106 protein-coding genes and 2 tRNA genes (1 of these 108 running past the window's edge) are annotated in these 115,343 nt (G+C 50.0%); 37 read left to right on the top strand and 71 right to left on the bottom strand.

What is annotated here, in order from left to right:
- The 5 genes from M0R47_RS02060 to rpoH all read left to right on the top strand — a co-directional run.
- Positions 1 to 511, top strand: partial view of a hypothetical protein gene (locus M0R47_RS02060; RefSeq protein WP_292549607.1) — the 3' portion only. It extends 86 nt beyond the left edge of the window; only the last 511 of its 597 coding nucleotides appear in the window; its start codon lies off the left edge, out of view; the stop codon is at positions 509 to 511.
- 11 nt (positions 512 to 522) lie between these two features.
- Positions 523 to 2,517, top strand: a complete 1,995-nt coding sequence (gene ftsY, locus M0R47_RS02055; protein WP_292549604.1) for a signal recognition particle-docking protein FtsY — start codon at positions 523 to 525, stop codon at positions 2,515 to 2,517.
- Between the two features lie 8 nt (positions 2,518 to 2,525).
- Entirely contained in the window at positions 2,526 to 3,182 is a 657-nt protein-coding gene (ftsE, locus tag M0R47_RS02050; protein WP_292549602.1) for a cell division ATP-binding protein FtsE, read from the top strand.
- 3 nt (positions 3,183 to 3,185) lie between these two features.
- Complete coding sequence (ftsX, locus tag M0R47_RS02045; protein WP_292549600.1) at positions 3,186 to 4,190, top strand: permease-like cell division protein FtsX; 1,005 nt, start codon at positions 3,186 to 3,188, stop codon at positions 4,188 to 4,190.
- A 68-nt stretch (positions 4,191 to 4,258) separates the two neighbouring features.
- Positions 4,259 to 5,116 (top strand): RNA polymerase sigma factor RpoH, encoded by an 858-nt coding sequence (gene rpoH, locus M0R47_RS02040; protein ID WP_292549597.1) that lies wholly within the window; start codon positions 4,259 to 4,261, stop codon positions 5,114 to 5,116.
- A gap of 89 nt (positions 5,117 to 5,205) precedes the next feature.
- On the opposite strand, the gene M0R47_RS02035 is transcribed toward rpoH, so the two are convergent.
- The 12 genes from M0R47_RS02035 to M0R47_RS01980 form a co-directional block, all read right to left on the bottom strand.
- A complete protein-coding gene (locus tag M0R47_RS02035; RefSeq protein WP_292549593.1) occupies positions 5,206 to 5,442 on the bottom strand; it encodes a TIGR02647 family protein in 237 nt (78 codons plus the stop codon).
- 70 nt (positions 5,443 to 5,512) lie between these two features.
- Positions 5,513 to 6,202 (bottom strand): O-methyltransferase, encoded by a 690-nt coding sequence (locus tag M0R47_RS02030; protein WP_292549591.1) that lies wholly within the window; start codon positions 6,200 to 6,202, stop codon positions 5,513 to 5,515.
- A gap of 100 nt (positions 6,203 to 6,302) precedes the next feature.
- On the bottom strand, positions 6,303 to 7,181 hold the full coding sequence (locus tag M0R47_RS02025; RefSeq protein WP_292549588.1) for a fructosamine kinase family protein: 879 nt from the start codon (positions 7,179 to 7,181) through the stop codon (positions 6,303 to 6,305).
- On the bottom strand, positions 7,181 to 7,684 hold the full coding sequence (locus tag M0R47_RS02020) for a YgjP-like metallopeptidase domain-containing protein (RefSeq protein ID WP_292549586.1): 504 nt from the start codon (positions 7,682 to 7,684) through the stop codon (positions 7,181 to 7,183). The genes M0R47_RS02025 and M0R47_RS02020 overlap by 1 nt, the downstream gene beginning before the upstream one ends.
- A 3-nt stretch (positions 7,685 to 7,687) precedes the next feature.
- Positions 7,688 to 8,623 carry a hypothetical protein gene (locus M0R47_RS02015; protein WP_292549583.1) on the bottom strand — a complete coding sequence of 312 codons (936 nt, stop codon included), beginning with the start codon at positions 8,621 to 8,623 and terminating at the stop codon, positions 7,688 to 7,690.
- 32 nt (positions 8,624 to 8,655) lie between these two features.
- Positions 8,656 to 9,546: a carbon-nitrogen hydrolase gene (locus M0R47_RS02010; protein WP_292549580.1), complete on the bottom strand. Its 891-nt coding sequence runs from the start codon at positions 9,544 to 9,546 to the stop codon at positions 8,656 to 8,658.
- A 159-nt stretch (positions 9,547 to 9,705) separates the two neighbouring features.
- Positions 9,706 to 10,305, bottom strand: a complete 600-nt coding sequence (locus M0R47_RS02005) for a DUF2238 domain-containing protein (protein ID WP_292549578.1) — start codon at positions 10,303 to 10,305, stop codon at positions 9,706 to 9,708.
- 3 nt (positions 10,306 to 10,308) lie between these two features.
- Positions 10,309 to 10,752 (bottom strand): glutaredoxin family protein, encoded by a 444-nt coding sequence (locus M0R47_RS02000; RefSeq protein ID WP_292549576.1) that lies wholly within the window; start codon positions 10,750 to 10,752, stop codon positions 10,309 to 10,311.
- A 42-nt stretch (positions 10,753 to 10,794) separates the two neighbouring features.
- A complete protein-coding gene (locus tag M0R47_RS01995; protein WP_292549574.1) occupies positions 10,795 to 11,487 on the bottom strand; it encodes a DUF3313 domain-containing protein in 693 nt (230 codons plus the stop codon).
- Positions 11,488 to 11,612: 125 nt separating this feature from the next.
- Positions 11,613 to 12,638, bottom strand: coding sequence for an agmatine deiminase family protein (locus M0R47_RS01990; RefSeq protein ID WP_292549571.1), 1,026 nt, complete (start codon positions 12,636 to 12,638; stop codon positions 11,613 to 11,615).
- A gap of 32 nt (positions 12,639 to 12,670) precedes the next feature.
- Positions 12,671 to 14,350 (bottom strand): DNA repair protein RecN, encoded by a 1,680-nt coding sequence (gene recN / locus M0R47_RS01985; RefSeq protein WP_292549569.1) that lies wholly within the window; start codon positions 14,348 to 14,350, stop codon positions 12,671 to 12,673.
- Entirely contained in the window at positions 14,334 to 15,239 is a 906-nt protein-coding gene (locus M0R47_RS01980; RefSeq protein WP_292549567.1) for an NAD(+) kinase, read from the bottom strand. The genes recN and M0R47_RS01980 overlap by 17 nt, the downstream gene beginning before the upstream one ends.
- Positions 15,240 to 15,477: 238 nt before the next feature.
- Between M0R47_RS01980 and M0R47_RS01975 the strand changes: the two genes are divergently transcribed.
- The 5 genes from M0R47_RS01975 to M0R47_RS01955 all read left to right on the top strand — a co-directional run bounded on the left by M0R47_RS01975 (position 15,478) and on the right by M0R47_RS01955 (position 20,698).
- Entirely contained in the window at positions 15,478 to 16,083 is a 606-nt protein-coding gene (locus M0R47_RS01975) for an MBL fold metallo-hydrolase (protein ID WP_292549565.1), read from the top strand.
- A 215-nt stretch (positions 16,084 to 16,298) separates the two neighbouring features.
- Positions 16,299 to 16,736, top strand: a complete 438-nt coding sequence (locus tag M0R47_RS01970) for a secondary thiamine-phosphate synthase enzyme YjbQ (RefSeq protein WP_292549563.1) — start codon at positions 16,299 to 16,301, stop codon at positions 16,734 to 16,736.
- Between the two features lie 182 nt (positions 16,737 to 16,918).
- Positions 16,919 to 17,929 carry an NAD-dependent epimerase gene (locus M0R47_RS01965; RefSeq protein ID WP_292549561.1) on the top strand — a complete coding sequence of 337 codons (1,011 nt, stop codon included), beginning with the start codon at positions 16,919 to 16,921 and terminating at the stop codon, positions 17,927 to 17,929.
- A 358-nt stretch (positions 17,930 to 18,287) separates the two neighbouring features.
- Positions 18,288 to 19,949: an ExeA family protein gene (locus M0R47_RS01960; protein ID WP_292549559.1), complete on the top strand. Its 1,662-nt coding sequence runs from the start codon at positions 18,288 to 18,290 to the stop codon at positions 19,947 to 19,949.
- A 2-nt stretch (positions 19,950 to 19,951) separates the two neighbouring features.
- The gene (locus M0R47_RS01955; RefSeq protein ID WP_292549557.1) at positions 19,952 to 20,698 is read left to right on the top strand and encodes a general secretion pathway protein GspB; all 747 of its coding nucleotides are present in this window, start codon (positions 19,952 to 19,954) and stop codon (positions 20,696 to 20,698) included.
- Positions 20,699 to 20,769: 71 nt separating this feature from the next.
- On the opposite strand, the gene M0R47_RS01950 is transcribed toward M0R47_RS01955, so the two are convergent.
- From M0R47_RS01950 to M0R47_RS01875, 16 genes are all read right to left on the bottom strand, one after another.
- Entirely contained in the window at positions 20,770 to 23,019 is a 2,250-nt protein-coding gene (locus M0R47_RS01950) for a fused MFS/spermidine synthase (RefSeq protein WP_292549554.1), read from the bottom strand.
- Positions 23,020 to 23,379: 360 nt separating this feature from the next.
- Positions 23,380 to 23,658 carry a hypothetical protein gene (locus tag M0R47_RS01945; RefSeq protein ID WP_292549552.1) on the bottom strand — a complete coding sequence of 93 codons (279 nt, stop codon included), beginning with the start codon at positions 23,656 to 23,658 and terminating at the stop codon, positions 23,380 to 23,382.
- A gap of 16 nt (positions 23,659 to 23,674) precedes the next feature.
- Positions 23,675 to 24,241: a c-type cytochrome gene (locus M0R47_RS01940; protein ID WP_292549549.1), complete on the bottom strand. Its 567-nt coding sequence runs from the start codon at positions 24,239 to 24,241 to the stop codon at positions 23,675 to 23,677.
- Between the two features lie 279 nt (positions 24,242 to 24,520).
- On the bottom strand, positions 24,521 to 24,901 hold the full coding sequence (locus M0R47_RS01935; protein ID WP_292549547.1) for a ClpXP protease specificity-enhancing factor: 381 nt from the start codon (positions 24,899 to 24,901) through the stop codon (positions 24,521 to 24,523).
- Between the two features lie 10 nt (positions 24,902 to 24,911).
- Entirely contained in the window at positions 24,912 to 25,517 is a 606-nt protein-coding gene (locus M0R47_RS01930) for a glutathione S-transferase N-terminal domain-containing protein (protein WP_292549725.1), read from the bottom strand.
- Between the two features lie 291 nt (positions 25,518 to 25,808).
- Positions 25,809 to 26,531 carry a cytochrome c1 gene (locus tag M0R47_RS01925; protein ID WP_292549544.1) on the bottom strand — a complete coding sequence of 241 codons (723 nt, stop codon included), beginning with the start codon at positions 26,529 to 26,531 and terminating at the stop codon, positions 25,809 to 25,811.
- A 1-nt stretch (position 26,532) separates the two neighbouring features.
- Positions 26,533 to 27,939, bottom strand: a complete 1,407-nt coding sequence (locus M0R47_RS01920) for a cytochrome bc complex cytochrome b subunit (RefSeq protein ID WP_292549541.1) — start codon at positions 27,937 to 27,939, stop codon at positions 26,533 to 26,535.
- The gene (gene petA, locus M0R47_RS01915; RefSeq protein ID WP_292549539.1) at positions 27,936 to 28,529 is read right to left on the bottom strand and encodes a ubiquinol-cytochrome c reductase iron-sulfur subunit; all 594 of its coding nucleotides are present in this window, start codon (positions 28,527 to 28,529) and stop codon (positions 27,936 to 27,938) included. The genes M0R47_RS01920 and petA overlap by 4 nt, the downstream gene beginning before the upstream one ends.
- Before the next feature lie 261 nt (positions 28,530 to 28,790).
- On the bottom strand, positions 28,791 to 29,867 hold the full coding sequence (gene hisC / locus M0R47_RS01910) for a histidinol-phosphate transaminase (protein ID WP_292549536.1): 1,077 nt from the start codon (positions 29,865 to 29,867) through the stop codon (positions 28,791 to 28,793).
- A gap of 92 nt (positions 29,868 to 29,959) precedes the next feature.
- The gene (hisD, locus tag M0R47_RS01905) at positions 29,960 to 31,264 is read right to left on the bottom strand and encodes a histidinol dehydrogenase (protein WP_292549533.1); all 1,305 of its coding nucleotides are present in this window, start codon (positions 31,262 to 31,264) and stop codon (positions 29,960 to 29,962) included.
- A gap of 167 nt (positions 31,265 to 31,431) precedes the next feature.
- Positions 31,432 to 32,061, bottom strand: a complete 630-nt coding sequence (gene hisG / locus M0R47_RS01900) for an ATP phosphoribosyltransferase (RefSeq protein ID WP_292549530.1) — start codon at positions 32,059 to 32,061, stop codon at positions 31,432 to 31,434.
- 9 nt (positions 32,062 to 32,070) lie between these two features.
- Positions 32,071 to 33,336, bottom strand: coding sequence for a UDP-N-acetylglucosamine 1-carboxyvinyltransferase (gene murA, locus M0R47_RS01895; protein ID WP_292549528.1), 1,266 nt, complete (start codon positions 33,334 to 33,336; stop codon positions 32,071 to 32,073).
- A 91-nt stretch (positions 33,337 to 33,427) separates the two neighbouring features.
- Positions 33,428 to 33,739 (bottom strand): STAS domain-containing protein, encoded by a 312-nt coding sequence (locus M0R47_RS01890; RefSeq protein WP_292549526.1) that lies wholly within the window; start codon positions 33,737 to 33,739, stop codon positions 33,428 to 33,430.
- Positions 33,736 to 34,206 carry an outer membrane lipid asymmetry maintenance protein MlaD gene (gene mlaD / locus M0R47_RS01885; protein WP_292549524.1) on the bottom strand — a complete coding sequence of 157 codons (471 nt, stop codon included), beginning with the start codon at positions 34,204 to 34,206 and terminating at the stop codon, positions 33,736 to 33,738. The genes M0R47_RS01890 and mlaD overlap by 4 nt, the downstream gene beginning before the upstream one ends.
- A 6-nt stretch (positions 34,207 to 34,212) precedes the next feature.
- Entirely contained in the window at positions 34,213 to 34,992 is a 780-nt protein-coding gene (mlaE, locus tag M0R47_RS01880; RefSeq protein ID WP_292549521.1) for a lipid asymmetry maintenance ABC transporter permease subunit MlaE, read from the bottom strand.
- A 57-nt stretch (positions 34,993 to 35,049) separates the two neighbouring features.
- Positions 35,050 to 35,877 carry an ATP-binding cassette domain-containing protein gene (locus M0R47_RS01875; protein WP_292549518.1) on the bottom strand — a complete coding sequence of 276 codons (828 nt, stop codon included), beginning with the start codon at positions 35,875 to 35,877 and terminating at the stop codon, positions 35,050 to 35,052.
- 342 nt (positions 35,878 to 36,219) lie between these two features.
- Between M0R47_RS01875 and M0R47_RS01870 the strand changes: the two genes are divergently transcribed.
- The 4 genes from M0R47_RS01870 (at position 36,220) to M0R47_RS01855 (ending at position 41,722) form a co-directional block, all read left to right on the top strand.
- Positions 36,220 to 38,988, top strand: a complete 2,769-nt coding sequence (locus M0R47_RS01870) for an Hsp70 family protein (RefSeq protein WP_292549514.1) — start codon at positions 36,220 to 36,222, stop codon at positions 38,986 to 38,988.
- Between the two features lie 18 nt (positions 38,989 to 39,006).
- On the top strand, positions 39,007 to 39,360 hold the full coding sequence (locus tag M0R47_RS01865; protein WP_292549512.1) for a hypothetical protein: 354 nt from the start codon (positions 39,007 to 39,009) through the stop codon (positions 39,358 to 39,360).
- A 187-nt stretch (positions 39,361 to 39,547) separates the two neighbouring features.
- The gene (locus M0R47_RS01860) at positions 39,548 to 40,351 is read left to right on the top strand and encodes a DUF4239 domain-containing protein (RefSeq protein WP_292549510.1); all 804 of its coding nucleotides are present in this window, start codon (positions 39,548 to 39,550) and stop codon (positions 40,349 to 40,351) included.
- Positions 40,352 to 40,543: 192 nt separating this feature from the next.
- A complete protein-coding gene (locus M0R47_RS01855; protein WP_292549507.1) occupies positions 40,544 to 41,722 on the top strand; it encodes an NAD(P)/FAD-dependent oxidoreductase in 1,179 nt (392 codons plus the stop codon).
- A gap of 128 nt (positions 41,723 to 41,850) precedes the next feature.
- On the opposite strand, the gene M0R47_RS01850 is transcribed toward M0R47_RS01855, so the two are convergent.
- The 4 genes from M0R47_RS01850 to M0R47_RS01835 form a co-directional block, all read right to left on the bottom strand.
- Positions 41,851 to 43,110, bottom strand: a complete 1,260-nt coding sequence (locus M0R47_RS01850) for a hypothetical protein (protein ID WP_292549504.1) — start codon at positions 43,108 to 43,110, stop codon at positions 41,851 to 41,853.
- Positions 43,111 to 43,436: 326 nt separating this feature from the next.
- Complete coding sequence (locus M0R47_RS01845) at positions 43,437 to 44,930, bottom strand: efflux transporter outer membrane subunit (protein WP_292549501.1); 1,494 nt, start codon at positions 44,928 to 44,930, stop codon at positions 43,437 to 43,439.
- A 293-nt stretch (positions 44,931 to 45,223) separates the two neighbouring features.
- Positions 45,224 to 48,388 (bottom strand): multidrug efflux RND transporter permease subunit, encoded by a 3,165-nt coding sequence (locus M0R47_RS01840; protein WP_292549498.1) that lies wholly within the window; start codon positions 48,386 to 48,388, stop codon positions 45,224 to 45,226.
- A complete protein-coding gene (locus M0R47_RS01835; RefSeq protein WP_292549495.1) occupies positions 48,385 to 49,605 on the bottom strand; it encodes an efflux RND transporter periplasmic adaptor subunit in 1,221 nt (406 codons plus the stop codon). Before M0R47_RS01835 ends, M0R47_RS01840 begins: the two co-directional genes overlap by 4 nt.
- A 106-nt stretch (positions 49,606 to 49,711) precedes the next feature.
- Between M0R47_RS01835 and M0R47_RS01830 the strand changes: the two genes are divergently transcribed.
- Positions 49,712 to 50,389 (top strand): TetR/AcrR family transcriptional regulator, encoded by a 678-nt coding sequence (locus M0R47_RS01830; protein WP_292549492.1) that lies wholly within the window; start codon positions 49,712 to 49,714, stop codon positions 50,387 to 50,389.
- Positions 50,390 to 50,547: 158 nt separating this feature from the next.
- Here the strand turns inward: M0R47_RS01830 and M0R47_RS01825 are convergent, their stop codons facing one another.
- The 6 genes from M0R47_RS01825 to M0R47_RS01800 all read right to left on the bottom strand — a co-directional run bounded on the left by M0R47_RS01825 (position 50,548) and on the right by M0R47_RS01800 (position 58,172).
- Positions 50,548 to 50,889, bottom strand: coding sequence for an SEL1-like repeat protein (locus M0R47_RS01825; protein WP_292549489.1), 342 nt, complete (start codon positions 50,887 to 50,889; stop codon positions 50,548 to 50,550).
- A 591-nt stretch (positions 50,890 to 51,480) separates the two neighbouring features.
- Positions 51,481 to 52,158: a VTT domain-containing protein gene (locus M0R47_RS01820; RefSeq protein ID WP_292549486.1), complete on the bottom strand. Its 678-nt coding sequence runs from the start codon at positions 52,156 to 52,158 to the stop codon at positions 51,481 to 51,483.
- A gap of 170 nt (positions 52,159 to 52,328) precedes the next feature.
- Complete coding sequence (locus M0R47_RS01815; protein ID WP_292549483.1) at positions 52,329 to 54,674, bottom strand: cbb3-type cytochrome c oxidase subunit I; 2,346 nt, start codon at positions 54,672 to 54,674, stop codon at positions 52,329 to 52,331.
- A gap of 54 nt (positions 54,675 to 54,728) precedes the next feature.
- Positions 54,729 to 57,155: an endopeptidase La gene (lon, locus tag M0R47_RS01810; RefSeq protein ID WP_292549480.1), complete on the bottom strand. Its 2,427-nt coding sequence runs from the start codon at positions 57,153 to 57,155 to the stop codon at positions 54,729 to 54,731.
- 9 nt (positions 57,156 to 57,164) lie between these two features.
- Complete coding sequence (locus M0R47_RS01805) at positions 57,165 to 57,566, bottom strand: Hsp20/alpha crystallin family protein (protein ID WP_292549477.1); 402 nt, start codon at positions 57,564 to 57,566, stop codon at positions 57,165 to 57,167.
- Between the two features lie 90 nt (positions 57,567 to 57,656).
- Complete coding sequence (locus tag M0R47_RS01800) at positions 57,657 to 58,172, bottom strand: aspartate carbamoyltransferase (protein ID WP_292549474.1); 516 nt, start codon at positions 58,170 to 58,172, stop codon at positions 57,657 to 57,659.
- 569 nt (positions 58,173 to 58,741) lie between these two features.
- On the opposite strand from M0R47_RS01800, the gene M0R47_RS01795 reads away from it, so the two are divergent.
- From M0R47_RS01795 to M0R47_RS01750, 10 genes are all read left to right on the top strand, one after another.
- On the top strand, positions 58,742 to 58,870 hold the full coding sequence (locus M0R47_RS01795) for a DUF3096 domain-containing protein (RefSeq protein ID WP_292549471.1): 129 nt from the start codon (positions 58,742 to 58,744) through the stop codon (positions 58,868 to 58,870).
- A 208-nt stretch (positions 58,871 to 59,078) separates the two neighbouring features.
- Entirely contained in the window at positions 59,079 to 59,348 is a 270-nt protein-coding gene (locus M0R47_RS01790; protein ID WP_292549469.1) for a DUF4398 domain-containing protein, read from the top strand.
- A gap of 37 nt (positions 59,349 to 59,385) precedes the next feature.
- Complete coding sequence (locus tag M0R47_RS01785; RefSeq protein WP_292549466.1) at positions 59,386 to 60,183, top strand: OmpA family protein; 798 nt, start codon at positions 59,386 to 59,388, stop codon at positions 60,181 to 60,183.
- Positions 60,184 to 60,313: 130 nt separating this feature from the next.
- A complete protein-coding gene (locus tag M0R47_RS01780; RefSeq protein WP_292549463.1) occupies positions 60,314 to 60,457 on the top strand; it encodes a hypothetical protein in 144 nt (47 codons plus the stop codon).
- Positions 60,458 to 61,204: 747 nt separating this feature from the next.
- A complete protein-coding gene (locus M0R47_RS01775; RefSeq protein ID WP_292549460.1) occupies positions 61,205 to 61,894 on the top strand; it encodes a DUF5752 family protein in 690 nt (229 codons plus the stop codon).
- Positions 61,891 to 63,132: a glycosyltransferase gene (locus tag M0R47_RS01770; protein WP_292549457.1), complete on the top strand. Its 1,242-nt coding sequence runs from the start codon at positions 61,891 to 61,893 to the stop codon at positions 63,130 to 63,132. Before M0R47_RS01775 ends, M0R47_RS01770 begins: the two co-directional genes overlap by 4 nt.
- 9 nt (positions 63,133 to 63,141) lie before the next feature.
- Positions 63,142 to 64,986: a malto-oligosyltrehalose trehalohydrolase gene (treZ, locus tag M0R47_RS01765; protein WP_292549454.1), complete on the top strand. Its 1,845-nt coding sequence runs from the start codon at positions 63,142 to 63,144 to the stop codon at positions 64,984 to 64,986.
- Between the two features lie 188 nt (positions 64,987 to 65,174).
- Positions 65,175 to 68,057, top strand: coding sequence for a malto-oligosyltrehalose synthase (treY, locus tag M0R47_RS01760; RefSeq protein ID WP_292549450.1), 2,883 nt, complete (start codon positions 65,175 to 65,177; stop codon positions 68,055 to 68,057).
- Positions 68,058 to 68,070: 13 nt separating this feature from the next.
- Positions 68,071 to 69,822 (top strand): autotransporter assembly complex family protein, encoded by a 1,752-nt coding sequence (locus M0R47_RS01755; RefSeq protein ID WP_292549448.1) that lies wholly within the window; start codon positions 68,071 to 68,073, stop codon positions 69,820 to 69,822.
- 198 nt (positions 69,823 to 70,020) lie between these two features.
- Entirely contained in the window at positions 70,021 to 73,452 is a 3,432-nt protein-coding gene (locus tag M0R47_RS01750) for a translocation/assembly module TamB domain-containing protein (protein WP_292549443.1), read from the top strand.
- 217 nt (positions 73,453 to 73,669) lie between these two features.
- Here M0R47_RS01750 and M0R47_RS01745 read toward each other — a convergent pair whose 3' ends face one another.
- Positions 73,670 to 74,125, bottom strand: a complete 456-nt coding sequence (locus M0R47_RS01745; protein WP_292549441.1) for a hypothetical protein — start codon at positions 74,123 to 74,125, stop codon at positions 73,670 to 73,672.
- Between the two features lie 457 nt (positions 74,126 to 74,582).
- On the opposite strand from M0R47_RS01745, the gene M0R47_RS01740 reads away from it, so the two are divergent.
- The 9 genes from M0R47_RS01740 (at position 74,583) to M0R47_RS01700 (ending at position 83,528) form a co-directional block, all read left to right on the top strand.
- Positions 74,583 to 74,738, top strand: coding sequence for a hypothetical protein (locus tag M0R47_RS01740; protein ID WP_292549438.1), 156 nt, complete (start codon positions 74,583 to 74,585; stop codon positions 74,736 to 74,738).
- Between the two features lie 972 nt (positions 74,739 to 75,710).
- Positions 75,711 to 76,979 (top strand): site-specific integrase, encoded by a 1,269-nt coding sequence (locus M0R47_RS01735; RefSeq protein ID WP_292549436.1) that lies wholly within the window; start codon positions 75,711 to 75,713, stop codon positions 76,977 to 76,979.
- Positions 76,980 to 77,303: 324 nt separating this feature from the next.
- Positions 77,304 to 77,483: an AlpA family phage regulatory protein gene (locus tag M0R47_RS01730; protein WP_292549433.1), complete on the top strand. Its 180-nt coding sequence runs from the start codon at positions 77,304 to 77,306 to the stop codon at positions 77,481 to 77,483.
- A 9-nt stretch (positions 77,484 to 77,492) separates the two neighbouring features.
- Entirely contained in the window at positions 77,493 to 78,869 is a 1,377-nt protein-coding gene (locus tag M0R47_RS01725) for a replication endonuclease (RefSeq protein ID WP_292549431.1), read from the top strand.
- A 145-nt stretch (positions 78,870 to 79,014) separates the two neighbouring features.
- Positions 79,015 to 79,569 (top strand): hypothetical protein, encoded by a 555-nt coding sequence (locus M0R47_RS01720; protein ID WP_292549428.1) that lies wholly within the window; start codon positions 79,015 to 79,017, stop codon positions 79,567 to 79,569.
- A gap of 83 nt (positions 79,570 to 79,652) precedes the next feature.
- Positions 79,653 to 79,901: a hypothetical protein gene (locus M0R47_RS01715; protein WP_292549425.1), complete on the top strand. Its 249-nt coding sequence runs from the start codon at positions 79,653 to 79,655 to the stop codon at positions 79,899 to 79,901.
- Positions 79,902 to 80,010: 109 nt separating this feature from the next.
- On the top strand, positions 80,011 to 80,355 hold the full coding sequence (locus M0R47_RS01710) for a plasmid mobilization relaxosome protein MobC (RefSeq protein ID WP_292549422.1): 345 nt from the start codon (positions 80,011 to 80,013) through the stop codon (positions 80,353 to 80,355).
- Complete coding sequence (locus tag M0R47_RS01705; RefSeq protein WP_292549419.1) at positions 80,352 to 82,775, top strand: DNA-primase RepB domain-containing protein; 2,424 nt, start codon at positions 80,352 to 80,354, stop codon at positions 82,773 to 82,775. The genes M0R47_RS01710 and M0R47_RS01705 overlap by 4 nt, the downstream gene beginning before the upstream one ends.
- A 486-nt stretch (positions 82,776 to 83,261) precedes the next feature.
- On the top strand, positions 83,262 to 83,528 hold the full coding sequence (locus M0R47_RS01700) for a hypothetical protein (RefSeq protein ID WP_292549414.1): 267 nt from the start codon (positions 83,262 to 83,264) through the stop codon (positions 83,526 to 83,528).
- A gap of 132 nt (positions 83,529 to 83,660) precedes the next feature.
- On the opposite strand, the gene M0R47_RS01695 is transcribed toward M0R47_RS01700, so the two are convergent.
- The 10 genes from M0R47_RS01695 to M0R47_RS01650 form a co-directional block, all read right to left on the bottom strand.
- Positions 83,661 to 83,737: transfer RNA gene (locus M0R47_RS01695), tRNA-Pro, on the bottom strand.
- 102 nt (positions 83,738 to 83,839) lie between these two features.
- Complete coding sequence (locus M0R47_RS01690; RefSeq protein ID WP_104424099.1) at positions 83,840 to 84,193, bottom strand: MerR family transcriptional regulator; 354 nt, start codon at positions 84,191 to 84,193, stop codon at positions 83,840 to 83,842.
- Positions 84,177 to 84,473 carry an integration host factor subunit alpha gene (gene ihfA, locus M0R47_RS01685; RefSeq protein ID WP_292549411.1) on the bottom strand — a complete coding sequence of 99 codons (297 nt, stop codon included), beginning with the start codon at positions 84,471 to 84,473 and terminating at the stop codon, positions 84,177 to 84,179. Before ihfA ends, M0R47_RS01690 begins: the two co-directional genes overlap by 17 nt.
- 2 nt (positions 84,474 to 84,475) lie before the next feature.
- Positions 84,476 to 86,851: a phenylalanine--tRNA ligase subunit beta gene (pheT, locus tag M0R47_RS01680; protein ID WP_292549409.1), complete on the bottom strand. Its 2,376-nt coding sequence runs from the start codon at positions 86,849 to 86,851 to the stop codon at positions 84,476 to 84,478.
- A gap of 69 nt (positions 86,852 to 86,920) precedes the next feature.
- Complete coding sequence (gene pheS / locus M0R47_RS01675; protein ID WP_292549406.1) at positions 86,921 to 87,940, bottom strand: phenylalanine--tRNA ligase subunit alpha; 1,020 nt, start codon at positions 87,938 to 87,940, stop codon at positions 86,921 to 86,923.
- Between the two features lie 130 nt (positions 87,941 to 88,070).
- Entirely contained in the window at positions 88,071 to 88,433 is a 363-nt protein-coding gene (rplT, locus tag M0R47_RS01670; RefSeq protein WP_292549404.1) for a 50S ribosomal protein L20, read from the bottom strand.
- A gap of 15 nt (positions 88,434 to 88,448) precedes the next feature.
- Positions 88,449 to 88,646, bottom strand: a complete 198-nt coding sequence (rpmI, locus tag M0R47_RS01665; protein ID WP_292433401.1) for a 50S ribosomal protein L35 — start codon at positions 88,644 to 88,646, stop codon at positions 88,449 to 88,451.
- Between the two features lie 177 nt (positions 88,647 to 88,823).
- Positions 88,824 to 89,348 carry a translation initiation factor IF-3 gene (gene infC / locus M0R47_RS01660; protein WP_292549723.1) on the bottom strand — a complete coding sequence of 175 codons (525 nt, stop codon included), beginning with the start codon at positions 89,346 to 89,348 and terminating at the stop codon, positions 88,824 to 88,826.
- A gap of 21 nt (positions 89,349 to 89,369) precedes the next feature.
- Positions 89,370 to 91,277, bottom strand: a complete 1,908-nt coding sequence (gene thrS / locus M0R47_RS01655; protein ID WP_292549401.1) for a threonine--tRNA ligase — start codon at positions 91,275 to 91,277, stop codon at positions 89,370 to 89,372.
- Between the two features lie 61 nt (positions 91,278 to 91,338).
- Positions 91,339 to 91,415, bottom strand: a tRNA-Val gene (locus tag M0R47_RS01650).
- A gap of 456 nt (positions 91,416 to 91,871) precedes the next feature.
- Here M0R47_RS01650 and M0R47_RS01645 point away from each other — a divergent pair.
- The 3 genes from M0R47_RS01645 to smbP all read left to right on the top strand — a co-directional run bounded on the left by M0R47_RS01645 (position 91,872) and on the right by smbP (position 93,375).
- Positions 91,872 to 92,492 carry a septal ring lytic transglycosylase RlpA family protein gene (locus M0R47_RS01645; protein ID WP_292549399.1) on the top strand — a complete coding sequence of 207 codons (621 nt, stop codon included), beginning with the start codon at positions 91,872 to 91,874 and terminating at the stop codon, positions 92,490 to 92,492.
- A gap of 281 nt (positions 92,493 to 92,773) precedes the next feature.
- Positions 92,774 to 92,959, top strand: coding sequence for a CsbD family protein (locus tag M0R47_RS01640; protein ID WP_292549396.1), 186 nt, complete (start codon positions 92,774 to 92,776; stop codon positions 92,957 to 92,959).
- Between the two features lie 95 nt (positions 92,960 to 93,054).
- Positions 93,055 to 93,375 (top strand): small metal-binding protein SmbP, encoded by a 321-nt coding sequence (gene smbP / locus M0R47_RS01635; protein ID WP_292549393.1) that lies wholly within the window; start codon positions 93,055 to 93,057, stop codon positions 93,373 to 93,375.
- 203 nt (positions 93,376 to 93,578) lie between these two features.
- Here the strand turns inward: smbP and M0R47_RS01630 are convergent, their stop codons facing one another.
- From M0R47_RS01630 to M0R47_RS01525, 22 genes are all read right to left on the bottom strand, one after another.
- On the bottom strand, positions 93,579 to 94,040 hold the full coding sequence (locus tag M0R47_RS01630) for a hypothetical protein (RefSeq protein ID WP_292549390.1): 462 nt from the start codon (positions 94,038 to 94,040) through the stop codon (positions 93,579 to 93,581).
- Position 94,041: 1 nt separating this feature from the next.
- Positions 94,042 to 94,485, bottom strand: a complete 444-nt coding sequence (locus M0R47_RS01625; protein WP_292549388.1) for a phage holin family protein — start codon at positions 94,483 to 94,485, stop codon at positions 94,042 to 94,044.
- An 11-nt stretch (positions 94,486 to 94,496) separates the two neighbouring features.
- Positions 94,497 to 94,718 (bottom strand): DUF883 C-terminal domain-containing protein, encoded by a 222-nt coding sequence (locus tag M0R47_RS01620; RefSeq protein ID WP_292549386.1) that lies wholly within the window; start codon positions 94,716 to 94,718, stop codon positions 94,497 to 94,499.
- A 12-nt stretch (positions 94,719 to 94,730) separates the two neighbouring features.
- On the bottom strand, positions 94,731 to 95,045 hold the full coding sequence (locus M0R47_RS01615) for a BON domain-containing protein (RefSeq protein WP_292549382.1): 315 nt from the start codon (positions 95,043 to 95,045) through the stop codon (positions 94,731 to 94,733).
- Between the two features lie 286 nt (positions 95,046 to 95,331).
- Positions 95,332 to 96,354, bottom strand: coding sequence for a class I fructose-bisphosphate aldolase (locus M0R47_RS01610; protein WP_292549380.1), 1,023 nt, complete (start codon positions 96,352 to 96,354; stop codon positions 95,332 to 95,334).
- The gene (locus M0R47_RS01605) at positions 96,351 to 98,720 is read right to left on the bottom strand and encodes a phosphoketolase (RefSeq protein ID WP_292549376.1); all 2,370 of its coding nucleotides are present in this window, start codon (positions 98,718 to 98,720) and stop codon (positions 96,351 to 96,353) included. Before M0R47_RS01605 ends, M0R47_RS01610 begins: the two co-directional genes overlap by 4 nt.
- Positions 98,717 to 102,304 carry an HAD-IC family P-type ATPase gene (locus M0R47_RS01600; RefSeq protein ID WP_292549373.1) on the bottom strand — a complete coding sequence of 1,196 codons (3,588 nt, stop codon included), beginning with the start codon at positions 102,302 to 102,304 and terminating at the stop codon, positions 98,717 to 98,719. The genes M0R47_RS01605 and M0R47_RS01600 overlap by 4 nt, the downstream gene beginning before the upstream one ends.
- 145 nt (positions 102,305 to 102,449) lie before the next feature.
- Positions 102,450 to 103,112, bottom strand: a complete 663-nt coding sequence (locus M0R47_RS01595; protein ID WP_292549370.1) for an HAD hydrolase-like protein — start codon at positions 103,110 to 103,112, stop codon at positions 102,450 to 102,452.
- Positions 103,100 to 105,646, bottom strand: coding sequence for an alpha-glucan family phosphorylase (gene glgP, locus M0R47_RS01590; RefSeq protein WP_292549367.1), 2,547 nt, complete (start codon positions 105,644 to 105,646; stop codon positions 103,100 to 103,102). Before glgP ends, M0R47_RS01595 begins: the two co-directional genes overlap by 13 nt.
- 117 nt (positions 105,647 to 105,763) lie before the next feature.
- The gene (locus M0R47_RS01585) at positions 105,764 to 106,396 is read right to left on the bottom strand and encodes a DUF502 domain-containing protein (protein WP_292549364.1); all 633 of its coding nucleotides are present in this window, start codon (positions 106,394 to 106,396) and stop codon (positions 105,764 to 105,766) included.
- A 178-nt stretch (positions 106,397 to 106,574) separates the two neighbouring features.
- Positions 106,575 to 108,737, bottom strand: a complete 2,163-nt coding sequence (locus tag M0R47_RS01580; RefSeq protein ID WP_292549362.1) for a catalase — start codon at positions 108,735 to 108,737, stop codon at positions 106,575 to 106,577.
- A gap of 301 nt (positions 108,738 to 109,038) precedes the next feature.
- Positions 109,039 to 109,512 carry a hemerythrin domain-containing protein gene (locus M0R47_RS01575; RefSeq protein ID WP_292549360.1) on the bottom strand — a complete coding sequence of 158 codons (474 nt, stop codon included), beginning with the start codon at positions 109,510 to 109,512 and terminating at the stop codon, positions 109,039 to 109,041.
- A 122-nt stretch (positions 109,513 to 109,634) separates the two neighbouring features.
- The gene (locus M0R47_RS01570; protein ID WP_292549358.1) at positions 109,635 to 110,648 is read right to left on the bottom strand and encodes a hypothetical protein; all 1,014 of its coding nucleotides are present in this window, start codon (positions 110,646 to 110,648) and stop codon (positions 109,635 to 109,637) included.
- Positions 110,649 to 111,033: 385 nt separating this feature from the next.
- Positions 111,034 to 111,264: a hypothetical protein gene (locus M0R47_RS01565; RefSeq protein WP_292549356.1), complete on the bottom strand. Its 231-nt coding sequence runs from the start codon at positions 111,262 to 111,264 to the stop codon at positions 111,034 to 111,036.
- Positions 111,265 to 111,325: 61 nt separating this feature from the next.
- Positions 111,326 to 111,556: a DUF883 domain-containing protein gene (locus M0R47_RS01560; protein WP_292549353.1), complete on the bottom strand. Its 231-nt coding sequence runs from the start codon at positions 111,554 to 111,556 to the stop codon at positions 111,326 to 111,328.
- A 51-nt stretch (positions 111,557 to 111,607) separates the two neighbouring features.
- On the bottom strand, positions 111,608 to 111,820 hold the full coding sequence (locus M0R47_RS01555) for a hypothetical protein (RefSeq protein ID WP_292549350.1): 213 nt from the start codon (positions 111,818 to 111,820) through the stop codon (positions 111,608 to 111,610).
- Positions 111,821 to 111,874: 54 nt separating this feature from the next.
- A complete protein-coding gene (locus M0R47_RS01550) occupies positions 111,875 to 112,153 on the bottom strand; it encodes a hypothetical protein (RefSeq protein WP_292549347.1) in 279 nt (92 codons plus the stop codon).
- Positions 112,154 to 112,239: 86 nt separating this feature from the next.
- Complete coding sequence (locus tag M0R47_RS01545) at positions 112,240 to 112,761, bottom strand: hypothetical protein (RefSeq protein WP_292549344.1); 522 nt, start codon at positions 112,759 to 112,761, stop codon at positions 112,240 to 112,242.
- Positions 112,762 to 112,809: 48 nt separating this feature from the next.
- Entirely contained in the window at positions 112,810 to 113,004 is a 195-nt protein-coding gene (locus M0R47_RS01540; RefSeq protein WP_292549341.1) for a hypothetical protein, read from the bottom strand.
- Positions 113,005 to 113,740: 736 nt separating this feature from the next.
- Positions 113,741 to 113,896 (bottom strand): hypothetical protein, encoded by a 156-nt coding sequence (locus M0R47_RS01535; RefSeq protein WP_292549337.1) that lies wholly within the window; start codon positions 113,894 to 113,896, stop codon positions 113,741 to 113,743.
- An 11-nt stretch (positions 113,897 to 113,907) separates the two neighbouring features.
- Positions 113,908 to 114,351, bottom strand: a complete 444-nt coding sequence (locus M0R47_RS01530; protein WP_292549334.1) for a PRC-barrel domain-containing protein — start codon at positions 114,349 to 114,351, stop codon at positions 113,908 to 113,910.
- Between the two features lie 600 nt (positions 114,352 to 114,951).
- Positions 114,952 to 115,343 (bottom strand): hypothetical protein (locus M0R47_RS01525; protein ID WP_292549331.1); only part of this gene is annotated, 392 nt, incomplete at its 5' end.

Here is a 115,343-nt window from a genome sequence, read left to right as displayed (position 1 = left end):
AAAAGAAAACCCACGGCTCTTGAATGGACAAACCAATAATGGCCAGTTAATAACCCCGCCATTGACAACCGAGCGTAGCGATCTAGCCGGTTTCGACCAGTTTTCAGCTGATAACATGACGGAGCTTACCGGACACTGGCTACTGGTAAACGTCATCCCCAATGACGATTGTAATGAGTCTTGTGTTGAGGCTATTCATAAAACCAAGCAAATTCGGCTAATGTTAAATAAGGAGCTGACTCGTACGCGTCGAGCCGTGATGGTCTTAAAAGATGTTGCGCCGGAAACTGCAAGCAAATGGTGGCAAGACGACCAGACCTTGTTAAAAGTTAAGCCCAATGACGCACTGATAAAGAAACTTTCTTTACTCAGGCAAGGTAATATACCTGATGGGATGCTGCTGTTAATGGATCCGTTGGGTAATTTAATGATGCAGTATGAGCCGGGTTTCGATCCTTACGATGTAAAAAGCGATCTTATGCATCTTTTACGAATCTCACAAATCGGATAGTGGAAAATAAAATGTTTAGAAAAATAACTCTCTTTAGCGTTGTCTTAGCTTTAATAGTTATCGTAGTAGAGGCATATGTCCGGTTGTCCGGAGCAGGGCTGGGCTGTCCTGATTGGCCCGGCTGCTATGGGCAGGCGATTGTAAGCGAACAAGCTGATTTTATGGCGCGGGCGGCGGAGGCGTTTCCCGGACAAACGCCTGATATTGAAAAAGCTTTGAAGGAGATGAGCCACCGTTATCTGACGGCTACTCTGGGCGTGATGGTCTTGCTGTTGGCGTTGTTTTCATGGCGTCAACAACAAAATCGCCTGGCAGTTGTTACGGCTGCATTGGGGCTGGTGTTTTTGGTAGCCTTGCAGGCGCTTTTAGACATGTGGATCGTGGAACTGCATGCGATGCCTATTGTTGTAACCGGGCATTTGCTGCTGGGAATGGTGACTCTCTGGTTGTTGTTTTGGCTGTATCTACGAGTTAAACCAGGACTTTCGGCATTAGCTGCGCGCAGCAATGGTTTGGTTGTATTTTCCCGTTTTGCAATGGGAGTTTTATTTTTAGAGATAGTTTTGGGCGGCTGGGTTAGCGCTAACAATGCAGCCCTAGCCTGCTCTGGCTTTCCTCAATGCAATGGCTCATGGTGGCCCCAAGCCGATTATCGAACGGCTTTGGACTTTTTTAACGGGTTAAAAACGGGTTATACCGGCGTCATCGCATTCGATGCGCAGGTTGCTGCAAACTGGTTGCACAGGGCTGGAGCGCTGGTTTCTTTTGTCGTGCTCACCCTATTGATGTTGACTGCAACATCGGCGCATCATTCAAAACCGGTAAAAAGAGCCGGCCTATGGTTGAGCGCGTTGCTATTGGTAGAGATCGGGATGGGCATCGTCGGTATCAAGCTTGGCGGGCCTTTGTGGGTAGCAGTAGCTCATAATGCATTTGCCGCACTGTTGATGTTGCCGGTGATTGCTATCAGCTATTACAGTCGATACGGTTATGTCGAAGAGCTAAAGCGTCCTGTAGAAGTTGAGCCGCCACGGAAAGGCGTAGTTGCCCTTCCAGCGGAAGAAGCTTATCAAGTAACGGAACCCGAGTCGTTATATTTACGTCTTAAAACACAGTTAAAGCGGACCCGTTCCGGGCTTAGCGGCGTTTTGGCACATATCCCCATCGGGCGGCAAGAAATTGACAGGGATTTGCTGGAGGAAATTGAAGCCAGTTTGTTAATGGCTGATATAGGCGTTGAAGCGACCACCGAGATAATCAAGCGTCTGACTGAAAGTGTCGAACGCCACCAGCTTAATGACGGCGAAGCGTTAACAGCCGCCTTGAAGCAGGAACTGCTGAGCATGCTCAGACCATGCAGCAAGAATCTACACATTCCAAAACAGGATAAACCGTTTGTGATTCTGGTTGTTGGCGTTAATGGCGCGGGTAAAACCACAACCATCGGTAAATTGGCCAACCGCTTGCAGGCACAAGGCCATAGCGTGATGTTAGCTGCCGGGGATACGTTCAGAGCCGCAGCTGTCGAGCAATTACAAACCTGGGGTGAACGTAACAATATTCATGTCGTCGCACAGCATACCGGGGCTGATTCGGCATCCGTTATTTATGACGCAGTACAATCTGCTCAGGCAAAACACATAGATGTTCTGATTGCCGATACGGCCGGGCGTCTGCAGACAAAATCCAACCTGATGGACGAATTGAAAAAAGTAAAACGGATTATCAGCAGGCTGGATGAAACGGCGCCTCATGAAGTGCTGCTGGTATTGGATGCCGGTACCGGACAAAATGCCTTATCGCAAGCAAAGCTGTTTAATGAAACGGTGGAATTGACAGGTTTGGCACTGACTAAACTTGACGGCACGGCAAAAGGCGGTGTTATTTTTGCGTTGGCTAAACAGTTTGGAATTCCTATTCGTTTTATAGGAATAGGCGAAGGTATTAATGATCTGCAAGACTTCGATGCGGATGCTTTTGTTAATGCATTGTTTGTTAAAGACTAAAGAAGCTTATGTTAAAGTTTGATAATGTCAGTATGAGGTATATCGGAGCCGGCGACGTACTGCGTAATGTCAGTTTTCATTTGCAACGCGGTGAAATGGCTTTTCTGACAGGGCATTCAGGGGCTGGAAAAAGCACATTATTGAAATTGATTGCACTGATCGAGCGTTGCAGCCGTGGACAGGTTTTATTGGATGGACAAGACCTGAGCCTGGCCAAGGATAGACAGGTTCCTTTTATACGCAGGAAAGTGGGGTTGATCTTTCAGGATTACAAACTGCTGCAGGACAGGACAGTTTTCGATAATGTAGCGTTGCCGTTAGTGATAGCGGGTTATGGACACCATGAAGTTTCGCGCAGGGTCAGAGCCTCATTGGATAAAGTCGGCTTATTAGGCAAGGAAAGGAAATATCCGGTTGTCTTATCCGGCGGCGAGCAGCAACGGGTCGGAATTGCACGGGCGGTAGTGAATAAGCCGCCGATGATTTTGGCTGACGAGCCGACCGGAAATCTTGATCCGGAGCTGTCTGCTGAAATCATGCATTTATTTGAACAGTTCCAGCAAGTTGGCGTCACCATATTGATTGCATCCCATGATATTTCGTTGATTAACCAAATGAATCATCGGATCCTAAAGCTGGATCATGGCCAATTGGTTGCGAGTTAAATTATGAAATACGTCAAGAAAAAGCCGGTTAAATCAGTTAAACAGGAGCCGCGCTGGCAAACTAAAATTTCCGGTGGTAATCTGGTCGATAAATTTCATGCTTATCGGAATCTTCACGCGCATGCCTTGTTTTCAAGTCTTGGCCGATTAATCGCGTCCCGATTCTCTTCGGCAATGACAATCGTTGTTTTGGCGATTGCGATCGCACTGTCCAGCGGCTTTTATATTCTGGTAGCTAACCTTCAGCAGCTAGCGGGCAATTTGGAAGCCAGCAATCAAATCTCTTTGTTTTTGAAAGACGAAATTTCAGAAGCAAGGGCCAACAAGTTCGCAGACACTATTAGGCAAAATCCCGACATTCAGGAAGTTAAATTGATCACCAAGGAGCAGGCGCTGGCGGAGTTTAAGGAACACAGCGGATTCGGCGAAGCGGTAAAGACCTTGGAAAAAAACCCGCTACCGATTGTCATTCAGGTGTTGCCCAAGAACTCATTGGAAAATGAGCAGGCGCTTGAGGTTATGCTTGATGATTTTAAGCGTTCGGCAGAGGTTGATTTTGCCCAGATGGATATGCAGTGGGTTAAGCGCTTACAGTCTATTATGGAAGTGGCGCGGTGTGGCGTTATCTTATTGAGTTTGTTACTGGGGGCCGGAGTACTGTTTATTACGGCCAATACCATACGCCTGGAATTGCATACCCGTCGCGATGAAGTCGTGATCGCAAAACTGGTGGGTGCGACCAACGGTTTTATTCACAGGCCGTTTTTGTATAGTGGCTTTTGGATTGGCTTTTTTTCCGGCGTGACAGCATGGTTTATCGTTACAATCATCATGCTGATTTTAAAATACCCCATCGAAAAGCTTTCCGGGCTTTATGACGATACATTCCATGTGCTGTTCCTTGGCTTTACTGAAACCTTAGCATTATTATTCATCTCATCTGTGCTGGGCATAGTGGGTTCATGGATTGTGCTTCATTTCCAACTGAGACAATTAAAACCCGAGTAGAAAATTATTAGCACTCTTTCGTTCAGAGTGCTAGAATTCAAAAAAATGTTTTTTACATAGGAGTCTCAATGAGTAACGCATTAGCTTTACCTATTAATTTATCGGTCGGAACATTTGATTCTTATCTGAATGTTGTTAGGCAAATGCCTAAATTGACAGTAGAGCAGGAACGAGAGTTAGCCTTAAGATTTAGAGACAACGGCGATTTGGAAGCCGCGCGTGAGCTGGTTATGACCAATTTACGCTTTGTGGTTCACGTTGCCAGAGGGTACAGCGGATATGGCTTGTCTATGCCGGATATTATTCAGGAAGGCAATATCGGCTTGATGAAAGCCGTTAAACGTTTTGATCCCGACATAGGTGTACGTTTGGTTTCTTTTGCCGTGCACTGGATTAAAGCCGAGATTCACGAGTATGTGATTAAGAATTGGGGCATTGTAAAAATTGCCACCACTAAGGCGCAGCGCAAACTGTTTTTTAACTTGCGTAAATCCAAACACGATTTAGGCTGGTTATCCAATGACGAGGCGGTAGCGATTGCCAAAGACCTTGATGTCGATGTCAGTGCTGTTTACGAAATGGAAAAGCGCCTGGGCAGCCGGGACATGTCATTTGATATGCCGGTCGATGAAGCAAGCGAAGAAAGTTATGTCGCCCCAGCCAGCTATCTTTATCAACACGGTGTCGACCCTGCTGTATTGCTTGAGAACTCAGATTGGGAAGGCCATGAGCAGGATTTGTTGGCCGATGCGATGGCGGAGTTGGATGAACGCAGTTTGGATATCCTGTCAAGCCGCTGGTTGATGGACAAAAAAGCGACATTGCATGAACTTGCCGAACGTTACAATGTCTCTGCCGAAAGGATCAGGCAATTGGAACAAAACGCGATGAAAAAATTGAAAGCGGCGGTTGAACTTGCCGCATAAGTTATAATCGCACAACAAAAAGGCTTAACGATTACCTCGTTAAGCCTTTTTTATTGCTTACGGTTTTTTTATAACCGTAACGGGATTTTTTAAGCCGGCGTGAGTATATCCAGAACTGTTTGTGCTTGTTTTGCGGTTTCAATACCAAGATTTGTCAAATAGCCGCCATCTTCCTGTGTTACCAGACCTTTTTTGAATAGCCGATGCGTAGCTGCTATAGTTTCCGGTGACGCTGTTTTATGAACCTTGATTCCTTCCTGAGTGGTGGACAAATTGTAGCGAACAAGAATGTTCAGTTCTTCGACTATCTCTTTGGTATAGGGCATAGTAAGTCCTCATGACTCATTGATTTAAAGCAATAGCATAATGCTATTTATGAAGAAGAAGTATCTTTTTTTAGGCTGTCTTTCTTCTGGCAACGATCACGCCATCACGAGTCGGATTGATGAAGGTGTCAAACTCAGGATCATTAAAAATAAGTTCATTGTGTTCAATAATTGCCTCAGTCCAGCCGGGGAAAATATCGCTGGGGTTTTCTACCGCAACCCGGCCGCGCCAAAGCACATTATCGGCAATATAAAGGCCGCCGGGACGAATCCTGTCTTTGGCCATAAGCCAAATTGCAGGGTAATCGCCTTTGTCGACGTCGTTATAGCAGATGTCGAATAGCCCCTCAGTTTGGGCAAAAACATCTTGAGCCATGCCTGCCCGAAAATCGATCCGATCCCACAAGCCGGCAGCGCCAAGGTATTGCTCGGCTTTCTCCTGATTAAGAAAGTCGGCATCGGTGCAGATCACCCGGCCGTTGGGGCCAACCGCTCTGGCAAACCAATAGGCTGAATATCCGTAGCCGCTGCCAAACTCAAACACTCGTTCGGCATTGATCATTTTGGCCTGCGCTTCAATGAATACTCCCACCAGGCGGCCAATGATCGGAAAGTTGTTTTTCTGCGCGAGCGCTTCCATTTCTGCCAACACCGGATGGTCTGTGTTATGCAGCAAACCATGCATGTAACTTTCAATAGCGGGATTGACTGGGATCAATACGCCTGGGTTTAAAACGGTTGGGGACTTTATGTCGGCCATGAGCGTTTCCTCGTGGGTATGTGTTTGTTGAAAGGGAATGCCTTTGTGCGGCTTGTCAGGTAGGGGCTGATTTACCGGCAGGACCTAATTATGCGGCACTTTATATATCAGCTAATAACTTATCGAGCATATTTTCTGCCTGATGCAGATAGCTTTGCCCGAACAGGTTCAGATGGTTGAGTATATGGTATAAGTTGTACAGCGTTTTCCTGCGCGCATAGCCCGGCGCTAGCGGATAAGCGTCTTGATAGGCTTGATAAAACGCTGGGCTGAAGCCTCCGAATAGTTCGGTCATCGCCAGATCCGTTTCCCGGTCGCCAAAGTAGCAAGCCGGATCGTAAATGACCGGATTGCCCTGTTCATCTGCTGCAACATTACCGCCCCATAAATCGCCATGCAGCAAAGCCGGCTGCGGCTGATATCCGGAAAAAAACGGATTTAAATTCGAGCAGAGCTTGTCGCCCAGCGTTTGCAAGCGACCGCTATAGCCTTTTGCAGCAGCCAGCGTTAATTGGTGTCCCAGGCGCTGCTGTTGCCAGAATTTTATCCAGTCGTGATAGTGGCCGTTGACTTGTACAGTACTGCCGATGGTGTTATCGCTGTGCCAACCGAAATAAGCCTGTTTTTGCAGATGCAGTTGTGCCAGTTGTTGGCCCAGCAGCTGTTCTGAACGGCTATTCAGTCGATGTAAGTCGATATATTCAAGTACCAAAAAAGCATGGTCAGGTGTTTGGCCGCAAGCAATAAACTTTGGTACGCGGATGGCCTGAGTTTGTATCAAGGCTTGCAAGCCTGCGGCTTCGGCCTCGAACATTGTAAGCCGGTCAGGCGTGTTCAGCTTGACGAAAAAACTTACATTTTCAGCCTGTAACCGGTAAGCCGCATTAATATCGCCGCCAGACAGCGGCTGGGCCTTGGCCAACCTGAAAGGCTGCCGGGTTGCCGATTCAATCTGTTGAACAATGGTTTGCCAGTTCATCAGTAGAGCTTGCCGAATAAATCCATATGCGTCAGATACAGTCTCATATCCAGCTCGAGCTGGTGATAAGACGGCTCCATGTATTCGCACAGCTTGTAAAACGCCTTGTTATGATCTTTCTCCTTCAAATGCGCCAGTTCGTGCACGACGATCATCCTTAAAAATTCCAGCGGCACATTTTTGAATAGCGAAGCTACCCGGATTTCGTTTTTTGCCTTGTGTTTGCTGCCTTGAACTCTGGAGATAAAGGTATGTAAGCCTAAGGCATGATGGAGATCTTTAATCTTGTCATCGTAAATCACCTTGCTAAGCGGTTGGGATTGTTTGAGCAAAGCATTCTTCATATCAACGGTATAAGCATAAAGCGCCTTATCCGTCCTGATCGTATGGGGAGCCGGGTATTTTTTCAGCAGCGTCTCGCCCAGTTTATCTTTGCTGATCAGCAAGCGCACCTGGCTGGTTACGTTTTCAGAATAGCCGATTAAATATTTTAATTCGTGCATGGCTTATTTCTTAACTGAGTTCAGTATTTGTTCCAGAGGCGCGAGAGAGATCAAGGCTCGGTAAAGAATGGTTTTATCTTCCATCAGGCCGTAACACTCATAGTGATAGGGTGAGTCTATGGCGTGGCCGATGCCTTCTTTTTTCGATTCTGCGGGTATCTGCCTGATTATTATATACAGCGCGTCACCGGATTTTAGCTGAGCAAGGTAACTGCGATCAATGCTGATTTTATGGGACATATACACCAACGGATTGCGCTCGAAATCATGCTTTTCTATAACCGCTTTTTCCAGCAATGCGCTGGATATCAGGCTGCACGGAAATATTTCAGGGAACACCGCTTTATTTTTGAAGGGGTCGAAAAAAGCATCCTGATCTACCAATGATCCGCACAAAAAATTTTTTGCATTACTGATGGTGATGTATTTTCGTTTCAAAAAAAAACTGCTGCCGGATATAAAAGACCGATCAGGGTGCTGGTTGAGGGCGCCAAATTGCGGAATATCCGGATTGGTCAGAAATAAAGCAAACTTGGACTCTTTCTTGTAACCCAGCAAGGCCAAGGCACCGCCCGATTTAACCGTAATCCTGTTGCTGAGAGTCGTCTCGGGCTCTTCTGTAAATTGCGACTTTTTTATGTCGACCGATATCGTTTGTCCGGGCTTGACCGCGTTAACAAAAGAAAACTGGTAGTTGCTAAAACGCAGGTTGTTATCTTCTATCAACTTGTTTTCATTATGTGATTTACGATGAAGAAAAACCTTGTGTTCGAGCAACGATTCTACTTGAAAGCCGAGCGCAATCGGGCCGTTGAACGGGTTGCGGTTGATACGCCCCCACCGGTTTCTATCGTGAAACAAATTGAAATCGTCCGTTGCATTACGCGCGACATCAATGTGTATTTGATGAAAAACATCCGAGTTGTCTGACTGATTCATTAGTGTCTCAACGATAGATTCCCTGGTTTATATCAATCGATAAAACGCTTGGTTAAATCGGCATACTCATCAATCCGGCGGTCGCGCAAAAATGGCCAGACTTGCCTGACCCGTTCAGACCTAGCCCTATCAATTGTGCAGCTGAGGACCTTTGTTTCCGAATCATTGGCGCTGCTCAGGATTTCCCCTTGCGGCCCGGCTATAAAGCTATTGCCCCAGAAGTTAATTCCAGTACCTGTAGTCGAATTCGGCGCTTGCTCAAAGCCGATGCGGTTGCAGGCAATGACCGGAATGCCGTTGGCGACAGCATGGGCGCGCTGAATGGTAATCCAGGCATCCAGCTGGCGTTGTTGCTCGGCTGGCGTATCTTCCGGGTCCCAGCCTATTGCGGTCGGGTAAATCAACATGTCGGCACCGGCCAAAGCCATCAACCTGGCGCCTTCGGGATACCATTGGTCCCAACAAACCAAGACGCCCAGTTTGCCGATAGAGGTTTCGATGGGCTTAAAACCCAAATCGCCGGGTGTGAAATAATATTTTTCATAAAAGCCCGGATCGTCGGGGATATGCATTTTTCGGTACTTACCGGCGATACTGCCATCCTTGTCAAAAACAACGGCGGTATTGTGATAAAGCCCCGGCGCCCGTTTTTCGAAAATGGTCGATACAATAACGATGCCGAGTTCTCTAGCTACACCCGACAGAATTCCAGTGGTGGGGCCGGGAATAGGCTGGGCGAGAGCATAGTTATTGTAATCTTCATTTTGGCAAAAATACGGCCCCAGATGCAGTTCGGGCAATACGACCAAGTCGGCATTTACGGCTGCGGCTTCGTAAATTTTTGCTATGGAAAAATCAAGGTTGGTTTCTCTGTCTTCATCGCAGGGCTGTTGGACAGCACAAACGGTTAATGTTGATTTCATAATGTCTGTGTGTGGTAATGGTTTGTAATGGCCGTTATTTTACAACGATTTAAAAATGAAAAATAACAAATCTGCGTTCGCTTCCGCGAACAATGAAACGAGAATGCAACGTACCTATGCCTTAAGGCGAACGGCGATTTGTCTTGGTGCTAAGACGATCTATTCTGCCATCAATCTGGCGATGTGCCGGTCATGACGGTTGCTTAACAGGGCCAAGGCCAGCACTGCGCCCAAAAGAGCAAAAGCCATGTCCGACTGTGTGTCCCAGATGTAGCCTTGGGTGCCTAAAAAGGCTTCGGCGGCTTCCGAGCTTAACAGCGCAACACACCATTCAATCAGCTCATAAACGGCGCTGATGGCAAGACAGATACAGACGATGAAAAAATTGAGCCATTTGAGGTTAAGCAGCACATGGTTCCTGATCAGGACTTCCCGGGCGATGATGGCGGGGATAAAGCCTTGGGCTAAATGGCCGACTTTATCGTAATTATTGCGCTCAAGGTTAAATACGTCCTTTAACCAGTCGAACAGCGGCACTTCGGCGTAAGTGTAATGCGCGCCTACCATTAAGATAAGGCTATGGACCAGGATCAAGTTATAAGCCAAATCCGTTAAGCGGAATTTTTCGCGCGTCTTAGCCAGCACGATCAAAGCGATCACCGCTGGCGCTACTTCAAGCATCCAGGTCGGGTAGTCTTTGGGATCAATGCCCGACCAAAGCAGTGCCGTAAAAAATATCCCCAACCATATCTTATTCATGGATTATTTTGCCAGAGCTTGTTGATACGAGCTTTCGCTAAAGCCGCGGATAGTCGTACCATTAATGACAGCCAGCGGGATTCCGCCATAGCCCGGATCGAGGTCTTTTTTACGCGCTGCGGCACTGGCGTCTTGCTCAATATCGTAGGTATTAAAGGCAATATTGTTTTTGCGCAGAAAAGCCATGGCTTTTTTGCAATAAGGGCACCAGCTGGTGACGTAAAGATCGACTTGCGGCGCTGTTGTTTGAGCCTTGTTATCGGCCGGAGTTGGCTGAGGCGATTTTACTTCAAGGTCGTTACGATTTTCTATGGATGCCGGATCAGCGGGTTTGGACGCAGAAAAATGCGATTTTCCCTCGGCATCGGTCCATTTATAGATTTTAGCCTGGGCGGGTAACGCGAAGGTCAGTGCAAACAACAGAATCAGCGATGGATTAATAGTCATGGTATGGGGTCTGGTTAGAAGTGCAGGTTTGGGTGGCGTAGTTTAGTCGGGTTCTGGGCAATCAGTATGACCCTGCTTGGTGCAAAGCTGGTAATTTAATTGACTGGCCCAGTATTGGTAGGCCTGTTCAACGTCATCCCAACTGTCGAAAGAGCCCATTATGGTTTTGCCGCCCGCCCGGCAATCCGCTGAAGCCATCAGTAATTCGCCGGTTTGCGAATCGGTGACTTTGCCCTCGACACTGGCTTGGCCCACATAAGATTCAGTGCCTGTCGCCAACATTTTAAGCAATGATAAGGCGCGAGCCGAAGGGTAGAGGGATGTATACAAATCCAGCAGCAGTATCGACGATTCCGCATCGGTGATCGCAAATTGAACGCGTAACGTATTAGGGCCGGGATGAGCGACCAATTTAAAATTCTTCTTCAAGGCTTCCCGCATCTTGTATTCAAAAAGCTCTTTAAGCTTTTGGTTATCGGCGTGAGTCATGTTATTGAGATCGGAATCAGGCAGCTTGCTGCTAATGACAGGTTCTAAAATGATTTTTTTATAAGCCGCCCAGTTAATGCCGGGTTTCCAGAAACTTAACAAAGCGTCACCATCTTCGCCGTCTTTCAGCAGGGAGTAATCGTCCAGAAAGTGCGACGTTTCGACATATCGGGCCTGATAAGTCCTTGCGCAACCGACGCTGAGCAGGATAAGGGCAATGACTGTAAGGCGGTTAATGGCTGGCATAGACGGGATTGGTTTTAGAGATTCGTAAGGCTTCAAATCAATGGGTAAGTTTAGTGAAGTTGCCATTGATTACAAGGTCTTATGCAGGACACCGTGTCCTGCATAAGACGCAATAGTATCGAATATTAACCGTTAGCTCTCAGCGCGCCTTCAGGAAACTGCATTGTCATGCAATGCAGGCTGCCGTACTGATGTACCAAGGGTTGGCAAGGAACGCCAATAATTTTGCGGTCCGGGAAGCAGCCGGCCAGGCGTTCCTGCGCAACCGCATCCATCGGGTCGCCGTAAGCGGGTACCAGCACGGCGCGGTTGACGATCAAGAAGTTGGAATAATTGGCCGGCAGTTGCTGGCCGTCCTCGTCATGAATCGGTTGCGGCAACGGCAGCGGCACCAGATGATAGACATCGCCATCCTGGGTTCTAAGCGCCTGGAGTTGCGATTCCATGAATTTCAGGCTGTTGTAGTGCGGATCTTCGGCATCGTCGCAGCTGGTGTAGGCGATGGTATTAGCCGAGCAAAAACGGGCTAGGGTATCAATGTGAGCATCGGTATCGTCGCCGCTCAGGTTTTCCTGTTCCAGCCAGAATACCCGTTTTGCGCCCAGGTGCTTGAGCAATTGCTGTTCAATATCCTGCTGGCTCAGGCCTTTGTTCCGGTTCGGGTTTAACAGGCATTGTTTGGTGGTCAGGATGGTGTCTATGCCGTCGCTTTCGACGCTGCCGCCTTCCAGAATAAAATCTACATCAGTGTGGCTGGCGCCTTTAAAAGGTTTGGCGTTTAGCAGTTTATGATTGAGGTCATTGTCGTTTTGGTGCGAGTATTTCTCGCCCCAGCCATTGAAAAGAAAGTTCATGTGCATATTGGCACCGTCTTTTTCAACGGTAAGAAAAACGGTATCCCTGACCCAGATGTCATTCACGTGAGCGTGAATGAAGTCGACGTTTCCGCTCTTGCCCAGTAAGGTCTGGATATGCTGCTGATGACTGTCGTCCCGGCATACGATAAGCAATTTTTCGTATTGGCTGATAGTCTCGGCAATAACGCTATAGGATTGTTCTACGGCATCAAGATTGCGAAAGTCGCCGGTTTTATGCGGCCATGCGATTAATACGGCGGATTGTTTTTCCCATTCTGCTGGAAATCTGTTCATGGTATTTAGTTCCGTGTAGTTATATTTTCCGGCTATAGGCCGGAATGGGATTGAAACAACATTTCTTTGGCGTGCGCCAGCGTGTTGGCGGTGATATTGACACCGCCGAGCATTCTGGCAATTTCTTCAACACGCTCTTCCGTTTCCAGTAAGCGGACATTGGAAGAAGTCATATCGCTTCGGTTGTTTTTTTCAACGTAGAGATGGTGATGCGCTTGTGCAGCGACTTGTGGAAGGTGAGTGACGCACATGACTTGCCGGTTATGGCTTAAGCTGCGCAGTTTCTGCCCGACGATTTCGGCAATGCCTCCACCTATGCCTGAGTCTACCTCATCAAAAATCATGGTCGGGGTGGTTTTATCACTGGACGTGGTGACTTGAATCGCCAGGCTGATGCGCGACAATTCGCCGCCTGAAGCCACTTTAGCCAGAGGTTTTGCGGGCAGGCCCGGATTGGCGCTGACCAGGAATTCGATTTTATCTTTGCCGTTCAGTTTCGGGGTTTCGCTATCCGACGCGGCAATATCGACCAGAAACTCGCCTTGCGGCATGCCCAGCTCCTTGATCATCGCTGAAATCTGCTGTTGCAGCTTCTTGCCGCTAAGTTTGCGTTGCCCGGATAGCTGTGCGGCCAGTTCATGGTATTGGGCAAGCAACTGTGCGGCTCTGGCCGTTAAGGCTTCGATACGCTCGCTGCTGTGGGCCAGCCCGTCGAGTTCGTTTTCAAGCTTGCCGACTAGTTCAGGCAATTCATCAGGAGTAACGTGATGCTTGCGGCTCAGGCTTTGGATAATGCCGATCTGGTTTTCCAGCGCCTCCAGACGTTGTGGATCGGCCTCTTGCGACTCAAGGAAACGGCGTAACTGAAAGGAGGCTTCTTCAACCTGGATCTGCGCCTCGGAAAGCATGGTGCAGATTTCGTTCAATTCGGGCGCAAATTGGGCAATGTGGTTCAATTCGGCCAGGCAGTGGTTCAGCATTTGGTTGACCGATTGTTGGTCGCTTTCATAAAGCAGATCGACCTGGGCTTGACCGGTGCTTAAAATCTGGCCCAGATTGGCTAGCTTACTATGCTCTTCGGAAATAGCGTCGTAACTGAAATTTGCCAGGTCCAGCTGTTGCAGTTCTTCAAGCTGGTAGTGCAGTAATTCTTCGCGTTCGGTTTGATCAACGCTGGATTTAATCAGGGCAGTCAGCTCCTTGCTGGTCTGGTGCCACTCCCGGTAACAGGCGTTGACGCTGTCCAGCAGGGGTTGGTTTTTTGCGTAGGCATCCAACAAGCGGCGTTGCTCGTCAGCATTTAGCAGTCTCAAATGCGCATGTTGACCGTGAATCTCGACCAGCTTTTCGCTGAGTTCCTGCAAGGCCTGCAAGGTGACCGGGCGGTTGTTGATGTAGGCTTTGGAGCGGCCGTCAGAACTTACAATGCGTCGGATCAGGCATTGCTGTTCGGCATCCAGCTCATTGTCCTTAAGCCATTGTTGCGCTGATGGCGCATCGGCCAAATCGAATTCCAGGTTAATCTCGGCGCGTTTGCAATTAGGCCGTACATAGCCCGAATCGGCCCGGTCGCCCAGCGCCAACCCCAGAGCGGTCAATAAAATAGACTTGCCGGCTCCGGTTTCGCCGGTCAGTACCGACATGCCTTTTTCCAGGTCGAGGTCTAATGATTTAACGACGGCAAGGTCGATGATATTAAGGTTCAATAACATGATTTTCGGTGTGGTAACCGCTGCTCCAGTTTAATTTATTCCTAAGAATATAGAAGAAATCATGGCCTTCCGGATGCAAGATTCTAATCGGTTTGGGTTCTTTTTTAATCAAAATCTTGTCGCTAATCAATACAGCAGGAATTTCAATATGATCGCAGGTCACTAGCGCGTTAATTTGCTTGGTCTGGCAAAAGCTTATTTCAATTTCAACCGAATCGTTGATCACAATAGGCCGATTCGACAGGGTATGGGGATTAAGCGGCACCAATACCAGGGCATTTAATGCCGGATGTAAAATCGGTCCGCCGGCAGACAGGGAATAAGCGGTTGATCCGGTCGGCGTGGAAATAATCAAGCCGTCGGAGCGTTGCGAATTTAAAAACACGTTATCGATTTTGGTGATAATTTCTATCATGCTGGGCGTTACCCAACGATGCACCACCACTTCATTGACGGCGGTTTCTTCGTGGATAACTTGGCCGTCACGGATAATCTTGGTGCGCAATAAATAGCGTTTTTCCTCAGTGTAATGACCTTGAAGAATACGCAGCAGTTTATCGCTCAGCTCGGTAGGCGAGATGTCCACCAAAAACCCCAACCGCCCTAAATTGATGCCGATCAATGGAATGTCGTATTCGACGATAGCGCGGGCGGCCGCAAGGAAAGTGCCGTCGCCGCCCACGGCGATAACCAGATCGCAATGTTGGGCCAGCGAGTCTATCGGGCAGGATTTAACAAACGGATTGTTAATGAAATGAGCGCTGTCTTTAGCGACAATAACCGTATATTGATATTCTTTTAAAAAAGCATGCAGGGCATTTAAGGATATGGCGATACTGGGATCGCTGGGCTTGCTTATTATGCCGATGGTCTTAAAAGGAGTCTGCATTATTTAGGTAATAATTTTGAAATGAATTTGATTATACAAAAAAAACTAAGTAAGACTACGAGTATTGCAACTTCAGCGGATATTTTTACGGCAGCACCGATTGATCTTGTCTTTTAGCTTGATATTTTTGAATAATGGACACAATCTATAGTCAGCTGGATTGATGAATCGGTTAGCGGCAATCGTCGCAGAGGATCGTAAAAACAGGATGTAAAATTATTAACTCAGGAGGTTGGCAATGAAACAATTACACAGAAAGGACCTGTTTGGCTGGTCGGAGTTTAATCCGGAGCGCAATTTGGATTTTCATAGCGTGCTTTGGGTGCGTGACGACGGTAACGTTTTAATCGACCCTTTACCGATGTCCGAACATGATCACAGTCACTTGCAAAGCCTGGGCGGGGTAGGGTTTATCGTGATTACCAATAGCGATCACTGCCGTGATGCCGAGCGTATAGCCGAGGTTACCGGCGCAGCGATTTATGGCCCGGCGGCTGAGGAAGAAACGTTTCCTTTGTCATGCGCTCGCTGGATTCACGATCATGAAGAAATCGTTCCCGGCTTGATTGCATACCAGCTCAACGGCTCTAAAACACCTGGGGAATTGGCGCTGCTTTTGGAGCACAGCACCTTGATAACCGGCGACTTAATACGTTGCCATATCGGCGGTGAATTATGCATGTTGCCGGTCGATAAACTGATGGATAAAAGCAAGGCCGTTCAATCCGTCAAACGCATTGCCGATTTGCCTGATATTAAAGCCGTTTTGACCGGCGACGGCTGGCCGTTGTTCAATCACGGCAGTGAAGCTTTGCATCGTCTGGCACGGTCATTGAACCACTAGGGTAAGAAACTGTGAAAGTATTACCCAAGTCAGGCTGAAAAAGTTATTTACCACAGAGAACACGAAGGACACGAAGAAAATAATTTATTAATTCAATATATTGAAAACTTCGTGCCCTCTGTGCTCTTCGTGGTAAGTAAAAATATTAAAAAGCTTTTTTCATCTTCAAGGTGACGTTTGATGCGGCATCTAAAGTCATACAGCAGGTTTTGTTAATGTGGATACAAAAAGAGTTTTCATTATCAGCAAAAAGCAGGGGATTTCACTTGGTCACCGGTGAAGTCCTGAACGCTATTCCGGAATTGGCCGCTATACAATGCGGACTGCTGCACCTCTTTATCAAGCATACATCGGCATCGCTAACGGTTAACGAGAATGCCGATCCGACCGTGCGCCAGGATATGGAAAGCCACTTTAACCGGTTTGTGCCGGAAGGCGCGCCTTATTATAAGCATGGCTACGAAGGCGAAGATGACATGCCTGCTCATATAAAAAACAGTTTGCTGGGCTCCAGCTGCACCCTTCCGATCACCAATGGCAAGCTTAATTTAGGCATCTGGCAAGGCATCTATCTGTGCGAACATCGCAATCAGGGCGGCAGCCGGCGTATTGTAGCGACTGCTCAGGGGCAGTCTAAAACCGAGAATAAATAGTATGCCGGTGCACGTCTTCGGGCATTGCTACGCAGTTCAGATTTTGCCAGCGCTGAATTTTGGCATCAGCGCAGCTTGGAGCCCAAAGCTTGCTTTGGTCGTATAAGTCGGTCGTTTTTCACGATGATGAGTCAAGAGCGTAAAACGTAGCTCGGAATATTTGAGGAAATGGAGAAAAAGTTTTGAAATTATTGGTAACAGGAGCCGCAGGTTTTATAGGTTCGGCCCTCAGCCTGAAGTTGCTGGAGCGGGGCGACGAAATTGTCGGCATAGACAACCTTAACGATTATTACGATGTCAATCTGAAGCTGGCGCGGCTGGAACAGCTGCAAGATTTTGACCGCTTTAAATTTATCAAGCTGGATATAGCCGACAGAGCGGCCGTAGCAGCGCTGTTTGCCGGTGAGCAGTTCCAACGGGTCATGCACCTGGCGGCTCAAGCCGGCGTTCGCTATTCAATAACCAACCCTCATGCTTATATCGACTCCAACATCGTCGGTTTCATCAACATACTGGAAGGATGCAGGCATCATGCCGTCGAGCATTTAGCCTATGCCTCGTCCAGCTCGGTTTATGGCGCGAACACCAAAATGCCGTTTTCCGTCCATGACAATGTCGATCATCCGGTTTCCCTGTATGCGGCCAGCAAGAAAGCCAATGAACTCATGGCCCATACCTACAGCCATCTTTATAAGTTACCGACCACCGGCTTACGGTTTTTTACCGTTTACGGCCCGTGGGGCAGGCCGGATATGTCGCCGATTTTGTTTGCCCGTAATATCAGCGAAGGAAAACCGATCGACGTGTTCAATTACGGCAATCACCGCCGTGATTTTACTTATATAGACGACATCGTCGAAGGCGTGATCCGGGTTATCGATCAACCGGCTCAAGCCAATGCCGATTGGTCAAGCGAAACCCCCGACCCGGCGACCAGCTTTGCCCCATATCGCATCTACAACATCGGCAACAACAATCCCGTGCATTTACTGACTTTCATAGAAACATTGGAAAAATATCTAGGCAAGGAGGCGATCAAGAACTTGTTGCCGATGCAGCCGGGAGACGTGCCCGATACCTATGCCGATGTTTCGGATTTAGTGCACGATCTTGGGTACAAGCCCGCAACCTCGTTGGAGGATGGGGTTAGGAAATTTGTTGAGTGGTATAAGGATTTTTATAAGATAGGTTGAGCAAGACGTTTTGAAAGTGTGTTTTATTTTTCATGGGAAAGTTGCTATCAACACCATTGCGCTCTAATGCGGCAAGATGCAACAACACCCTTATTCAATTGCATAAAAATGCTTTTATAGATAAACAGGTATTTGTACTTATAGAAAACAGCTAATTGATCTGCTCTACTTGACCCAGCCACAATCTGGTCAGCTGGCTTTGCCTGCTAAGCCATTCGGTAATGACGATTAATGCCGAAAAATTAATACTTTTACGCACAAGTTATTTTGCGCTACCCAGTTCATTTAACATTCAGGCCTTGTTTTTGTTGTAAGCTACAATGACTTCAATTTTTCTTGACTAAAGAATCTCATAATCTTGTACAACCAATACTTCCATTTCAGCGAATCACCGTTTTCCATCGCGACCGATCCGCACTTCATTTATATGAGTCCGCGGCATCAGGAAGGTCTGGCTCATCTTCTTTACGGCATTAATTTCGGCGGGGGCTTTGTTGCTTTAACCGGAGAAGTGGGCACCGGCAAAACAACGCTTTGCCACTGTCTTTTACAAGCCATACCGGAAGATGTTGATATTGCCTTGATATTAAATCCCAAGCTGAATGCAGTCGAATTGCTGGCGACCATCTGCGATGAATTGGGGCTTATCTATGACAAAAACCAGCACTCGTTAAAAAGCCTGATCGATCTTTTAAACCAGCATTTGCTGACCGGCCATGCCAACGGCAGGCGGACGGTTTTGCTGATTGATGAAGCGCAGAATTTAAGCATGGAAGTGTTGGAACAAATTCGTCTGTTGACCAACCTGGAAACCAACAAGACAAAATTATTGCAGATTATTCTGGTCGGTCAACCTGAATTGAAGGAATCGCTTAAGCGGCAGGATTTGCGCCAGTTGAATCAGCGCATTACCGCCCGCTATCATTTGTTGCCTTTATCGCTTAATGAAACTCGAGCTTATATCCAGCATCGGTTGACGGTTTGCAATGGCCGCCCGGACATTTTTAAAGACAGCGCGATACGCAAGGTTTACAAGCTTTCCTCCGGCATACCCAGAATGATCAATATCCTCTGTGACCGGGCTTTGCTTGGAGCCTACTCAAGCAATGCTCATGTTGTCACACCGGCCATCGTTAGCGCTGCCGCCAATGAAACACTGGCGCTTGCCGATAAAAGATCGTCTTACCTGACCGCATCATTAGCTGTGCTGTTTTTGGGCTGTATTGCTGCCGGTAGTTATTTTAAAATTTATTGGCACAAAGCCGGCAATCCAGTCATAGTGAATGTGCCAACAGTCTCCGCTGCCATCCAGATAAAACCCGAGATCATTAGCCAACTCTTGCAGCCGGCTCAAAAAGAACCGCTTCTTATTGAAAAATTTAATGCCGCGCCTGTCGCTAAGCCAAAAACGTTTCATGACTGGATCAATAATCCAGCTTATTCGTTAAACGCCGCTTTAATCAGCACGCTAAAACTTTGGGACAAGCCTGTTCCTGAGAGTCATCAGGTGGATTGCCATTATGTGGAGACAACAGGACTACGCTGTGCATTCGGTAAAGCCAACTGGAAAGATATGCTGGCAGTTAATCATCCGGCTATTCTGGAGTTCTCATTGTCCAGTGGAGAAAAGTTCTACGCCTTACTTACCGGATTAGGCCAAAATCAATCCATAATTCGTTTTAAAGATAATGCGACTTTTCCGGTAGCGGATGTATTGAAGTATTGGGACGGCTATTATTTAATAGTGGAGCCGCCGCCAATTCCGGATGCCAAAATGATACGCCCCCATCAGACGTCGGATGATGTGTTATGGCTGCGCTATCTGTTAAATACGATTGACAGAAAAACTGAAGCAGTACAGCAGCCGCGTTTTTATGATGATAAGTTAGTCGCTCGCGTTATGGATTTTCAGCGCCAGCGCCAATTGCCGGAAGACGGCAGGGTAGGCGACAAGACCATGCCTCATCTTAAAAATATAGCGCATGCACTTAATCTTCCACACTTAGAAATAAGCGATTAATCATGTCTTTTATTCTAAATGCCTTACGTAAATCAGAACAGGAAAGACAGGCGCTTCAGTCTGAGAATGTAACTGACAAAATCCTGCTCGCTCAGCCGCCGCAAAACCGCAGCAAGGCGACGAAATTGTTGGTGTTTCTTTTTATCGCGAATGTGGTGGTTATTACCGGCATTGTTTGGTTTGTGCGAAATAACTTGATGTCGACGCCGGGCACAACAGTATCAGCTATTTTGCCCCCTACATCGTCACAGGCTGCAAAGCCTGAACCAAAAGCGGTTACTGAGCCTACTCAGCCGGAAAGATCGGCACAGAATGCGGAACCGGAAATAACCTCTATTGCGGAATTAATTGATAGGGAAAAGCCGGCACCGTTACCGGTTAAGCCGGTTGTCACCAAAAAACCGGCAGTTGAAGCCATTAAGCAAGCTGCTATTTTCGACAATTCCGAGCCGCAGATACAAAGCGCTCCTGCCGTTGAAGTTCAAGCGGATGAGCCTGAAATAATGCCTGTAACAAAAGGTATCCCTTTCTTAAGTGACTTGCCTTTTGAATTTCGTCAGAAAGTGCCGAAATTCACAATTAATGTTTTTGTTTATTCGCAGTCCCCGGAAGAACGCTTTGTGATGGTCGATATGGTCAAATATAAGCCGGGACAGCAAATAAAAGATGCGATGCTGCTTAAGGAAATCCTGCCGGACGGCTTTGTCGCTGAATATCAAAACCAGGCGTTTAAAATTAAGCGACCATAAAGCGTAAGGCTTTACCGTAAATCAAAGTCTCAGAAGCTGTTCAAGATACACTCTGAGGCATTGAAACATCCTTACTTCCAAATACTGACGATATTGGTGAAGTCATCCGTCCAAGGCTGCATATCAAAATATAACGGCATTTTTTGCCATTTGCCGAGACGGCTTAGGCGCAACGGTTCCAGCGTTTCGGCTTGCTTTGCCATGACCACCCAGTCGGTCGCGACAACCAGCGGAATATCCTGCTGCGGTTTGAATTCCTGAATCAACGAAGCCAAATGCAAGGCTTCCGCATTAATCGATAATACTTTTTTCAGCGACAAGTGACGGTTGGTCATATGGAATGCCAGTATGCCGCCCGGTTTGAGTTTTTTGAAATAAAGTTCCAGCGCTTCCTTGGTCAGCAGGTGGGTCGGTACCGAGTCGGAACTGAATGCATCCATGACTAATAAATCAAAGTGCTGATCCGGCTCTTTTTCCAGCGATAAACGGGCATCGCCGATACGCATTGCGGCGTTGCGGGCGCATTGGCTCAGGTAGCTGAAATAGGCGGGGTTGCTGGCAATGTCTACCACCAGCGGATCGATTTCGTACAGTGTCCAGTTTTGCCGGTCTTTGGCATAACAGGCTAATGCGCCGGCGCCCAATCCGACCACGCCGATATTCCAGTCTTGATCGTTATTGTCGTATTCCTTAAACAACTGCCCCATCGGCCCCGGACGACTGTAATAGGTCAACGGTATTTGGCTTAAGTTTGCGGCGAGACGCTGCGCGCCGTGTTTTGTGGTGCCATGGAACAGTTCATGATAGCTTTCGGGCTTGCCTTGTTCATCGGTCAACACGGCTTCACGCACGGCCAGTACGCCAAAAAAGGTGCGTTCTTGATACAGTGTATGAGAAGACATGCCATGCAAGCCGAGCGCAAGGAAGATAATCGCGCCGGTCGTTAAAGCAAAGCCGACCGGTCGCGCCCTGAGCAGATAGGTTAGCACAGTTAAGCCGATCAGGCTGATGACGATGGCATCGAAATACTGGAGTAAATTATCGACGTTTGCATGGAGAATAATCCCGGCAATGACCAGCAGGGCAGGGATTATTATTTGCGGCCAGAGTGAATTCGCTAACGCGCTCTTACGGGTCATCCGCCCTGGCCGCAGCATTAATGCGGCAACAATCATGATCGGGTATTCATACACGGCATTGAACGCAAACGGCGCAACAAAAGTGTTGAACATGCCGCCTAGCATGCCTGCAAACGACATGATCAGGTAGAAGGTGGTTAAATGCCGGGTATGCGGCCTGAGTTTTGCCAACTCCCCGTGGCAGACCATCACCGCAAAGAAAAAAGCGAACAGGTGCAAAATCAGGTAGGCCCAATAAGGCAGATCCGCCGGGTTAATAAATGCGTAGGCGATAAACGGCAACAGGAATATCGGTTGCAGCTTGACCATTAACGGATGGATTTTGTCGTTCCATTTGGAGAAAACGATAACAAAGGACAGCAAATACAGCGTTAACGGGATAATCCACAGTAACGGCACCGAGGCAATATCGGTGCTGATGAAGTTAGTCAGGCCCAGTAACAGGCTGGACGGTACGAAGGCCAGTGCCAGCCAGTGTAATTTGGTGGCAAGGCTGAGATTGTTTTCGTCGTCAGCTGAATCTACATCCTCTTGCTGCCCGGTTGTTTGCCGGCTTTTCCATAATACAAAAGCGCAGCCTGCAATCAGCAGGCAAAGGATCAGGTAGCCGACGCTCCAGTAACTTTTCTGGTTAGCCAGTCCGACATTGGGTTCGAGCAAGAATGGGTAACTCAGCAGCGCAATCAGGCTGCCGGTATTGCTGGCCGCATACAGGTAATAAGGGTCGTGGCTGGTATGATGGCCGACATTGGCGAACCATTTTTGAATCAGCGGCGCGGTTGTGGACACTACGAAAAAGGGCAGGCCGATAGCAAGAAATAATGTCCATAGCAACCAGAATGTAGGATTGCTGTCTGTTGGCGGCACGGTGTTTTCCGGCAAGGCTAAAGGCAGTGCCAAAAAGCTGATCAGTATCAGCGATGTATGGATCAGGATTTGCCGGTGCTGGTTGTAGCGCGTAGACAGGTAGTGCGCATAAAGATAACCCAGAAATAAAATGCTCTGGTAAAACACCATGCAGGTGTTCCAGACTGCCGGCGAACCGCCAAGCAAAGGTAATAATATCTTTCCGAACAAGGGTTGCAGCACGAACATCAGCGATGCACTGGTAAACAAGGTCGCAGCAAACAGGAAGATCAGGGATAAATTGCGGTCGGGATTAGCTTCTGAATTGTGGCTCATTACTTTTATAGGTAGCCCTTGGGGCTTTAATTTTTAATGCGCTAATGATAAAGCATTTGCTGTTGGATGGGGATAGGTATCTAAAACAACGCGTCATATCCTGTCTGACGCCTTTGTGCTAATGCAAATTTTCAGACTGATTCGCGCTGAGATTGAGCAGTTATGAATACAGGGCTTGATCTTGCCATCCGCGTGCGACATGAAATCTTTATCTCTTTGTATTTTGGATTCGGCAAGCCCGGCGGAACGGCAACAATATCGATTATGAGCCCTTTTGCGACGTACAGGGCACCGGAAAATAACAGATATAAAAAAGGCGGTACGGACCGCCTTTTAGAAATCAGAATTCAGCAGCTTATGTTAGCGCTTGTTTCGCGGCTGTTTTTCCGGTTTATTAGCGTTACCGAAATTATCATGATCTCTGGAATCGTTAATTTCTTGTCGTTCATCGGCTCTGTCCTTGCCGCGGAAGCTGTCGCCGGTTTCTGACTGTTTATTGCTGTTCAGTAAGCTGGAATCAGAGCCGGATCTATCATTGTATTTATTGCCGTGGTTATTCGGTTGCTTTGCAATAGCCGCTCCGGATACGGATAGGGCCAAAGCAGCGGCCGGAATTAAAAAGTATTTACTGACTTTCATATTGTTTCCTGAGTTCTTATAACGATCCAAAATAAGCCGCTAATGCTTTAAAGTCGTCTTCGGACAGGTTGGCGACAATAGCCTGCATCGGTCCGCTTTTGCGTGAACCGTCCTTGAAAGCTTTTAATTGTTGCGCAATGTAGTCGGGGTGCTGTCCTGCAAGCCTTGGAAACTGGCCGTTACCGGCGGCAGCGGCGCCATGGCAGCCTTGGCACATAGCGGCTTTGGCTTCGCCCGCTTTTGCCAACGCAGGATCTCCACCGACTTTAGCAGGTTGCTGTCCGGAAAAATAAGCGGCAAGGTTGTTGATGTCGTCATCGGTTAGGTTGGCTGCCATCGGTTGCATCATTGGATTAACGCGGCTTCCGCTTTTGAATGCTTTGAGCTGGTTGACGGTGTAGGCCGATTGCTGCGCTGCCAAGTTGGGCCATTGCACATTGTTACTGACGCCTTTTGGGCCATGACAGCCGGCACAAGTGGCGGCTTTTTGTTCTCCGGCTGCTACATCGGCCGCCGATACAGGCAAGGCTAAAAGAGCGGACAGAAAGAAGGATAGGATAAGTGATTGGTATAGTGAGCTCATGATTCACCTCTCTTGGGATAGGGTTAGGCTATCTGTGGCTATCTATTGGCAGACGATTAAAAGAGCTTCGTCTGTCCTTCAGATAGAGCTTCACTATACAACTAAAAAGATTAACTGATAACAAAAAGTTAAAGGCTGTGCGCAAGTATGTAAAATACAAGTTTATTTTGACGCGCCAGAGGGAGTAGGTCTAAGTCTAAGGAGGGCTTGTAGACAGTATATGAGGCTAAGCGATTGCTATGTCCGGTCTGCCCTTTCTCTGAACATAGCAAATCACTGTTACTTTACGATACGTAAATTTGGCTTGGCTGCTGGTTTTTTTGCCGGCGGCGGCTCATCGTCATCATCATGCTCTTCTTGATCGAAAATCATGCCTTTGCCGTTTTCTTTAGCGTAGATTGCCAACACGGCGGTTATCGGCGTGACAATATGCATGGGTTTTCCGCCAAAACGGGCATTAAATTCAATTTCCTCGTTGCCGAGAGAAAGTCCCTGTATTGCTGCCGGCCTAATATTTAAAACAATTTTTCCGTCTTCAATAAAATCTTGCGGCAAGATTGCGCTGGTATGTTCGGCATCCACAAGAAGATGCGGTGTTAGGTTGTTATCAATAATCCATTCATAGATTGAACGAATTAAATAGGGCTTTAGAGAAGTCATTTGCTAGGGTTTACTTTAAAGGTTCGATCATTTCTTTTTCAGCATCGCTCAGGCTGCGCTTGAATGCAGGCCTGCTGAACATGCGCTGGGAATAATTAGTGATTACTTCATTTGGGGTTGATACGTCAATGCCTATGCTGGGCAAACGCCATAATAAAGGCGCGATAACGCAATCAATTAGTGAGAATTCATCACTCATAAAATAGGGTCTGGCGGCAAAAATAGGCGCTGCAGATAATATGCCTTCTCTAAGCATTTTCTTCGAGCGGGCAGATTTTTTCTCGCCGGAAAATAAAATTTCGTCCAATAACTGGTACCAGTCCTGGTCGATACGCTTGATCAGCATTCTGGTATTTGCCCGTGATACCGGATCCATCTGATGCAAAGGCGGGTGCGGAAAACGTTCGTCGAGATATTCCATGATGATGCGTGAATCATAGAGAACCAGGTCGCGTTCAATCAATGTGGGTGATGTGCCGGTAGGGTTTAGTTCAAGTAAATCTTCAGGTGGGACTGTCGGGTCATAATATTCAATGTCTGCGACAACTCCTTTCTCGTGTAAAACAAAACGGGCGCAGTGGCTCATCGCGCAAGTTGGAGATGAGAAAAGCGTCATTACAGATTTACGAGTATTAACATTTGTCACGAATAACAACCTCTTTAAGACGTGTAGGGCAGTAAAAAAAGCACATTATAACAGGTTAGCAAGTTTTTTATTTACCGTTGTACTTGTAGGCTAGATTGCGATTATGTGGAGAGATAGAGGGCGCCGACAGTGAGCGCTTGGGCGATGCTGGAGCAGAAGAGGTGTGCTGATGATTGTCAGCGGAATCTAAGAATTATTGCATTAATGTGTTGGATTAAGGCTGGAGCGCCTTAACCCAACTGACTTTCTCGCTCTCAAGAATTAATGGATGTTCTTCCAATATTCTTTCTTTAACAAATAAGCTAGGATTAAAAACATAAAGATAAAAAATAACACATATTTTCCGAGACGATGTCTTTCCAATTGGACCGGTTCGCCGACATACACCAGGAAATTAACCAGGTCATTGACGAAAATATCAAATTCTCCTTCGGACAAGGTACCCGGTTCCATAAGAACTAACTTGGTATATTCATCACCCCATATATTTTTTTGATGCTCTGCATACTGTTCACCCTGCAATTGCCAGAGCGGGTTAGGCATAGCAGTATCCTTGAAAACCAGGTTATTCACTCCCCTGGGGCTTTTAGGATCAATATAGTAGCTTTTTAAATAGCTATACAGCCAATCCGCACCACGCGATCTGGCAATTAACGACAAGTCAGGCGGTTGAGTACCGAACCATTTTTCCGCATCATGCGCGTTCATGGCACTGTGCAATTGATCGTAAATGTTGGCTCCTTCCGGCGCAATGTCCTGCAACATCTTTTTTTGATCCATATCGGTATCAAGGGCGATGCGCAAGTAACGGATATGCTTGGCTGAATGGCAGCCAAGACAGTAAGTGACGAAGTGTTTCGCCCCCCGTTGCAATGAAGCATTATTGGAAAGATCAACATGCGCATCTTGCAGCTCAATGTCTTCCGAGGCGGCAACCCCAAAAGACAGTGATAACAATAAAAGTAAAGCTATTAAATTTTTCATATTAATCCAGACTCCCTTTTGCTTTTTTTGCTAATCGACTGATAACGTTTCTTATGCCTTCGGGATTAGGAGTTCTGGTAAAAAAAGAGCTTTTAAAAGCAGTATCGCCAATTTCGGTAGATACTGGCTTTAAGACAGTAATTTCCTCAATTAACGCGGGCAATTGCTCTTCAAGACTATGCACTGGGGTTAAACGCCTTGGCACCGGCTTGGTTTTTTCCCAGCGGGTATACAGAGGCATTAACAGGAAAAATCCGAAATAAACCGCAGTAAAAAGTCGTGCAAATATAGTGGCTGTCGGAGTTGCCGGCTGCGTACCCAAGTAACCCAGCGCCAGGAAACTGATCACAAACAGGCCCAAGGCTTTTTTGTAAATACCGCCGCGATAACGAATTGATTTGACCGGACTACGGTCTAACCAAGGTAACAGGAACAGCACGACTATCGCACCGCCCATGCCGATAACCCCGGCAAATTTGTCGGGAATCGCTCTTAAAATGGCATAGAAAGGCGTGAAGTACCAGACTGGAGCAATATGTTCCGGAGTTTTCATCGGATCGGCAGGGATGAAATTCGCGTGCTCAAGAAAATAACCGCCCATTTCCGGCATGTAAAAAATAACCGTGGCGAAAAACAACATAAAGACGCCCACGCCGACCAAATCTTTGACTGTGTAGTAAGGATGGAAAGGAATGCCGTCGACAGGATGGCCCCACGGGTCTTTGGAATCCTTGATTTCAATGCCGTCAGGATTGTTTGAGCCGACTTCATGCAATGCCACGATATGCAGGAAAACCAGCATGACCAATGCCAACGGCACTGCAATAACATGGAAAGCAAAGAATCGGTTCAGGGTTGCATCGGAGACAACATAGTCGCCCCTAAGCCAGAGCGACAAGTCGTCGCCGATAACAGGAATGGCGCTGAACAGCGAAATAATAACCTGTGCGCCCCAGTAGGACATTTGTCCCCAAGGCAGCAGATAGCCCATGAAAGCTTCGGCCATTAAGGCGACAAACAACAGCATTCCGAAGATCCATATCAGTTCGCGAGGATGCTTGAATGAACCGTAAAGCAAGCCCCTGAACATGTGCAGATACACAACGATGAAAAATGCCGATGAACCGGTCGAGTGCATGTAGCGAATCAACCAGCCCCAGTTCACATCGCGCATGATGTACTCGACGGAGTCGAACGCCAGTTTGGCATCCGGCTTGTAGTTCATGGTTAAAAATATACCGGTCAGTATCTGGTTAACCAGCACCAGCAAAGCCAGTGAACCGAAGAAATACCAGAAATTGAAGTTTTTCGGCGCGTAATAATGCGCCATGTGCTCATTCCAGAGTTTGGTTAGCGGAAAGCGCTCCAAAAACCAATCGTTACATTCAGTTATGCGGCTACGTTTCATGCGCTTGCTTCCTCTTCGCCAATAATTAGCTGGGTATCGGTAATATAGCGGTAAGGGGGGATTTCCAGGTTAGTCGGTGCCGGTACGCCGCGATAAACGCGACCTGCCAGATCAAACCAGGAGCCATGGCACGGACAGAAAAATCCGCCTTTCCACTTTTCGCCAAGATCATTGGGAGCTATTTCAGGACGAAACGTGGGAGAGCAGCCCAAGTGTGTGCATAAACCCACGGCCACAAAGATTTCCGGCTTAATAGAGCGCACCGGGTTTTTGCTGGACTCAGGTTGTAGGGATTCGTTGGAAAGAGGATCTCTTAGCTCATTGTCCAGCGTTTTTAGCGTTTCAAGAACCTCGGAGGTTCTGTTAAGTATCCAGACCGGTTTGCCTCGCCACGCGACCCTGATTAACTGGCCGGGTTCCATTTTGCTGAGGTCAACTTCAACAGGAGCGCCAGCCGCCATGGCCTTAACGCTGGGTTGCATCTGAGCAAGAAAAGGAACAGCCAAATAGCCTGTGCCGACTGCGCCAACCACTGTCAAAGCCGTGGTTAGAAACTGGCGTTTGGATTGATCGACGCCTTTATCATTCATTATAGAACTCTCCTGATTAAGTCTGCGCTTCTTACGAGCGCATTATTTACTTCACCAATATACCATTAGAGCTTGTAAGATTTGAAGTGCTTATGCCGCTGGTTTTGGTGTTTGTTATGTGCCGCTGATGATTGGGTATAGTTATGTAAGTCACAAGTCTATGATATTGCGGCAGATTGTTTGTTGTGCAACCACGCTGGGGTTGTTAAATATTTACATATAAATGGTCTGTTTGGTGACTTGATAAGATGGTTATTCCAACTATGAAGCGGCCAGGCTCCTTGATAAGGCGGCAAGAAATGCCTCATTTTCTTCCGGTTTGCCTACAGTTACCCGCAGACAATCGGCCAGCAAGCCTCCTTGCGGGCTGAGATTCTTAATTAAAACACCCTGTTGTTTTATTGACGCGAAGATTTCGGTGGCCCGATTTTCGGGGGTTCTAAACAGAATGAAATTGGCCGCGCTGGGATAGACGGTGATGCCGTCTAGTGCATTTAACCGGTTAAAAACAACCGACCGTTCAGCGCAAATCTGCTGGGTTTGTTGGTCAAACAAGGCTTTGTTGGACAAGGCAAAATCCGCGCTGATTTGCGTGAGGCTATTAATATTGTAGGGCAGGCGAATCTTATGGAGTTGTTCAATGATATCCGGCATGCCGGCGATATAACCGAGGCGTAATCCCGCCAGTCCCAGTTTCGATACGGTGCGCATGACCAACAGGTTGTCATATTGCCCCAGGCTGTCGATAAAGCTGGCGTCGGCAAAAGGCGCATAGGCTTCGTCAATTACCACCAAACCTTTGGCGGCTTTTATGATTTTCCGGATGGACGCTTCGGAAAATAAATTTCCGGTCGGGTTATTGGGATAAGCCAGAAAAATGACCGAAGGCTGATGCTTTTCTATTGCATCCAGCATGGCCGGCAAATCCAGGTCAAAGCTGTCTGCAAGCAACGGAATGGCATGGTAGTCCAGCCCCAGGCACAGACTCAACTGTTTATACATCACAAAACCGGGGTCGGGCGTCAGCACCGAGGCATTCGAAGGCAGCGCCATTAACAGCAATTGAATGATTTCATCGGAACCATTGCCCAGCAGTACATCGAACTGGTCGGGTATTTGATTCAAGCGTTTAATGGTCGCAGTCAGATGCCCGGCTTCAGGGTCGGGATAGCGGTTCAGCGGGCAGTCTTTCAACGCTTCCAGCCATTTCGCTTTAATGTCTTCAGGCCAACTGTAGGGGTTTTCCATGGCATCCAGTTTGACCAAACCCGTGGCATCTGCAACTTTATAGGCGGACATCGCCAAGACTTCTTTACGGAAAAGAGAGGAAATTTTCATAGGTTCAAAACTAAAGGCAAAAGGCGAAAGGCAAAAGGCGAAAGGTTCGACGCAAAGAGATGTTTTCGCCTTGGGCCTTTCGCCTTTCGTCGTTATTTTATTCTATATTCCGCAGACCGCGCATGGGCGGTCAGGCTTTCGCCCCGTGCTAATAGGGATGCGGTTTTGCCCAGCCTATCCGCACCTGCTTCAGAACAGTTGATCAAACTGGAGCGTTTTTGGAAATCATAAACACCCAGCGGTGACGAAAACCGTGCCGTGCTGGAGGTCGGCAGTACATGGTTGGGTCCTGCGCAGTAATCGCCTAGTGCTTCCGCAGTATATCGGCCCATGAAAATGGCGCCCGCGTGGCGAATGTTTTTGCATAAGGCTTCCGGGTCCTCAACGGAGAGTTCCAGATGCTCAGGCGCAATAATATTCACCACATCGGCGGCGGCGTCTAAATCGCTGACCTTGATCAATGCGCCGCGCGTAATCAGCGATGTCCTGATGATCTCGGCCCGTTCCATAGTCGGCAATAATTTGTTGATGCTTTGTTCAACCGCATCCAAGTAAGCTGCGTCAGGACTGATCAAGATAGATTGGGCATTTTCGTCATGTTCGGCTTGTGAAAACAGATCCATTGCAATCCAGTCCGGATTGGTTTTGCCGTCGCAGATAACCAGGATTTCCGAAGGCCCGGCAATCATGTCGATACCGACTTGCCCGAACACCAGTTTTTTGGCGGTAGCCACATAAATATTGCCCGGTCCGACGATCTTAGCCACCGCAGGAATGGTTTCGGTGCCGTAAGCCAGCGCGGCGACGGCTTGCGCCCCGCCCATCGTAAATACACGGTCTACGCCGGCCAGATAAGCGGCCGCCAGAACCAGTTGATTGGTTTCGCCGCGAGGCGCGGGCACGACCATGATCAACTCGTCGACACCCGCGACTTTGGCCGGTATCGCATTCATCAACACCGAAGAAGGATAGGCGGCTTTACCACCCGGCACATAAAGCCCTACACGGTCCAGCGGAGTAATCTTCTGTCCGAGTACGGTGCCGTCAGTCTCGGTATATTGCCACGACTCCATTTTTTGGTGTTCGGCATAAGCGCGGATACGGTTTGCGGCGGCTTGTAATGCCTGGGCTTGTTCAGCAGGCAAACCGTTCCAGGCCGATTTCAGAAGTTCCGAAGATAACTCCAGATCGGAGGCCTGCGTAACTGTGCGGTGGTCGAAACGGTTGGTGTAATCAATAACCGCTTGATCGCCATTGTTGCGGACATCGGCAATAATCGCCAGAACGCGCTGATGGATTTCCAAGTCGTCGGTTTTGTCAAAAGCCAGCAAATCCTTTAACTGCCGATCGAAATCGGCTGATGAGGCGTCGAGTTTAGTGATATTTATGTTGGGCATGAGCAGATAACTAAAGTATTAAATGGTGCAATATATTCAATCCGATAGTGTAAATAGATTGATTTATTCACCACGAAGACATGAGGGACATGAAGTTGTTATTTTGCTTTTCTTCGTGCCCTTCGCGTCTTCGTGGTGCAATGCTTTTAAACTGAGCTTATGGCGGGCTAACCTCTTTTCGCAAGCGTCTTTTCAAACTGGTCGAGCAGCGATTGAATCGCCTGATGCTTCATCTTCATGGCCGCTTTATTGACGATCAGTCTTGAGCTGATATTCATAATCAGGTCCCGAGGCTCCAGGTCATTGGCTTTTAACGTATTGCCGGTATCGACCAGGTCAACAATGCAATCGGAAAGGCCAACCAGCGGCGCCAGCTCCATTGAGCCGTACAATTTAATGATTTCTGCCTGTATGCCTAAGCTGGCGAAGTAACGTTGGGTGATTTTAACGTACTTGGTTGCAACGCGGACGCGTCCGGCAATCGGCGGCGCATCTTTATGTGCGGCCGTCATTAAGCGGCAACAGGCGATATTCAAATCCAATGGCTCATACAGGCTTTCAGCGCCGTGCTCCAGCAGTATGTCTTTTCCGGCGATGCCCATGTCGGCAGCGCCATATTCAACAAAAGTAGGTACGTCGGTGGCGCGGATGATGACCAGCTGAACGTCGTCCCGTGTGGTTCGTAAAATCAACTTGCGGCAGGTTTTTGGGTCGTCAATCGGCGTGATGCCTGCTTCTGCCAATAAGGGCAGGGCGTCCTCATAAATTCTACCTTTAGATACGGCAATAGTTATCATGGTTAAACCTTATCTTGGGACGCGGCGTATTGTTGCGCCCAATTGAGAGAGCTTTTCTTCGATGTGGTCATATCCCCGGTCGATATGATAAATACGGTCAACCAAGGTGTCCCCTTCGGCCACCAGCGCGGCTATTACAAGACTTGCCGAAGCCCTTAAGTCGGTCGCCATAACCGGTGCGCCGGTCAGTTTTGCGGCGCCGGTGCAGATCGCGGTATTCGATTCCAGCTTAATGTCGGCGCCCATGCGCATCAATTCCTGAACATGCATGAAGCGATTTTCAAAAACCGTTTCAGTAATGGTTCCGACTCCGTCGGCGATGGCATTCATGGCAGTGAATTGTGCCTGCATATCGGTCGGAAAGGCCGGATAAGGCGAGGTTCGAACCGAAACAGCCTTGGGTTTTTTGCCGTGCATATCCAGCTTGATCCAGTCTTTGCCGGTAGTGATTTCAGCGCCGGCTTCAACCAGTTTTTCCAGTACAGCGTCCAGAATATCAGGGCGGGTGTTTTTAAGCTTGATGCTGCCGCCGGTGATTGCCGCAGCAATCAGGTAAGTGCCGGTTTCGATCCGGTCGGGAAGGATGTCATAGTGGATGCTGTCAACGCCCAGCTTTTCTACGCCTTCAATGACCAGCACATCGGTGCCTATGCCACTGATCTTTGCCCCCATCTTATTTAGAAAGTGGGCCAAATCGGTAACTTCAGGTTCCTTGGCGGCATTCTCAATAATCGTGGTGCCTTCGGCCAAGGCGGCGGCCATAAGCAGGTTTTCAGTGCCGGTAACGGTGATCTGTTCCAGAACCAGGCGGCAGCCTTTAAGGCGGGAGGCTTTGGCATGGATAAAACCATTTTCGACGGTAATATCGGCGCCCATTTTTATCAGGCCGTTGATGTGGATGTCGACAGGCCGCGAACCGATAGCGCAGCCGCCGGGCAATGACACATGGGCTTCGCCGAATCGAGCCACTAAAGGCCCTAATACTAGGATTGAAGCGCGCATGGTTCTGACCAGTTCATAAGGCGCTACAAAACTGTTGATGGTGCTGGAATCGACTTCGATGTTCATCTTCTCATCGACGGTCAAATGGACGCCCATGCGGCCCAGTAATTCCATGGTTGTGGTGATGTCATGGAGATGCGGGATATTGCCGACGCTAACCGGCGCTTCCGAGAGCAATGTGGCAGCCAGAATCGGTAAGGCGGCATTTTTGGCGCCGGAAATACGCAGCTCTCCAGAGAGTCGTGCGCCGCCGGTAATAATTAGTTTGTCCATATAAATCTTAAGGCTAAGGGCTAAGGGCTAAGGGCTAAGGGAAAGTGATCGGCTTTTTGCGCCTTTTGTCTTTCGTCTTTAGCCTTCTCTATTAATCAGTTTGAGCTGCAAAATGGCTTGTTTGGTCAAAGCCGCTGAGTTTGGCAAGGTTGAGGAGCTGCTCGGGAATGTTTTTGAAGCTTAATTGCGTTCTATTGTGCCGGGAATATCTTATCCATTCGATCATTAACGCGAGCCCGGCGCTGTCAGTGCTGGATACGCGGCTCAGATCAATGGTGATTTCTTTTGCGGCATTTAAAAAAGAAAATGACTTGAGAGTCTTTTTATCGATGGTTGCGAAAGTTAAATCGCCATCAATAACAATGTGCCCGGCACTCTCTTTAATAATATTCAGTTGACTCACTTTTTTTCATCCGCCGCAGATTTAAACAGGAATTGGCCGATCGCCTTTTCCAAAATAATGGCTGAATTGGTGACGTCAATATTACCCCCGTCTTTTAAAAACTCATCCGAGCCGCCTGCGTCCAGGTTGACGTATTGTTCGCCTAACAAACCGGCCGTGTAAACGCTGGCTGTAGTGTCGTCAGGAAGGGTGCTGTACTGTTTGTCAATACTCAGTTTTACAACCGATTCATAGGTTTTTGGATCGAAGCTAATCGAGCTGACTTGGCCGATTTTAACGCCGGCCGATGAAACCGGGGATTTAACCTTCAGGCCGCCGGAGTTTTCGAAACGGGCAGTCAGCGTATAAGTGTCATGCGCGGTAAAAGAACTTAAATTGCTCACTTGCAAGGCAAGAAAAAACAAACCGGCAATGCCTGATGCGACAAAGAGTCCGACAAATGTGTCCTGGGTACTGGTATGCTGCATTGTTATTTAATCTCCAAACATGAGTGCGGTCAGAATAAAATCCAGACCTAAAATACTAAAAGCGGAATTGACTACGGTGCGTGTGGTGGCCCGGCTGACTCCTTCCGAAGTCGGGATGGCGTCATAGCCTTCGAACAATGCTATCCAGGAAGCGACAAATCCGAACACAATGCTTTTAATAACGCCGTTGACAATGTCGTCCTGAAAATCGATATTGGCGCGCATTTGCGACCAGTAGGCGCCTTCATCAACGCCTAACAGGCCTGAGCCGACTATTTGTCCGCCGATAATGCCTACTGCGCTGAACAAGGCGGCAAGTAAGGGCATGGACAAAAATCCGGCCAAAAAGCGCGGCGAAATGATGCGCTTGATCGGGTCGACGGCCATCATTTCCATGCCCGATAGTTGTTCAGTCGCTTTCATCAGGCCAATTTCCGCTGTTAAGGCGGAACCGGCGCGGCCTGCGAACAAAAGCGCCGAAACCACGGGGCCGAGTTCCCTGACCAGGGAGGCGGCAACCATAACCCCCAGCGTTTCTTCGGCGCCAAAATCGGAGAGTATGTAATAGCCTTGCAGCCCCAGAACCATGCCGACAAACAGGCCCGAAATGGTGATAATCAGAAAAGACAGTACGCCGATCGAATGCATCTGGTTAAGCAGCAGTCTGGGGCGGGGCAGCACGCTGAGTATGCCGGAAGTCGTCTGTAGCAGGAAAAACGTGCCTCGCCCAAGCTTGGTAAAACTGGTGCGGGTGTTTCTGCCCAAATTCTGTAGAAGTTCAATCATTTTATTATTTGTTTTACACAGTCAGTGTTGCTTTTATAAGGCGTAAATTTCTTTGCCTTAATAACGTTTTCCTGTCGACAGCAAGTCGTCAACATAATCTTTTGCCGGGTAATGGAAATGCACGGGGCCGTCAGCTGCGCCGGTCATGAATTGCTGCACCCACTCGGATTCTGATTGTTCAATTTCCTTGGACGTACCTTGTCCGACAACTTTGCCTTCCGAAATGACGTAAATATAGTCAGCTATCGCCGCCGTTTCCTGGACATCATGGGAAACAATGATGCTGGTTAGCCCCAGGATATTATTCAATGACTTGATGAGTTGAACCAACGCCCCTTTTGAAATGGGATCCTGCCCGGTAAAAGGTTCGTCGTACATAATCATCATCGGGTCCAGCGCAATAGCCCTGGCCAATGCAATCCGCCTGGCCATGCCGCCGGAGAGTTCGTTAGGCATCAGGTTTCGCGCGCCTCTCAAACCGACCGCCTGCAACTTCATCAGAACCAGAGTGCGGATCATGGATTCAGGCAGATGGGTATGTTCGCGTAACGGAAATGCGACATTATCGAATACGTTCATATCCGTTAATAAAGCGCCGCTTTGGAACAGCATGCCCATGCGTTTACGCAGGTTGTAAAGCTCAGATCTACGTAAACGGTGAACATCGTTGCCATCAACGATGACGGAACCTTGTTTAGGAAACAATTGCCCGCCGATCAGTTTTAACAGCGTCGTTTTGCCGGTGCCGCTAGGCCCCATGATGGCAGTCACTTTACCGCGCTCGAATTCCAAGGAAATATCGTCAAATATTTTCTTGTTGCCGCGGGAAAACGACAAATTTCGGACAGAAACCAGGCTGTTTTGAGGGGAGACGCTGTTATCCATGCGTTATCAGGATTAAGTGTTGAAATCAAACGGGCTATTTTCTATGACTAGTCCCTGTTAAGTCAATCTATTGTGCAGCTTGTGTCCTGGTAATATTTATGGAAAGCTGAATTTATGTAAGTCATAGGGATATTTGATTAATTTGCCTTTCAACAATACCGGCGGATTTGATGAGTAGCCGTTATCGACACGCAAGGATGTAAATCTAAAATATTTCGTGTATCCTTTTTTGATAGATACCTTGTTCCTTTGATTTCGTTCGGGGTGAGGGCAATAAAAGGATGGCGGACCCAGACAGGGGGTTAACTGCTTTCACACAAGACTTATAAGATATTACCTATCGTGCAAAAAATCACCGCAAACTATCTAGTCGGTATCGACCTTGGTACCACGCATACGGTTGTCGCCTATGCTAAAGCCGACAACGCCCATCAGGAAATACAAATCTTCCAAATCGAGCAATTGATTTCCCCCGGTCAGGTTGCTCCAAGACCATTGTTGCCGTCGGTGCGTTATCATCCCGCAAGCGGCGAATTGTCAGAGGCCGATCTTTCATTTCCTAGCGGAACTTCATCCTCGGATGAGCTTGCCGTCATCGGCGAGGCCGCGCGCCTGCTGGGCGCCAAAACCAAGGGGCGATTCGTCACCAGCGCCAAAAGCTGGCTGTCGCATCCGTCGGTTGATCATGCGGCCGACATTCTGCCGTGGGGCAGCAACGATGATGTCGCCAAGGTTTCGCCCATTGCAGCCAGCGCCAGCTATTTGGCGCACATTCGTACAGTCTGGGGGCATCGATTTCCCGATGCGCCGCTGGAAAAACAGGATATTGTGATTACCGTGCCCGCCTCGTTCGATGAGGCGGCCAGATCGCTGACGCTGGAGGCGGCCCGGCTTGCAGGATTGCCTAATGTACGGCTGCTGGAAGAGCCCCAGGCAGTATGTTACGACTGGCTAAGACGCAACACCGGCACCATTAAGCAGGCGCTGGCTGATGTGCATCTGCTGCTGGTTTGCGATGTCGGCGGCGGTACTACCGATTTAACACTCATTAAAGTAGAGCAGGGCGAGCAGGAACCCAAATTAACCCGCATCGGGGTTGGCGACCATTTAATGCTCGGCGGCGACAATATCGACCTGGCGCTGGCGCATCTTGCCGAAAGCCGGCTGGGTAACGGCGAAAAACGCCTATCGGCAGCGGACTTGTCGCAATTGATCGAACAATGCCGGATTGCCAAAGAGCGCTTGTTGTCGGACGAAGCGCCGGAGCAAATCAATGTCACCTTGCTGGGTGGCGGCTCCAAGTTGATTGGCGGCTCCCGTTCTGTTGCATTGTCTAAGGAAGAAGTCAGAGAAATTGCGCTGGACGGTTTCTTCCCGTTATCAAGTCTTGACGATTTGCCGGATAGAAAGCGCAGCGGCGTGGTCGAGTTCGGCTTGCCGTATGCTGCAGAACCGGCGGTCAGCAAGCATATCGCGGCTTTTTTAAAATTGCACAGCGCCGCTGCCGGAGAAGCCTTGCAGGGCAAGGGTTACGTTCCCGATGCCTTGCTGCTGAACGGCGGCGTGTTCCGCAGTCATCCGATTACTCAGCGCCTTGTCGACTTAATCCGCTCATGGCGCTCCAGTCCGCCGGCATTACTGGAAAACCAGCATCCGGAACTGTCCGTCGCTTTTGGTGCGGTCAGCTATGCGATTGCCAGAAAAGACAAAAAACTCAAGATCGGCGGCGGCTCGGCGCGCAGTTATTTCCTGCTGGTCGATACCGACGATTCAAGCAAACAGCAAGGCATCTGCATCCTACCCAAAGGCAGCGAAGAAGGCGATGAAGTCATCCTGAAAGACCGGCGTTTTGCGCTGCGCTTGGGGGTGCCAGTGCGCTTTCACCTGGTTTCCCTGTCAGGCGACGGCGATTTCAAGCCGGGCGATGTAGCTGAAATCAACGAGTTGTTTCATTCCCTGCCGCCGCTGGCCGTGGCCTTTGAAGGCGATGACAGCAAGCCGAACGCCGAGGTTATCGTCGAGCTGTCGGTCACGCAAACCGAAGTCGGCACGCTTAAAATTCAGTGTATTGCTGTTGAAGACAGCAGCCGACGTTGGGATGTTGAGTTTCAAATCAGGAAAAAAGCGGCCGCTTTGCCAACGGATGCCGCGTTGCCCGGTAATTTTAACCAGATCGCCGAACAGATACAGACTATTTTTGGCGCTAAATCCAAACAGGTTGATCCCAAGGCAGTCAAAAACCTGCGCGCCGATTTGGAACGGCTCATCGGCGCTTCGAGAACCGAATGGCAGACGCCATTGCTAAGAGCCATGTTCGGCGTATTGCTGGAAGGGGCGAAATACCAGCGCCGCTCCGAAAATCACGAGCGCGTCTGGCTGAGCCTGGCCGGCTTTTGTTTACGGCCCGGCTTTGGTTATCCACTCGATGACTGGCGCGTCGAGCAGTTGTGGAAAAGCTATCCGCAAGGCATCCAGTTTGTTAACGAAACTCAAAATTGGACCGAGTGGTGGACGCTGTGGCGACGGATTGCGGGCGGACTGGATATGGCGGCGCAGGAGAAAATTTTTACCGACATTGCAAAATTTATAAACCCTGCGGCGGCAAGACAGCCCGGCGTTGCCAAGCAAATCAAAAATCGCGGTTACGACGATATGGTACGGCTGGCCGCAGTTCTGGAGCGTCTGCCGGTTGCCAAAAAAATACAGCTTGGCGAATGGCTGCTAAAGCGCCTGGAAAAAGCCGGCGAGCCTAGCCAAACCTGGTGGGCGGTCGGGCGCATCGGGGCCAGAATGCCGTTCCACGGTAGCAGCCACAATGTCATTCCTGCCGAAACCGCCAGTTTGTGGCTGCAACAGATGTTGACGGTAGACTGGAAGAAAATCCCGCAGGCAGGCTTTGCCGCTACGCTGATTGCCCGGATGAGCGGCGACAGGGCACGTGATATCGATGAAGCTATGCGTTTGCAAGTTATTGAAAAGCTAAAGTTGAGCAAAGCGCCCGTCTCCTGGGTCGACATGGTCGAGCAGGTGAAAGAGCTGGACGAAAAAGAGGAAAAACAGATTTTCGGAGAGGCATTGCCGCCGGGACTAAAACTCATCAATGAAGAATAACGCTTAAAGAAGGAAACCATGAAGTTAGTCAGCATCGTCGTCATCGCTGGGCTTATCCTGCTGTATTTTATAGATTCGGCGTTTAAACTGAATCCGTTTAATACGGAAATGATGATACACAGCGGCCTAAGGTTTTTTACCGGGTTCCTGGTTCTCGGAATCGGGGTTTTTTATGCCCATAAAATCGGGCTGAAATTTGCGGTTTGTCTTGTTTTGGCGTTGTCCTTAGCTGACGACATATGGGATTACACTAGAAATATTAACAGTTTTAATTTTGAGGTCTTGCTACATAGTCTGTATATGCTGGCATGGGGTTCTTTGGCGGGCTATGTGCTCATGAAACAGTGGCTGGATGGGCGCAGACCGGAATAAGGCCGGACAAGCTTGTACTTTAGGTAAATAATCTTTACAGCCTGATTGGATCTACTTCCATTGTTGCGCGTTGCGTAGCTTTCAGCTGTATTGATGGATTTATGTGGTGTTGTAAACGGCGTACCAGAGGGTTAGAAAGCAAAAATAGTGCTTACCCTCATCTACCTGATTGTCGGAGATAATGACTGTGTTTTACTGGATATATGATATTCCGAACGGACTCTTGGCCGGACTGATGTGCCTTGTCTGCCTAGGCTATACTTGGTCTGGCCTTCTGATATTAAGGCCGTGGATACGAAAATGGCTTGGATCTGAACAAGGGGGAGAAAACGAGTTTGTCAGCTACTTTCTATCGGCGTATGGCGTTTTCTATGGTCTGATGCTCGGCTTGATCGCCGTCGCCACTTACCAGAACTACAGTGACGTAGAGAGTAAAATAGCAAGGGAGGTGACAAGTATTGCCGCGTTATACCGGGATGTTTCCAGCTATCCAGAACCGGCTCGGAACAACTACCGGAACCATCTGCGCGGATATGTCCATTACGTGGTCGAGGAGGCTTGGCCTGCCCAGCAGAACGGTATCGTTCCCATGGGCGGCTCGATGCGCGTCACAAGATTTCAGCAAGACTTGTTCGCGTTCCAGCCCAAGACTAGGTCTGAAGAAATTGTGCATGCAGAGGCGATACGGCAATTCAATGTTTTCATCGAGTCTCGGGTGTCAGGAAAGCAAAGCGTTGGGGCCTCATTGCCTGAGGAACTCTGGTATGTGGTGGTGATCGGCGCGGCGTTGAACCTAGCCCTGATCTGGATGTTCACCATTGATAGGGTCTCGATTCATCTGGCTTTGTCCGGTATTCTCTCGCTGTTTGTCGGCTTGATGCTCTTTTTTATTACTGCGATGGATAACCCTTTTCGAGGGACGTTGAGTGTTTCGCCTGAACCCTTTCTGATGTTACTGAATAGCACGATGAACCCGCAGGTAGCCGGGTAGGGTGGTAAGACGCTGTGATGCTATTATCCAAGTCGGGCTGAAAATTATTCGCCGCAGAGAATGCGACGGGCACCAAGAAAGCAATCTCTTTCACTCGGTTCCATGCGATGCCTGGGAGCGAGACTGCCCGCCTCATGCAGGTTTTAGCCGCTGTTTTTCACGGCACCGATTACAATATGTTGAAGAAAAATCATGACTGACACTGATGTCATTATCATCGGCGCCGGTGCATCCGGCCTGATGTGCGCAATCGAGGCGGGCAAGCGCGGCCGCAAAGTGCTGGTTCTGGATCACGCCAACAAGGCCGGGAAGAAAATCCTGATGTCCGGCGGCGGTCGCTGCAATTTCACCAATTATTCCGTCGAGCCGAACAACTATATTTCGCACAATCCGCATTTTTGCAAGTCGGCGCTGAGCCGCTATAGCCAATGGGATTTTCTGGCGCTAGTCGGGCGCTACCGGATTTCTTTTCATGAGCGCGATCACGGCCAGTTATTCTGCGATGAAAGCGCCAAGGATATTCTGGACATGTTGCTGGCGGAATGCGACAAGGCCGGTGTCGTTGTGCGTTTGAACACTCGCATCGATTCAGTTGCGCGGCTGGCTGACAGATTCCAGCTTAAAACCGGCAGCGGCAGTTTTACCGGTCAATCCCTGGTGGTTGCGACCGGGGGCTTGTCGATACCGAAAATGGGCGCAACGCCGCTGGGCTACAAGATTGCCGAGCAATTCGGCATTAAGGTGCTGCCTACCAGTGCGGCGCTGGTTCCGTTTACCTTGCAGCCGGAAGACAAGGAAAGATTCTCTGCATTGTCGGGCATTGCCGTGCCTTGCGTGGTCAGTAACAAAAGGCAGAGTTTTAGCGAGAATGTGCTGTTTACGCATCGCGGTTTAAGCGGGCCTGCGGTTTTGCAGATATCATCCTATTGGCGCGCCGGAGAGGAGATTGCGATTGACTTGCTGCCACAGGTCAATCTGGAAACAGAGCTGAAATCGAAGCGTCAGCAAAAGCTCAAAAACAAGCTGAAAACGATTTTGGAAGGCTATCTGCCCAAGCGGCTGATCAGCGCTTTATTGCCTGAGGATTTGCTGGATTTATCATTGCAGGATTTGTCTGACAAACAAATTCAGCGGGTTGCAAAGCAGCTTAACAGTTGGACGATCAAACCCAACGGCACAGAAGGCTACCGCACGGCTGAAGTAACTTCCGGCGGCGTTGATTGCGATGCGATTTCTTCCAAAACCATGGAAAGCAAACAGGTGCCGGGGCTTTATTTTATCGGTGAAGTGCTGGACGTGACCGGCTGGCTGGGCGGCTACAATTTTCAGTGGGCATGGTCGTCAGCCTGGTGCGCAGGGCAATATTGCTGACTTAACGGGGTTGTGTGCGGGAGTGGTGAGGGCCGAACAGTCGGCGCATGGAAGGTCTCAGTCACCAGTATCAATAAGCCGGCAGGATACACTGAGCATATCCTGCCGGCTTGATTGTCAGGCCGGGGCTATTTATCTTTCGATCTGAACTTGCTGTACAAGCCTTTCAGTTTTCCCTGTGCTTTTGCGTCATCAAGCTGTTGAACTGTGGATAATGGCGGTGCTTCATCCGCTTTTTCATCGGCCCATTGGGGTTCTGTTTTAACCGGCTGTTGTTTTTTACCGAACAGGGTTTTGATTTTTCCAAGCGATCCTTTAGCGGGAGCGGTTGCTTGTTGTTCCATGTCTGATGATGCGGGTGCCGTTTTCCTAACGACCGGTTGCAGATTTTCGTCTAGCACTAAGTCCAAGAAATCTTCATCTTCTTCGATAGCCCTTACTGATTCCATTGGCGCTTCTTCAACCTGACGGGTAACCGCCGCTTCCGGAATGGCATTAACTGGTTCGGCTGGCTCGTTCGGTTCAGATTGGGCTGTATTTTGCTCAGTTTGGGCAATCAAGGACTCCTCAACTGCTGGGGCTTCCGCTATTTGTATCGGCTGCCGCCAGTCGTTAACCGCCCTGAACGTTTCCGGTCTGGGTTCTACTCTGGGTTCCACTTTAAGCTCTGCGGGACTGGAAGCTACAGCAGGCGCAGGCTGGAAATTTTTCAGGGTATCCGATAAAGCCTGTTGACTGGTGTTCTGCTGTTGCAGCATCGATTTTTGTTCTTCAAGCGCCTGTTCCAGCTTGGAAAGCTGGCTGGTGTGATTGTCTAATACTGATTGCAACGCGTTAAGCAGCGATTCTTTTTCGGCCAGTTTTATCGTCGCTGTCTGACAAGTTTGCTGTAACTCGGTTTTTGCTTGCTGTTCGGTGCGCAGACGCTCTACCAGTTGCATAATGACTTTGTCATGTTGCTGCCACAGCGAGTCCGACTTAACGTCTTCGCTTGCAAGTAACGGCCGTTCCCCCAGATCGAAACTTGTCGCCAGCGTTTGAATGGTTCCGGCAATGTGCTGGTTGCGTTGATAAATCAGTTGTTCAAGCGCTAGCGCACGTTGCGCTTCATCTTGAGCGACAGATTGGGCTTTTTCCATCTGTTCCGCGGTTGACGCCAATTCCTCTTGACTGAACTGTAGCTGTTGTTGCGCAGCGTCAACGCTTTTGGCAGCGGCTTTTTCACTGGCAGCTTTGCCTCTTTTTATGGCGGCAATTCTGATGCTGTAAAAAATTGCCATCAGCAGCCAGACGGTTATCGCCAATACCGCAGCGTACAACGCATTATTCAAGGTAAAAATATACCATTCGGAAAGCATAGCTTTGATAAGGGGTAAGTATGTTTGCATAGATTCCATAGATATTCCTCAATAATAAGTTTTTTTACATATTGTACTCGGAGCACTGTTAGCGACGCTGATATTTTTACCTTGGCATTATTCGAGGATTGTTTTTCGTCGCTTTGCGATATTGCTTTCAGGCGCAGTTTTTTGCCCTTTCAATCAGGTTTATACAAGAAAGCAGCTATGTCTTAGAGTACGGATTGAAACGCCGCGCTTGCGACGTTGAGAAGAGAGGGTTAGCAGTAATCGATCCCAGTGAAACACACTGAAAAATCAACATGATGCGCCAGAACTTTGCCGGGCACAGCATGTTGCTTAGTGATGAATAGCGATCATTCTTCCCAAATAGGATGTTCTGTTTTATTCAGAGCAATGTTTGATTCCCAGCCGCCGCCCAAAGCCTTGTAAAGCGCTGCCAGCGCCGTTGCGGTAGCGGTTTCGCTCTGCGCCAGCCGCTCCTGGTCTTGCAGCAGGCGCAATTCGGCATCGAGTACGGTCAGAAAATCGCTCACGCCTTCTGCAAAACGCAGATGGGCCAATTCATGGGCTCTTATGCTGGCTTTGGCGGCCGAGGCTAATAACTCTCTTCGGATTCGCACCCGATTGTAATTCACCAGCGCGTTTTCGGTTTCTTCCAAAGCGTTCAACACGGTCTGTTCGTACTGGGCCAAGTTTGCCTCGGCACGGGCATCTGCGGCCTTAATACGGGCATAGACGCGCCCCAAATCCAGCGCCGCCCAACTGATCCGCGGGCCTGCAGAATAGGTATCTGACGCCGCCGCGCCGATTCCCGACAGGGTGCTGGCCTCAAGGGCGATAGTGCCGACAAAAGTAACGCGCGGGAAAAGGTCGGCGGTGGCAACGCCGATACGGGCGGTAGCCGCTGCCAAAGCCCGTTCGGCGATGCGAATGTCAGGGCGGCGGCGCAGTAGCTCCGCAGGCTGGCCGATATGGATGGTCTTGGGAAGCTTGGGCAGCGGCGCGGGCTGCGATAGTTTCTTGGTCAGGGCGCCCGGAAGCTGTCCGGTCAATACGCTGAGACGGTGCATGGCCTGCCGAATGGCGCTTTCCAGCGGCGGAATGGTAGCCCGGGTGGAATCGAGCTGAGCTGACGCCCTCGATGTGTCAAGCTCGGTGCCACGTCCGCCTTCGAGCCTGACCTGGGTTATTCCCAATGTTTGGGTTTGGTTTTCGGCATTCTTTACCGCTGTCGCCAACTGGTTTTGCAGGCCGCGCAATTCGAAATAATTTCTAGCCACTTCGGCGATCAGGCTGACGCCGAGATCCCGGAGGCTGGCTTCCTGCGCATCGACTTCGTCGCTGCTCGCCTCTACGTTGCGGCGCACCCGGCCAAAGAAATCGACTTCCCAAAAAGCGTCGAAACCGACGTTCCAAAGTTTCAGCTCGCGCGGCGCGAAGGCCCGGTTGTTCAAGGCGGCGGCGCTGCGTTTTTGGTCGGTGTAATTGGCGTGCGAAGTTACGATGGGCGCCAAATTCAGCCCGGATTCCAGATAAAGCGCCCGCGCCTCGCGAAGATTCGCGCGCGCGGCCTGAAGATCGCGGTTGTGCTGCACAGTCTGATCGACAAGTTCGGTTAGATCTTTGTCGTCGAACAGTTTCCACCAAGACACTTCCACATCCTTTGCAGAGAATTCAGGGTTATTGGCATTGCTAAAGGCCGGGCCGACATCGGTTGCCGGGGCCTTATAATCGGGGCCTACCGCGCAGGCGCTGAGCAAAGCGGCGCAAAGGAAGGTTAAGTTGAAACTCCAGCCGCGGCCAATGGTATTTCGGAAATGAAGTTCTGCGGAATGCGTCTTTTTCATAGGCTATGCTGTCGTTAAATAGGGAAGCTGTTGACTGCCGGAGCGCAGGCTCTGCCTGCATGTACAAGCACCAAAAATAGGCGCTTTACGACTGCAAGGATGCAGGAGGTAGAGCACCAACAGTAGGCGCTTTAGGCGACGCAGGGAGCGGTTGCCGAGGCGATGCAGGAGCAATTGCCGAGGCGGAGCTTGCACTCCTGTCGCAATGTTGCTGATTGCTTTGTCTAAACATAATGCAATATGAGTTATTTTTATCGCTTGGATAACAGAGCTTTTTTCATAAGTCATGAGCATCATGCGGCCCGTTTTTTCCTGGCAGATTGCCAGCGTTGCGCCAGAGCTTGAGCGATGACGTAAAACACCGGCGTTAATAACAGACCGAAAAAAGTCACGCCCAGCATGCCGCTGAATACCGCGGTGCCCAGTACCTGCCGCGATTCCGCTCCCGCCCCTTGGGCTATCACCAGCGGAAACACGCCCATGATGAAGGCGAATGAGGTCATCAGAATGGGCCGCAGCCGGATCCGCGACGCTTCCACCGCTGCATCGAGACGGTTAAGCCCGCCCTCTTGCAGCCGCTTGGCGAATTCCACGATCAGAATGGCGTTCTTGCTGGCCAAGCCCACCAGTACGATGAAGCCGATCTGGGTGAAGATGTTGTTGTCCATGCCGCGCAACCATACGCCGGCCAGAGAGCACAGAATACACATGGGCACGATCAGGATCACTGCAAACGGCAGCGACCAGCTTTCATATTGGGCCGCCAAAGCCAAAAACACGAAGATCACGCTCAGCGGAAAAACCAGCAGGGCGACGTTTCCGGCCAACACCTGTTGCAGGCTGAGCTCGGTCCATTCAAAATCGAATCCCGGCGACAGTTCTGCACCCAGCAGTTTATTCATCACAGTAATCGCCTGGCCGGAACTGACTCCGGGCAAGGTGCCGCCGTTAATTTCCGCAGCCGGATACATGTTGTAGCGTGTGATTTTGTCGGGTCCGGTAATTTCCTTAACCGACATCAGAGATCCTAAAGGCACCATGCCGCCTTGAAGATTCCGTGTTTTCAGTTCGGTGATGTCCTCCGGTTTCATGCGAAACTCCGAATCGGCCTGAGCCACCACCTGATAGGTCCTGCCGAAACTGTTGAAATCATTCACATACATCGAACCCAGATAGATCTGCAAGGTGTCGAACACGTCTTTCAAGGGCACATCCATAGACTTGGCTCGGGTACGGTCCACGTCCAGAAAAAGCTGCGGAACCGAGGCGCGGAAAGTCGTAAACAGCCCGGCCAGACCCGGTTGCTGATTGCCCTTGGCGATCATCTCGTTGACCGTATCCTGTAGCGCCTCAATACCGGCATTGGTGCGATCCTGAACTTGCAGCTTGAAACCGCCTACCGAACTCATACCCCGGATCGGAGGCGGGGCAAATACGGCAATGTGAGCGCCGTCAATCTGGGCGAGCCGCTGCTGAAGATTTTTGATGACCGCATCGGCATGAAGCTCCGGGTGACCGGCGCGCTGGTCGAAATCATCGAGCCGGGCGAACATCGTGGCGACGTTGGATTGGCTTGAGCCGCTCAAGATGGAAAAACCGGCATAAGCGTTCAGATGCTTGACGCCTTTGGTTTCCAGAACGATACGGTTAGCCTGCTGCACCATTTCCTGGGTGCGCCCCAGCGAAGCGGCGTCCGGCAGCTGCGCATACAAAATCAGGTAGCCCTGATCCTGCTGAGGAATGAAGCCCGCTGGCACCTTTTCAAAGGCCAGAAAATTAAGGCCGTTGAGTCCCAGATAAAGCACCAGCACCACAACCGTCATGCGTATCAACCTGCCGACCAGGCGCGCATAGCCTTCGCTGAACGAATCGAAGAACCGGTTGAAGATGCTGAAAAACCGGCCGAACAGACGATCGATCAGCCGTGTGAACCCGTCCTTGTCGCCATGTGCCCGATCCAGCAGCTTCGCGCACAGGGCCGGACTCAGGGTCAGCGAGTTAAACGCCGAGATCACCGTGGAAACAGCAATGGTCAGCGCAAATTGTTTGTAGAAGGCGCCGGAAACACCGGTAATAAAGGCGGTAGGCACGAACACTGCGACCAGAACCAGAGCCGTAGCAATGATAGGGCCTACCACTTCTTCCATGGCTTTCCTGGTGGCGTCCCGGGCCGATAATCCTGTCGCGATATGGCGCTCCACGTTCTCTACCACGATGATGGCGTCATCCACGACGATACCGATAGCCAGCACCAGGCCGAATAACGATAAGGTATTTAAGGACAGACCCATAGCGGCCATGACGGCAAACGTGCCAATCAACGAGACCGGTACGGTAAGCAACGGAATGATGGTGGCGCGCCAGTTCTGCAAAAATATCACTACCACGAGCAAGACCAGCAGGATGGCCTCGAACAGGGTCTTGGCCACCGCGTTGATGGATTGCTGCACGAACACAACGGTGTCATAGACCATATTGTAGTCAAGGCCCTCAGGAAAGCGCGTCTTCAGCTTTTCCATGGTGTTGACCACCGCCTCTTTGGTTTCCAGGGCGTTGGAGCCGGGTAACTGGAAGATGGCAAGACCCACCGTGGGCTCGCCATCCAGGAACAGCGCAGAATTGTAATCCTTGGCGCCCAGTTCAATGCGAGCCACGTCCTTGAGGCGAGTCACCTGGCCGTCTGCCCCTTTTTTGATCACGATGTCGGCGAACTGTTCGGCTTCCATCAGCCGGCCCATGGTGCTGACCGTGTATTGGAAATCCGTACTCTCCTTTGTCGGCAACTGGCCGACCACGCCGGCCGCTACCTGGATGTTCTGTTCCCGCATGGCGTTGACTACGTCGCCGGCAGTCAGATTGCGCGCAGCAACTTTCTCCGGGTTCAGCCACAGGCGCATGCTGTAGTCACGGGCGCCGAACACCATGATTTCGCCGACGCCGGGCAGTCGCGCCAAGGTATCCTTGATTTGCAGCAGCGCGTAATTGCTCAGGTAAACACTGTCGTAACGCTTGTCCGGGGATAGCAGGTTAACGACCAGACTCAAGTCCGGGCTGCGCTTCTTGACGCTGATGCCTTGCCTGCTTACTTCCTGAGGCAGTTTGGGTTCGGCCAGCGCCACCCGGTTTTGCACCAGAACCTGGGCTTTATCCAGGTCAGTACCCGGCTTGAAAGTCACGGTAAGCGACATGCTCCCGCTATTGGTGGACTGAGAGGACATATACAGCATTTCCTCGACGCCGTTCACTTCCTGCTCGATAGGTGTCGCCACAGTTTCCGCGACCACTTTGGCGTTGGCGCCGGGATAGGTCGCACTCACGACCACAGTGGGGGGCGCAATCTCGGGATATTGGGCAATAGGCAGTCCAATCAGCGCGAGACCCCCGACCAGAACAATAATGATGGAGAGTACCGATGCGAAAATCGGCCGGTCGATGAAAAAGTGCGTGAACCGGTTCATGGTTTCAATTCCCCATCCGGTCCGGTCAGCGAGATGCGCTCCGGAGTCACCTTGATACCCGGCTTGAGCTTCTGGATACCCTCGATAACCGCCCATTCTTCAGGCTTCAATCCTTCGGCGATCACGCGGGACTGGCCGATATGGGCGCCGAGCACCACCGTGCGGTATTCCACCTGGTTGTCCTTATTCACCACCCATACGAAACGTTGCGCCTGATCCGTGCCGATGGCGCGATCGGGAAGCAGAATGGCCGGATACGGAGCGCTCGCGCGGATCCGCATCCGGGCAAAAAAGCCGGGACTCAACAATTCATCAGGGTTGGCGAACACGCCCCGCAACGTCACGGTACCGGTAGCGGCATCTTCACGCGGCGATATATAATCGAGATAACCCTGGTGTGGAAAACTAAGCTCATCAGCTACCGCTAATTCCACTGGTGTCTGTTCCTCTCCCAGACTGCCGCGACCTCCTTCCTTGGCCTGCCGCCGATATTTCAGTACCGAGCGTTCGTCCGCATCCACGTAAACATAAACCGGATCGGTAGATACGATAAAAGTCAACACCGTTGCATCGCCGCCGCCACCGTTGACCACATTGCCGGCGGTGATTAATTCGCGACCGATCCGGCCGTCTATCGGAGAGCGCACCTGAGTAAAATCCAGGTTCAACCTTGCCGTAGAAACATTGGCTTCCGCAGACTGAACGGCGGCAAGGGTTTCCCGAAGCCCTTTACTACGGGCATCGTGCTCTTCTTCGGAAATGGCTTTGGCGCGGAACAAACGCTCGGCGCGTGCCAAGTCATTTTTTGCCAATTCGTGACGGGATTTGGCGCGTTCCAGTTCGGCTACGGCATAGTTCAGTTGAGCGGTGAACGGTTTCGGGTCGATCAGGAATAACAGGTCGCCTTTATGCACCTTGTCGCCAGCCTTGAAGTTCACTTTCTCCAGATAGCCGCTGACCCGTGCGCGCACATCGACTGAGTTGACGGCTTCGATGCGGCCCGTATATTCGTCCCACTCAGTCACTTCTTGCGATAGGGGTAATGCAACTTTGACACCGGGCGGCTGGCCCTGCTTAGCCCCTGACTCGTCATTATTTCCGCACCCGATCATGGTTGCCAAAGCGATGGCCAACAAGCCCATTCGGGTGCGCTGCATTGATTTTTCAGGCATGCTTAAACGATGGATGGCTACCCATGGATACGTTTCTTTTTTCATCGTTTTTACAACCTGACTTTTTAATGGTAAGAAATGATAAGACATATTATCATTTAATCTAAGTTATGATATCGTCCAAGTCAATTAATTTTATGAGCGCTACACTATGATTAAACGCGGACGGCCTCGAAAGGGGGAGGAGCTTCTAAGCCGCGACCGGTTACTGGACACCGCTTCCAGCCTCTTTCTGGAGCACGGCTACGGCAACCTCAGTCTGGAAACCATTGCCAAGGAAGCACGCGTGTCCATGCGGACCATCTATAGCCAGTTCGGTGGCAAGGCGGGACTGTTCGGCGCGATGATAAGGCGTTGCAGTGACCAATTCGTAACCAGCCTGTCTGAAGAACACGTCCTGGCTAGTTCCCCGGAGGACGTGTTGATCTCTTTTGCCAAGCAATTTCTGCATGGCATCACGCGGCCCGATGTAGTGCGCATGCGCGCCATGCTTGTCGGCGAGTCGCCGCGTTTCCCCGATCTCGCCATTCAATTCTACGAACAAGGGCCACAGCGCACCTTGGAACATCTCTCGCAGTTTTTCGCCAGGCAGCAGCAAGCAGGCTACTTTGTTGTAACAGACCCGTATTTTCTTGCCGAACAATTCCTGGGCGTATTGCGCAGCGAACGAATACTAAAATTACAACTCGGTCTGGAGCCAACGCCGGACGAAGCGAAAATCGACGCATGGGTGCGGCAGGCAGTTGGCTTGTTCCTGCATGGCAGTTTGAAAAACGGGCAGGGCGGCGCCAGAGATAATACGGCTGAACAGGTCGGCCAGAATCATTAACCCGTCTGTAGCATTAAAAGATGTCTGAAACGAAGGGTTAAGTCTTTATCTCAACTGAGCCAAAAACCGGTAAGTCGACATATCTGGGAGAGGCGAATGTTGAAAGCGCAAGATGCCGCTCAAAAAAGTTTTACCGGGTTTCGTATTCTTATAAAGGCTTATTTCGATGGCTTCTTCGCATTAACATTATTTTTTACCGGAGAATACCCTTGATCTGCAGCTTGCTGATATAACTCAAGAGCCTTGGCTTCGTCCTTCGGTACACCCAGCCCATTTTCATAAATATAAGCAAGGTTGTATTGCGCATCAGCATCTCCCGCATTTGCTTCTTTTTGCCAATGAGCAATCTGGCTTTCTGTCACCGTTGTCGCAGTAGGCACGGACTTTTTTATCTTCGCACTGTCTGCGTCCTCCTTATCAGTACAAGCTGCCAGCGATAGCGCGGTTGTTACAAGGATGATTGTGGAAATGCGGTTTATCTGTCTGTGAAGTAATATCATGGCTTGGTCCGGTTAAAAACGAATAGCAATAATGGATCATTTGCCGGTAATTTATTGTTTAGTATGAGTAAATTTACGTTGTAAATTTTACAGTATTATCTCTTTTGTTCATATTGGCGAGAATGGGTGTTTTTACTTATAGGGTGATGTTACGCACTGTCCACAAAAACCAAAAGTAGGCGCCTCTAGGCGGCACGAAAAATATTAGCCGGATGAGAAAACAGGGCCTGTGACTGGATACGCTTTGCTGATGGCCGTTTTTTCGTGCTTTTCGAGCCTTTCGGGGACTACGCTTTTTTATCGTGTACAGGTGCAACGTCAGTTATAGGGCTAAAACGTCAATAGCTTCGAAAAAATAAGCAATCTCAGATTCCGCCGGGATCAATTGTTAGGCCTGATATACGCCTTTGATTAAGCCCTGATTATTACAAAATACAGAAAACGAAACTACCAACTTCTGGCCTCACACTGACCGGTGAGAGCTATCCGGTTGAAAAAATGCCTGAAACCGGATTCGAGCAAGCTTGGTAAAAATATAAGTTGATAGGCATCGCCAAGAGCGTGAAATTTTTACTCTAAATCGGCATGGATTTAATCTTTATAGCCCATTTGCTTTACAGTTTTTCCTGCAATTTTTGCCACATAGATCAACACGGCCACGAAAATAATTAAGCCCGCTGTCAACAGGGGATATGAAACTGCATTCTGCGCTGAAGCTTCACTGCTAATTAACCCGGACAGATGTTTGGCAGAATAACCGAAATAAACCAGGCTGATGTTATAAATTAAAACGCCGCTGGTGGCGACCAAATAAGGCCGGAGCCTGACCTGGCTCACCGAAAATGCATAACTGAGCATTGCAAACGGCAACGGCGTCAGACGCAATAAAAACATCAGCTTAAGTTCATGGTTTTTGATGGCCTCGTTGAGCTCGGCAAAACGCTCATGTGCAGCAAGATAGGTACGGATTTTGTCCCGCAATAAATACCGGCCCAAGAAAAAAATAAACGCTGATGCCAGATAAGTGGCAATGATGATGTAGAGCGCTCCGGCACCGATTGGGAATAACAAGCCCGCAGCGAAACAGAGCGCATCGACTGATACAAACAAAGGCGTCAGCGCGACAAATACAGCAATAAAACACAGCGGTGCAAAAGTGCCCATGCTTTGAATCCAGACTTCCAGACCAGGAAGATAAAGTTTCAGTTCATGGCCAATAAGCAATACAACCCCAACAAAAATTAAAGCTATAGCTAACTTTCTAAACATTATCAGTATCTTAAAGTCATTGGTTTCGCGAAAGCGGAAGGCATTTCCGTCGTCGTCAGAGAAGCGGCCGCTATGAATGCAAAATATTGATGCAAAGCGGACAAAAATAGGCAGATTTTACTTTACTGGAAAGAGTCCGCGCAGTCTTGAAAAATACTTATCAAAATAACTTATCGTTCGGCATCGGCCTCAGCGGCGGTAGCCGGGTTAAACTTACGTTCCGCCAGATAGGCATAAACTGTGGCAGTCATGATCGGAATGGCACCGAACAAGATAAACACGAGGTCGCCGGCCAGGCGCAGCCATTCATAAAACAGGGACTGAACCGAGCCGGTGTAAGCCAGGCCACGAGCATGCCAATATCCATTCTCCAGCACATCGAGTAATTGCAGCACACCGGCCGGAAACAAGCTTAAGACCACCATCAGCAGCAGTCCGATATTGATTCCCCAGAAACCGGTACGCACAAATTTTTCCAGCGTCTGCCACAGCGGATCGCTGACCGCCTGCCTGACTGCAAACACCAGAAGGCCAATGCCAAGGTTGCCGAAAACGCCCATCAATGCCGCATGGCCGTGGTTGGGCGTCAGCAATGTGCCCGCCTCGTAATAACTGACGATCGGCAGGTTGATCAGAAAACCGAAAATTCCAGCGCCGACGAAATTCCACACCCCGACGGCAATCAGGAAATAAAAAGTCCATTTATGCGGCACTGCGATCGTTTGCTGGCAGATAACGCAGCGCGATTGCGTCAGCGTGATGAAATCCCAGGCATCAAGGGTCAGCAAGGTCAGCGGCACGACTTCAAGCGCTGAGAACGAAGCGCTCAACGCCATGTTCAGCTGAGTCTGGCCGGTCCAGTACATATGATGGCCGGTACCGATGATGCCCCCTGCAAAGTACAGAATGGCGTCGAGGTAAATGATGCGTGTTGCCGCCAGCCGCGAGACGACGCCGAAGCGGAAAAACAGGACGGCCACCAGTACGGTCACGAAGAATTCGAAAAAGCCTTCGACCCAGAGATGGATAATCCAGAATCGCCAGGTATCGACAATCGAGAAATGGGTGGTGCTGTCGAAGAACATCGCCGGCAGGTAAAACAGCGGAATCGCGATTGCGGAAAATAGAAACAGACCGGCGATTTCGCGCCGCTCGGGATCATGCAGCGCAGGAAGCAGGGCGCGCACGAGCAGCCCGAACCAGAACAGCAGCGCGGCCGCGAGCAGGAGCTGCCAAGCGCGGCCGAGTTCGAGGTACTCCCAGCCCTGGTTGCCGAACCAGAACCAAAGCTGCGGCAACAGCTGTTGTATGCCGGCCCATTCGCCAAGCAGGCTGCCGACGACGACCGTGACCAATAGCCAGAATAACGCATGGATGCCGGTTGTTTGCCCTGCCGGTTCATGCCTGCCCAGTTCGGCGCTTAGGAACAGCGCACCGGCAACGAACGCGGTGGCGATCCAGAAAATTGCAAGTTGCAGATGCCAAGTCCGCAGCAGGTTGCTGGGCAGCCATGAAGCCAGATCGAAGCCGTAAAAACTGTCCGGGTCGGCGCGATAATGAGCGACGCCGCCGCCGATCAGCGCTTGCGCGATAAACAACAGCGCGACGATAGCAAAATATTTCAGTGTGGCGCGTTGGGCCATAGTGACATTGGCGCTGGTCCACTGCGGATGCACATGGCCCTGAGTCTTCCAGCCGAGATAGTTGAATTTTCCGAACGCCAATAAAACCAGTGCGGTTCCGCCGAGCAGAAAAATCAGGCTTATTACGCTCCAAAGTACTGCATCGGCAGTGGGCGTGTTGCCGGCCAGCGGATCGTACGGAAAGTTGTTGGTATACGAATAGGGTTTTCCCGGCCGGTTAGCGACCGAAGCCCAAGTGGCCCAGGCGACGAAAGCGGTAAGCTGCCGAAGTTCTTCGGGGTCGCGGATAGCGCCTATGCTGAGGCCGCCGTTCTGTTTAGGCGCGGAAAAATATTCGTTCCACGTGTCCGTTTGTTGGCGGAACCAGTCGCCATAGAAAGGCTCCATCGTTAGGACATCATTGCGCGGATCGTAGTTGTTTTGTTTAAGCCCGATCCGAACTTCCGCCTCGACAGCGGCACGTTGCGCCGGCGTCAATTGATCCGGCGGCTGACCGTAGCGCTGCCGGGCAATCAGTGCCGAGCTGGCGAGAACTTGGGTATGGAGATACTGGGCTGAATAATCGGGCCCGAGATAAGCGCCGTGCCCCCAGATGGAGCCGTTATCCATCAGCCCGTACTTGAGAAATACCTGCTGTCCCGCACGGACATCCTCGTCGCTGAACAAAAGCGTGCCATCGGCCGCCAGCACCTGCTTCGGAATCGGCGGCGCCTCCTGGTAGACTTTAAGGGTCACCATCAGGAGAACGGTCAGGCCGGAAATCAGAATAGCAAGGCCGGCGCGTCGCCACCAAGGCGAAAGCGTGGCGGCTACCGGGACTTCGAGCTGAGGTGCGTTAGACTTGAATACGGCGTTATGTTTCGTTTCGTTCATTCGCTTTCCTTAAAGCCGATGCTGTGGCCGCCGCAGCTAAAGCTATAATTTCTGCTATTTGCTAGCAATAGGCTCTTCTTCCATGGCAACTTTTAACGCCTCGTCCACATTTTCCAACCAGACAAACTCAAGTTGAGTTCTCACCGCTTCAGGTATTTCATCAAAGTCTTTTTTATTGAGCGCCGGCAGCATGACTGTTTTTAGCCCCGCTCTGGCCGCAGCAATAACTTTTTCTTTAATGCCGCCGACCGGCAACACCAATCCTCGCAGGCTGATTTCTCCGGTCATGGCCACATCGTTATGCACAATGCGCTCGGAAAAGGCGGAGAACAATGCGGTAAATATCGCCACGCCGGCGCTGGGGCCGTCTTTAGGAATGGCGCCTGCCGGTACGTGGACATGGATATCGTTAATTTTGAATATTTCCGTATTTAAACCCAATTCAAGGGCATGCGACTTCACCAGGCTTAACGCGGCCTGGGCGCTTTCTTTCATAACATCCCCTAACTGGCCGGTCAGGATCAACTTGCCGTCACCGGGCAGGCGGGTGGCTTCGATAAAAAGAATGTCGCCGCCGACCGGCGTCCAGGCAAGCCCTGTCGCAACGCCCGGAACGCTAGTGCGCATGGCGACATCGCTGTAAAACCTTTTCGGTCCCAGAATGCCGGGAATTTGTTCGCTGTCGACCTGCTCACTTACGGTAAGGCCCTCGGCAATACGCATCGCTACATGACGAAATACCGAGCCGATCTCGCGCTCCAGGTTTCTACAGCCGGCTTCGCGGGTATAGTCCTGAATAATAGTCAATATGGCATTGTCGGTGATGGTGCATTGTTCAGGGTTTAAGCCGTTGCTTTCCTGTTGCCTGTTCACCAGATAACGTTTGGCAATCTGAAGTTTTTCATCGGAGGTATAACCGGTCAGTTCAATCACTTCCATGCGGTCGCGCAACGGCCCTGGGATGCTGTCCAATACGTTGGCCGTGCCGATAAACATGACATGGCTCAAGTCGAACGCGACTGCCAGATAATTATCTCGGAAAGTCGAATTTTGTTCGGGGTCCAAGACTTCCAGCAAGGCGGAAGAAGGATCGCCGTGGAATCCTCCGGCCCCGATCTTGTCCATTTCATCGAGCATAAATACCGGGTTATTAGTGCCGGCTTTGCGTATGGATTGAATAATATTGCCCGGCAGCGCGCCGATATAGGTGCGCCGGTGGCCGCGTACCTCGGCTTCGTCATGCAGGCCGCCGAGGCTGGCACGCACAAACTCGCGCCCGGTTGCCCTGGCTATGCTGCGTCCCAGTGAGGTTTTGCCGACGCCTGGAGGGCCTACAAAACACAGGATAGGACTTTTGCCTTCCGGCTTTAGTTTGCGAACTGCCAGGAACTCCAGGATGCGCTGCTTGACTTTATCCAGACCGTAATGGTCTTCATTAAGAATTTCCCTGGCTCTTTTTATATCGATAGCGTCTGTGCTTGCTGTCGACCAGGGCAATTCCGTCAGCCAGTCAAGATAGGTGCGAATCATCGAATATTCGCCGCTGGCATCCGGCATGTGCTGTAAGCGGGCGAGTTCCTTACGCGCCTGTTTTTCGACCTCTTCAGGCATTTTGGCATTCGTTATGGCGTTGCTGAGTTCTTCAATTTCGGCAGCGCCGCCTTCTTCCTCGCCCAATTCCTTTTGGATTGCTTTCATTTGTTCCCGCAAAACGAATTCGCGTTGCCGTTGCCCCATGGTTTCCTGGGTTTGTTCACTAATCTCGTTAGAAATTTTTAATACTTCGGCTTGATAATTGAGTAATTCCAGAATTCGGTCGATACGGGACTGTATGTCAAACAGAGCCAGGACCTCTTGTTTTTCCTCCGGTTTAGAAACCAGATAGCTGGCGACCAGGTCAGCCAGCATCGACGCTGAACTGATAGAGCGGATGGCATTAACCAGTTCCTCAGGAGCTTGCCGTGTCTGAGCCAGCACTTCCAGCGCTTTTTGCTTGAGCGTTATGACTCGGGCTTCAATATCTTTAGAGCTCGTATCAATCTCTTCGTAACGATCAATCCGGGCGACAAGAAACGGATAGCCGGGCAAGAATTCCTTCACTCGAAAGCGCTGCACGCCTTGGCAGACGACATGATGCGTGCTGTCAGGCGCAGTTATGTAGCGTAAAATTTCCGCCACCGTTCCAACGGTGTAGAGATCTTCCGGGGTGGGCTCTTCATCTTTATCCCTTAATTGTAAAAGTAATCCGATCGGTTTCTCCGAGCGCACGGCCTCCTGCACAGCCGCAATGGAAGCTTTACGGCCTATCACCAATGGAGAAACGTTTTGCGGGAAAAGCACGGTTCCACGCATAGGCACAATGATAAGCGCATCATTGGGAACAGGTGGAAATTGCAACGGATCTTCCGGCTTTATCTCTGAAGAAGTTTCTTCCTTATTTGTCGATCCCAGGAGTAAGTTTTTCAGGTCCTTGATTTGCATAAGCAGCCCTTATATTTTCCGCAGCGAAATTAATAAACAACCGTTCACAAATTCACTAGTGCCGATTTCAAAACGTCCCTCAGGCAGTTCAATGCGCCGCTCAAAACGTCCATAGGGAATTTCCAGACGTCGAATCTGCGCTTGTGAGCTGTCCGGTAAATGCCGCTTCCCGCCAACAAGCAAATGGTCACCTTCAAGTATTACGTTTAAATGTTCCGGGGCTACACCCGGCAGTGCAATCATAATTTTGAACCCACAATTAGTTTCATAGATATCGATCGGTGGCTCCCAGGCCGGTCGCTTGGCATTCATCACAGAAGGCCTGAAGAATTGCCGATGTAACCGGTCTGCCCGATTCAATATTTCACAAGCTTCCGCCCACATCCATGTTTCAAAATTACGTAATGGCATAATGTATGATTCCAGGTTGTTGCAGTTTACCTACTCAAGCGCGTCATTAGCTGTCCATATCCCATACCCAAATCGCCATCCATGACTCATTCATTCGGCGGGGGTTGAATGGTGCTTGCTATGTTCCTGTATCACATCGTTGCCATGCTCGATCGTCTGCCCGTCAAACCATTTATGGAGCGCTTGCACAAACTGGGGATATTCAGTCGAGAAATGAATCTGCGCGCCATTGGGCAATGCTTTATATTCAAATTTTATATCGTCGGTTTTTGCCATTTTCAAATGGGCCAGACCCGGCATATCAGCTCCGTGTACGCGTTCGGTCACGGAAAAATCACCTTTCCTGAAATCATCGGCAATTTTGGATAGATGTGCCTGGATTGCTTGTATTTCCTGAGTGTTGCCTGGCGTTTTGGCGACGACATGCTGAATGCCTCCATGAACGGTTTTGGTAAACGTTTGCAGGGCTTGGCTTAAGTCATACGGCACCACTTCCTGAGCGCGCTGGCGTACTGTACTGGCAGGCTCTGGTTTGTCATTTTCAAAAGCCGCCGTTATCGTAGAAAAAAATAAAAGCCCAACCAATATTAAGGGGTGATTTTTCATAATTGCACTTCTCGTTTATTTAAGACTCAATGGAAAACATCTTATGAGAAAGTCTAAAACTCATAATGGAGTATCCCTTGCTTGCGAACCCTGATAAATCCGTACAACTACTTATTACCTGACGTTACGCTGTCAGTTGAAAATGGTACGCATCGCGCACCATTGTTTAACGTTTTACGCTGGATCAAATCTCAAAAAGGTACGCGATGCATACCCTATGGTGCTAGCTGCTTTTTGAGCGTGTTTTGCTAAGTATTCGTGCTTATTGTTTATAGGCTGCAACCTTGTATTCTGGTGCGTAATTGGTGAGGATAGATAGGGTTTCAGTCTGATCAGCGCTTCATTGAGCTATGGTGAGGAAGTTCAGCTTTTAGAAAAAAGCTTGGTATCTGTGTCAGTTTTTTATATGAAGAAAATGGCAATCGGCAACCCGAACTTGGACACCGTAAAAACGTAATCTACAAGATCGACGAGGAATAAACACATTTTCAGCATTAATCGAGTCTGATCCTGAGCTATCCGGTCAGGAACACTACCGACTCAAGCCATAACAGAAGAAAGGTGAATTTATGTATGTTAATACACAAGCGATCCTCTCGCTTATCGCCGGAATCTTAATACTCATCCGTCCAGCCTTGTTGAATTACATCATCGCCATTTATCTCATTATCGTCGGTGTTATGGGCTTGGTCAGATGATCTCCTACAATGTCAAAAAGCCAATGATATGCAGGTCTTGCATCGAAAACGCCTATGCGCCAATCCGTAACCTGGGTTCTTGTGAATCCGTAGCCCATCAGAAGGTACCGTTATGTTTATAGCTAAAATGTTATTAAGGTTAGGGCCATCGGCAATATTGACAAGCTTGTTGCTGGCGGGGTGTGCTTCGGAACCACCGAGAGAATTAATGACACAGGCCGAAGTAGCGATTCAAAACGCGGAACGGGCCGGAGCTGCACAGTACGAGCCGGGACTGCTAAGCAGTGCGCGCACAAAACTTGACCGCGCCCGCAAGGAAGTGGATGACGATGAAAATGAAAGTGCGGGTAGATTGGCCGAAGAAGCCATTGTTGAAGCGAATTTAGCCAATGCCAAAGCCAAGTCGGTAAGAGAGGCCAACCAGGCGGATGAAATGAAGAAGGCGATAGAAGCCTTGAAACAGGAGACTTCGCGGTAAAGCGAAGGCCAATAACCAGCCATTTTGGAGGCGTATCATGCGACTACAAAACCCTTTCCAGCCATCATCGTTGATCAGCATCTTTACTGTCTTATTAAGCATGCTGATAGCAGCCTGCGCGCCCACTGCCAATAAGAACCTGGAGCGAGCGCGTTCCGACTATCAGCAAGCGGCCAATGACCCGACAGTGAGGGAAAATGCTTCGGCGGATTTATTTGCAGCGGAAAAAACATTACAAAGAGCCGAGGAAGCTTGGGAGGACGATGACGATTCCGACGAGGTGGACCATCTTTCCTATCTAGCCAGCCGAAAGGTGGATTTGGCACGAGTCACCGCGCGTGAAGTCGAATCGAAGAAAGCCTTTGAAGAATTAAGCGCCCAAAAAGACCAGGTTCGCTTGCAAGCCCGCGACGCTGAAATAGCAAAACTAAAAGCTAAAAAGGTGCCGCAAGGCATTCTGGTGACATTAGGCGATGTGCTGTTCGACACAGGACGCTCCAACCTCAAGGCCGGAAGCCTTCAGAATATATACCCTTTGGTGGAATATTTGAAAACTCATGGCGAAACCATGGTGAAAATTGAAGGGCATACGGATAGTCGAGGCTCTTCAGAATATAACATCAACCTTTCGGAGATGCGGGCCGAGTCGGTCAGAAGTTTCCTGATTAACAGCGGCATCTCACCGCAACGTATTTCTGCACGGGGCATGGGCGAGGATTATCCGGTCGCAACAAACTCAAGCGCTTCAGGACGCCAGCAAAACCGCCGTGTCGAAGTGACCATCACCGATGCACCCCAAACAATGACGCCTCCTTCTTCTGGCGGCGGCATGTGAAGAATAATCTAATTTTGTTGCTTGCTTTGAGGCAAAAACGCCGTATCCGTCTCCTCCAAGACCCACGGCGTTTTTGATGAATTTATAGAAGACTGCCTATTTATTAGGATAGCCAACCGAGATAAACATCATGGATATAAAAGAAGCCCAGCAAGATAAATCCGATGGTCAATCGCCGGAACGGAGCGCCACGATTGATGATTTAAAGGACTACGCGGAAAAGACCGAAGCAGAGGCCAAAATCAAGTATTACGAGCAGATGTATTTAACTTAACAAGCGCCATAAGTTATGGGGTTTTATGGTAGTTTTTTATTAATAATTGATGTTACGCATTCAGTCGAATTTAAATTTAAGGCGTCGCTAAGGCGACAGCTTATTTGAACCGGGTTCTCGCACCCGAGGGCGAGATACTTTTCGCTACGAAAACCCTCCCTGGTTTTCGCCCTGTGCGGGCCAGCCTTATGGCTGTTCAAATTCGCTCCAGGCGAATTTGTGCTCCGCCAAAGAAAAGTATCCAAAAGAAAGGCGGCCCGGTTGCCGCTTGTGTCCTGCGCTCCTCGCTTTTGCCGAGGGTCGGCAGAAGGGGCTCCTGCCCCTCTACCAACGTGCGGCCTCCCTGCCGCACCCCTTACGGGCCATTCTCGGTAAAAGCTCCGGTGCTCGGCGCGGCAAACGGGAGAAGTACATTCTGTGCGTAACATCAGTTAATAACAGGATTGAAAATCCAAGGGTTTTAATTGCCTGTTTAGTAGTATTCCGGGCTTGGCAATTTAATTTCGAATACCGCTGTCAAACCAAAGGGCATCAATTGTCCGTCTCGCGAAAGGAATTCAATACGGGATTGGAGCTTTCCTGGAATGACGATGATTGCTGGCATTTTTATGCTGATGATGCCCCGGCGTTTAAATCCCGTGGTGTCCGTTTAGGTGCTTGTGATGGGCGCGCCGGGCATTTAACTTTAAGGCTTTGAGGTACTTTACAACGTCATTCACTTAATTCTATGCACATGGAATTTTAAATATGAATACGATAAAGAATAAACAAGATCCGAAAGCACAGTCTTTTGCGTTAAAAGACTGTGCTTTAATCGCAATTTCCACTCATCGGCGCGCCAAAACATTAAAAGAGTTCCGAGATCATATCGGTAGCCTGGATTTGGATAGCTTGTATTACCATTTTTGGGCGAATTTATTATTGCCTCAGTTTGAGGAGCGCGAGTACATCAACGATTTTGCCGGTTGGGCGCGTCATGGCCTTGCCGATACCAAATTGGCGGAACAATTGGCCGTACTTGATCCCACCTCGTTCAATGATATGGAAGAGTTACGCTACCATTTGCTGGAATACATCGATGATCGCTTGGAGGAAAGTGAATATCTACAATGGGCCCGCGCCTCGAAACAGTTTGAGTTTACCCGCGCACAGATTGTGGTATTCGATACCCATACCCGGATAAGCAAACCGCAAGAGATGTCGAATCTGATTCCACAAATGTCGGTAAGCAGTATCTTTTACCATTTTATCGATGCCCGCAGGCGTGCTCCAGACAAAATGGACGACTTCTGCCGGTGGCTGACATTTTTTGGTGAAACCCATCGGCATTTAATTGACCAGTTAAGCGGCATCGATCCTTATTTCAGTAACTTGGTCGAATTACGCCGGCAAGTCGCAACCGCCTTCCAAAATCATTTTGCGGAGCAAGTGTCATGACCGCCATGTTGGATTGTTATGCCGCAGTAACGGGTGAAGATGTCATCCGTCATTTGCAGCAATTGGCCGAGCCCTTGAAAGGCAAGTCCGTGGTTCATGTCAATTCCACCCGTGTTGGCGGCGGTGTTGCCGAGATATTGGAGAAGCTTGTGCCGCTTGCCAGGGAATTGGGACTCGATACCCGCTGGGAGGTCATTAGCGGTGATAGCGAGTTTTACCAGTGCACCAAAAGCTTCCATAATTCAATACAGGGTGACAGGATCACTATTCCCGAAACCTTGCTGAACCATTTTCTGGAGGTGAATGAGCAAAACGCCAACCACCTGCGCAATGTCTTGGAAGAAGCGGATTTTGTTTTTATTCACGATCCGCAACCCGTAGCCCTGTTAAAGTTTTGCAGCAAACGCAAGGGCAAGTGGATCTGGCGCTGCCACATAGACGCCAGCCATCCGTACCGGGGAACCTGGCGGTTTTTAGACCGATATATCCGTGACTATGATGCCAGCATTTTTTCATTATCCCAGTTTGTTCAATTACTGCCGCATCCCGCCTATATTATCCCGCCCAGCATCGACCCGTTAAGCGACAAAAACGTAGACTTGCCTCAAGACGAATTGGAGGCAGTGCGAACCCGGTTCGAGCTGAATCCTGAGGCGCCGTTGATCACGCAGATCTCGCGTTTTGACCGGTTTAAAGATCCGATAGGCGTCATAAAAGCGTATAAACTGGCCAAGCAATATATCCCTAACTTGCAATTGGTATTGGCCGGCGGAACGGCTACGGATGACCCGGAAGGCGAAGTTGTATTCAATGAAGTCGCGGTTGCGGCAGGCGATGATCCCAATATTAAACTCTTGCAGTTGCCGCCCGACGCGCACCGCACCATTAATGCGCTACAGCGGCTTTCCGACATTGTGCTGCAAAAATCCACTAAAGAGGGCTTCGGTCTGACGGTAACCGAAGCCCTATGGAAAGGTAAGCCGGTTATCGGCGGCGATACCGGCGGCATTCGTTTGCAGGTCATCAATTTTCATACCGGTTTTTTAGTCAACACGCCCGAAGGCGCTGCATTGCGCATCCGTTACCTGTTTAATCAAAAGCAGAAAATGCAGGAAATGGGCATTAAGTCTAAAGAGTTCGTCCGCGAAAACTTCTTGTTAACCCGCCAATTACGTGAGCATCTTACCTTAATGGTATCGCTGCAACATGGCGCGGGCGACCGAATTGAATTAGGTTGAGTCCGGCGCATGTCAACCGCACGTCGATACCATCCCATGCCTTTTGGAACTCATCTGCGGGATGACGGCAAGGTGACCTTTAAATTGTGGGCGCCCGGAGCCGATAAGGTTGAGTTAAGCCTGCAAGGCAGCGCGCCTGAAATCAGGCTGCTGATGACACCCGAAGCCGATGGTTGGTATGGCATTACCACCGAACTGGCCGGTATCGGGTTTTATTACCAGTACCTGATCAATGAGGAATACTATGTTCCCGATCCGGCTTCCCGTTACCAACCTCAGGATGTTAACGGTTCCAGCCAGGTGATCGATCCTGATGCTTGGCAATGGCAGGACAAGGACTGGCAAGGACGGCCTTGGGAGGAGGCGGTTTTTTATGAGCTGCATGTCGGCACCTTCACTGAAAAAGGCACGTTTGCCGGGGTAAAAGAGCGTCTGGATTATCTGGTCGATCTGGGCGTGACTGCCATACAGTTGATGGCCATTGCCGATTTTCCCGGTCAACGTAATTGGGGCTATGACGGCGTTTTGCCGTTTGCGCCTGACAGCAGCTACGGCACGCCCGATGAACTTAAAGACCTGATTGACACCGCCCATGCCAAGGGTTTGATGGTTTTTAACGATGTGGTTTACAGCCATTTCGGCCCGGAAGGTAATTATCTGCATCTGTATGCGCCGGATTTTTTTACCGACCAGTTCCATACGCCGTGGGGCGATGCCATTAATTTCGAGCCTCATTGGGTGCGCTGGTTTTTTATCCACAATGCGCTGTATTGGCTGGAAGAATATCATTTCGACGGTTTACGCTTAGATGCGATACACGCCATTTTCGATGACTCATCGCCGGATATTCTCGAAGAGCTGGCCGAAGCCGTTCGGCTGGGGCCTGGCTATGACCGTCCTGTCTATTTAGTGCTGGAAAACGACAATAATGCCGCGCGTTATTTAAAGCACGATCCTTCCTTACCCGAGCGTTATTTCAATGCGCAGTGGAATGACGATTTCCATCATGTTTTGCACGTTCTGCTAACCAATGAAAGGGCCGGCTATTATCAGGATTACAGTCAGCAGCCTCTACGTCATCTGGGCCGATGCTTAACCGAAGGTTTCGCTTACCAGGGCGAGCTATCCGCTTACCAGGACAGCAAACCGCGAGGCGAGTCCTGTTCGGATTTGCCGCTGACGGTTTTTATCTGTTTTTTACAAAATCATGACCAAGTCGGTAACCGGGTACTGGGCGAACGCCTCTCAAAGCTTTGCAGACCGGAAGCCTTGCGTGCGGCAACCGCGCTTTTATTGCTGTCGCCGCCGCTGCCTTTATTGTTTATGGGACAGGAATGGGCTTGCCGTCAGCCGTTCACCTACTTTGTGGATTTTCCTGACGACTTGGGCGAGCAAGTGAACTTGGGTCGGCTACAGGATATTATCAAAACCTCGGAGTTTGACGGCGTTGAAGCGTTGCCAAAAGTGCTTTTGCCGAATGAAGTTAAAACCTTTCGGGCGTCCAAGCTGGCATGGGCTGAATTAGCCCGTGAGCCGCATCAACAATGGCTCGACTATCACAGGGAATTATTGCGCATTCGCAGCAACCATATCACCCCGAGGGCAAAGGGATCGGTTGTCGGGCAAGCCCATTACCAACTGTTCAATGACAGGGCAATAGCTGTGCAGTGGCGGTTGAATGATGCTTCGACCTTAACGCTGGTTGCCAATATGGGCAATGAGCCGGCAAGGATCGATTATTCTTGTGACGGAGACGTGCTGTTTGCCAGCGACTCCGAGGTGGACAACAACTTGCGCGAAGGCGGTTTAAGCCCTTGGGCAGTCATTTTTTATTTAAAGGAAGCCGAAAAATGATTCTGAAAAAAGCAGTTTGTCCACGAAAACCAAAAGTAGGCGCCTTAGGCGACACAAAAATCACGAAACGATTTAATAAGACACAAAGCACGAGGGATTTATTCGCTGTCTATGCAGCATATTGTTTTATTTCGTGTCTTTCGTGGACTGACAATTGGAACGGCCGGTTCCACAAGATGTCGTGATTTATGACTGATCAAAACCGGCAGAGAGAGGCGGACATTCCGGTTTCAACCTATCGCCTGCAATTTAACAAGCACTTTACTTTTGCTGAGGCAACCCGGTTTATTCCCTATCTTCGCCGGCTCGGCATTAGCCACTGCTACTCGTCTCCCTATCTAAAAGCCCGGCCGGGCAGTAGCCACGGATATGATATCGTCGACCATAACGAGATTAATCCCGAAATCGGCAGCCGCGAGGACTACGAGCGTTTTATCGAAGAATTGCGGCGTAACGGGATGGGCTTGATAACGGATATCGTCCCGAATCATATGGCCATTATGGATAGCGACAATGCCTGGTGGCTGGATGTGCTGGAGAATGGGCAAGCTTCCTACTATGCTTCATTTTTTGATATTGATTGGTATCCGATCAAGAAATCGCTGCAAAATAAAATACTGCTTCCTGTGCTGGGCGACCACTACGGCAATATCCTGGAACAGCAGGAACTGAAGTTGGCTTTCGATGCCGGGCAGGGCGAGTTTAGCGTTCATTACTATCAACACCGGTTTCCCGTTGATCCGCAGACTTATCCCTTTATCCTGAGCTCGCAACACGAGCAGTTGCTCAATTGTTTCGCAGAGGACGATATGGTGTTTCTGGAATATCAGACTATCGATAACAGTTTCAGTAAATTGCCTTTATGCACGGACAGGGCGGAAGAAAAAATAGAAGAACGCAAGCGGGATAAGGAAGTCTTTAAAAAACATCTTGCCAAGCTCTGTGCGGACAGTCCGCAGCTTATGAAGTTTATTAATTTTCGGGTGGCGGAAATTAACCGGATGGTAGACGAAGCCGGAGAATTGCATGCCTTACTGGAGCAGCAGGTTTATCGCTTGGCTTATTGGCGCGTTGCCGGCGATGAGATTAATTACCGGCGGTTTTTTGATATCAATGATCTGGCCGGGTTGCGGATTGAAGATGAAAAGGTATTCGATGCAACTCATCAATTTATCCTGTCGCTTATCGAACAGGGCAAGATACAAGGATTGCGCATCGATCATGGCGACGGCTTGTACGACCCGGTAGGCTATTATCAACACCTTAATGAAAAAATTTCAGCTATTTTAAATACCGGCACCGGGCAGGACACGCCGCCCATTTATATCGTTGCCGAAAAAATTGTCGCCAACTATGAGTATTTATCCAATAACTGGCCGATTCACGGCACCACCGGTTACGAGTTTGCCAATATCGTTAACGGCGTTTTTATTAATGGCGCCGCAGAAAAACCATTAACGCATTGCTATACACGGTTTATAGAGTACCGGCAGGATTTTGACGAACTGGTGTATCATGCTAAAAAACTGGTGATGACGACCGCGCTGGCCAGTGAATTAAATGTGCTTGCCAATTGTTTGAGCAAAATTGCCGACGCCAGTTCAAAAACTCGGGACTATACGCTTTATGCATTGCGCAATGCCTTATTGGAGGTTATAGCCTGTTTTCCTGTTTACCGAACCTACATCAACAGCCAGACCGTCAGCAAGGAGGACAGCCAATATATCAAGTGGGCGATTGATCAAAGCAAGCAGCGAAGTTGGGCGGCCGATAAAACCGTGTTTGAGTTTATTCGACAAGTTCTGCTTCTGGAACACAGTTCGGCGGTTGCAGATACTGATTTGTTGAAAATGGTCATGAAGTTTCAACAATATACGCCGCAGGTGATGGCTAAAGGTTATGAAGATACCGGTCTTTATCGCTATAACCGCCTGATCTCCTTAAACGAAGTGGGCGGCGATCCGCGCTCCCTCGGAAACTCGGTCAACGCCTTTCACCATTTTAATCAGGCGCGGATTAAAAAATGGCCCCATACCCTGTTATGCCTGTCCACTCATGACACCAAACACAGCGCTGACGTACGGGCAAGAATCAATGTATTAAGTGAAATACCTCATCAATGGCAGGATGCGGTACTACGCTGGCAGCGCTTGAACCGATCCAAGAAAACCAGGATGAGCAAGGTCGTCATTGCCCGCAATGATGAATACCTGTTTTATCAGGTGCTGATTGGCACTTGGCCGCTAACGGCTTTAACGGATACAGAATGGGCCGATTATCAGGAGCGCATCGGGAGTTATATGATTAAGGCCGTTCGTGAAGCAAAACAATTTAGCTCATGGCTCAACCCCAATGAAGAATATGAACAAGCGGTCAGCCAATTTGTTAGCCGCTGCCTGGACGCCAATGTCAGTTCATTGTTTTTAAGAGATTTTACCGAGTTTGAAAGCCGAATCAGAAAACCCGGTTTGTATAACGCTCTTGCCCAGGTAGTGCTGCATACAACCTCGCCGGGTGTGCCGGATATTTATCAAGGCAATGAATTATGGCAATTTACCCTGGTTGATCCCGACAACCGCCGCCCCGTTGATTTCAGCAACAACAGCCGGTTATTGACCGACATGGACGCCATGTTGGCAAGACCGGATTTGGACCGGATGCATTTCATCAGCTCGTTATTGGAAACGATGGAAGATGGGCGCATCAAGCTTTTTGTAGTCATGCAGAGCTTGCGTTTTCGGCACCAAAATGCCGCGTTGTTCAGGAACGGCGACTACCTGAAAGTTAACGTACAGGGAGCCGGGGCCGATCGGTTACTGGCTTATGCCAGGCAAGACCAGGAGAATGTTGCCGTTATTATCGTGCCCCGGTTAAACGCATTTGACAGATTGCTGGAAGATGTCGGGGCCGATACCTGGCTGGAATTGCCGCAAAAGGGGCCAAGCCACTACCGGGAACTGTTCAGCCAATGCCGGGTTATGGCTACACCGGCTGAAGACTGTCTTCAGCTGTATGTTCATCAGCCATTGAGATTATTTCCTCTCGCCATTTTATTCGGCATTATTGACTAACTGTCGAACATCCATGCCGCAACTAACGAGACCTGTTCCTTCTTTAACCCTCGGCGTGATGTCAGTCACAATGCTGCTGTATTTAGCGGCGCCCGCTGTCAGAGCGGACGTTTCGGTTAACGGCCGACTTTCGGACGAAGCGAAAAAAAATGTTCAACTCACGCTGTCGCTGACGAAAGAGCCTTGCCAGGCAATGGAATGGAAAATACGCGGTTTGTTCGACAGGTCCGATGAAGAAATATCCCGTGCTTTACGGGCTTTGGGTTATTACCATCCCGACGTCAAAAAATCATTGGCTTTCAACCCGAAGTGCTGGCAGGCGGACTTTACGATTGATTCCGGTCCGCAGACCTTCATTGGCGATATCGATATTACCCTGACCGGCGATGCACGGGATGATCCGGCATTCCAAAAATTACGCAACGAGCTGCTAGCGGCCAACGGTAAACCTTTGCGCCACGATCACTACGAGAAGATGAAAAGTCGGCTGCAATCCTTGGCGATGGAGCGAGGTTACCTGCAAGCCGAATTTTCAGAAAAACAATTGTTAATCGATAAAGCCAATAACAGGGCGCTTATCAAGCTGGCGTTTAATACCGGTAAACGTAAGGTGTTCGGTGAAGTGACTATTGAACAGGATATGTTGAATCCCGAGTTTGTACGTAGATTCATTTCAATAAAAAGCGGCGATTTTTATTCCAGCGATCAACTGGCTAAAACCCATGCCGCACTGTCGAAAAGCGGCTATTTCGACAGGATAGAAATACGCCCGGACACCGAGAATGACGACCAAAACCAGGTCCCGGTCGCCGTTAAGCTTTATCCCGCCAAAACCCACCATTACAGTTTCGGCGTTGGTTTTGATACCGACTTGGGGCCTTTGCTCAATGCTTTTTATATTAACCGCCGGATAAATCGGCGCGGGCATTTTATTGATGCCAATCTTGATCTTGCGCCGGTGCTGTCAACGGCAGAGGTTGAATACAACGTGCCGCTGGATGATCCGATCAATGATTTATTCAGTTTCGGCGGCGGATTCAAACGGGAAGAGCTGGACGCTTACCGGTCGCTTTCGGCAAAGCTTTCCGCGCGCTTAAAGCACGCCTTCGATAACGGCTGGAAACAAACCTTGTTTATCGACTCTCTTTACGAAGACTTCACCATCGGCGGCACAAATAATCAGGTTCTGTTATTAGTGCCCGGCGGCAGTTGGCTGCGTTCCGTTGCCGATAACCCCATGCGGCCGACCCGGGGTTACCGCCTGGAGCTTAATCTGGCCGGCAGTTATGAAAATCCTATTTCCGAGGTCAGTTTTGGCCAAGGCTCAGCATCAGCCGTATGGACGCATCCATTACCCTGGCGCGGCAGATTCATCGCCAGGGCAGAGCAGGGCGCAACGCTGGTTGATCAGTTCGACAAGCTGCCGACATCGTACCGTTTTTTTGCCGGCGGCATGAACAGCATACGCGGTTATGATTATAGGGAGTTGGGCCCCAAGGATAATACCGGCCAAGTGATAGGCGGCAAGTTCTTAAGCGTGGTCAGTGCGGAGTATGAACATTATCTGTTCGATAACTGGGGCGTCGCCGCGTTTGTCGACAGCGGCAATGCGTATAATCTTGAGAATATCAGGATCAAAACCGGCGCCGGTTTAGGCGTCAGGTGGTATTCGCCTATCGGTCCGATTAGGCTGGATTTCGCATTGCCTTTGAGCGAATCGGATTCTTCGTTTCAAATTCATTTTGCAGCGGGGACGAGGTTATGATTCAGGGAAAATTATTCACCATAGAGAACACGAAGGACACGGAGAAAATAAGTCTATTAACTCAACCTATTAGAATTTCCGTGTTCTCGGCAATTGCTCCTGCATCGCCTAGAGCGCCTACTGTTGGTGCTCTACCTCCCCCATCCATGGGGTCGTCTGTGTCCTCCGTGGTTACTCTTGGATTTTTTCTTATTTAAGATGATGAAGCGCATTGCTCTGATTATCCTGATCGTGCTGCTGATGATACCGGTCGGCTTGCTCGGCTTGATGGGCAGCGCAACCGGCAGCCGCTGGCTGTTGCGGACGGTTTTTTCACAGTTGCCGGCGCAGGTTTCAGTTAAAGTCATTGAGGGCCGATTACTTGAGCGTATTGGCCTTTCCGATCTCTACTATAAAAGCGATACTCAAACCATTACCGTTAAAAACCTTGTACTCGCTTGGCAGCCTTCCGAATTGTTTTCAGGCACTTTAAAAATTGTTGATCTGACCCTCAATGACGTCAATGTCAGCGTAACCCAAACAGCGCCGTCGGAACCCAGCACTTTCGATTTTAATGCGGAGCTACGCTTGCCGGTGCAGATCGCTATTGAAAACTTGCTGTTGACCGGTCTTACCTATCAGCAAGGTGAAACAGTACAGCGCCTGCAAAAACTGCATTTGGCGGCATTTATCGAACATGACCGGGTTAACATCGTTTCGCTGGAGCTTGATGCCGAACCGCTAGCGGCGACAGCAAAAGGACAAATAGGCTTGGGCAAGGGTTTTCCCTTAAGCTTGACCGCCGATTGGCAGGCTACGACAGAAAACTATGGTTTATGGCAAGCGATAACGACGGTCAACGGCAACGTCCATCGACTGGCTCTGGACAATCAATTGTCATCGCCGTTCAAATCAGCCATAAAAGGCAATCTGGATAATTTGCAGGACGAGCCGCGCATCAATGTACACGGCGATTGGCAAAATCTTAACTGGCCGCTCAGCGGCGATAAGCCGCAAGTCAGCAGTGAGCAGGGCTCATTCGAAGTGACCGGGCTGCTCAGCGATTATCAGATCAGGCTAAACGCACAGTTAACCCAGCCGTATCTGTCAAAAGCCCGGTTAACGTTTGACGGCCAAGGCAGCATGGAGGCTTTGTCCATTAAAGCGCTGGAGCTTAAGGCAGCCGAGGGGCAATTTCAGGTTAGCGGCGATGTATCCTGGAAAGACGCGACCGTTTTCGATCTGACAGCAACAGGGCAAAATTTTAATCCGGTCATCCTGTCGCCCGAGCTTCCCGGCAGCCTGACTTTCGACACCCGGATCAAAGGCAGGCTGGACGATAAAGCCTTGCAACTGAATGCCGACATCAACAAGCTGTCCGGCAAGTTGCGCGGCTATCCCGTCAGCGCGGGCGGCAAGCTGGCTTTGGCCGGCGAACAGCTCAAGGTCGATGACTTCAAGGTCATTTCGGGCCCGAATAAAATTGCCGTTAACGGCACATTGGGACAGGAGCAAGCCGCTCTTATTGTCGCTATCGACGCGCCAGCGTTGGAATCGTTATGGCCAAAGCTGGGCGGTAGCCTGAAAGGCGATGGGCGCTTACAAGGCGCGTGGCGTAACCCGTCGGTCAAATTCCAGGCCAACGGCAAGCGCTTGCATTTTGCCGAACACAGTGCCGGGCAGTTGGCCGTCAATATCGACTATCAAGCCGAAAAAACATCCCAAATACAGCTGTCTGTCAACAACATCAAAACCGGCAATCTGGTCATTAGCAAACTGCTGGTTGACGGCTTGGGTACGCTTGAACAGCACCGCTTTAAAGCCGATATCAATTCATCCTACGGCGAGCTGTCAAGCACGCTTACCGGCAGTTTCAAGGCCGACGTATGGCAGGGCGATTTTTCCAAACTGGATATAAACACCAAGGATGCCGGACGCTGGCAGCTTACCCATACTATGACGGTTCGCGCGGCGCAAACGCCTGTCGGCATGGATATAATGTTGGAGAAAGCCTGCCTAGCCCGGCAAACTGCTTCTCTTTGCGTGCAAGGGCTTTATCCTGCCAACGACGATTTTCAGTTTAAAGCTAACGCAACCGCATTACCCACCGGTTTGCTGCAAGTCTACTTGCCCGGCTCAATGGAGCTCAAAGGCCTGATCAATGCCGATGCCGACATACAACAGCAAAAGGGTCTGCTAAACGGCAATTTCCGGCTAACCATGCCGGCAAACGCAAAGATGCTGTTGCAGACCGAGCACGGGCCGATTGAGTTTACTTTGGGCACATGGCAGCTGTCGGGGACATTGAAAGAAACATTAATTTCAGCCGATTTTGATCTGGCCCTGACCGGCCGGGATTATTTGCGCGGACAAGTGCAACTCGATACCGGCGAAGGCAAGGCTCTGTCCGGCCAGATAACGGGGTCCGTTGTTAACTTTGCCTGGCTGAGTCCTTTTGTCCCTCAGTTGTCGAACATCAAAGGCGATCTTAAGGCGGATTTGACGTTGCAAGGCCGCACCGACAAACCGGATGTTAACGGAACGCTACGATTCACCGGCGGATCGGTTGATATTGCCGGGCTGGGGGTCGGGATTCGCGACATCAGGCTTCAGGCGCTGCCATCTTCCTCTGCCGAGCGCATTCAGCTCAGCGGTTCGGCAAAATCGGGGCAAGGCTACATTCAGCTGGACGGCTTTGCGACTTTGCAGGGCACCGGCGAGTTCATGCTGATCGGAACGAATTTTGAAGTCGCTAAGCTACCGGAAGCGCAAATAACGGTTTCGCCGGAATTAAAAGCGGCGTTTACCGAGACGGAACGGAAAGTGACCGGCAAATTAAAGATCCCCAAAGCCATCTTGCAGATGTCCCAGCTCCCTGAAAATGCGGTAAAAGTCAGCAGCGACGAGGTTATTCTCGGCGAACAAGAAGCCGACCGGGAAGTTGCCGCTGTCATCCCTGTTGATGCTGATATAGACATTGAACTCGGCAAGCAAGTCAGCTTTTCAGGACAAGGACTGAAGACCGATCTGTCCGGTAAATTGAAAATGACCCAGACCGGACAGACAACGGCTATGTATGGCGATGTCAACATGGACAAGGCGCAGTATAAAAGCTACGGACAGGATCTTACCGTACGTAAAGGAAAAATTCTGTTTAACGGTCCGGTCGACAAGCCCTGGCTGGATGTGGAAGCCATACGGGTTTCAAAAGATAAAACGGTCACCGCTATCCTGAACCTGAGCGGTCCGCTGGATGCCCCGAAAACGCGTATCTATTCAGAGCCTGCGTTGCCGGAAGAAGAAGCGCTTGCCTATTTAATTACCGGCGGGCCGTTAAACCAGGTCAGCCAGGCGGAAGGCGATATGGTTGCCTCAGCCGCGCTGTCGTACGGCGCGAGCAAGGCATCATGGATTGCCAGCAAACTGGGCATAGGCGAACTTGAAGTTGAACAAGGAAAAACGCTGCAAGATACCATGGCTTCGGTAGGCCGATACCTGACACCGAATTTATATGTGGGCACCAAAGTCGGCTTGTTTAATCGGCAGGTGGTATTGGTATTAAAACGTAAGCTGACCAAAACCTTGAATGTTGAAACGCAGACCGGTACCTCACAGAGAATAAAGTTTAATTATGAAAAAGAGACTGATTAAGGTGTAAAACGCTGGGCTTGATTTGACAGCTACCGTGATTAGCCTCATCTGAATCGGGCGTTGACTGGCTGAGTTCGACTCATAGATGTCTTTGAGTCTTCTTAAAAGCGGTCATACAAGGTCACTGTAAACAAACACATCGATAAATATATGCTTGAATCGGCATTGGTCGCCTAAGTTTCTGTTCAAATGCCCCCGCTAGTCCTGTTACGAGCAATCAATAAGCACCACGATTGATATTGTGATGATGCTCAATACCTTCGGTTAAATTATAACCCTCGTTATTGAATAGATCGCCGGTAAAAAACAAACGCATATCTATAATCCAAGCAATCTTTTTTAGCTTGTTGTTTTCTATGATAATAGTTGAAAGTTTATGATTATTATCAATAATCTGATCCACAATTGTTTTTGGGTTAGTAGGATCTTCTTTTAGCGCACCAGACACAATACGCTGAGCGGATTCTATTGTCAGCACAGGATACGCAATAGGGAGCTCAGCATTTTTATCATTTTTAAGAGACTGCGCGTTAAAATAACCAATATCATAGACAAGCTTAAATGCCAGCCCAAGTATAACCACGAGACTATAAACAGAGAGGCCAATTTTTAATCGCCTTCTAACGCGAGGATTGGATAGTTTTTTTATAATAATGCGAATTTTCTTATTCAATTTATTGAAGTTCCATGGTGTCAAAAAGCGTGCAAGATTTTACAGTTTTTGCGAGAAAAAAGCGTCCAAATTAAACATTAAGATTTTCCGTTCTGCTGTTTTTTTAATAGGCCAAACACCGCACTTGGCGGATAAAACAGGCTGCGAAAGTAGAAAAAATATTTAAGACAGATTTAGACTTTAATAGTGGTAATGCCTACCATTACTCTGTTTTGATGGATAGTTACTCATAAATCCCTAAAATTTTTTGAATAATGGTGGTCAATGAACTCCATTCCGCCATATTTATCGTCATAACGCGGCCATTCGCGAATGACAGTAGTCTGAGCCAATTGCAGACCTGTATATCATTTTATCCAGCCAAGTGTCCTCCCTTTAAAGAAAGGAAACAAAATATAATTAAATAAACTGCGAGGATTTTAAAATGGCTGAAGAACAAGAAAAAGACAACACATAGTTGATCGCTGGTGTTGCTACTATTTTAGTAGTGCTTCTGAAAAGGGATGAAATTAAACATTTGCAAAGTGGTGCGGTAGAGCAGTTGCAATCTGAAACTTTCAAGAATATAGAAAAGAGAAAAACCAGCAACACCACTGGTGACGTAGGTAATTGAAACATCCTGCGTTATTTTCATAACGGGGTGCTTTATGTTGATTCCCCCTATCGGTAAGTGCCCAGCAAGAAGTTCGTTTGCATTGTTAGCAAGACCGCGTTCACTGTACTTGTTTTTTTGTATCTACAGCCTGTATAGGGCGTTTTAGGACGCTTCAGTAGGCGCGCGCAAGCTTTCTGAAATATTGCCTGTTTTAGATATGTAATTAGACTAAATGCATGATGTTATAACAAGAACTGAAGCCAGACGTTGTCAGGTCTTTTTTGGACAGGTTGCCACAAATTAAAGCCAGCAGTTCTTGAAGCCAAAAAAAACCCGCCGAAGCGGGTTAAGTGTTGTAACCAAGAGATGATCGAATGATCGAGTCATATTTAAACCCAATAAGATGAAAACTCGCTTAAGAATTAAAATGATTAGCAAATTGCATGTATTTTAAAATGGCGGGGTCTCATACACATTAAGCCAGCTCAGAATGCAGGAATAAAGCTAAGCCATTAACTGACTATCAGCTTTTTAGTGCGTGGGATGGTGAGAATTAAATTAAAGACCACGCTGGATTGCTAACGTGACTTTAAGCCATCAAAACCGAGGCAGGGTAACGCCGCTTTTTTTGTGCGTGGTGACCGGCAGTTGTTGCGTATGTTGAGGTGGGCGATAAGCAGCAATAATTTTTAAAAGTGTACCCGCATGAGTACCCGAAAGCGCTAATTTATCTTTTTACAGAAATTTTTATTTTGTAAGTTTTTGGCTTAATTGGTCGGGACGACAGGATTTGAACCTGCTATCACTTGTCCCCCAGAACAGTAAATTATCGTTTTTTAAGGTTCAGTGTAATTCAATAAAGTATAAATTATCCTTTTATTTCATTGTCTTATTTTATTTTCGCGTCCAGAGACGTACAATAGGGTTTATTGGAATCCAGTAAATTTGTTGTACCGGATGTTGTACCGGAAAACGGACAAGTGAATCAAAATGGCAATTAATAAAATCACAGATATGGCCTTTAGGAATCTGAAAGCAAATGACAAGGTTCAAATGATTTCAGATGGGGCGGGGCTTGTAGTTCGCGTTCGCCCACTATCAGAGGGAGGAGCAATATCTTTTATGCTGTCTTATCGGGTTGAAGGTAAACAGCGGCGAATTACTTTAAAGGCACAGGGTTTGGCTGACGCGCGAAAAGAGCGCGACACATACAAGGATTTGGTGAAGCAGGGCAAAGACCCCAGCATAGAAAGAACACTCCAGATTGAGCGCGAACGACAGTTGCAGATGGAGGAAAAAGAAGCATTAGCCAGATTACAAGCCCGTACTACCGTTACCGGTCTGTTCGAACGCTGGGTAGCAACAGACCTGCAGCAGAGAAAAGACCTTGCAGAAGTTCAACGGATGTTTACAAAAGACGTGTTGCCGATTATCGGTAGCCTCAACGCCCAGGACGTTCGTAAGAGCCACATCACAGATGTTATAGACCGGGTGAAGCAGCGCGGGTCGTCACACACCGCCAGAAATCTGTTGAAGCTGGTGCGGCAAATGTTCCGGTTTGCGGTTGACCGCGACATTATCGAATTCGATCCGACGGCCAGCCTGAGCGTTAGCAAAGTCACAACCAAGAACACCGAGCGCGACCGGGTTTTATCACTAGATGAGATCAGGTTGCTAAAAGACCAGCTTCCTGATGCTGGCTTGATGCCTTCTACTGAGTGCGCTATCTGGATTATGCTTTCAACGCTTTGCCGCGTTGGTGAATTAAGCAAAGCACAATGGAAGCATGTCAATTTCGACGCAAAGACCTTTTACATACCGATTGAAAACAGCAAAAATGACAAGGCACACACTATTTACTTGTCGAATTTTGCCTTGAGCCAATTCAGGCGATTGTCTGAGTATAGCCAATCGGATACTTGGCTATATCCCAATACAAAAGACACGTCCAGTGTTTGTGAAAAATCGATTAGCAAGCAGATTGACGGGCGCCAAAATGGGACTGTCTACAGCAACCGGAGCAAGGCCAATCAAGCTCTGGTCTTGCAAGGCGGCAAATGGACGCCCCACGATTTACGCCGAACCGGTGCAACCTTGATGGGTAATCTAGGTGTGCACGGAGATGTGATTGAAAAATGCTTGAATCATACCGAGGAAAACAAACTGCGGCGCGTCTATCAACATCAAGAACTCAAAGAAGAACAGGCGGAGGCATGGCGATTTTTGGGCGAAAGATTGGCATTGTTGATAGGAAATTGACCAAATTGACCGCACTCGTTGCCTTGACATCGGCAGCGAGTGCGGGCGCATATTGATTTTTTGCTAATTAACTAGCGTAGGTACGATAACATACTTTTTTGTTGTCATTGATTTTTATTTGTTTTCAATGGCTTGCATAATTTTCTCTGGCCTGCGAGGTGCGTTAGCGTAATTTTATTAATTAACTAGCGTAGGTACGATAACATACTGTTACATAATGTTATATGAGTAGTATGTCATTGATAATATTGATTTTTTTACCGGCTCAGTTATGCTTTCTCCAGCCTGTCATTCAGACAAAGCCAAATAAATTGGAGAAAATATATGAACATCCTAAAACTTCCGCGGGTCATTGAAAAAACCGGCCTATCCAGATCATCAGTCTACGATCTGAAGAAAAGAGGCTTGTTTCCTGAGGCTGTCAAATTGAGTGCAAGGGCTATCGGCTGGAGAGAAGGCGACATAGAGGATTGGCTAAATAACAGACCAAAAGCAGCGCAGTAAGGGGGGTAAATGTTTACTCCGCATCTGCCAGCTGGTTATCACATTTCTAAACTTTTGCCGATAATCGACGACCGTAAAAAAGTTATTAATTACTTGATAGATAACGGCATACCACAGCCGAAGTCAAAAAACGATAAAGGTTTCAAGGACCGCCTGCTGTGTGATAGATGGTGGCGTAGGACACTCGACAAGCTTCAAAGCCGACTTGATGAATCTAAGCTTATAGAACTGGGCAGGGTCGCAAAACACAAAGAAAAGTACAGCTCTAACTTGACAGTTTACCGGGTTGGCAAAAAAGCAATTAAAGCCTATGAATACATCCAAAATCAATCCATGATTTCTGATGCTGGCGACATCGTGGATATGGCAACAATAGTCCAATCCTCTATTGCAAACCCGACGAACCGCCGCGCTGAACTGATGATAAGGATGGCCGGATTCGAGGCTTATGCTCAACAGCATGGTTATGTAGGTGAGTTCTACACCTTGACCTGTCCAAGCAGGTATCACCGTTTTTCAGGCGTTAAATTAAACGATAAATATCAGGAATTAACGCCCAAGGACGCGCAGCAGTATTTGGTTAAACAGTGGTCTAAAATCCGTGCCGCCTATGGCCGCCTGGATATAAAACCATTTGGCTTTCGGGTCTCAGAACCTCACGGTGACGGCTGCCCACATTGGCACATGTTGCTATTCGTCAAAGCAGATAAACGTAACGCGTTACGAGAAATATTTTCACAATACGCGCTTGAAGTGGACGGCCATGAGCCAGGGGCAGACAAGCACCGTTTTAAATGCGTAGAGATCGACAGCGAAGCGGGAACAGCAACCGGCTACATCGCCAAATACATATCTAAAAACCTGGGCTTTTCGATTGACGACCCAGAACACGACACCAACGAACTAAGCCGTTCCTACGGTCAGCGGGTTAAAGCCTGGGCTTCTGTTTGGGGTATCAGGCAGTTTCAGCAGATCGGCGGCGCTCCCGTTACCGTTTGGCGGCAGTTACGCAAATTGCGCGATTCACTTGATGATGAATTACTGGAAGCGGCGAGACAGGCGGCAGACGAAAGCCGCTGGGCTGATTACCTGGAAATCATGGGCGGCGTAGACGCTAAACGGATAGAGCAGACTATAACACTGGTCAAAAAACATCTGGTAGATAAAGAGACCGGCGAAATTAAACAGAACGCGTACTTCGAGTACATAACCATGATTTTCGGCGTTGCGTCCATTGCTGCCGAGGCAATTACCCGAACCAAAAGCTGGGCAATGGTCAGCACTAAACTGGCAACCTCTATGTTGTCAAAATCTGCCGCCTACGGCGGCTCTTTTTCTTCTCGGAGTCCTGTCAATAACTGTACGGGGCAGCTGTTGGCGTTATGAGGAAAAAGGGCGCTACCGCGTACACACCGCGCCGCCCCGGCGGCGAAAAAAAGAGCAAAAACGTTTGAATTGATTCAGTGTTACGCGATGACGCTTAACACTATAACCCGTGGTAAGCCCACATCTAATCTCAATTGAGGCAAAAATGAAAACAGAAATCAATAAATTAGCGCCAGAAATTTTGCTATTAATTTCAACGCTACAGCACAGGACCGCTGCACAGCTATTACTTGGTCTCTATGGTGGGGTGTCGGCAGATATTGCCGCACTTGTAGCTCAACTGCGCGCCGAAGAAAATAATGAAATTTGGCGTCTTTTCTTAAAGCTTTATGACCGCAAAAACAAATTATTGCTTGAAGAGCTTGAGCGTTTTGTTGAGAGAGCGAGCGACGACGACCTCGACGATGATGACGCCAGTGAAATAGCGCGCCTAAAAATAGAAATCGAAAAAGAAAAAGAAAAAGCACTGGTCGAGGATAAAGTTGCTCGTTTAGTTGCGCAGTTACCCCTAGGTGATGCGGCACTGCTTTTGTCTGTCTGGGGCGGCGGGGAATGCTCTCCGGAGCTCGCAGGGCTAATTGCACGGTTACAGGAGGAACTAAATTGGGCTCCACTTCTCAAATATTTTAATGAAAGAAACAAATTCCTCAACGAACAGCTTGAGCTCGCGTGCCAGCACGCCGACGGCATGCGAATGTAACCGAATGTAACTAAGAATTCTAAAAACTCCAAGAAAGCCCGGTATATCCGGGGCTTTTTGTGAGTCACGAAACAGGAAACGCGATGGCTGAACATATCTACAAGCAAACCGATCTTTTCAAAGCTCCGCCAAAAACCGCAGCCCAACGTCAAGCCACGAGACGAGCAAAGCAAAAGAAGACGGAGCGAGATCTGGACGTGTTGCTGTCTTCATTGACACAAATCATCAGCAAGACAGAGCGAGCAAAGGCGCGGGGAAATGATGACGGCGTATACAAGGATGCATTTTGGGAGATCGTTGGCACTGTCAGCAATTACAAGCGAACGACTTGAAAATCTAGGAGCAAGCTGTAAGTTGCGCTTAGCTTACTTGCTTGCCCTGCGGGGCGAAAAAGGTTTCGCTCCGCTCACCTTTTTTCACATGATTGACTCAGGAGGGTTTGTGGTTAACTGTGCAAGAAAAAAAAGACACGGCCCGGAGCGGGTCGATGACCCCAGGACACACTGTGTTTCAAGCCACCTCAATCTGACCGAACTGAATCAGCTCGACCGGCAGCGGAGCCGCCTGGGCCTGGCTCGCGGGGAATACCTCCGGTGCGCCGGACTGGACAAATTGCCGCCGATGATCCCCGAGCTTAATCAAATCGCTTGGGTTGAGTTGAGTCGTGCTGCCGGCAATTTGAACCAACTTGCCAAAGCACTGAATCAGAATAACGACGTGAGTCACGATGAGATCATCCAAGAACTAAAAGAGTTTCGCGCGGCGCTGATCGGCGCGAAATTATGAAAGCACAAATCGGGCGCGGCAAAGGCCAGAAAGGTTTGCTGGCCTATGTCTTCGAGGGGCATAAGGATAGAGGCATAGACAAGGAGGCCGTCATGGTCGGCGGAAATTGCTCTGGTTCAGCGCTGGAAGAAATCCAAGCCGAGTTTTCAGCACTCAGAAAAATCCGGCCTGATATAGAAAAGCCGGCTTGGCATTGTTCGTTATCCTTAAAACCACCAGAACGCCTGACTAATGAGCAGTGGGCGCAGGTAGCCGAAAAATACATTAAAGGTATGGGCTTCACTGACAAGCACCTGTGGATAGCAGTTCGGCACTTCGATACCGAGCATGATCATATACACCTCGTAGCCTCACGTGTCGCTATTGACGCTAGCCTTTACCTAGGACAGCAAGAGGCAAAACGATCCATGCCCTTGACAAATCAACTAGCCCGTGAGTTCGGGCTTTCTGAATTAGCCCACGATGCGCGCGCAGAAGTCAAAGGTATTACTGCAGGGGAGAAAAGCATGATGGATCGAACAGAATCAATCCCCACAAGAATCATGTTGCAAACTTATATCGACGACGCAGCCCAGGGCAAGCCAGGTTTTTCAGACTTCATTGCAAAACTGGAAGCCCAGGGCGTGACAGTCATCCCGTCGGGCAAGAGTGGTCGGGCCCAAGGCATGACATTCGAACTGGACGGTGTGCCTTTCACTGGTACAAAACTCGGGGACAGATTCAAGTGGAAACCGCTACAAGCTCAGCTCGACTATAACCCAGAGCGTGACCAGCCAATTTTGGATCGACTGCGAGCCCAAGCGGCCAAGCCGGAGACTGCCGGAGAGCTAACAAACACAACCATCAATCAGCCGGAGACAGCAAATGACCAGCGAAAATACTACACACACACTCCAAAGCCGTACCCTGTCAACATTGAGCGAGCAACCCAAAACGGCATGCGCAAACTGTCAGAATGCCGTTTGGCACATAGCGACAAAGGAAAAAAGCGCGAGGGCGTTTTGCTTATTGATGCACGTTCTGATCGACGATTTACTGGCCAGTTGCGACGGACAGACTCAAAAATCAACACAGGAAACCGAACGCTAGATATTGCTTTTGAGAAAACCGAGAACGGGGTTTACAGATGGAAGAGCCGGGATACTGTCGCGATCACCGATCACGGCGACAGGATCAGTGTGCATTCTAAAGCCGAAAGCGCAGTTAGGGGAAGCTTACAACTCGCAAAATCTAAAGGATGGAAGAGCGTGAAAGCAACAGGTAATGATGAATTCAAACGCCAAACGTACTTGATCGGTTCGGAACTGGGGCTGATGGTTCAAGGTTATGAGCCAACCGAAGCCGACCGCGAAGAGCTTAAACAACGTCTTGCAGCAAGAGAGGCAAAGTATGGGAAAAATAACGGAAATTCGGAGGCTAGCAGAGGCCAATCTGATCGAAACCAGGACCGCAGCCGAGCTGGCCGAGATGATCGAGAGCATAGCCACGAGCTTCAGCCTGATAGCCGAAGACCTGGAAGCGAAGACCGAGGCGGCGCAGAAAGCAACAGCAGCGCTAGACAGCAAGATAGAATGGCTGTCGAAGTACAAGCCGCCAGCAGCGCCGGAGCCGATCATACACGAAGCCCCGATTTGGCCCATGATAGTAGTGGCGCTGACTATCGGCGCAACACTATGAGCGTCGCTAATGCTGCTGGAGCGCTGGCAGATCTTGCAGCCCCTCTCGAAGCAACTGGGCGTGATAAGTCAACAGCTCGACTGGAACAACCGCCAACACGCGAGCACGCCCAGAAAATAGCCGCATGGGAAAGGCAAAGCGAAGCGTTGAGCGCTGAAAAATACCGGATAACACTCAAGCCACGTGTTGAAAGAGACAGCAAAGGCCGCAAGCTTTTTGATCAGAATTACGGCAATGCAGGCAAGAAAAGCGACCGCGAAGCGGCGGGGGTTGCTGAAAAATTTTGGACCAAGGAGGAGGTAAAAACAGAGATTGCAAAGCTCCGGGCAAAAAACGGCCAGGGGTATGACGTGTATATAACCCCAATTTCAGAAGACAGGCATTTTATAGTTGTCGATGACCTTACGCCGGCGAGTTATGCCGATATGCTGAAGGCAGGTATAAGGCCCGCCATTGTGCAGAAAAGTAGTGAAAACAACAAGCAGGCTATCATCATAATTGACAAAGAAAGCAGTGTCGACGAGCAGAAATTAGCCAATCAGATAGTGACCAGGTTAAACAAAAAATGGGGCGACCCTAAGTTTTCTGGCGTTGTTCACCCTTTTAGAATGGCTGGCTTCTCGAATAAGAAAGCCGGTAAAAATAATTACATAACGACATTAGAATTATCTATCCATCGAAAGTGCAACAAAGTATCTTCTGGCATGCAGAAATTACGAGACGACGATAGACTGAAAATATAAGAAGCCGACAGACTAAAAATCAATGAAGAGGCGGATAAAGAACGTAGCCGTCGACTGTCAAAAATTGATGATGTCGGACGGATAACGGATGATACTGTCGAGCTGGCGTATCGGCGCGAAGTCAGGAAAACCGTGGGATTGGCCCAAAAAAAGGGCTGGCCGTTAGATTGGTCGCGCATCGATTTTGCCGCAACAAAGGCCCTTTTAATTGCTGGTTATCGGGGTGATTTGGTCGCCAAAGCGATAATAGAGGCGTCACCTGGGCTTGCTGACCGACATAAAGACGCTGCCAAGTATGCCTCCGACACTGTGAACAACGCCAGCACGGATAAGGACGTTTTAACACATATCGCAGAGCGAGCGAAGCGAGCGGAACAGGAAACGGTTCGTGGACTGAGGAGCTAGAGTTTCCGCGCGGCGCGCGCCCTGAGTGCGATAGCCGCGAAAAAACTTGGAGCTAATATTTTTTGATTGGAGGTAAACGAAATGACAAAAAACAACGAAATATCAGAAAAATTTTATGCGCTTGAATACCGGCCAAAAGACAAAAGCTGCATGGTCGCTGTCTTTGTAACGCCGGAAGCGCGCGAGCTTTGGCTGTCTGATGGCGTAAAACCGGGATTTATTCGTGAAGCAATCACTGCCGATATTCTCGAAAAGCTGCACCAAGAGAGCGCCAAGGCGCCGATAAACAAAAAACTTTTCGAGATTTTATCGACGCGGTACGCGCCGACCGGTGAAAAAGTACATTAGGGTAAATGTTGTGCCCGGTTATAGGCAGCTTTAACTTGGGTAAGCACTAAAAATTGTTGTACCGAGTGTTGTACCGAAATCGGTATTTTCTCTTTTTTCTAAGCTTGTTGTTTTGTAAGTCTTTGATTCAATTGGTCGGGACGATAGGATTTGAACCTACGACCCCTTGTCCCCCAGACAAGTGCGCTACCAAGCTGCGCTACGCCCCGATATTTTGATAAAGAATTTATAACTGAAAGGATTGTGAACACAATCCCCTGTAATTCAATGCGGCTAGTGTACTACATTTCACCGCGTTAAATGAGAAAAATCTACTTTAGCAACTCCAGAATTTCTTCCAGTTCGCTAACCATTTGATGAATCAACTGCTTGGTGCGAGTTGAATCTTCTTTGGCATCGTCACTGCCCAAATGGGCTCTGGCGCCGCCGATGGTGTAGCCTTGTTCATATAACAAAGATCTTATTTGCCGGATCATCAGCACGTCATGGCGCTGATAATAACGACGGTTGCCGCGTCTTTTTACCGGGCTAAGCTCGGTAAACTCTTGTTCCCAATAACGGAGCACATGAGGTTTTACCCCGCACAATTCGCTGACTTCACCTATAGTGAAATAGCGTTTTGCCGGTATGACCGGCAGCTCATTATTATTACTCGGTTCCAGCATAAGCTTCCACTCTGGCTTTAAGTTTTTGACCTGATCTGAATGTTACCACTCTACGAGCTGTTATGGGAATTTCTTCGCCTGTTTTTGGATTTCTGCCGGGACGGCTGCTTTTGTCGCGCAGTTCAAATTTGCCAAAACCGGAAATCTTTACCTGCTCACCATGTTCCAGAGAACCTTTGATTTCTTCAAAAAACATTTCGACCATATCTTTTGCTTCGCGCTTGTTTAAGCCAAGCTCGTCAAATAGCCTTTCGGCAAAATCGGCTTTAGTTAATGCCATTGTTAATCCCTCAGCTTTGCACTTATTTTTGTGGTCAATGTTTCTAATAGCCCGCTAAATATAGCATCTATTTCAGAATCTGTTAGTGTTTGTGAAAAATCTTGTAATATTAAGCTTAAAGCGATGCTTTTACTGCCTTCTTCGACACCTTTGCCGCGATATATGTCAAAGACCACTATGTCTTGTAAGGTTGCTATTCCACAACTTTTAATGCAATTTATTATTTCGCTGACGGCGACTTCTTCCTTAACAATTAAGGCCATATCGCGACGTACTGACGGGTACTTGGATAGCGGCTTGAATTTTGGGATTTGCTTGTTCAGCAGCAAGTCCTGATCCAGTTCGAACAGAAAAACCTGGGTATCGAACCCTAGCTGTTTTTCCAATGTTGGATGCAACATGCCCAGCCAGCCTATGTTTTCGCCTTGCTGCGATAAAATTTCAGCTGTTTGCCCGGGATGCAGTGCAGGATGCTTGGCCGGAAAAAATTGCACATCGGAACCGGTCAATGAAAACAGGGCTTGTACATCGGCTTTAATGTCGAAGAAGTCCACTTTGCGCGATGTGGCGCCCCATTGTTCGGAATAAGCGCTACCTAATGCAAGGCCGGACAGCATCTTTTGCTGCTGCATGTTGCCGTCTTTATTAACAAAGCGCAGGCCGGTTTCAAAAAAACGAACTCTGTTTTGCTGGCGATTGGTGTTGTGCAAGGCAGCCTTTAATAAACCGCACCACAAGGTAGTGCGCATCACCGATAAATCCGCAGAAATCGGGTTTTTTAAGCGGACAACGTCATCGTCAGGGGCGATGGCTTGCTGTATTTCTTCATCGACAAAACTGTAGGTAATCGCTTCCTGATAGCCACGGTCGACCAGCAAATCTTTTGCGCGGTCAAGTTCCAGCACGGCTTCGGTAGCTTTGCCAAGTTCCGAGCGCATTAGCAGGCTGCTGTTCGGCAGGTTGTTATAGCCGACAATGCGTGCTATTTCTTCAATCAAGTCGGCTTCAATAGCAATATCGAAACGGCATCCCGGCGGCGTCACAGACCAACTATCCTGTTGTGTTTGTACGGTCATGCCGAGGCGTTGGAAAATATCGACAACTTGGTCATCCGCCAGTGCAATCCCTAGCGTTTTTTCCAGGCGCTGTTTTCTAAGCAATACGGCTGTGCGTTGCGGCAAGGTTGACGCAGTTGTCACCTCAATAATTGCGCCGACGCTGCCGCCGGCCATATCGATAATCAATTGGGTGGCGCGCTCTATCGCGCGTTCCTGCAAGGTCGGGTCAACGCCGCGTTCAAAGCGGTGCGATGAATCGGTGTGCAGGCCGTAGTTCCGCGCTTTGCCGGCAATGCTTCGTGGAGTGAAAAACGCGCATTCCAAAAACACATCCTGAGTTTCGTCGCTGACTGCGGATTCGCTGCCGCCCATTACGCCGGCCAAGGCCAACGCTTGTTTATCGTCGGCGATAACCAATGTTTCATTATCCAATTTAATGGTCTGGCCGTTTAACAAGCTAACGCTTTCATTGATTCGGGCATAACGCACATGAATGTTGCCGGTTAATTTGGCGGCATCAAAGGCATGTAGCGGTTGACCTAGCTCGATCAGGACGTAATTGGTAACATCGACTATTGCACTCAAGCTTCTTACGCCCGAGCGACGCAGGCGCTCCTGCATCCATAACGGGGTTTCGGCTTTAGGGTTTACGCCTTGAATCAATCGGCCTAAATAACGCGGGCAAGCGTCTGTAGCGGCTACAGAGACGGTCAGGGTGTTAGTATGGCTGACTGCGGATTTTTCAACCTGAGTGGCCGACCAGTCCATTTTATTCAGTACGGCTACTTCGCGGGCTATGCCTTCAACACTGAGGCAGTCTGCTCTGTTAGGAGTTAAGTCGACTTCGATGATATTGTCGTTAAGTGACAGATATTCGCGTATATCAACGCCTACCGGCGCATCGACAGCCAGTTCCATTAAGCCGTTGGCATCGGCGGCCAAGCCCAGCTCTTTTTCAGAGCACAACATGCCAAAAGATTCCACGCCGCGGAGTTTGGATTTTTTGATCTTGAAATCGCCCGGTAATACTGCGCCGATCAACGCCGCGGGAATTCTTAAACCAACCCTGACGTTGCTCGCGCCGCAGACAATTTGCAATGGTTCCGCTTCGCCTACCGCGACTTGACAAACTCTCAGGCGGTCGGCATCCGGGTGTTGCTCCATGGCGACGACTTCACCGACGACCACGCCGCTGAATACCGCCGCTGCGGGTGCTACCGAATCGACCTCAAGGCCGGCCATGGTCAATTGCTCGACCAGTTGTTCGGTGCTTATTGCCGGATTGACATATTCTCTTAACCAGGCTTCACTAATTTGCATAACTCAAACTTTATCTACAGGGATGGGGTGTATGCCGCTGGGTCTGCCGGGAGCAGTCGCGACACCTGTTTAATTAAATTGTTCCAAAAACTTAAGATCGTTCTCAAAAAACAATCTCAAATCGTTAATGCCGTAACGTAACATCGCCAGACGCTCCACGCCCATGCCGAATGCAAAGCCGCTATAGGTATCGCTGTCGATGTTGACTGCCTTGAATACTTCAGGATGAATCATGCCGCAGCCCATTACTTCCAGCCATCCTGTGTGGCTGCATACGCGGCAGCCTTCGCCGCCGCACATCACGCATTCAATATCGACTTCTGCCGATGGTTCAGTGAATGGAAAGTAGGATGGTCTAAAGCGCACCTGGATGTCTTTTTCAAAAAACGCGCGCAAAAATTCGTAAACCACGCCTTTTAAGTCGGCGAAGCTGACGTCGGTATCGACCAGAAAGCCTTCGACTTGATGGAACATTGGTGTATGGGTAATGTCTGAGTCGCAACGATACACTCGGCCAGGCGCAATTACTTTCAGCGGCGGTTTTTCCGATTCCATGACCCGGATTTGTACCGGCGAAGTGTGGGTTCTTAATACGGTGTGGACATCGAAATAAAACGTGTCGTGCATCGCCCTGGCCGGGTGATGAGCGGGAATATTCAATGCCTCGAAATTATGATAATCGTCTTCGATTTCAGGTCCTTCAACGACTTGAAAGCCAACGCTGGCAAAAATCTTGGAGATTCGTCGCAATGTAGTAGTCACCGGATGCAAGCCTGCAACTGCTTGGCCTCTGCCCGGCAGGGTAACGTCAATCCCTTCGCTGGCTAGCCTTGCTTCTAATGCGGCGTTTTGCAGTAGATCTTTTTTGGTTTCAAGTTGCTCTTGAAATTGATCTTTAGCCTGATTGATAACTTGCCCGGCAGCGCGTCTTTGCTCAGGATCGAGCGCGCCAAGTTCTTTCATCTGCAGGGTAAATAAACCCTTTTTGCCGAGATATTGAACACGAACCAGATCGAGTTGGTTAAGGTCTGTTGCGTCGCGAAGCTGCTGTAATGCCTGCGCGAGAATCTCTTCTAGGGTAGCGGACACGGTTTAGCTCGCTTTGTATGGGTGATGGGATGCTTATTAAGGGGGTAGGCTTAGAGCCTTAATTCCGCCCCTCCCGGAAAGGGGAGGGGGGAATAGCAGGATTTCAGTTTATTAAAATCCAGATCGTTCCTTAAGGTTTACTTTGATGCTGCTTTGCAATGTTCGCAATTTCCGCAAATGCGTTAATGTCACGAACTGCGATATCAGCCAGTACCTTCCGGTCTATCTTAACATTGGCTTTAGTTAAGCCATTGATGAAACGACTGTATGACATTCCGCTTAACCGAGCGGCTGCATTGATACGGACGATCCACAACGCGCGGAATTGGCGTTTTTTCTGTTTGCGGTCACGGTATGCATATTGACCCGCTTTGATGACCGCTTGCTTGGCAACGCGATAAACCCGGCTTCGTGCGCCGTAGTAACCTTTTGCTAGCTTTAATACTTTTTTGTGTCTTGCTCTGGCTGTTACGCCGCGTTTAACTCTAGGCATGATCTACTCCTTGATTTAGCTGTAAGGCATCATGCGTGCGGCCATGCGCACATCTGATGGGTGAATAGTTGCCGGCGAGCGTAACTGTCTTTTTCTCTTAGTCGATTTTTTAGTCAGGATATGACGTTTGTGGGACTGACCACATTTAAAACCGCCGTTGCCTGTGCGTCTGAAACGCTTGGCAGCTCCACGGTTAGTTTTGATCTTTGGCATTTGTTTGCTCCAATTAATTAAAATATAAATCCCTGAGTTGTAACCCAGCAAGGCAAAATGCATGGCCCTGAAGAATTAACAGCATCATTTTCATGATACCTAGCTGCTCATCCTAAGTCGCTGTAAAGACACTGAAATACAATGTCTCTATGATTCTTGTTGCAATCGTTTAGGCAATTATTTTTTCTTTTTCGGCGCCATCACCATAACCATCTGGCGGCCTTCCATTTTAGGAAATTGCTCGACGATTGCCATGTCTTCCAAATCCGTTTCTATCCGTTTTAACAGGTCAACACCGATTTCCCGGTGAGCCATTTCACGTCCACGGTAACGCAGGGTAATTTTGGTTTTATCGCCGTCATTAAGGAATTTGGTTAAGCTTCTCAGTTTAACTTGATAATCCCCTTCGTCGGTGCCAGGTCTGAATTTGATCTCTTTGACCTGAACCTGTTTTTGTTTCTTTTTGGCGATGGCCAGTTTTTTGTTTTGCTCAAACTGGTATTTGCCGTAGTTCATCACCTTGCAAACCGGAGGATCCGCGTTTGGCGATATTTCTACTAAATCCAGGTCTGCGGCATACGCAATTTGTTTGGCTTCATCTAACGAGATAATACCTAACGCTTCACCTTCAGGACCTGTCACCCGCACCCGTCTGGCGGTGATTGAGTCGTTCAGGCGCGTTTCATCTTTTTTAGCAGCGATATCCTAATCCTCCAAAATTATTCATTGTCTGCCTGCGATCTCTTGTTTTAACCGTTCGGTAAATTCATGGACTGACAGGCTACCTAAGTCATCACCTTTCTGCGTACGTACCGTAATGCTTTGTTGTTCTAATTCTTTATCACCGATGATGACAAGATACGGCACGCGCTGCATAGAATGCTCGCGAATTTTAAACCCGATCTTCTCATTTCTCAAGTCTATTTTTACTCTTATGCCTTGTTTTTCAAGGTCTAGCATGATTTGCGAGGCATATTCGGCATGTCGATCAGTAATATTAAGAACCACAACCTGTACCGGTGACAGCCAGAGCGGGAAAGTTCCTGCATGCTGTTCAATCAAGATACCGATAAAGCGTTCCAATGAACCCAGTATTGCTCTGTGCAGCATGACCGGCACTTGCCGTGATCCGTCTTCGGCAATATAAGTTGCATCCAGGCGGCCCGGCATCGAGAAATCCACTTGAATGGTGCCGCATTGCCAGACACGTCCGATGCAGTCTTTTAACGAAAATTCAATTTTTGGCCCGTAAAAAGCGCCTTCGCCGGGTTGCAAATCCCATTTCAATCCTTTGGTATTAAGAGCAAGTTCCAGGGCGTTTTCCGCCTTATCCCAAACCGAATCGTCACCGACCCGGTTTTCAGGGCGGGTGGACAATTTAATGATAACTTCTTCAAAGCCGAAATCTTTATAAACATCGAACAGCAGGTCGATAAAGATCGATACTTCGTCTTGGATCTGGTCTTCGGTACAGAAGATATGCGCATCGTCCTGAACAAAGTTTCTGACGCGCATCAAGCCATGCAGGGTGCCGGAAGGTTCGTTGCGATGGCATGAGCCGAACTCCGCCAGGCGGATAGGTAAGTCGCGGTAGCTTTTAAGGCCTTGGTTATAAATTTGCACATGGCAAGGGCAGTTCATCGGCTTTATCGCGTAATCCTTGTTCTCGGAATGCGTGGTAAACATCATGGCGCTGAACTTTTCCCAGTGCCCGGACTTTTCCCATAGCGAACGATCCACGACTTGCGGCGTTCTAACCTCGCCGTAACCGTTGACTCTTAATTTCTCGCGAATGTATTGCTCAACCTGTTGATAGATGACCCAGCCTTTTTCATGCCAGAACACCATGCCGGGAGCTTCTTCCTGGGAATGGAATAAATCCAGTGTTTTTGCCAGCTTACGGTGATCGCGCTTTTCCGCTTCTTCCAAGCGGTGCAGATAAGCCTGCAAGTCTTTTTTGTCGCCCCATGCTGTACCGTAAATACGTTGCAGCATTTCATTGTCGGAATTCCCGCGCCAATAGGCTCCGGCAATCTTCATCAGCTTAAAGACTTTTAACTTGCCGGTGCTAGGTACATGAGGGCCGCGGCACAGGTCAGTAAAGCCGCCTTGTTCATATAAGGATAGGTCTTCGTTCGCGGGGATAGATTCGATAATCTCGGCTTTATACGCTTCGCCCAGATTCTTGAAGAACTTGACCGCCTCATCCCGTGACATCACAGAGCGATGAACGGGGTAATCTTCAGCAGTCAGTTGCTCCATCTTTTTTTCAATTGCGCTCAAGTCTTCCGGCGTAAAAGGTCTTTCATAGGAGAAATCGTAAAAAAAGCCGTTTTCAATAACCGGCCCGATGGTCACTTGTGCTGAGGGGAATAATTGTTTGACGGCCTGAGCCAGGAGATGCGCGGTTGAGTGACGAATGACGCTGATGCCGTCTTCATCTTTTGCGGTAATCAGTTGCAGTGTTGCGTCCTGATCGATTAAGGCGCTGGCATCGACCAGAGTGCCGTTAACTTTGCCCGCCAAGGTTGCCTTGGCTAATCCCGAACCGATAGACTGTGCAACGTCCATCACTGTCACAGCTTGGTCGTATTCTCGCTTTGAACCATCGGGAAGGGTAATTACCGGCATGTTTTACCTTTGTTCGGTGTCTACAATAAAAAAAGCACTGCGGTGCAGTGCTTTAAATGTTTGGTAGGCACGAGTGGACTCGAACCACCGACCCCCACCATGTCAAGGTGGTGCTCTAACCAACTGAGCTACGCGCCTGAAGCTATTCAACTTCGAGCTGGGTATTATACCTATAGATTTTTGTTTCGCAACTCCTTGGTGGTTTTTTTCAGGACAAACGTAGCCTTTTCTGTGACCAATTCTGCGTGATGGTATATGTTAAAGCTAGTAAATTCACTGTTTATGCGCTATCGCACTTCGTAAATTAATCTCGATGCAGTTCGGCGTACAGTGCGCCAACGTACAGACCTTTCCGTGGATTCGGCGTAGCTTAATTTTAGTAGCGAACATTCGCCAACAGAGCACTGCGGCAAAAATATAGCCAACAGTCATGCCGCTCTGACTGATAGTTTGGGAACCGGAAAGGGATATTTTGCAAATTATCCTGCAAGCGTTATTTGCCAGGCATAAATATCCGGCTGAGCCGAATGCTATATTGATTATCGGTAACTGAACATTCTTACGGACTGAGTTTTCCCGGCAGGAGCAAAAACAATGCTATATCAGACAGTTCAGCACTGCGAATCCTCACCCAAAGACGTGAAATGCCGATTGATTTACACTCCAGACCACGGGGCTTGGAATGTCACGATACCGCCCAGCGTCACCTTATGTCTGCGCAAACAACTATTAGGCGTGTTGCCAGTAACTGTGATCTGCGCCTTGGCTCTTCTTGGCTGCAACTCTGAACATTCAAACGAACAAGCCAAACAAGCGCAGCAGCAAAAAGAAAGCGCAGCTACTGCACCCGTTCATAAGGAGGTTGGCGAAGCCTCATGGTATGGACCGGGATTTCATGGCAAGGAGACTTCCAGCGGCGAAGCCTTTAACCAGCAAGAGATGACGGCCGCTCATCCAAGTTTACCGATGGGAACTAAAGCCGAGGTGACCAATCTCGAGAATGACAAGAAAGTCGAGGTTAGGATTAATGACCGTGGACCTTATGCCGAAAATCGAGTTATCGATCTTTCCAGCGCAGCGGCTAATAAACTTGATATGAAAACGGACGGCACAGCCCAGGTCAAGATTGTGACCAAATCCGCCAAGAAAAAGAGCCGCACCGCCCATTCCAAAAAGACCAAACAGCGAGCAAAAAAAAGCGTAATCACGAAATAAAGAGTCATGGATTAGGTCTCGACACACCCATCAAGAACATTAAAGATGCCATCCCATTAATGGTCCGGCGTATTAATCAACTGCATTCGCTAATATGGAATGCCACCCAGAGAAAATCTATGTCTGTCTGCGCATGAAGCAGTGAGCTGATCTTTTATGTTCGCTACCGCACTGACTAAATGCAGCATTGAGTATATTTTATTTATATGCGCTGGGAAAAACTATTCCCCGCTTTAATCATGGCGTTGTAGCCATGGTTTGTTAATTATTTGGAGACAGTCATGAACAAAGATCAAGTTAAAGGCCGAGTCGAGCAAGCCAAAGGTAAAGTCAAAGAAACCGCCGGTAAGATAACGGATAACGAGGAATTGGAGGTAAAAGGTAAAGTCCAAAAGAACGTGGGCAAAGGCCAAGCAGGTTATGGAGATGTTAAAGAGGATGTTAAGGAGGAGATTAGAAAGCACTAAACTACGCAGCTGGGTTTTGTAGGCCGGTCAGAAAAGTCAGGTCCGCGCAGCATGGCGTATGAGGTATTCTTAAATTTTTTGCACAGAGGATGACTATGAAAATTACTAATATGAAACTCACCGGTTTATGCGCAGGTATTGTTTTAACCTTGGGCTCGTTGGGTGCCTATGCGGGTGATGACGACCATCTAGATCAAGCCCTTAAACATGCGAAGGAGGCCGCCAAAGCCGACGATGCAAGCGCTGTTGTCGAACATGCCGAGAAAGCCAAAACCCATGCGAAAACCGCGGATGAACATTTAGATGCCGGTATTACAAGCCTGGATAATGCCATTACTCATGGCAAGCAAGGGCATGCCGACATGGCGAAGAAAGCTGCCGACGAGGCTGTAACACATCTAAAAGCCGCAGAATAAGTGACCATCAGCCGATAGCAGTAAAGAATGGCGGACACATAGTCCGCCATTCTTTATGCGTATCTCAAACCAGTGCGATGCATTAACCGCGCAAAAAGCAAGAACACGAATCTCTGGGGCTGGAAATCAGGACTCAAAGTAAACTCATTCCGGGCGAGATGCTCCTGCCTATACTCCCAGCAAATTAAGGAAAAGGTCTCTTGCTACGATAATGGCTTACGGCGGTTATATTTTCGGCGATTCAAAGTGGCTGTGGAAGTTGGCACAGCATGGGATTTCGTTTTGGCCGCTTGAGTTGACGTACCCGGCTGGCGGCGGGACTTCACTAACCATGCCAAAGGTAAGGCCGTGTATAACGTCTGCGCCGAAGTTAGTAGGTTTAAAGCCACTTTCAACGGGCTAGTGGTCTCGGTACGGGTGCCGTGGGCCTTATCGGCAGTGCCACGAGAACTGGAAGGCCGGCGCTTAGTGAGTTCGCCGATAATAAAACCTATCCCGCCCGCCAGCAGTAAAGACGACGGATCGGTCAGTTGCCGGTATATGTTTCGGACTAAAACACTCGTTCGGTAATCGACCGCTTGGTGATGTTTCACCACTTGCCATTGGGCATCTTCGATTTGATCCTCCAGGAGCGCGGAGTGATTTTTGTTTAAAAGGTGCGGCATCTCAAGACTCCTCTTTATTATGATGCTGTGAGGATGGCATCGGCTGAAGACTGCGAACAGTAGCGGGGAATTGCAGATAACGGCTCTTACGGTGGATTACGACTACAAGGATCAGCGTGAGCAGTAAAGTAAGCGCTACGGCAAGCAGTATGGCGCTGCTTGCTGTGACGTCATGCTCAATCAGCCAAAGTACGGCAGCAGCTACGACTCCCAACCACGAGCCGATCAGCAGGACGGCAGCGATCAACCCGGCGATGAGCATATACACCAGGTTCTTGCCCGCTCGCCGCGCCTCCAGCGCTATCAGGTGGAAGCAATCATGGCTGAATCCATATAGCTCCTGCCATAGCACCAGGGCATTTTCCAGTATGCTGGCACTTTTTTCAGGATTGCTGTCTGTTGCCGTTTGTTTAAGCGTCTCACTATTTACCGCATTATGGTCCATGATGACACCCCTTAACGATTGACCAGCAATCGGCTCAGAATAAATCCTGTCGCTACTGCGATACCCACCGATGTGATCGGATTGTCGTGAATAAACTCGCGCAGATCATTGATCATTTTCTGTTCGGCATCACTCAGCCGCTCTCCCTTTTCGCCAAACGTTTCTTTTGCTGCATCGGCTATCTTGTCAATAGTCTCATGCGCGAATTCAGATGCTGTGTCTATGCTCTCCATATCGATCCTCACTTACTTGAGCCGCATGTCGTTTTTGATTGATTTCACACCTTGAACGCCGCGTGCAACCTCTACCGCTCTATTCATCTCCGCGCGAGAGCTGACAAAGCCGCTCAATTGAACCACGCCCTTGAATGTTTCGACGTTGACTTCGGCAGCGCTGACGCTAGGGTCGCCCGCCAAGGCAGCCTTGACTTTTGTGGTAATAACGCTGTCGTCAATATATTCTCCTGTTCCTGACTCTTTGGGCGTTGATGCGCAGCCTGAAGCAGTCAATAAGGTCAAGGCCAAAAAAAATGCGGAAAAAAATCTAATGAGGTATTTCATGGCTAAATCTCCAGTTAAATGCCTAAGGTTGACTGAAACCTTCGACAGGCAAAAACGTCCAAATACAAAAACAAGCCGCCTAATAATATGATGTTTTTGAATTATTTCAGGCTTTTCGGCGGCTATTCGCCAAAAACCTTGAATTTAACTTTAACGGCAACAATAGCCTTTGTCGGTACGGTAAAGCACATACGGCTGAGATTAGTAAGCCTCGCGCTTGCATGATAAATAAAGCGGATTGCCGCTTTATTCTTGGCGCCGTATTTATCCGTTAGCAGCGAAATGCTCAGGCCTTTTCCATCGTATCGCTGTATTCGCCGCGGCGCGCCGACCAGTTGCATTTGGCGCGACGATACAAAGCTTGCTGCGCCTCCTGTACATTCGCCTGTTCGCCGTGCCAAATTTCCATCGCCGCTTGCTGGATGGCGCGAGCAAATGAAAATGACAGCGCCCATGGCGCACGCGATTTGTAGCGGACATTCATCGCATTCAAGCGGGCCGAGGCCAGTTCGGAGGATTGCCCGCCCGACAAAAACGTAATGCCCGGAACGGCGGCAGGGACGGTCCGCAAAAGGCAGGTCACCGTGGCGTCGGCAACCTCATCCACAGTATCCTGCTTGGAGCAGGCCAATCCCGGAAGCACCATGTTAGGCTTCAGCAGCATGCCTTCCAGCATCACCTTTTGCCGGTAAAGACGGTTGAAAACCGTATGCAGGACTTCTTCCGTCACCTCGAAGCAGCGCTCCAGCGTATGGTCGCCGTCCATCAACACTTCCGGCTCGACGATGGGGACGAGTCCCGCTTCCTGGCTTAGCGCGGCATACAGGGCCAGCGCCTGCGCATTGGCTTCAATGCAGCCCCGGCTGGGAATGTGGTTATCGATAACAATCATTGCGCGCCATTTGGCAAATCGGGCGCCCATTTGCCGGTATTCAGCCAAACGCTCGCGCAATCCGTCCAACCCTTCGGTTATTTTCTCGCCGGGGTGCCCGGCCAGGTCTTTTGTCCCCGCGTCAACTTTAATGCCGGGAATGATGCCGCTGTCGGCAAGGATTTTAACAAAGGCGGTACCGTCTTGTTTTTGCTGGCGGATCGTTTCGTCGGATAAAATCGCCCCGCTAATGCTTTCGTTAAGCCTTGATGTGGTGACAATCAATTCTCGATAGTCTCGCCGTGCCTCCACGGTTTGAGGGATGCCGATCTTGGCAAAGCGTTTGTTGCAAGTCGGAAGACTTTCATCCATCGCCAGCAGGCCTTTATCGTCTGCGACCAGTTTCTTTGCAGTAGCTATAAGTTCTTGTGCATTCATTGGTAATTACTCCACTTCCAGTTACGGATTTCCGGCAGGTCCTGACCATGCCGGGCGATATATTGCTTGTGCTCGATCAGCTTGTCCTTGAGCTGTTGCTTCAGGTAAATCCCTTTGGTGCCGGTTTGCGGCAGGCGGTCGATGGCATCCATGACCAGATGAAAACGGTCCATATCGTTCAGCACGGTCATGTCGAAAGGCGTGGTGATGGTGCCTTCTTCCTTATAGCCGCGGACATGGATGTTATCGTGGTTGGTGCGCCGGTAAGTCAGCCGATGGATCAGCCACGGATAGGCGTGGAAAGCGAAGATGACCGGCTTGTCTTGGGTGAACAGCTCGTCGAAGTCCATGTCGCTCAAGCCGTGCGGATGTTCGTTTTGCGGTTGCAGCTTCATCAGGTCGACGACATTGACCACCCGGATTTTCAGTTCGGGCAGCTGTTCGCGCATAATCGAAACCGCGGCCAGCGTCTCCAGTGTCGGCACGTCGCCGCAACAGGCCATGACTACGTCGGGCGCAACGTCATGATCGTTGCTGGCCCATTGCCAGATACCGATGCCCTTGGTGCAGTGCTTGACGGCATCGTCCATGCTTAGCCATTGCGGGGAAGGGTGCTTGCCCGCGATCACCACATTGACGTAATGGCGGCTGCGCAGGCAGTGGTCCATCACCGACAGCAGACAGTTGGCATCCGGCGGCAGGTACACACGCACGATCTCGGCCTTTTTATTGACGACGACATCGATGAAGCCGGGGTCCTGATGGGTAAAACCATTGTGATCCTGGCGCCAGACATGCGAAGTCAGCAGGTAATTCAAGGACGCGATCTTATGCCGCCAAGGCAGCTGCGCAGTCACTTTAAGCCACTTGGCATGCTGGTTGAACATCGAGTCGACGATATGGATAAACGCTTCATAGCAGTTGAACAGCCCATGCCGTCCGGTCAATAGGTAGCCCTCGAGCCAGCCTTCGCATTGATGTTCACTGAGCATCTCCATCACGCGTCCGCTGGGAGCAAGAAATTCGTCGTTCGGCACGGTCGAGGCGTCCCATTGGCGATCGGTCGTTTCAAACACGGCTTTCAGGCCGTTGGAGATGGTTTCGTCCGGCCCGAATATCCGGAAATTGCTCTGCTCATCGTTCAGCTTCGCCACATCGCGCAGGAAATTTGCCAGCACACGCGTATCGCCGATGCCTCGCGTTCCCGGTGACGGTATATCGACCGCGTACTCGCGAAAATCCGGCAGCCTCAGGTCGCGGAGCAAAATGCCGCCGTTGGCGTTTGGATTAGCGCCCATGCGCCTTTCGCCCTTGGGTGCCAGTTCGGCCAGTGCCGGTTTCAGGCGGCCCTGTTCATCGAACAGCTCTTCCGGCCGGTAGCTTCTGAGCCATGCCTCCAACTGCTTGAGGTGTTCGGGATGGTCGGCCGGATCGGACAGCGGCACTTGGTGCGAGCGGAAAGTGCCTTCAACCTGCAAGCCGTCGACCGACTTCGGCCCGGTCCAGCCTTTCGGCGATACCAGCACGATCATCGGCCAGCGCGGACGCGTAGAATTATCATTGGCGCGGGCGTCATGATGGATTTTATTGATCTGCTCCACCGCGATGTCGAGCTTCGAGGCCATGGCTTCATGCATTAATTCGGGCTCGTGCCCCTCGACGAAGTAGGGTATCCAGCCGCAGCCGCGCAGCAACTGTTCCAATTCCACGCGGCTGATGCGGGCGAGCAGGCTCGGGTTGGCAATCTTGTAACCGTTGAGATGCAGGATCGGCAGCACCGCGCCGTCGGTAACCGGATCGAGGAACTTGTTCGAATGCCATGCCGTGGCCAGCGGCCCGGTTTCCGCTTCGCCGTCGCCGACCACGCAGGCGACGATCAGGTCGGGGTTGTCGAACACCGCCCCGAAGGCATGGCTGAGCGAATAGCCCAGCTCGCCGCCTTCATGGATCGAACCGGGACATTCCGGCGACGCGTGGCTGGGAATGCCTCCCGGAAACGAAAATTGCCTGAACAATTTTTGCAGCCCGGTCTCATCCTGGCTGATGTCGGGATAGATTTCGCTGTAAGTGCCTTCGAGATAAGTGTTGCTGACCACCGTCGAGCCGCCGTGTCCGGGGCCGGAGATAAAAATCATGTTGAGGTCGTATTTTTTAATGACCCGGTTCAAGTGCGCGTAAATGAAGTTTTGTCCGGGAATTGTGCCCCAATGCCCCAGCAGCAGGTGCTTGACGTCTTCGATCGCCAGCGGCCGCTTCAGCAGCGGGTTATCGTAAAGATAAATCTGGCCGACCGACAGGTAGTTGGCGGCGCGCCAGTAAGCGTCGATATTCTTCAGTAATTCAGGATTCAAAGTTTGTAGACTCATGGTTTGGCTCCTCGTGGCAGTGCGCCATGATGGCTTACGCTAATGTTGGCCTGGGCAGCGCTCAGGCAGGCACCGAAGATGACAATGCACCCGGAAAGGTAAATCCACAGCAGCAACGCTATGATTCCGCCGAATGCCCCATAAACCGCGTTTAATGCGGCAAAATTATCGATAAAAATTACGAACAGGCTTTCGGCCACTTGCAACAGCACCGTGGCGCATAAAGCGGCGCGCCAAACTTCGGAAAAACGCACGGGCCGACGTGGAGCCAGTTTGTAAAAAAAACTCAGGCACAGGAGCATCACTAACGCCGGAAGGAAATAGCTCACCAACAGATAGACCGAGGAAATCAAATCGTTCACAATGAAAAGCCAGTCCTTGGCTATTTTTGCCAGCACCGGCACCGCAAGAGACAAGAGCGCCAGGATGATCGTGAGAATCAGAAAAACCAGGCTCTTGAGCGGAAGCCGCCACCAATTGAGGGGAGCTTCGCCCCAGGCCCGCTGTGTGGCGGAAATCAGCGTGGTGAAGAATTGCATGGCCGACCAAACCAGCATCAGCAGTGCGAGCGCGCTTACCGGTCCGCGCGCTTCGATGACGCCGCTGATGGTGTCAAAAATGTAACTTTGCATTTCGCCGCCGATCGGCACATAGGCCTCAACGTAAGCAATGATTTCCATCCCGGCCCGTTCCCGGTCAACAAACAGCGAAGCAATGGCCGCAGAGAGCACGATCAAAGGAAACAGCGAGAAGAAGGCATAATGAGAAAATGCCGCCGCCGACGTCGGCCCGTCCATCTGCAAAAAATTTTTCACGGCAAGACTGAATGTCGTCTCTGTCGCGCGAGCTCTTTGAGCTTCAATCGGTTCAAGCCTTCTTTGCCGTTGCAGGTATCTCCCCACTTTCACCAGCTCCAGAACCAATAGCGGTAGGGCGGCCACAGCGAGCAGCACCAAGCAATTGGAAAACGACAGGTACGATGATTTCAGGAGTCGGCCCAAAGTCCCGTCTTGTTGGCTCCACACCTGGAGTCCGAAAGAAATGGCAACCACGATAACCAGGTTGATGTTGTTCAGCAGGGGAATGCGCCAGAGCGGCTTGGTTTCACTGCGAGCGCCGAAAGCGCGCCACAGTTCGGCAAATACCAGCGTAGCGAAGGCGGCGGTGCGGGCCGTTTCAGTAGTTTGAGACTGCAAGGCATTATAGTAAGCCGTGAACGCGACGGTTGCGGTCAGGAAGCTTGTCAATAACATCGGCCGGAAAAAACCACGGTCGGTAATATTCTCAGAGCGGCTGCGCGGACGGCGTTTCATCACTTCGGGGTCGATGGGGTCGGTGGCCAGGCACAGCGCGGGTAGGCCGTCAGTAACCAGGTTGATCCAGAGCAGATGAATCGGCAGCAGCGGCGTCGGCAGCCCGATGACCACGCAGAGCGTCATCAGCAACAACTCGCCGGTGTTGCCCGCGAGCAGGTATTGGAGCGTTTTGCGGATGTTGTAATAGATGCCCCGGCCTTCTTCGACGGCGGCGATGATAGTGGCGAAGTTGTCGTCGGCGATTATCATGTCCGCCGCTTCCTTGGTGACTTCCGTTCCCGTCCGCCCCATCGTAATGCCAATGTCCGCGCTCCTGACAGCCGGGGCGTCGTTGACGCCATCGCCGGTCATCGCAACCACCGCGTCATTCGCTTTCCAGGCGCGGATAATGCGCTGTTTGTGCTCGGCGGTGACGCGAGCGTAAACCGCGATTTTTGGCGCGCGCAGCTGCAACTCTTGCTCCGTCATCTTGTTCAGCTCAGCACCCGAAACAGCCACATCGCCAGCTTCAGCAAGGCCGATTTCCCGTGCGATGGCTATGGCAGTGTGCGGATGGTCGCCGGTAATCATCACTACGCGGATGCCCGCAGAGCGGCATTTTGCGATAGCCTCTTTGACCTCTTGGCGCGGCGGATCATACATCCCCGACAGGCCGACGAACACCAGGTCTTGCTCTACGGCATCCGCAGTCAGGTCGTCAGGATGCGCATTGTCCAGCTCCCGATAAGCCGAGCCGAGCACGCGCAAGGACTGTTGCGCCATCGCGGAAATTTGCGCCTGGATCTGCTCTCTATCCTGCTCAGTCAGAGGGTTTATGCCGGTAGCTGTATAAAAGCGAGTGCTGCTCTCCAACAATTCGCTGGGCGCGCCGTTAATCAGTGCGCGAAACTTGCCGTCCGGCAATCGGCGGATAACCGTGCTGCGTTTGCGGTCGGAGTCGAACGGAATTTCGTAGTGCTTCGGCAGTTCCCGTTCGATGCGCTCCCGGTCGCCACCGGCTTTGATCCCGGCGGTCAATAGTGCGCCTTCGGTAGGGTCGCCGATGGTCTTCCAATCGCCGTCTTCCTGAACCAGATGCGCATTGTTGCAGCCGAGGATGATGGTTGCAAGCTCAAGCAGCGGTGCGGCGTGCTGGGTTGGCTCCTTGCCGTCCTCCAGGCGGACTTCGCCATCCGGCCCGTAGCCCTCGCCGGTGACCTCATAGCGCCGGCCTGCAATGTAAAACGCGCGCACGGTCATTTCCCCGGCGGTCAGGGTGCCGGTTTTGTCCGTGCAGATGACGTTGGTTGAGCCTAGCGTCTCAACGGCAGGCAGTTTGCGCACCAAAGCGCGGCGGCGGGCCATGCGCAACACGCCCAGCGAAAGCGCCACAGTAACCACGGCAGGCAGCCCTTCCGGGATGGCGGCCACGGCGAGGCTGATCGAGGTCATGGTCAATTCCATCAGCTGGGTTCCCCGAAGCCAGCCTAGCCCGAACAGCAACGCGACGATAGCCAACGCCATCCAGACCAGGATGCGTCCGAATGCGTCGAGTTTCTGTTGCAGCGGCGTACCCTGATCCGCTTTCGCATCGTCAAGCAATCCTGCAATGCGGCCCAGTTCGGTGTTCATCGCCGTAGCCACAACCACGGCTTGGCCGGTGCCTGTCGCGACGCTGGTGCCCATGAATACCATGTTTTTCCGGTCGCCGAGCGGAATATCTTCTTGCGCCAAGGTCTCGGTGTGCTTCTGCTCCGCCTCCGACTCGCCGGTCAACGCGGACTCAACGCAGGCCAGTGAAGCCGCTTCAAGAAGCCGGGCATCGGCGGCGATCAGATCGCCGGAGTCCAGCGCGAGAATGTCGCCGACAACGATTTGTGAAGCAGGAAGTGAAATAATCTGTCCGTCGCGCCGTACTTTAGCCTGAGGCGCGACCATCTTTTTGAGTTCCGCGATCGACTTCTGAGCACTGAATTCCTGGTAGAAGCCTATCGCGGCGTTAAGGATGACAACCGTATAGATGGCGATAACGTCCTCGACGTCTCCTAACAGGCCGGAGACGGCTCCGGCAGCGATCAGAATCCAGATGATCAGGCTCTTGAACTGGTCGATGGCAATCCGTAGCGGGCTGATGGGTTTGCTTTCCTTAAGCTCGTTCGGCCCGTTGGCGGCAAGTCGCTGTGCGGCTTCTTTGGAAGAGAGCCCTTCCGGAGACGAAGCAAACTGTGCAAGTATCTCCTCAGTCGGTCGGCTGTGCCAAGCGCTGCCTTGTTCCGGGGGCGGGTTCATGTCCTTGAGCCGTCGGGCCCATTCTCTGCGGGTACGGTTCCCTCCAAGATGCGCCGCTTACAACGGGCAACCACCGGCTCCAGGCCGTAGGCATGGTGTAAACCTGATGTTTGATTAACCGACAGGAGGCGAGCAATAACAGATTTCATGGAATAATCTCTTCGTCATTGATCAACCCTAGCGCGGCCAGTTTCTCGCAGGTAGATTTGTAATCCGTATGCAGGATGCCTCGGATTCCGAAAGTTTCCGCGACTTGAACAAGCAACGGAGTGTTTTCGATATAGGCTGTCTGCTTGGCCGGCACTTGGGCAATGTCCAACGCCAGCCGGAAAATATCCTTGTCGGGTTTTCTCAAATGGACATAACAGGAAGAAATAAAGCAATCCACAAACTCGTCCAGTTTGAACTTTTCAATTCGGTAATCATTGATTTCGCGCGCTTCATTGCTGACCACGAAAATTTTCAGGCCGTAGCGGATCTTGAGCTGAGTGACCAGTTCGATCATTTCCGGATAAGGCTGCGAGTGCGCAAACATGAAGTCCCGAAACTGAGTCGGAGTAAAAGGCCGCTCCTCATAAAACACCACCCTGGCTAAATAGTCTTTCAGCGTGAGCTTGTCTGTCTCATAAACATCGACGTTCAAGTGATGGCGGCTTTCCAGCTCGTCCCAATCCAGCTTGAAATCGGTCGCCGCCTGTTTGCGGAGATGATGGTCCCAGCCGTTGCTGAGCAGCACGCCGCCGATGTCCACAAACAGGCAGGTAATTACGCTTGTTTTGTTCGTCGCGTTTTTTATCATTGTTGCCATAGAATCCGATCGTCTTCCAGTGGAATTGCCATGCCTTCGCAGTAGGGCACCAATCGTGTCGTGTAATCCTTTGAGGGGCGCGACGCAGGCACTGCAATGCAGTAAACGTAGCCGCCCGATGAGCCGACCAGATAGCGAAGGAGCATCATTTCCTTGCATACAGGCGCATCGTTCATGTCGCCGTCAGCGTAAATCTCCACCCGCACGGCCTTGGGGTCGAGGTTATGGAAATAGACCTGAACCTCAAACAGGTGATATTCGCCGCGCGTCTCAACTTTGATTTTACCGAAGTGCAGCGCGGCCCATTTTTGGTCCAGGCTGTGTTTCCACTCGACCATGTGCTTGCCGGCTTCGCAGTCATTGGCAGCCCGTGAATGGTAAGCGGCAGCAGCCGGAATATAATGTTGCTCAGTGTATTCGCGCACCGTGCGATTCACGGAGAAGCGCGGCGTCAATTGCGCCATGCTTTCCCTCATCCGCTGGATCCATGCGGTCGGAATGCCGTTCTCATCCCGATTATAAAACTCCGGGATCACCTCCCGTTCGAGCAAATCGTAGAGCGCGCAGGCATCGGCCGCGTCCCCGGCGGAATCGTCGCCATGCCCCAGACTATCGCCCAGCGCCCAGCCCAGCTCAGGCTTGTAAGCTTCCGCCCACCAGCCGTCCAATACCGAGACGTTGAGGCCGCCGTTGACCAGCACCTTCATGCCGCTGGTTCCGCACGCCTCCCAAGGCCGCCGCGGCGTGTTTATCCAGACATCCACGCCCTGTACCAGGCGTTCGGTCAAATGCATGTCGTAATCGCTAAGAAATATCACTCGCGCCCAAGGCTGATGCCGCTGGATGAAATGCATCCATTCCCTGATCAGGTCTTGCCCCGCCTGGTCTGCCGGATGAGCTTTTCCGGCAATGACAAGTTGCACCGGCCGATGCACATCGGTTAACAAACGCAGTAATCGCTCTGGATCGTGCAGCAGCAGGTTCGGCCTCTTGTAAGTCGCGAAGCGCCGGGCAAAACCCAATGTCAACACATTGGGATCAAGCAGATGTTTTGCTTCCTCGACGGTTTCAGGCGGCTCGCCGATGGCGGCCAGTTGTCTTGCCAAACGCTCGGAGGCGTATTCGACAAGAGACTTGCTGGCGGCCGTGCGAAACTGCCAGAGCCTGATGTCGGAAACGCGGCGAATGTCATGCTCCAGGGTTTCCATCGTTCCCAGCCAGCGCTCCTTACCGCAGGCTTCCGTCCATAGTTCGTCGGCCGATGCCGAATCCCAGGTCGGCATATGTACTCCGTTGGTCACATGCCCAACCGGCACTTCGGCCATCGGCCAATGAGGAAAGAGGGGCGCGAAGAAATTCCGGCTGACTTGCCCATGCAAACGACTGACGCCATTGACAGCTCCGCTGCCGCGAATGGCCAGATAGGCCATATTGAAATATTCCGAATCATCGTTCGGGTTCTGACGGCCCAGAGCCAGTAACTCATGCATTGTTATGCCCAGCCTTAGCTTGGCATAACGGCACAGGTATTGACTGATCAGGCTTGGGGAGAAACGGTCGAATCCCGCCGCCACTGCGCTATGGGTAGTGAACAGGTTGCCTGCGCGAGTAACGGCCAGTGCGACGTTGAAAGGCTGCGCTGTTTTTTGCATGAAACAACGGGCGCGTTCCAGCACCGCAAAGGCGGCATGGCCTTCATTCAGGTGACAGACTTCCGCGTGGATGCCGAGCTCATCGAGCAACCTCCAGCCGCCGATTCCCAGCAGCAGCTCCTGCTTGAGGCGCAGCTCCGTCCCGCCGCCATACAGCTCGCTGGTAATCCCTCGGTGCGTCGGGAAGTTCGCCGGATCATTGCTGTCCAGCAGGTAAAGCTTCAATTTGCCGACCCGGACCTGCCAGATGCGCAACCATACCGAGTAACCGGGCAAGGCGATTTCCAGCCGGAACCATTCGCCGTTCTCCTGGCGCACCGGCGTAATCGGCAATTGGCCGGGGTCGTTATACGGAAACAGGGCTTGCTGGCTGCCATCCTTGTCGATGACCTGGCGAAAATAGCCTCGCTGGTACAGCAGGCCGACGCCGACTACCGGAACGCCCAAATCGCTTGCGGCCTTAAGCTGATCGCCGGCGACATTGCCAAGCCCGCCCGAGTAGATCGGCAGAGCTTCGCTGAGCATAAATTCCATGCTGAAATAGACGACGCAGCTCAGCGGGCTCTGCGGGTGGTTCTGCTGAAACCATGCAGGCGCCTCCACCGCTTGCGATTTGGTCTGCAACAAATCTTCGACGTCTTTGCGGAAAACGGGATCGGCTAACAAACGTTCGATGCGATCGCGCGAGACGGTCTGTAGCACAACCCACGGGTTTTGCGTGATTTCCCATAATTCAGGGTCAAGCCGTCGCCACACCTCATCGGTTGCATGATTCCATGACCAGCGGATATTCAGGGCGAGCTCAGCCAAGGCATCGAACCCTTCGATCTGGACAGGCAGAAGGCTATAAATAGGGCTACAAACGCGCGCTTTTTTGTCCATAGTTTCTCCGTTCATAACGCGAGCCACTTTAGCCGCTACACGGGCTCGCAGTCCGTACGGTAGAGCACATACCGAGAGAGGTCGGCAATCAAATGGTTTTAGGAGGTTTCGGTTAAGCTACTTTTTTTGGTCATTACCGTCGCCAACAACACCGGCTGTTGCAATAAACCGTAGCGCATCCTCTACAGACATATCTATTTCGACTACATTTTCCCGCGGCATAATGACGGTATACCCGCCCAGCTGATAACTGAAAGGCAAAAATACGGCAATCCGGTCATCGGCAATAAAAGCAGGGGAAGCCTCTTCAAGCTTCGAAGCAGTAATAAAACCTATCTGCTGACAGTTGTCCGGGAGTCCCTTAACCAACACGACTTGTTGAAATTTTCCTTTCTTTTCGCTGGAAAAAAGAGAACTAAAATCCCGTATGGTGGTATAGATGCCTTTGACAAAGGGAATCTGCATGACAAGTTCTTCAAAGATATGGAACAGTCGGCGGAAAGTTTGCGATTCAAGAAAGCTTCCGAAAAAAAACGTGACAACAAGGCCCAAAACAAATCCCATGCCCGCTATATACCAGCTATCGGGGAAGAAAAACTTGAATATCTTGCCCAGCGCAAATTCGGCAGTGGCGGCCATCCAGAACAGCAAATAAACGGTGAGGGTGATGGGGATAAGAGCGAATAAGCCTTTTAAAAAAGTCCTGTTGACAGGTTTTTGATGATATTGCCAATTGTTATAGTTCGACATGTCGCACCCCTAGTGAACTTTGTTTGCCAATGAATAGGTTGAACATGAAAATTAATGATCCGCCTATGGTTTAAGTTGTTAATATCAAATGGTTATAGGGTGCTAAATATCAGGTACTTTATAAGCCGGACAATAATTCAAAAATCCTGTTGTTCAGTAATCCCTGCATTGCAAAGCCCTATGCCACAATCGCATCCAGGTCGGGGCGCTCGGTACAGCGGTGCATGGCGATAGCACTAATGAAATTCTTAACGAAAGAGTCATCAATTGTTTCAGACAACGAGGTAATGACACCCGGACCGTGAAACTCTCCGCTCTCTATCCCGGCAGAGCGCGCCGCCTGGGCGATCAGCTTGGCGCCGTTATGGTGGGCGGCGATGGCTTTGCCATGTTTATAGGCTTCCTTAACGAAAAGCACGGCATGAGCATCCTCACACAGGGCTTCCACACTTTGCTGTCCTCCCGGAATAAATACCGCATCAAACATGACCGATCCTACCGTCGGCAGGCTGTGGTTTACTTTGATAAATTCTTCTGCGCTATTTTTGATATCTCCCAAACGTGGCGCGATGAATTTGATGACCGCGTCTTCCGCTTCCAATGCTTTGCATACCGCAAGCGACGCCTTGTCTACATGGTCTGCAACAAGCACCGCTATCTTTCGGCCGAGGATAGAGTCTTTGCGGGTATTTGCCATGCTCAGCGCCGGATCCATCTCAGGCTCGCCGGTTCGTGGAACATTTCTCGCGCCGCTGGACGTTTTAGGCACCGCCATTCCCAAACCTTCGGCAACCCGGAAGGCAAGCAGCGTATCGATCTGATCCAGCATAGAAAGCATGCGCTCGCGCACGGCATCAACTTCGACCTTGCCTAGCTCAAAGCAGAAAGCCGAAACGATATGGTCCTTTTCCCAGGCCGACTGGCTGCGCCAGAACAGCGCCGCTTGCGAGAAGTGATCGTTGAAACTGTCGCTACGCACGCGCAGCTTTTCGCCATCCATCGGCTGCGGATAACTGGTAAAACGGCCTTGCTCCCAAGGCCGTTGCATCGGACAGCCGCCGCCCAAAGAGTTGGGTTCGTAACTCACTCTGCCCTTGACGATGGTTTGGCGCATATGGCCGTCGCGCTGATTGTTGCTGACTGCGGCAATCGGGCGGTTGATCGGTATTTCGTGGAAATTGGGGCTGCCTAAACGGGAAAGTTGAGTATCGAGATAGGAAAACAGCCGCCCCTGCAATAAAGGATCGTTGCTGAAATCGATGCCCGGCACGACATGGCCGGGGTGGAACGCAACCTGCTCGGTCTCGGCAAAGAAGTTGTCGGGATTGCGGTTCAAGGTCAGCTTGCCGATGATTTGTACCGGCACCAAGGTCTCGGGAATCAGCTTGGTCGCATCGAGCAAGTCGAAGTTGAACTTGTGCTCGTCTTCCTCGGGCACTATCTGCACGCCAAGTTCCCATTCAGGGTATTGGCCCCGGTTGATGGCTTCCCACAAGTCGCGCCGGTTAAAGTCGGGGTCCTTGCCGGCCAGTTTGACCGCTTCGTCCCAGACCAGCGAATGAACGCCGAGCACCGGTTTCCAGTGGAATTTAACGAAGCAGGACTTGCCGGATTCGTTAATAAAGCGAAAAGTATGCACGCCAAAGCCTTCCATCATTGAAAAGCTTCTGGGAATGGCGCGATCCGACATGACCCACATGATCATATGCGCGGACTCCGGCATCAGCGAAATGAAATCCCAAAACGTATCGTGAGCGGCTGAAGCTTGCGGAATTTCATGGTGCGGCTCCGGCTTGATCGCATGGACGAGGTCGGGGAACTTGATAGCGTCCTGGATAAAAAACACCGGCATATTGTTGCCTACCAGATCGAAATTGCCTTCTTGGGTGTAGAACTTGACTGCGAAGCCGCGTACATCGCGGGCGGTATCGGCCGAGCCGCGCGAGCCGACGACGGTGGAAAAACGCACGAATACCGGCGTCTTAACATCCGGGTCTTGCAGGAAACCGGCTTTGGTATAGTGGTTCATCGGCTTGTACACTTGGAAATAACCGTGTGCGCCCGCTCCCCGTGCATGCACCACGCGCTCGGGGATACGCTCATGGTCGAAATGCATGATTTTTTCACGCAGGATATGATCTTCCAGCAGCGTCGGGCCGCGAGCACCGCCGCGCAAGGAATTCTGGTTATCGCTGATGCACAATCCCTGATTAGTGGTAAGCGCTTCGCCCGGCTCTTGAGCCAGCACCGCTGCGGCTTGATCGGAACGGTTGGCGTCGGCAGGGGACGGTTGAAGACCGGTTAGATGGGCGGCAGTCGGTGTTTCATCTTTAGGCGTCATGGAAAACCTCTCTTTTTATTGATCGTCGTGGATGATTGAGTCCAAGCCCGGTAGGGTACGCATCGCGTACCATTTTCAATATTTTCCGCTGAATTAAATCCCAAAAAGGTACGCGATGCGTACCCTACGGTGTTTTCTCCCGTATGCCGCGCCGATCACTGGCAACCGGAACGGCTGGATCGCTTTGCACCTGTCGTATCAACTGCGACAAACACGGCCACTCCAGTGGCCGTGTTTGTTTTGCTTATATATAGAGGCCTATCAGGCGTCCACTCAGTGGACCTGCCTGAAATCAGCCCGCTTATCGGGCTGCGAGAAGTTCTTCCTTACGCTCGGATAGCTTGGCTCCAAGCTCCATCATGTCCAGGTCTGTGGATTTGGCCTTGGGAAATATTTCATCCTGTTCTTCTTTGACATGGTGCTTCACGTATTCCCGCATCACCTTGATCTTGGCATCGAACATCTCGCCATCGGGCTCTTCTCCCTCGACTTGAGCGATAAGCCCTTTCAGCGTGTCATGCTCAACCCGGGCTTCCGGAATTAACTCCTTGTCTTTCAAGGCCCGTTTGACTGCGGGATAGAAAATTTCCTCTTCAATCTGTGCATGCACGGTCAATTCGTTGCATAGTTCCTCAACGATCCGCTTCTTTTTCGCAGACGAACGCGAGTCCTCATATTCTTCAAACAGATCACTGACATGCTCGTGATCAGCCCGCAATAACGCCGTTGCATCCTGATCCTTCGCTGAAGCAGATTTTTTCTTTGCAGTTGCCATAAGGTATTCTCCTTAGCTTGATGGGGAACTACGTAAATAACGCAATCAAAATAATGATAGGAATGGGAATGCCGAGTAAATATAAAAGTATTGAGCGCATGGTTGTCTCCTGAATGGATGAGTTACCGGGTAATTAGGTCGCGTTGTCTGCCGCCATAAGTCGCCGCATAGCTTGCGCAGAAAGCGCCGATCAGCAACGAGACAAAGAACCACAGCGATGCATAAGCGGATGCTTTGCGCGCCGTGTCGGCTGCTTCTTTAGCTGCGGCTTCCGCTTCATTGAGCTTGGCCTGCATTTGTGCATAAGTGTCCGTTACCCGCTTTTCAGCCTCGGGTTGCGTCAGGCCTGTTTGTTGCGCAACAATCTGGCCCGCATAGCGGACATCTTCCGGGGGCAACGGCCCTGCACGCAGAGAGTTCATGTAGATGCGGGTAACTTCCGCTTCGGGATCGGCTGGGGCGGCCTCCTGGCCGGCGCTTGCCGTCATGGCGCCGCTTTCATCCGGAGTCATGGCGACTGGGGCGTTGACGCCTCTTCGAAACAGCGAATCGATGTAGTACTTCGTCGGTTCATTGTTGCTGTACTTGGCGACCTCGGCCCCGGCCGCAGCAGCACTGCCCGCCGTAACGGCAGCAACTGCACCACCGGCCCTAATGCCGGTGCTTGCAATCGAGCCAATCATCGAAGAGAGCAGGGCGGCTGTCATCAATGCCGAGACGGACCAGGCCAGGAAACCGTGCGCGGTATCGCGAAAGTAGATCTCGTCGAAAGGCGTCGCAGTCCACTTGGTTCTTAACCTGCCGGCAAGATAGCCGCCTACGCTTGCCGCGATCAGTTGGGTGATGGTCAGCCACAGGATGCCCGATATGCCAAAGGCTTCTGCGCTGATACCTTCATAGGCCCAAGGCGATACGGCGGACAGGCCCAAGCCTGTTCCCAGCATAGTGAGAATCAGCGCCAAAGCGGCGGCGGCCGTGGCTCCGGCTAAAATAGCCCCCCATGACACGGCGCTTGACTGAACGGCTAACGATTCCGGCTGGATACTGGCACCTGACGAAGCGCGTCTGCGGCCTAGCTCATCAGAGGCACGTCTGCGGCCCAGTTCGTCACTTTCTGAGATATTAGGAACATTCATGATAATTCTCCTTAAGACTTTTTAGTTCAGATAATTATGGTACGAGCCACCGCCCCATATCTGTACGAAAGCGCACACAGCAGAGAATAAAATACCGCCCCAGTCGTGGACGTCCTGTAGCTGTTGGTATTTTCTCTCAGTCTTGTAAAACGGCTGTATTAGGAGAGTTCGGGTGAAATAGATCGCGATTAGCGGGCCGCGGCACCGGCCAACCGTATCCTGGATACGGTCTGTGGTTTATGCTGCCAGAGCGGCAATCCTGAAGTGATTGTGGCCTGGTATGCGGCCCAGCCATAATGACCGGGCACCATCCCGCACAACCGGAGCCAGTCCATGGATGGGCACGCGCTGTAGTTTGCTCAGTTATTTTTCCGGACTTGACGGTCTAGCGGTCGCGCAGCAGATAGTTCAGCGCATAACCGATCGCAACGGCAATACCCAGTGATGCCGCGGGGTGATCACTGATATAGCTGCGGCTTCGCTTGACCATTTTTCGTTCGGCATCAAGCAATTGTTCGCCTTTTTCACCCAGCATTTTTGCGGTTTGGGCGGATGCGCCGGCGATTTTTCCGGCAGTTTCCTGGGCATAATTAGATGCTTTTTCTACAGTATCCATAATCGTTTCCTCTCTATTCGAGCCGAATAATATTCGGCATGGGTTGGTGATATTTGATGTGTTAACGCCTGCTTAATAGACTGGCCAGTACAAAACCGGCCGCTATCATGATGCCTATCGATGTGATCGGGTTGGCGCGGACATATTTGCCGCAACTCTTCATTAGTTTCTGCTCGGCGTTCAGCAATTGTTCCCCTTTTTCGCTCAGCGCTTCCGCAGCTTGGCTGGTTGCACCGACGATTTTATCGGTAGCCTCATGTACATATTCGGATGTTCTGTCTAGGGTGCCCATAATGCTTTCCTCTTGGTTAAGCCGCGTGTCATTTACGGCATGGATTGACTGCTAATGACGATCGCTCAACAGGCGGCTCAGGCAATAACCGGTGGCCAGCGCAATACTCATCGAGGCTATAGGATGATAGCTGATAAAACTGCGGCAGGCCTTCATCAGCTTCTGCTCGGCATCACACAATTGTTCTCCTGCTTCGCAGAGCGTTTCTTTGGCCTTGCCGGCCGCTTCTTGTGCGTAATCAGATGCTTCGTCTAAAGTGTTCATAAGGTTTCCTCGTTGCTCGATCCGTACGCCGTTTGTGACGTACGGACATGATCTCTAACGGAGCAGACGACTTAGAAAAAAACCGGCCGCAACTGCGATACCTACGGACCTCATAGGGTAATTACGGATATATTCCCGGTAATTCTCTATCATTTCCGCCTCGGCGCTCATTAACTGCTCTCCTTTTTCGCCAAGCACTTCAGTAGTCTGATAGCCCATATCAGTCATCTTATCGACGGCTCTATGGGCTGATTGGGATACTTTGCTTATGGTTTCTTTAACATTTTCTTCAGTGTCTCTGGGTCTGTTAACATTTTCTTCTACGTTTTCCATGGTTTTTCCCCTGTTCAAGTGGTCTATCAGTGATGGTTTTTACGTTCACGAAATGGCTGGTACTGTTTCAGAAACTGTCAGCGCCGTTAAACATTGACGTCGCTTTCCAGGGTTGAGCCAATATCTTCAGCATGGGCCTGTTCGAAGATGTCTTTCACTCTTGCAATCTCTTCGGAATTTTCCGTATGCACGGAAATCAGGGCGCTTCCGCCCTTGATTTTCCCTTCGTAACGCTTGGCCTCATACTCTGGAATACCCATGCCGACCAAGGCGCCGGCAATGCCGCCGGTGGCAGCGCCTAATGCCGCGCCACTCAAGGCGCCCATAATCGGTCCGGCGGCAATAAACGGACCGGCCCCGGGAATAGCCAAGCTGCCGATGCCTGCCAGCCATCCCAGCACAGCGCCCAGGCCGATTCCGGCGGTTCCTCCGATAGTCGCGCCTTCCGGCGCCTTGGTGTGTTTTTCATGGGCGAAATCTTTGGTAGTGGATTTATCCGGTAACAGCACGGAAACATCATCATTCGAAAAACCGGACGTTTTTAAATGGCTGACAATACGCTCTGTTTGATCGATGTTTTGGGTAATGCAAAAAACTGCTTTTTTCATGGCTAATCTCCTGTTGCGGATTAATGCGTTTTGGGCACGAGCTCATTATCAACCTGCTTGCGTCGCGTATTTTTTGGCGACCGATTGCAGTTCGTTTTTTCCGCAGAATTTTTGACGGGGCCGCGCAAGGTGACCACGCCGTTGCGGGTGATGATCTTGGCGTTGTGCGCACCGGTTGGCAGCGATTTCAGGTATCAGACGCCCAATTACCGGAACGCGGTGTCCAATCGGATGTTTTTTCATGACAACTCTCCAACCTAAATAACTTGCTGACGTTATCGCGTGCAGTGCGTTCAATGATTATGATGAGAGAGCCTTGCTATTTATCGGGAGCTTTGGAACGAACAAAACGCTGTGATAACGATTTGATAATGAGATTATCCGCAAAGTCGGGCTGGGTCAGTGCGGTGACCCACATTGCTCGACATTATTTAGCTGATGTTACGCAGTTGTTCGGATTTAGACTGCATTAGCATTTTTATTATTAAAATGTCGCTACCGCGACGATTATTTGAATCGGGTTATCGCACCCGAGGGCGAATTACTTTCTTTTGCTTCGCCAAAAGAAAGTAACCAAAGAAAAGGCGACCCGGTTGCCGCTTGCTTCCTGCGCTCCTCGCTTTTGCCGAGGGTCAGCAGAAGGGGCTCCTGCCCCTCTGCTGACGTGCGGCATCCCTGCCGCACCCCTAACGGGCTATTCTCGACAAAAGCTCCGGTGCTCGGCGCGGCATACGGGGGTAAAAAACATCCGTGCGTAACATCAGTTATTTAACAATAAAATGATGTCATTAGCCGTGGCGCGCACTGTTGTGTTCCCTGTGTCAGGCTCAAGAAGCCCCTGAACAACCATTGACTCGGCGCGATTCCGGAAAGCTGATTTTTCACTGCGCAAGCGCATGACTGCTGCCTCCGGACTATTCGGTTTCTGATTTGCAACATAAACGCTGCATCTTGGAGATAAGACGGTTGGTCATGAGATTTAAACATCCAGCCCTTGTGCACCGGCAGTTAACATCTTGCGATCCCATGTAGCGGCGATGCATTGTTCGGCATCGTTACAAAGACAACAATAGTCGGGAGCGACCGACTTTATTCCTATCGCATCGCTCCATCTTCTCATTGCCGGACAGTTCATGGTTTCCTATTTTAATGTGTCCGGTGAGACTGCTGTTCCGTGGTTGACTGTTCCATGGGCGGTCTGGTTTCATAGAAGGATTCAATTTGATCTCGCCATGACTGGTCTGCCATATCGGGCCAATGGTCCTTGTCGAATCCGGGGGCAGTTTCAAGGCGCTCTTTGTCCACGTTTAGCATGAAGCGCTTGTTTACCGTATCGAGCGTCAATGCATCCCAAGGCACTGCAAAGAGCCTTTCTCCCATGCCCAGGAAACCGCCGAAAGACAGCACCGCATAAGCCACTTGGCCGGTGGTCATATCCAGCATGATTTCCTTGATGTCGCCCAAGTCTTCCTCTTTTTCGTTGTAGACATCGTTGCCAAGAAGCGTGTCCGCGCCCATTAGGCGAGGACCGGGGCCTTCGTCTTCTTGGCCTTTATACATACCGTAAGTATCGCGTTCTTCAAAGTTCATGGTTATCTCCTGTCAAAGATGATGTTGAAAAGGGCTTACGATCATCTTTGGGATCGCCGGAGCCCGATTATCCGAGCATAAATCAATATTTTTCAGCTCGTATATAAACCATACACCCGGAGTTAAATGCAGTCGGTACGCTAAAACACATAGGCCAAGACATTGTTTAATGATGTTGCGCAGATAGTTTTTATCCTGCTTGTCGCGCTGCCTGGAGGTCGAGCAAGGATGGGCGCAACGCGCGCCTTTAACTGCATTCCCCTTTATGCCCCAGAGGGTACGCAACGCGCGGGAACGAGAAAATTTATTGGAAATGGAGGTTATTAGGAATTGATCAATATCAGCATGGCCCAGTATTGGACCTGTTGGTTGTGATTTTAGAGCGTGCGAGACTGTGAAAGTATTATCAAAAATTAATTTAAAAACCTATTCACCACGAAGACACGAAGAACACGAAGAAAAACCAAAGTAAGACTTCGTGTCTTCGTGTTTTTTTTATCTTACAGCCAAATGAAGATAGCCCTTGCTGTTTCCGCGGCATAGCCTGTTTTGCCCATGCCGCGGAACCCGGCTTGAACAAAACAGGCCGGGAAAATGATCCTACTGTCTGATTGAGACGATATTCAGATTAGGATGGTGTAACTGTTCCGGTTCCAGTGCCTGCTCCGGTGTCAGTTCCAGTGCCTGCTCCGGTGTCAGTTCCAGTGCCAGTTCCGGTTCCAGTGCCAGCTCCGGTATCAGTTCCAGCACCAGTTCCAGTGCCAGCTCCGGTATCAGTTCCGGTTCCTGTTCCAGTGCCAGCTCCGGTATCAGTTCCGGTTCCAGTGCCAGTGCCAGTGCCAGCTCCGGTGTCAGTTCCGGTTCCTGTTCCAGTGCCAGCTCCGGTGTCAGTTCCAGTTCCAGTTCCAGTTCCAGTTCCAGTTCCAGTTCCAGTTCCAGTTCCGGTTCCGGTTCCAGTTCCAGTTCCAGTGCCAGTGCCAGTGCCAGTGCCA

This window comes from Methylobacter sp., assembly GCF_023227905.1.
Taxonomy (GTDB): Bacteria; Pseudomonadota; Gammaproteobacteria; order Methylococcales; family Methylomonadaceae; genus Methylobacter_A.
Note: the sequence above shows the minus strand (reverse complement) of the source record. Positions and strands in the feature narration are given on the sequence as shown.

Excerpts from the sequence above, each read along its gene's own strand:
- M0R47_RS01930 (WP_292549725.1), bottom strand. The coding sequence starts at position 25,517 with ATGACGCTTTTCTCATCTCCAACTTGCGCGATGAGCCACTGCGCCCGT.
- rplT (WP_292549404.1), bottom strand. The coding sequence starts at position 88,433 with ATGCCTAGAGTTAAACGCGGCGTAACAGCCAGAGCAAGACACAAAAAA.
- M0R47_RS01775 (WP_292549460.1), top strand. The coding sequence starts at position 61,205 with ATGAATACGATAAAGAATAAACAAGATCCGAAAGCACAGTCTTTTGCG.
- M0R47_RS01935 (WP_292549547.1), bottom strand. The coding sequence starts at position 24,901 with ATGACTTCTCTAAAGCCCTATTTAATTCGTTCAATCTATGAATGGATT.
- M0R47_RS01750 (WP_292549443.1), top strand. The coding sequence starts at position 70,021 with ATGATGAAGCGCATTGCTCTGATTATCCTGATCGTGCTGCTGATGATA.
- ftsX (WP_292549600.1), top strand. The coding sequence starts at position 3,186 with ATGAAATACGTCAAGAAAAAGCCGGTTAAATCAGTTAAACAGGAGCCG.
- M0R47_RS01865 (WP_292549512.1), top strand. The coding sequence starts at position 39,007 with ATGAAGTTAGTCAGCATCGTCGTCATCGCTGGGCTTATCCTGCTGTAT.
- M0R47_RS01990 (WP_292549571.1), bottom strand. The coding sequence starts at position 12,638 with ATGAACAGATTTCCAGCAGAATGGGAAAAACAATCCGCCGTATTAATC.
- M0R47_RS01780 (WP_292549463.1), top strand. The coding sequence starts at position 60,314 with ATGGATATAAAAGAAGCCCAGCAAGATAAATCCGATGGTCAATCGCCG.
- murA (WP_292549528.1), bottom strand. The coding sequence starts at position 33,336 with ATGGACAAACTAATTATTACCGGCGGCGCACGACTCTCTGGAGAGCTG.
- M0R47_RS01535 (WP_292549337.1), bottom strand. The coding sequence starts at position 113,896 with ATGAACTGTCCGGCAATGAGAAGATGGAGCGATGCGATAGGAATAAAG.
- M0R47_RS01595 (WP_292549370.1), bottom strand. The coding sequence starts at position 103,112 with ATGGCAACAATGATAAAAAACGCGACGAACAAAACAAGCGTAATTACC.
- M0R47_RS01785 (WP_292549466.1), top strand. The coding sequence starts at position 59,386 with ATGCGACTACAAAACCCTTTCCAGCCATCATCGTTGATCAGCATCTTT.
- M0R47_RS02025 (WP_292549588.1), bottom strand. The coding sequence starts at position 7,181 with ATGAACTGGCAAACCATTGTTCAACAGATTGAATCGGCAACCCGGCAG.
- M0R47_RS01715 (WP_292549425.1), top strand. The coding sequence starts at position 79,653 with ATGGCTGAACATATCTACAAGCAAACCGATCTTTTCAAAGCTCCGCCA.
- M0R47_RS01850 (WP_292549504.1), bottom strand. The coding sequence starts at position 43,110 with ATGCAAACATACTTACCCCTTATCAAAGCTATGCTTTCCGAATGGTAT.
- M0R47_RS01550 (WP_292549347.1), bottom strand. The coding sequence starts at position 112,153 with ATGGAAAACGTAGAAGAAAATGTTAACAGACCCAGAGACACTGAAGAA.
- M0R47_RS01940 (WP_292549549.1), bottom strand. The coding sequence starts at position 24,241 with ATGAGCTCACTATACCAATCACTTATCCTATCCTTCTTTCTGTCCGCT.
- M0R47_RS01600 (WP_292549373.1), bottom strand. The coding sequence starts at position 102,304 with ATGAACCCGCCCCCGGAACAAGGCAGCGCTTGGCACAGCCGACCGACT.
- ihfA (WP_292549411.1), bottom strand. The coding sequence starts at position 84,473 with ATGGCATTAACTAAAGCCGATTTTGCCGAAAGGCTATTTGACGAGCTT.
- M0R47_RS01575 (WP_292549360.1), bottom strand. The coding sequence starts at position 109,512 with ATGGCAACTGCAAAGAAAAAATCTGCTTCAGCGAAGGATCAGGATGCA.
- rpoH (WP_292549597.1), top strand. The coding sequence starts at position 4,259 with ATGAGTAACGCATTAGCTTTACCTATTAATTTATCGGTCGGAACATTT.
- M0R47_RS01530 (WP_292549334.1), bottom strand. The coding sequence starts at position 114,351 with ATGAACTTTGAAGAACGCGATACTTACGGTATGTATAAAGGCCAAGAA.
- M0R47_RS01620 (WP_292549386.1), bottom strand. The coding sequence starts at position 94,718 with ATGGAGAGCATAGACACAGCATCTGAATTCGCGCATGAGACTATTGAC.
- M0R47_RS01735 (WP_292549436.1), top strand. The coding sequence starts at position 75,711 with ATGGCAATTAATAAAATCACAGATATGGCCTTTAGGAATCTGAAAGCA.
- ftsE (WP_292549602.1), top strand. The coding sequence starts at position 2,526 with ATGTTAAAGTTTGATAATGTCAGTATGAGGTATATCGGAGCCGGCGAC.
- mlaD (WP_292549524.1), bottom strand. The coding sequence starts at position 34,206 with ATGCAGCATACCAGTACCCAGGACACATTTGTCGGACTCTTTGTCGCA.
- M0R47_RS02035 (WP_292549593.1), bottom strand. The coding sequence starts at position 5,442 with ATGCCCTATACCAAAGAGATAGTCGAAGAACTGAACATTCTTGTTCGC.
- M0R47_RS01700 (WP_292549414.1), top strand. The coding sequence starts at position 83,262 with ATGACAAAAAACAACGAAATATCAGAAAAATTTTATGCGCTTGAATAC.
- M0R47_RS02010 (WP_292549580.1), bottom strand. The coding sequence starts at position 9,546 with ATGAAATCAACATTAACCGTTTGTGCTGTCCAACAGCCCTGCGATGAA.
- M0R47_RS01705 (WP_292549419.1), top strand. The coding sequence starts at position 80,352 with ATGAAAGCACAAATCGGGCGCGGCAAAGGCCAGAAAGGTTTGCTGGCC.
- M0R47_RS01815 (WP_292549483.1), bottom strand. The coding sequence starts at position 54,674 with ATGAACGAAACGAAACATAACGCCGTATTCAAGTCTAACGCACCTCAG.
- recN (WP_292549569.1), bottom strand. The coding sequence starts at position 14,350 with ATGTTATTGAACCTTAATATCATCGACCTTGCCGTCGTTAAATCATTA.
- M0R47_RS01570 (WP_292549358.1), bottom strand. The coding sequence starts at position 110,648 with ATGAATGTTCCTAATATCTCAGAAAGTGACGAACTGGGCCGCAGACGT.
- M0R47_RS01975 (WP_292549565.1), top strand. The coding sequence starts at position 15,478 with ATGAAACAATTACACAGAAAGGACCTGTTTGGCTGGTCGGAGTTTAAT.
- M0R47_RS01555 (WP_292549350.1), bottom strand. The coding sequence starts at position 111,820 with ATGAACACTTTAGACGAAGCATCTGATTACGCACAAGAAGCGGCCGGC.
- M0R47_RS01610 (WP_292549380.1), bottom strand. The coding sequence starts at position 96,354 with ATGAATGCACAAGAACTTATAGCTACTGCAAAGAAACTGGTCGCAGAC.
- pheT (WP_292549409.1), bottom strand. The coding sequence starts at position 86,851 with ATGCAAATTAGTGAAGCCTGGTTAAGAGAATATGTCAATCCGGCAATA.
- smbP (WP_292549393.1), top strand. The coding sequence starts at position 93,055 with ATGAAAATTACTAATATGAAACTCACCGGTTTATGCGCAGGTATTGTT.
- glgP (WP_292549367.1), bottom strand. The coding sequence starts at position 105,646 with ATGGACAAAAAAGCGCGCGTTTGTAGCCCTATTTATAGCCTTCTGCCT.
- M0R47_RS01605 (WP_292549376.1), bottom strand. The coding sequence starts at position 98,720 with ATGAGTCTACAAACTTTGAATCCTGAATTACTGAAGAATATCGACGCT.
- M0R47_RS01925 (WP_292549544.1), bottom strand. The coding sequence starts at position 26,531 with ATGAAAAATTTAATAGCTTTACTTTTATTGTTATCACTGTCTTTTGGG.
- M0R47_RS01560 (WP_292549353.1), bottom strand. The coding sequence starts at position 111,556 with ATGGGCACCCTAGACAGAACATCCGAATATGTACATGAGGCTACCGAT.
- M0R47_RS01540 (WP_292549341.1), bottom strand. The coding sequence starts at position 113,004 with ATGAAAAAACATCCGATTGGACACCGCGTTCCGGTAATTGGGCGTCTG.
- rpmI (WP_292433401.1), bottom strand. The coding sequence starts at position 88,646 with ATGCCAAAGATCAAAACTAACCGTGGAGCTGCCAAGCGTTTCAGACGC.
- M0R47_RS01545 (WP_292549344.1), bottom strand. The coding sequence starts at position 112,761 with ATGAAAAAAGCAGTTTTTTGCATTACCCAAAACATCGATCAAACAGAG.
- M0R47_RS02005 (WP_292549578.1), bottom strand. The coding sequence starts at position 10,305 with ATGAATAAGATATGGTTGGGGATATTTTTTACGGCACTGCTTTGGTCG.
- M0R47_RS01690 (WP_104424099.1), bottom strand. The coding sequence starts at position 84,193 with ATGCTGGAACCGAGTAATAATAATGAGCTGCCGGTCATACCGGCAAAA.
- M0R47_RS01835 (WP_292549495.1), bottom strand. The coding sequence starts at position 49,605 with ATGAAAAAAGAAACGTATCCATGGGTAGCCATCCATCGTTTAAGCATG.
- M0R47_RS01770 (WP_292549457.1), top strand. The coding sequence starts at position 61,891 with ATGACCGCCATGTTGGATTGTTATGCCGCAGTAACGGGTGAAGATGTC.
- M0R47_RS01875 (WP_292549518.1), bottom strand. The coding sequence starts at position 35,877 with ATGGATAACAGCGTCTCCCCTCAAAACAGCCTGGTTTCTGTCCGAAAT.
- treY (WP_292549450.1), top strand. The coding sequence starts at position 65,175 with ATGACTGATCAAAACCGGCAGAGAGAGGCGGACATTCCGGTTTCAACC.
- M0R47_RS02000 (WP_292549576.1), bottom strand. The coding sequence starts at position 10,752 with ATGACTATTAATCCATCGCTGATTCTGTTGTTTGCACTGACCTTCGCG.
- thrS (WP_292549401.1), bottom strand. The coding sequence starts at position 91,277 with ATGCCGGTAATTACCCTTCCCGATGGTTCAAAGCGAGAATACGACCAA.
- ftsY (WP_292549604.1), top strand. The coding sequence starts at position 523 with ATGTTTAGAAAAATAACTCTCTTTAGCGTTGTCTTAGCTTTAATAGTT.
- hisC (WP_292549536.1), bottom strand. The coding sequence starts at position 29,867 with ATGAAAATTTCCTCTCTTTTCCGTAAAGAAGTCTTGGCGATGTCCGCC.
- M0R47_RS02015 (WP_292549583.1), bottom strand. The coding sequence starts at position 8,623 with ATGAATCAGTCAGACAACTCGGATGTTTTTCATCAAATACACATTGAT.
- M0R47_RS01830 (WP_292549492.1), top strand. The coding sequence starts at position 49,712 with ATGATTAAACGCGGACGGCCTCGAAAGGGGGAGGAGCTTCTAAGCCGC.
- M0R47_RS01645 (WP_292549399.1), top strand. The coding sequence starts at position 91,872 with ATGCTATATCAGACAGTTCAGCACTGCGAATCCTCACCCAAAGACGTG.
- M0R47_RS01725 (WP_292549431.1), top strand. The coding sequence starts at position 77,493 with ATGTTTACTCCGCATCTGCCAGCTGGTTATCACATTTCTAAACTTTTG.
- mlaE (WP_292549521.1), bottom strand. The coding sequence starts at position 34,992 with ATGATTGAACTTCTACAGAATTTGGGCAGAAACACCCGCACCAGTTTT.
- M0R47_RS01800 (WP_292549474.1), bottom strand. The coding sequence starts at position 58,172 with ATGAAAAATCACCCCTTAATATTGGTTGGGCTTTTATTTTTTTCTACG.
- M0R47_RS01845 (WP_292549501.1), bottom strand. The coding sequence starts at position 44,930 with ATGAAAAAGACGCATTCCGCAGAACTTCATTTCCGAAATACCATTGGC.
- M0R47_RS01795 (WP_292549471.1), top strand. The coding sequence starts at position 58,742 with ATGTATGTTAATACACAAGCGATCCTCTCGCTTATCGCCGGAATCTTA.
- hisG (WP_292549530.1), bottom strand. The coding sequence starts at position 32,061 with ATGATAACTATTGCCGTATCTAAAGGTAGAATTTATGAGGACGCCCTG.
- treZ (WP_292549454.1), top strand. The coding sequence starts at position 63,142 with ATGTCAACCGCACGTCGATACCATCCCATGCCTTTTGGAACTCATCTG.
- M0R47_RS01790 (WP_292549469.1), top strand. The coding sequence starts at position 59,079 with ATGACACAGGCCGAAGTAGCGATTCAAAACGCGGAACGGGCCGGAGCT.
- M0R47_RS01970 (WP_292549563.1), top strand. The coding sequence starts at position 16,299 with ATGTGGATACAAAAAGAGTTTTCATTATCAGCAAAAAGCAGGGGATTT.
- M0R47_RS01580 (WP_292549362.1), bottom strand. The coding sequence starts at position 108,737 with ATGACGCCTAAAGATGAAACACCGACTGCCGCCCATCTAACCGGTCTT.
- M0R47_RS01630 (WP_292549390.1), bottom strand. The coding sequence starts at position 94,040 with ATGCCGCACCTTTTAAACAAAAATCACTCCGCGCTCCTGGAGGATCAA.
- M0R47_RS01805 (WP_292549477.1), bottom strand. The coding sequence starts at position 57,566 with ATGCCATTACGTAATTTTGAAACATGGATGTGGGCGGAAGCTTGTGAA.
- M0R47_RS01855 (WP_292549507.1), top strand. The coding sequence starts at position 40,544 with ATGACTGACACTGATGTCATTATCATCGGCGCCGGTGCATCCGGCCTG.
- M0R47_RS01755 (WP_292549448.1), top strand. The coding sequence starts at position 68,071 with ATGCCGCAACTAACGAGACCTGTTCCTTCTTTAACCCTCGGCGTGATG.
- petA (WP_292549539.1), bottom strand. The coding sequence starts at position 28,529 with ATGAATGATAAAGGCGTCGATCAATCCAAACGCCAGTTTCTAACCACG.
- M0R47_RS01730 (WP_292549433.1), top strand. The coding sequence starts at position 77,304 with ATGAACATCCTAAAACTTCCGCGGGTCATTGAAAAAACCGGCCTATCC.
- M0R47_RS01945 (WP_292549552.1), bottom strand. The coding sequence starts at position 23,658 with ATGAAAGTCAGTAAATACTTTTTAATTCCGGCCGCTGCTTTGGCCCTA.
- M0R47_RS01840 (WP_292549498.1), bottom strand. The coding sequence starts at position 48,388 with ATGAACCGGTTCACGCACTTTTTCATCGACCGGCCGATTTTCGCATCG.
- M0R47_RS01640 (WP_292549396.1), top strand. The coding sequence starts at position 92,774 with ATGAACAAAGATCAAGTTAAAGGCCGAGTCGAGCAAGCCAAAGGTAAA.
- M0R47_RS01955 (WP_292549557.1), top strand. The coding sequence starts at position 19,952 with ATGTCTTTTATTCTAAATGCCTTACGTAAATCAGAACAGGAAAGACAG.
- M0R47_RS01720 (WP_292549428.1), top strand. The coding sequence starts at position 79,015 with ATGAAAACAGAAATCAATAAATTAGCGCCAGAAATTTTGCTATTAATT.
- M0R47_RS02030 (WP_292549591.1), bottom strand. The coding sequence starts at position 6,202 with ATGGCCGACATAAAGTCCCCAACCGTTTTAAACCCAGGCGTATTGATC.
- M0R47_RS01825 (WP_292549489.1), bottom strand. The coding sequence starts at position 50,889 with ATGATATTACTTCACAGACAGATAAACCGCATTTCCACAATCATCCTT.
- M0R47_RS01625 (WP_292549388.1), bottom strand. The coding sequence starts at position 94,485 with ATGGACCATAATGCGGTAAATAGTGAGACGCTTAAACAAACGGCAACA.
- hisD (WP_292549533.1), bottom strand. The coding sequence starts at position 31,264 with ATGCCCAACATAAATATCACTAAACTCGACGCCTCATCAGCCGATTTC.
- M0R47_RS01585 (WP_292549364.1), bottom strand. The coding sequence starts at position 106,396 with ATGTCGAACTATAACAATTGGCAATATCATCAAAAACCTGTCAACAGG.
- M0R47_RS01820 (WP_292549486.1), bottom strand. The coding sequence starts at position 52,158 with ATGTTTAGAAAGTTAGCTATAGCTTTAATTTTTGTTGGGGTTGTATTG.
- M0R47_RS02020 (WP_292549586.1), bottom strand. The coding sequence starts at position 7,684 with ATGCACGAATTAAAATATTTAATCGGCTATTCTGAAAACGTAACCAGC.
- lon (WP_292549480.1), bottom strand. The coding sequence starts at position 57,155 with ATGCAAATCAAGGACCTGAAAAACTTACTCCTGGGATCGACAAATAAG.
- M0R47_RS01950 (WP_292549554.1), bottom strand. The coding sequence starts at position 23,019 with ATGAGCCACAATTCAGAAGCTAATCCCGACCGCAATTTATCCCTGATC.
- M0R47_RS01980 (WP_292549567.1), bottom strand. The coding sequence starts at position 15,239 with ATGCAGACTCCTTTTAAGACCATCGGCATAATAAGCAAGCCCAGCGAT.
- M0R47_RS01920 (WP_292549541.1), bottom strand. The coding sequence starts at position 27,939 with ATGAAACGTAGCCGCATAACTGAATGTAACGATTGGTTTTTGGAGCGC.
- M0R47_RS01615 (WP_292549382.1), bottom strand. The coding sequence starts at position 95,045 with ATGAAATACCTCATTAGATTTTTTTCCGCATTTTTTTTGGCCTTGACC.
- M0R47_RS01995 (WP_292549574.1), bottom strand. The coding sequence starts at position 11,487 with ATGCCAGCCATTAACCGCCTTACAGTCATTGCCCTTATCCTGCTCAGC.
- M0R47_RS01565 (WP_292549356.1), bottom strand. The coding sequence starts at position 111,264 with ATGGATACTGTAGAAAAAGCATCTAATTATGCCCAGGAAACTGCCGGA.